Raw genomic sequence first — 83,370 nt, 5'->3', positions numbered from 1 at the left:
ACACGCAACTGAAGCGACACAACCGACTCCGCCTCACCCACCGACCGGTTCGCAAATTTGACGACCAGGTCAAACCCTTATGTGAGCGGCATTGGCCCTAACCCTCGACCCCGACGAACCGAACCCCGTCACACCGGAACCGCCGGCTTCCACCCGCGGGGCGCCGACGGACCAGAACGAACACGCCTCGGCCCCACTGCCCACAATCCGGGAGCTGGTCGCAGATCCGGGAAAACTGAGCATGCTACGGCAGGAAGTCGAGGAACTGCGACGACAGCTCCTCGAGCTCAGCAACGGGCGCGCAGATCTGTCGAGCGCAGCAGCGGTGGACAGGTTGCTGGGGGCGCTGCTGCAACTAGAGCGAAAGGGCAAACTGAACCCCCGCCAAGCCCGCGCACTCCCGCTGGTCGAGGAGTATCTCGAGAAGTCCGGTCTCCTCGAGGACGCCGAGAGTGTCCGCAGCCAAAACCGGGAACACAAAGCTAATGCCGCTCGCCAGACGGATCAGCCGGAAGGCACTCGGCCGACGCAATCCCGTGGACCCGACCCCGTCGCCATCGACTTCGACCCCGACGAACCGGATGCGCCCGACCCCGCCACGCCGGCAGAGTCACAGGCGCCGAACACCACACCCACACCCGACACGCCACGGATCCGCACCGGCAACAGCACTACTGAAGACCGGCCCGCGAACCCGGATTCCAGCGAACCGAAGGCGGCCGAGCCGGGCGAGCACGCCAACCGACACGTCCCGTCCGCGCGGACCGCCGCGGTTGCCGGGCGATCGTCGGCCGATATTCGCACGCGAATAGCAGAGTTGGGCGCCATGCGGCACGCGGTCGACAAGCTGGGATACGAACTGGCGCAAGTCACAAAAAAAGTTGCATCCGAACGTATTCGGGCCGAAAACGAGTTGTTGAACCGAGTGGGGTTGCCGATCCCACAACGACCGGCGCCACAGGCGTGGAGTGTCGCGCGGTGCGAAGCGGAGCTCACTGCGCTGCGGGCGGCTCTGCAGGAGGCACGGTCGGAACCGGCCGACCCGTCTGAGCTGGATCGGACCCAGCGCCGCGAGGAGGAGGTTCGGCTGTTGGCCGGACCTCTCGAACGGTATCGGCATGCGCTGCACAACATGCAGGCCATGTCCGAGGAATTGCACGCGCCGATGGCGCTGGCCTATTTCGAGGGCCGGTCGGCTGATGACGCTCGATTCGGCATCGAGAGATACCAGGCGAGTCCACACGTCGCGTTGGAGCGCGAGCGAGGCGCGTACAACACCCTGATCGTAGCGGCATTGCAAGGCCGTCATGCCCAGGTGCTGCGCGAATTCGTTCAGCTTCATCCGCAATTCCAGGATGTCTATCCGCCGCGGCGGCGGTTCGAAGTCAAGTTCGTCGAGGTGATACCCAGGCCGGACGGCACGGTGCATCACATTATGTTGTACGGACGCCCGGCCGACTCGCACGATCCTCAGCTGGACGAGTTGCACTATGGCGAACCCGCGGCTGCCCTGCTCGAGGCTTATATGCGCGCTTCCTTCCTGGAGTTGCTGGGAGGTGCCACCTTCCCGGAGTGGCTCGCGGACCTCGGACCGGAAGCGTTCTACCAGCCGGACGAGCTCCGCTACCGAGGCTTTGGCGTCGGTGAACTGAAGGTGGACGAAGTCGTCGAGATCGGACGACGTCTGGCCGAACGCGAAACGTCCTGGTACGAAAAGTCTCTCGAAGAGGGAATTGCGTCACTGGCCGAAGAACAGGGACCACTGTCCGCACGGGAGGTCGCTCGTAGTCTGGCAACCCGAGAGTGGACCGCTGCCTCCACTACTTATCCCCGACAACCCGGCCGGATAATCGCGACCTGGATGCCCGAGATCTTCGTCGGTGGCATGCGTGTCACCGTTCCGATCGCGAAGGACCCCACGGGGCGCTGGGTAATCGCCGAACCGCGCGATAGTGATGGCCTGAGTACCGAGAATATCGTCGCATACTGGTTCTCCCAACTGAGCGCACGAACATCGCGACGTCTGCTCGCCAAGGTCACCAAGGCGTTGACCGCCGGATCGACCATCTTCGCGACACCACGCGCCGTCGCCGCCGAGCTCACCACCCGGCCCGACGACGGATGGGACGAGCGATTCGCTCGCGAGATCGCCGCGACGGGGAAAACCATTGTGGCGGAGTCCGGAACCTCCGAAGACGCTACGCCGGACGAACCCCGCGGACCCGGCCCCGTTGCCATCGACCTCGACCCCGACGAACCAGGGGCATCGAGCACGCCTACACCCGGCGCTCCGCGGATTCACCCCCACCAGCCGGTGAATTCCAGCGGGCACGCCGCCACCGGTCCCGGTGAAAGCCCTTCCGCAGGCCATCAGCCCGACAACGCGGAATTCTCTGAAGCCGAGCGGTTACGGGCCCTCCGTGATGCGGTCGTCGCGAGACTGGCTGGCGCAGCGGATGTTTCGGACGTTCCCGTGCTGTATCGAGCACCCGCTCTGATCGATGAACTGGTGGCCGCGCGGCGCCGGACGGATGCGCAGGTCCCACCGGAACGGCTGCGGTTGCTGGAGCAGTTCGCGCACCAGATGTCGGCATGGTTGGCCGCCGCGGACGAAGCCGCCGAGGCAAACGCCGCCCACGAGCAGGGGCTGCGGGATGGGACGCCGGCCGTACTGCAGGCTCGACAGGACGCCGCGGAGATCCGGCTCGGAGCGGCTCTCGCCGCCGTCGCGGAGGTCTGGGCACAGCCCCGCGACCGAACAGACACGCCGATCGTGACCCGGCCGGCGGAACACCTCCAGCCAGAAGAGACGGAACGGCTGCGCGACGTGGCCGAAACGATTTTCGGGGAGATGGTGGCCGTGGGGGCAGCGGTCGATGCGGTGATCACCGACAGCGAACAGCTCGACGAGGACACGTGGCGCTATTACGCGCTGCGAGATATGTCGCAGTGGCTGGAGGAACTGCTCACCTTCGCGGAGCAAGGGGATACGACACGGATAGGCCGGGAGCGACTCTCATTCCTGCTCGACCACTTCCGCGCGATCTCAGAGCTATTGACGGCAACCAAGATGCGCGACACCGCGGCCGCCGCCCTGGCCGGTGCGACCGATCGAGAAAGACAACGTGCGCAAGCCGCCGAGAACTACGGCATGGCCGACCGCGGGGTCCGCGCTCTCGCGGAGATGCTGGGCGAACCGCAGTATCGCGCGACAGCCACTCCCCCGGCGGCTCAACCCGGCGCACCCGTCGTCTGGCCCGGCGCGGACGGACAACCCGACTTCATCGCACAGACCCAGCCTCGGCAGCACGATCTCACCGAGCCCGGTCCCGGCGAGTCGGCGTCGCCTGATCGAACCCCCGAGGACCGCGCAGCGCAGCCCGGATCGGAAGACCCACGGGGGCAACATGTCGAGCAACCCCGCGGCTCCGATGAAACCGCACCGCGGCGCTATGTCGAACAGAACCTGACGGTGGAGGATCTGGGTACGGTCGCGGCAGCGAGCGATCGGGGCAGCCACGCGCACAACGAGGACGCCTTCGCCCTGATCCGAGTGAATGTCGGTGGCGAAGAGGCCACCGCACTGATCGTGAACGACGGTCTCTCCCGGCCGAAGGGCGGTCATCGCGCCTCCGCCGCCGCCAAGACAGCCGCCCACGATTTCGTGGTGGCGGCGCTGCGGCGGGCCGACCGCGACGGCCGGATCGACCCGGTGGCCATAGTCGAGGGTGCCGTGGCCGCCGCCCAGGAGGCGGTACTCGCCTTGCCCCCAGAGTCTCCCCTAGACGGCCCGCCCGCCACCACGATCGTGGTCGCGTTGATGGAGTCGGGACGGCTCGCCGTCGACTGGGTGGGCGACAGCCGCGCGTACTGGATTCCGCTGGATGGTGGCGCGCCGATACCGCTGACCAGGGACGACTCGAAGGTCCAGGATATGCTGGACCTCTTCGACGACACCACTCGTGAAGAAGCCGAACACTCGGCGATCGGCGGGCCGGGTCTCACCCACAATCTGGGCCGCTCCCTGGACGGGCTGAAACCGCGCAAGAAGGCCCGAAACGTACGCGGCGACGGTGTCGTCCTGGCGCTGACGGACGGCGTGTGGGAGCCGATCAGCCCCGACGACCCCGAACCCATCGCGGCCATCGTGCGGCGGTCGCTCGCCGAGGCCCCGGGCGATCTCGGCGCCGTCACGCGCGCACTGGTTCGGGCAGGCATCGAAGGGGGCACAGCCGACGACGTGACCGCCGCGGCGGGATTCCTGTCGGCCGCGAACGTCGACGCCCCCGCGAATACGGTGACGGACCACGACGGGCCGTCCACCCCGGCCGATCGCGGCGCTGACCCCGTCGCGATCGACCTCGGTCCGGACGAAGCCGATCCCACGCCGGTCGGGCCCGAAACCACCTCGCCGCGTAACTCGCCGGATCGCGCTGGGGTACAACCGGGTCCACAGCACGGCACGACCAACGAGGCGAACACCGCAGGCAGACTCGGCACCCCGTGGGGCAGCGCACCCCGGCTGCGGCAGGTGCTCGAGCAGCATGTCGCGAGCGGACGACCGGAGCTCGCGACCGCCCTGCTCCGGCAACGGATGGAGACCGAGATCCCGCGGCTCTCGAGTAGTTTCGGGCAGCGGGCAGCGCACCATATCGCCGACGAGGTATGCGCGACGGCGATCGCACGCCTCGGGCAGCTCGGTAACCGAAATATCGAGTTGTGGTTGAACAACATTGCGCGAGAAGTGATCTCGCGCCATCGCAATATCGAGGTACCCTGGTACAGCATCCGGGAGTTCGTTTCCGAATGCGCACAACTCGAGCAAACCGATCCACTGGTCCAGCTGCTGGCCGAAGCCCGAACCACGGACGTGCGGCGCATCCTGGAGGGGTTGCCGAGCCACCGGCGTGACCGTTTGATCCGCGCCTTCTGGCCCACGGGTCCGGGCACACCACCTGCCGCGCCCGACGGCACCGAATCCGATCGTGATGCGCTCTGGGTCGCAGCGCGCCAATTGGTCACAGCGGTGGCGGCCGCGGCGAACTTCCCTGCCCGGCTGCCGGTTCGGGCCGCAAACAGCGCAGCTCGGATCAGCCGACCCAGCAGCCCCACCACGGCGGCGTCCTCGCCCTGGCTCACCCGCAGGGAACTCGAGGTGCTCAACCTGATCTACCAGGGATTGACCCATGCGGAGATCGGGCGACGGCTGGATGTCGACACGAAGGCGGTCACGAACTACCAGCGGAGCGCGGCCAAGAAGTTCGGTACCGCCGGCGCGATCCGGACGGTCCTGGCGGCCAAGCGGCAGGGTTTCGTCCACGACGGGCACCGGCCACCGGCCGGTACCGTCCAACTGTCCCGCGAGCAACGACAACTCCTCCAGTTGATGGCCGACGGCCTCACGGATCAAGCCATCGCCGAGGTGCTGGGCGTGGCCACGCTCACCGTCAAGCGCCGCCGGGCCCGGATCGGCGCCGTACTCGGCGAGACGAAGCGAACTCCGATGCTGATGAAAGCCGTGCGGCTGGGAGCCTTCGACGAATCTGCTAGCGAAAACACCACGCCGAGCGCACCCCGTAGACCGGACACCGTCGCCATCAATCTCGGCGAACCCGACGAATCTGACACACCGGCGATGCAATCAGCGCAGGGCACCGCGATGCCTGGCGCCACCCCGTGGGCTCGACCCGCACAGAGCGAGACACCGGGAACCGCAGCACTCGATGTGAGCGTTTCACGGCCCGGTCCTCTGCTGCGTCGAGTGCAGGAGTCGGAGCTGGCCCGATACCTCTACGGTCGGCCGGAGGTCAAGACCGCGGCGGTGGCGGTGCTGGACCGGCTGGAGACGGTGATCAAGGGCCTGTTCCAGGACGTGCTCGAGGATCTGCCCGCGACGGAGCAGGAGGAGCGGATCAGAGCGGTTTTCGACGCGTCCGCGAGGCCGCGGTGGGGCGGCATGGTGCTGCCGTCGGTGCCGATGGACGAGCTGAAACGCGAGGGAAACCTGCGTGAACTGATGTCGGCCATGCTCAACGCCATGATTCGCAACGCCGAGCTGGGGGAAGCAGGCGTGGGTCTGACATTGGACCAGGGCATCGCCCGGTACATGAATCAGACGCAGGCATGGCGACGGAGCAAAGCGGACGAGCTAGGGCTGGACTTCGACGCGCTGGAGGCGGTTCGCGCGGCCGTTCTCGAGGACAAGCGGCCCGGAGAACCGATCACCTGGAAAGACCTCAACCCGGTCAAGTACGTGCGGAGACACGACGACGCGGCCGATCGGGCCTACGCGGAGTACGAGCGGCGACAGGCGGCATTCCCCGAACGGAAGTCGGACGTGCCACACCTCATTCCCACTTCCCGGGATGCCGCCGGGCTCGGCATGCCGCTGTCGGTGCGCGAATTCGCCGCGCTGCCGGAGCGAAGACTGCTGCGTATCAGCAAACTCGAACTCGAAGACGGCGTGGAAATCCCGCGTCTCGAGGACGGCCGCGTAGATACCTCCCGGTTGGAAGCCCAGCTGAGAGAACACGACAACTCTGTCGCCTATGTCGCGCCCACTTACATGCTCGACCCACGCGGACGGCGAATCGTCGACGAGAAAGGTTGCCGCATCGCGTGGATCAGGGTCTATCACGACGAGGGCACAGTCGATCCCGAGGAAGCCTTCGCCCTCGACCACTTCGAACGGGTCATCCAGCTCCCGTGGCGACCGGGATACGTCTACGTCGACCCCGACGAAGGCAACGACGACATCCGCAGGCTGGCCGAGCACGAAATCCCCTCGAACGCCGGCATTTCCGGCACCGCTACGCGGATGCTCGCCCGCTTCGACTGGCTGCGCCCGCCGGGCGTCTCCCGGCACGATTTCATTGCGGCGTTGATCGCCTTCATGCTTCCCCACCAGCACACGGTGTACGAGATCGTCCGAGGCTTGGAGATGGCGGGCGTGCGGATGGGCGACGACTCGGAGTCGATGTACCGCACGGTCATCGAACAGTTCGGCCCCGGGCAGCTGCCCGACCGCCCGCCGCATGCCGAGCTGCGTGAGACAAAACGGCAGCCCGCACGGACACCGTGGCAGCAATCCGGAGTTCCATCCGCTGCTCGGCCCGATCCCGCCGCATCGGAGCCTCGAACAAACGGCCGGACACCCTGGAAGGACAGAGCGTCCCTCGCCGAGGCCGCGCGGAACGCAGGCAGCACTCGGAAAGAGGTCATGCCACACTCTCGGTCGGATCCGCAGGCACCGCCGACCACCGCGCGCATCAATTCGTACGACGAATGGACCCAGGAACTTCGAGACCTGGGAATCGACACCGAACAGATGATGTCGGATCTGGCGGAAATCTGGGACTACCTGCGCCTCGACCCGAAAGTCCACGCGACGTTCGTGCAGAGAATTCAGGAGCTCATGGATGAGTTCCCGGATGCTTCGAGACCGAGGGAAAACGAGCACATCGGCATGGCTACCGCACCCGTGTCCATGCCCGATTTCCTCCGCTACGGCCTGCCGGGCATGACCAGACGGGAACTCGTGTCCGCCATCGCGAACGAGGTGCGAGGAATCATCGAGACATCGGCGATGGGACACATCGTCGAGCAAGAAATACCTGACAACGTGCGCATCGCCTACCAGCACGTGGCCGGGTCGCTCGAACTCGCCCGAGTCGGGGCGACCCGACAAGAGTTCCGGGTGTTCACGCGACTTGTGGAAGGCAGAGACTATAAAGAAATCGCGACGGAGCTCGAAGTAACGCCGTGGGCGGTGCGGAAGTACGTCACATCGATCTACGCCAAATTCGGCATCGAGGGGCGCAGCGGACTGGAAGCGGCAATCCGCGACCGCCACGCCGACAGCACCGCCACAGCCACCTCGCGCGATTCTGCGGCGCCGACCGAGACCACCGATGAGACATCGCAAGCCGACAAATCAGGGCGCCGCCCCGGGGGCATCGACCCGGTCGCGATCGACCTCGGCGATGACACCGAGTCCGAGCAACCCGTACCGGCGCAGCCGAACACGCACGAGGCCCGGGACGACGCGAACATCCCCGAGCGGTGGCGCCAGGAACGTGCCTGGGATCAAGAGCGGATCGCCGCAGTTCGCGCGGGCGACCCCGGCGCTTACAACGAGCTGTACGAGCGGTACTACGGATGGGGTCTCGGTATCGCCATGAAGATTGTCCGCGACCGATCCGACGCCGAGGACATCGTGGCCGACTGCTTCGCCGACCTTCTCGTGAGGATTCGCCGAGGTGGCGGTCCGGACGCCAGTTTCGGCGCCTACCTGCGTGCGGCCGTTCATTACCAGGCGTTTGACGCCAGCGCTCGCGCCAGCAGGCAGGTCCCCACCGACGATATGGCCAAACTCGATCGAATCCAGCTGGGCGGCGATCGAGCACCGGAGATCTCCGAGGAGACCCCTATCGGTCTGGCGTTCGCTTCGATGCCCGAAGAATTTCGCACGGTGCTCTGGCTCACCGCGGTCGAAGGCTATTCCCCGGAGGAGGTAGCTGACCACTTGGGGTCTGCGCGGGGTGAAGTGAAGGAGCTGATCGCTCGCGCACATGCCGAGCTGGGCCGGAAGTTCGCGGCGGAAGCGCCGCAGCACGGCCCGTTGGTCAGGGCATTGGCCGCGCTCGCGGCCGACAACGAAGGCCTCACCTCGGTGCTCGCCGAGGGCGGCGATGCGCTTGCGATGGATGACGAACGCCTGGCCACGGATGTGGCCGTGATTCGAACAGCCCAGCACGAGCGACCCGAACTGCTCGGCAGCGTAGTTCGACGCCTTCGCCCCGGACCGCGGGAATACTTCGTCCGCTGGTTCATGGGGCAGACGGTGGCCGACATCGCGGCCGCCACGGGGCGCGATAAGTACCTCGTGCGCAAGCGGCTGCACAACGCGGTTCGCATCGTGTCGACGGCGTTGTCCCACGTCGACTCTCCCGCTCTGCAGGGCTCGGAACCGCATCCCAGCGGACGCACCGATGAGGAGATGCTGCTGCTGGTCGAGGCGGTCTGGGCTCACGACCGAGATCTGCTGGAACCGGCCACGGGGCTGGTAACCGAAGCCGAGCAGGCAGTTTTCGAGTCATTCTTCCGGCAGGGTCGGACAGTGCCCGCAATCGCGACGGCGCTGGCCTGGAGGCCGAAGCGAGTTCGCCGCATGCTGCACCGCATCGCACGGCGCATGGCCTCGACGCTCTCACCAGAGGTCGTGGAGCGGTACCTGAGTGGCGGATCGCTCCGGCGGGCCACCAAGGTCGATGTCGCCCGGGAAGCGGGAGTCAGCACGATAACTGTGAAACGAATTCTCGCTGGGCATCCGGATGCCGGACCGGAGACGATCGAGCGGGTCCGGGCGGCCGCGCGCCGTCTCGGTGTGCGACATGGACGGACCGGGATTGTCGCCGATGGCGACGAACAGACGTCGAATTCGCCGGTTCCCCATGTACGCATCGATCACGATCGAGTGCCGTACCACCAGCGAGGTAGGGAGTTGCAGCTCGTCCGCGGGACGTCGGAGGATGAGTTGCGGCGCCTGATCCCATTCCTTTCCGAGGGAGACCAGAACGTCGCAACGCTGCTGCTCCTGGAGGGACTGCCCGTCTCCGTCACGGCGGAACGATTGAGCCGCCCGGCTACCTCGGTGCAGCAACGCCAACATGACATCGCCGACCTGCTGGCGGCGATGCTGTTGTCGGCGAATTGGGAACTACTGCTGGTCGAGGCGGTCCACGCGCACGATCCGGCGATATTGGCAGCCTGTTTCCCACGACTCACCCGTCTCCAGCAGCAGTATGCCGATCAATATCTGGCACAAGGGCTTACGACACATGACATCGCAAATGCCCGGGGCATCCAGCAGACGACCGTCAACAAGCTGCTGCGACGAATCTCCCACATACTGGCGAGAGAACTCCCGCCCACATTGGTGCGGCGCTATCTGAGGGCTGGCGCACTTCGTCGAGTGAGTTTGGCGGACATCGCCATTCGGGCCGGAGTGGCCGAGGGGACGGCGCGCCGGGTACTCGCGGGCGGACACGCCGATGCGAAGACGGAGCAGCGAATTCGGACGGAGGCCACTCGGCTCGGATGGGCAAGTAGACGTCCCGGCGTCGTGGTGGACTATCCCGACGAGAGGTCACCGGTCCCGGCGGTCCACGAGGGCACCGCCGACTATCCGCGCCGCGGCAGGGCGTTTCGGATCATCCGATCAGCGTCACCGGAAGTGCTGACGGAATGCATCGATCGACTTCCGCCGGACCTGCGAACAGGCGGCGCCCTGTTGTACTCCGACGAGCTGACCATCGAGGAGAAGTCGAAGGCACTGGATTTGTCGCCGGCGCGGGTCGCCGCGCTGCGACAGGCCGCCGCGCCACGGCTGGCGACATTGCTGTCCGTCGGTGTGTTGCTGACCGACGGCTCGGCGATGTTCCTGATCGAGGCGATCGCGGCGCACTACCCGGATGTGCTGGGGCCGTGCTACTCGCAGCTCTCGGGCACCGAGTGGGAATACGCCGAGCTGTATCTGGTGCAGGGTCTCTCGCAACCCGAAGTCGCTCGAGCGACGGGCCGCAGCCAGAGCACCGTCAAGGGCGCGCTGTATCGGATCGCGCACGTGCTGGCCGGGGAACTCCCACCAGAGCTGGTGTCGCGGGTGCTGAGCCGAGGCCCACTCCGGCGAGTGACGCTCGACGATGTGGCCACTCGGGCGCAGGTGAGCAAGGCTCAGGCAGATCGCGTGCTCAACGGCCGCGGCGGAGTGAATCCCGAGACGACGAACCGGGTGCAGTCGGCCGCCACCGAGCTCGGCTGGACGCAGCAGCGGCGCGGCATCGTGGTCGTGACCGAGACGGGTGTCGAGCCGATCCAACCAGCGAGCGTGACGCCGACGACGCGATCCACTACCTCCGATACGCAGCCGACCTCGACCACTGATCGCATCGACCCCGTCGCGATCGACCTCGGTGATGAGACCGAGTCCGAGCATCCCGCACCCGCGCAGCCGAACACGCACGAACCCCGTGAGCTTGCGCCCAATGCACGCCGAGCATTGGAGCGGGCAGAGGACGAAGCCGCCGAAGTGGTTGCGGAGGTGTTGCGTCAGGCAGATCGGCTCGGGGTCGATACCGCTGACCTGCACCGGAAGAACGCAGACCAGATCGCCGAGGGAATAGCGAGGCTGAAAGACATCCAGGCCCGACGACTGAGTGCTGTGCTACGCCGGCGGGTCCTCGATCACCTGGCGGTCAAGGTACTCCTCGACGACGAGGCGCTCCCCGCGATCAACGATAGATTCCAGCAGGTCAGACCCCAGATCGAAGCCTGGCACGAGTACGTGGGCGAGGTGCGTGAGGCGTTGGCGGTGCTCGCGGCCGAAGATTTCTTGGCGGCAGCGGGTGCGCGCAGACTCGGCAGAGGTGTAGGGCTCGTCCATGGCGAGGACGGAACCATGCGGATCGTGGTTGCCTCACCATTGCGCGGGCAGCAGCATCTGCTCGATCTGGCGGATCCCGTCCTGCGGGAGATGGCAGCCCAAGACCAGATCCCCATCGATCACTGGCGCGTACAGGTCGGCACGGATGGCAGGGTTACCGTCCGGACGGTGTCTGGAGTCCATGACGAACCGGAATCAGCGCTGAAGTTTTACGACGATCCCGACGCAATCGCGTGGATGAAAGACCTCGTCGACACGCGGTCCTTCGCTGACAAAGTGGCTGAGGCAGAAGCCTCCGGTGTGCGCGAACGCAAGACCCTCAAGGGCGACTCGGGCGATACGACGATGTCGGAGCAGGTGGTGCTGATCATCTACCGCAACGGTTTCCGCGCAATCGAGAAGACGGTCCGCGACCTCGATCAGGCGGATGCCGAGGAGCTGGGCAGCCTGATATCCAGAATTATCGGGGTGCCTGCCCCGCCGATGCTGCGGCGTGACAAACGCGGTCTCGTCCTGCTGATGGAATATGCGTCGGAAGTTGTCGATAATCCGGCAGACAGCTCCTTCATGGCTCGTTTCAGGCACACACCGGTCTGGCGGCGACTGGTACTGGCCGAACGACTGCTACGAACGTGGGACCGATTCGAAGGCGCCAACTTGGGGGTCGACCATGGTGTTCGGCTGATTCCGATCGATTTCAGCAATTCGTTTCTCGAACCGCACCTCAACCCCTCGATGGCAAGGCTGTTGGCGGGCAATCTGGAATTTCCACCGGCCGAGCTCGAATCGATCCGAGAAGGCATCGACGACGCGGACTCTGTATTCGAGTCTATGAACCGGCGGCAAACGTGGTACGAGGACGTTGTCCGCATCTTCAGAGAGTTCCTGGCCTCCCGAGGCGCTTCGGAACCGCCACGCACCACGCTGGCCGACACCCTTGACCTGCTCGGGCGACTCCGCGACGACCTGGCGTACCGATTCGGGGTCGGTCCCGAACAGGAAGACCCACGCGCGTGGCGTGCCGTAGTCGCAGAACTGCGACGGACATTCTCCAACCGACACGACGAATCCATGCTCGCCTACGTCGATACCCTGGACGGACTGATCAAGCTCCTTCTGGACGGGCAGCTGCTCCAGGTCGGGGCCGACGAACTCGACGACGACGTCTGGCCGGGCCTGATCGACGCCTACCTGGACGGCCTGTCGGTGCGAATCGCCGATCTGTCCGACGGCGCGCACTACCCGATGCCGAACGGTGAATCCGATGCCGAGTGGCAGGCACGCTTCGACCGCGAAATGGCGCGGACCGTCGAGCAACGTTCGCCCGGCGAACCGGGCGAACAGTCACGACCGGCCGACCCCGTCGCGATCGACCTCGGCGACAGCGAGCACGAACCCGAACCACCGATCGACGATGCCGGGCCCGACATGCATCGGTCCGAGCCGGGTACGCCCGGGGATCTCGAGCGACAGCCGGGGGCGGACGGCGGCGCGACGCCGGGGCGGCCCGGCAGCGTGCCACCGGAACAGCTGCGACGGCAGCTGGAAGAGCTTGTCGCGCAGCGTCATACCGAACAGGCCGTAGCCCTGCTCCGGCAAAATTTCTCGCACAACGTATTCCCCTGGATTCAGGCGAATCTGCGAATGCCGAGAGTAGCCCGGGAGGTCTTCGACGAGGCGTGCGCACACGCGGTGGGACAGTTCGGCCGGATCGGGCAGCGCGACATCGAGGAATGGGTTGTCCTCAACGCCAGAAATCTCATGGCCCAGCACCGTGAGATCGCCGAAATCTGGGAGCGTGTCCAGGATTTCGTGATCCGTGGTGCACGATTGCGCGCTTCGGATCCGCTGGCCACGGTGTGGGCCGAGGCGGACACAGCGCAGGTGCGCCGACACATACGCGCGCTCACCCCGACCCAGCAGCAGGCGCTACGCCGATTCGCGTCCAGGCGTTCGGGTCGCGATGCACAGGTCGAGATGCCCGGCGAACCGGCCGCCGAGTCCCTCATCCTGTGGCATGCGGTCTGCGCACTGGCCACGGCGGTTGCCGACGAGGGCGGCGTGCAGGCGTCACTCCCGGACGAACCGAGGCCGGCGGACAACGCTGCCCCACCGGATATCCCCGCCGAAGCGACGGCTGCGGAGTTGGTGGTGGCGCTGGCCCGCAACGCAAACGCCCGGCACCTGCCACCGATAGTCCGGGAGGCACTGAAGACCGACCGGCAGGCGCTGCAGGGCTGCATCGAAAGACTTGCCCCGTCGCAGCGACGGATTCTCCAGCTTCGCTTCGGACTCGAGATGTCACCCAACCGGACCGCGGATTTGCTGGATCGCAGCCCAGGGGCGGTCCGCGTCGCACAGCATGCCACCTTCGCTCGTCTCGCTCGCCTGCTGCAGGAGCATGCGGGCAAACAGGCCTTGGCGGTGGTCGAGGAGACCCAGAAACAAGATCCCGACGCATTCCATCGCGGTCTGGTCGCCCTCGGCGAGAAGCAGCGTGCCGTCATCAAGGACCGGCTCGTACTCGGGCATGCCGGTGCCGAATTGGCCGAAACGCACGGAAGGGACCACCGCACGACCTTTTATCGCGGCATTCAGCGACTTTCGGCGCTGCTGCTCGGCGATGCCCAAGCGCGTCCCGGGGCAGAAGCCGATCGTGAACTGGTTCAGCGGACCACGCCGGAAGCACTCATACTCGCCCTCCCTGGCCTCACCAGCGACACGCATCGACAGACGCTGATATTGCGGTTCGTGCGCGGACTGTCACGCGCGGAAGCCGCTGAGGCGGCCGGCGTCGACAGTCACGCGTTCGAGATGCGGGAGTTCCGCGCGATCCGTGCCGTCGCCGAACTACTGCGCCCACCCACCGACGCACCGGCAACGACCGAGCCGCAGCCCCGCCCGGTGGTGCTGTCCGATCGTGAGACCGAGATCCTCCGAATGCTCTCGGCAGACATGTACTTCACGGAGATCGCCGCAGTGCTGGCGATCACTCCAGCAGCCGTCCGCACGCACGCACAACACATCTACCGCAAGCTTCGGGTAGGCAACCAGGCACAGCTCGCGCAGGCGGCGCGGTCCGCCGGATTAGATCTCCCTATCCCCGACGAGAAACCGGAGGCAGCCGAAAGCGACCACCGTCCGGCAACGAGATCCACTACATCGGGGGCGACTCCGCCATCATCCGGCAACCGTACCGACCCCGTGGCCATCTACCTCGGCGATGGCGATGAGTCCGAACTGAGGACAGCCTCATCCTCAAGGACGAGCCGATCCACCTACGACACAATGCCATTGCCGGAAATCTCGCTCGAGCCCGCGGACGACATCGAGCTGGTGTGGCCTGAGGTGGATTCGCGCGGCTGGTTCGTGGTGCCCGGGACGGGGCCCGACAAGCAGCCTTATCACACCAGCGACCCCGAAAACGGCGATCCGTTCATCCTGCTGGCCAACGGAAAGTTCGTTACCGCCGACGCCTCGCACGAGGATCTGCTCAGCGCACTCCTCGCGCAGGGTGTATCGCTGGACGAGATCAGTGGTTTCGGATGGTGGCGGATCAGCGGCCGGGTGAAGGGCCTCGATGCGTTCAGCCAAGGTTTCGAGGAATGGAACGGGGATCCGACGAACCCCGCGCAGATCCTCGACGCCTTGGAGAACAGCGGAGCCGATCTCAGTGTGTGTGAGTTCGACGCACAGTTCGGTTCCGAGCACCAGGGCCTGATGTGGCGAGGCGCGGCAGCCGAGATGCCTGTCGGACAGATACTCAGCCACGAAGGCGACGCATACAAGCTGCTGTCCGGCTACGCGTCCGCCGACGACGGCGCGGGGAACCGCGTCATTTTCTGGAACGACCTTGTCGCCTGGGAAGCGACCGCCGAGGGCCAGTCGTTCACCATCCGGGTCAACGCGGCCCGAAGTGAACCTGCCGAGGGCACGATCACCGTGCGCACCAACGGTGGCTCTGTCGAAGCGCATTACACCGCCATCCGGTTCGGACAGGATCAAGCGCGAGCATCTCTCGCGTGGTCGGTCGTGCACGACAAACTCACCTCCTGGCTCACCGATTCCGGCGCGTCCTGGGCAATGGGCAGCGAAACGGCTCCGACCGAGGACATTTCCGCAGCGGCCGGCCGACCCGCGACAGTGGCGCAGTCGGCCCAACGGGCCGAGCGAATCATTCGTGCCGAGCCCGAGGGCCGATACAGCCCGAACGCGGCGTCGGAAGCCGCGTCCTGGCTGGCCGAACAGCTCGACGGCTGGCCCACCGAACAAGTGAACCTCGCGTGCGCCGAACTCACGGCCATGGTGACCGACGCCGCCGAACACCGCCGCGGCAGAGTCCACCTCATGGCGGAGACAACCGACGACCAGCTGCGCGTGACGCTGCTCGACACGCACGCCGCCTCGATGCCGCGGAACGCGCGAGGCGGTATCTCGACCCGCACCGGTCTCGCTGTCCTACCCGGACGGGATGTGCCTGTGGCAGTGAATGCTTCGACGCCGATGCGCTCCGGCATCGAACTGTTCAAACACCATGAGGACGGCTGGCACCAAGCCGTATGGTTCGAACTGCGCAAGCCTCACGCGAACCAGAACACAGGGCTGGCCGAGGCACTGCAATCGGCGGACGAACCTCTCAGCCCAATCCCGGATAGCACCCAGGCGGCGGGACGGCCAGGCCGCAAACCCGTTACGCCGCAGCCACCGACCGGAGCCGGGAACCTCAGCTCAGCGGAATCCGATAGCCTTTCCGGCCCGGAGCAGAACCGGTCCGCACCTACGAACAACCCGCCGGCCGGCAACCGTATCGACCCAGTCGCAATCGACCTGCTCCCTGAGCCGCAGCCGAATGACCCAGCGGGCGACGGGCATCGAGCCGACGCGAATGCACTGGCCTTCAGTACCGACGAGGGCGAGGAAGGATCCACGCTTCCAGCTGATCCACACCCCACCCGACCGGAGAACGAGCACGCGGCGCGGGCAATCGCCGCACTGCGTCATCAGTTCGGGGAGCACGCGACGCTGTGGTCGCTGGTCGAGCGCGTCGACCCCGATGAGGTAGTCGATGCCGCCCGAGCACGCGCCAGAAGGAATGCGCACTGGTGGTTCTCGCTGTCCACCGAACAGCAGGCGGGGATGGTGGCGGTACACCCCGCCCTGATCGGCAATACCGACGGCATCCCGTACACCGTGCGCGATTACGCCAATCGCCGGTCGATCACCCGGCAGCTCACGCAGCTACGCCGGATCATCGGGCACCGCGGACTCACCGCCGCGGAGAAGGCGCATCTGCTCAACCTGGAGACCACCCGGGATCAACTGGCCGAAATCGAACGCCGCGTCGACGACCTCGGATCGCCGCCGGTACAACTCCTCGCCTACGACGCCGAGAAGTACGACGGCAACGGCCGGATCTCCGTCTCCATCGGAGACGCCGACGAAGCGACGAACGTCACCCGCCATGTCGGCGGCTTCGGGACCACGCTGCGGTCACTGCTGTACCGGTACGGGTTTGCGGGTGCGCAATACGAGATGACCTCACGGTATGCACCCGAAGAGACCGTGGCGGCCATCATCGATATCGGCTACGAACACCCGACCAAACTGCTGAAGGGAACGGTGCCGGTTCTCCCGTTCGATCCCCTCTATCACCGGTTCGCAGAAGTCGGTGGCTATGTCGTAGCGCGAGATACCGTGTCCTACAACAGCACTCGCGAGGCTTTGGCCGAGCACCGGGGCACCGCGCTGCCGCGGCTGCACACTCTCCTCGGACACAGTTACGGCTCCACCACCGTGTGCTACGCGGGCCGGGACGCTCGGCTGGCCGGCGAGATCGACCAGGTGGTTCTGACGGCCTCCCCGGGCGCGGGCCCGATGACTCGGGCTACCGACTTCGGTATCGGGGCCGAGAACGTCTACGTGCTGACGGCGACCCGTGATCCCATCGCCTGGCTCGGCGCCACCACTCCCGACCGGCGCGGCCGATTCCTCAACCGCGGTCTGGGACCGGATCCGGCCGGCGCGTCCTGGGGAGCGGTGCGGCTCACCGCGGAGCCACCGAAGACACCAGAGTTCCGCAAGCGCATGCAGGTCCATCAGGGTTACAACTCGTATGCCGATATCGAGGCCCGGGTGCCGACCGAGTCGCTCGACAATATCGGCCTGGTCACCGCGGGTCGTGGCGCCGACGCCACCCGCGCCGAACATCGACCGGCCGATGGGGGCCGCGGTCCTGCGCTTCATGTCACCGATCCGGAACGCAGGCGGGCCGCCCGCACCCGCGCACTGAACGATGGCTTCGGTCCGGCGGAGGCCGCCGAAATCGAGCAGCTCATCGCTGAACTGCTGACCTTCCGCGACAAGGACGGCAATCGTCCGTTCGCCTACCTCGAGAACATGCCGATTCCCAGCGCCTCCGAACCATCAGGGCCGGATTGGGTCGCCAACCGCAGCAGGTGGTTCCGGGCGCTGCGCAAGGGCGACCGCGTCGCGCTGCGAAACGTAGAACTCACCGCCAAGGATGCCTTCGAACTGAAGCGCTTGCTGCGACGCTCCCCCATCTACCTGACACTCGCGCTAATCGTCGCAACCGGTTTGAAAGCCGAACAGCTACTGGGTATTTCCGAACACGGCGCGCTGTTGTTCAAACAGGAGAAGCGAATACAGGGGAACGAGACAACCACCGTCTGGAAGTTCCGGACCATGCCGGAGGACGAGCCGGAAGGACCCACCAGCAGCGCCGCCGTCGCTCGGGCCACGCTGTTCCAGCGGTACCTGCGTGACACATCGCTCGATGAGCTGCCGCAACTGCTGTCGATCGCGAGGGGAACGATGTCCTACCTGGCGGGTAGACCGATGCTCGACGGCGACCGTGTCCAGATGCGGAAAGTACTCACACCCGAGGAATACGAATTCTGGGACCAGCACCGCAAGAACGACCTGTGGTCGGCGCTGCACTTCCCCGGCTGCCGCGGTTTCGACCGCGAGTCGCCGGAGTATCTGCGCACCAGATATCTCGCGGCCCGACTCTATTCGATGATCGGAAGCCGGTCGGTCGACGAGTACATGCTCGAGGTGATCGACCAGTACCTGCTCGGCATAGTTGGCAGCGAGGGCCGAGCACTGATACAGAAGCTCGCCGCCCACCTGCATGGCCGTTTCCTCTCCAGCCCCGGTGCGAGTACGGAGACGACCGCTGTCTCAGCGCAACCGTCGCCCGACGCCGAACCCGCGCAATCCCCCGATGGTGACACCGATCGACCGGCCGTGGACAGCGGCGCGGCACAACCGTCACCCACCCCGGTGGAGCCCGCGCCCGACGACCTGCTCGAGCGGATCCGCGGCATCAACCCACTGCGCAACTCGGACATCAGCGCCGAGTGCACCATCGCCGCCGACCTCCGGCTCAGCGGCCGACCCGGCATCGTCGCCGAACCGTCGGAAACAGGACGAGTGCCCGGCTACGACAGCCGATCCAACATCCGGTTCATCCAGGCCCACTACGACACGACGTTCCAGCACATCGAGAGCTGGACCGAGCTCGAACAGCAACTCCTCGACGCCGGCCACCTGGCACGCGGCATCATCGCCTACCGCCACCAACCCTTAGGAGGTCCGCAAGGCCACACCGTCAACGTCGTCAACTACCACGGCAGCATCCGCTACGTCGACGGACAATCCGGCCGAGACGTCACCAAGAGCATCCACGCACTGACCAACCGACTCACGGTACCCGCGAGCCATCGCGACCGACCTCCCGATATCGACGCCCACTTCCTCCGCACCGACGGCCACTACACCGGATCCCGCCCCGGCGCACCGGGTGTAGCGACGCCCGTCCCTGGCCCGCCCACGGTCGATGAACCCGCCCGCGGGCCCGGGGACTCCGACCGGGACGCGCAAAGTTCGCCGGAATCCGGAATTTCGTCGAGCACGTCGAGCACCCGCGGTGTCACAAAGACCCCCGGCAACAGCGTCGACCCCGTCGCGATCGACCTCGGCCCCTACGACGACGACTCCGCGGGCCGCGATGTCGTCGGTCCCGGGCACGCCACCGGTACCCCGGCGGGGGTTGCCGAGCTGGTGGGCGAGGATCTGTCGTTTCGCGGCGATGTCGCCGAACAGCTTTTCGCGCAGCACATCCCGGAGGGTGAGCCGCCGGTGACGACGACTCGCGCCGCCTGGGAGCGGGATGTCCGCCGTGCGGTGCGCGGTGCGGAGGCGAGGCTCGCGGGCCTACGCCCCGGCCCGGGAGCCGAATCGGGATCGGGCTTGCTCGGCCTGCCGCCGCTGTCCGAGATGTTCTGGTCACGAGCAGATCCGGGGGATGACGGCGCGCAGCCTGTCGGCCTGCACAGCCCGCCGATACTCGACGGCCTCGTCCGGGACAGCGCACAGGCGGGATCGGATGAGAATCACACCGCGTTCGGCCCACCCGCCTGGGTGTACGCGGCATTCGCCGTCCGCAATCCCTGGCCGCCCGAGGTACGGCCGCAGGTGCTCAACTGGTGCATGCAGCAGATTCGGCAACGGCACTACGGCGCCGCGGAAGCCGACTTCCACCGCTACCTTGCGGTCGAAGCACGAATCGCGGCCATCCACCAAGCACTCCACGCGCCCACGGACATCGCTACCGACCCCGGCCGGTACACCGATCTGGTGTCGGCGTTCTCCACGAACCTCACCTTCGTGCACCGCGAAGCGGCCATCGGCCGGGCCCTCCTGAATCGTGGGAAGCTCAGCGCCGGGTTCGCGTACGTTGCCGGCCTGCGTCGGACAACGGAACATCGACCGGTACCCGAGGACGAAGGTCAGCGTGTACTCGAAGCCTTCGCGAGCCACCTGTCCCCGGGACGGCCGTCGAACCTCGACACCTATATGACACCGGCACTCGATGAGCCGCTCCCACCGCGGCTCGGGTCTTCGATTCGAAGATTGCTGGAAAACCGACGGCAGACCGAGTTGAGCATCGCCATCCGGCCTCCGGCGACACAGACACAGCGCAGAACACACAGACTGAACGTGACTGGCGCCGCCTACGAGCCGGACCCCGCCCGCGAGGGGGAGGTACGCCTCCGCATGCACGCCGCGGTGATGATCGATCAAGCCGAATTCGGCGATGTACAACTAATTTTCGAGCTCGACACCTCCGGAATCGTCACGGCTTACGTCGAGCCCGGCCCGGCCGGCGACTTCCTACCGGAGTATCGGTCCGCTCGGGGCGACACAGGACGAGGGTCGTTCCTCGACTTGGTTCGGCACTTCGTGCGCGGCGTCGGCGCCGACGTGCTGCAGGTGAAGGTGGCCGACGACGCGGGCGCCGCGGCACTGCACGGTCGCGACCTGCTGTCGCGCGCGGGCCTCGCACCGGTCGAGAACGCGCCGCAGTGGCTGAGCGAACGCTGTGCACCACCGGCGGTCGCGGCCGACCCCGTCCCGTCGGGCCTGGATCGACGACTCACTCGCGAGCAGGTGCTCGGGTTGATGGAACAGGTCCGCGTGACCTCGCCGCACGAATCCGAAAACCAATGCGGTGTCTGGCATCTGCCGCTGCCCGCCGGACCGGGCGCGACCTCGGTACCGATGGTGACGGTCCGGGTGTACCTGGACGAGGCGGAGCGTTTGGGCTTCGATCTGGACTCGCTGGCCGCGCCGGCGGCGGAAGCGTCGGACCTGTTCCACCAGGCCGGGGTGCGGGGCCCGCGGCTGCTCTATGACTCCGAATCGTCGCCGATGGCACTGGATTTCAAGACTCGCGTGACGATTCACGAGCACATCGCGGGCGATGAAGTCCTGCCGGACGAGGGTTGGGACCGCACAACCGAGGACGTCTTCCTCGAGTTGTCTCGACTACACGGCCTGTCCTCCACTCCCCACACGAAGCATCTATGGGACCGGGAGCAAGGACGCCGGGTGCTGGAACTGGAGCACGGCGACTTCGACCACAGGCTCGACACGCTGATCGGCGGGGTCCCGCTCTTCGTCTTGTGGCAGCCGACGCTCCTCAACGACGGCAGCGAGCTGATGGGCTTCACGCACGGCAACCCGATCCGCCGCAAGATGCGGCGCGGCGCCGACGGCCGCATCGGATTCACCGATTCGAAACTCGCGCAATACGCGCCCATCGCATGGGATTGGGCTCGGTATTACCTCGTGAACGACTGGGCCGACGACGCCGAACGACGTGCTGTGCACTCCGAGATCCGCACGATTCTGCGATACCGATACGGAGACGGTGTCGGTGACGAACTGGTAGCGGACTTCGAGCGCTACGTGCTGCTGGAGGCACGCAAGTCGATCATCGGCGACGCCTACCGGCTACCCAAGAAGATCGCCACAGGGTTCGCGACCATCGAGGAGGTGCTTCCGGACTTCTACCGGAACGTCGCCCTCGTCCGCCGCGCCGCCGGGCAGGACCCCATCTCCGAGGACGCGGTTCACGATCTGCTGGCGGAATGGGCGCTACGTGAGCTGGAACTGCTGGACACGTCCGCCGCCGCGGCGACTGCCTGGGAGATTCCGCCGGCTCCCGCGACGGAACCACGCCGGTGGATGCGGCGGATGCTGCACGCGGCCGACAGGGAGCTCGGTGCCGGTCACCACGATGTGGACAAGTCGGCGGCACTGACCGCCGTCCAACGCTGGGACGGACCGCGACGGCTGGAGCCGATCAGGCTGCGGTGGCTGGGCTCCTCGGACGGCTTCCTCACCGCCGTCGTCACGGCTGCGGTCGTGGAAGGCACACGCATCAGCGGCGAGGTCTATTTCACCTTTTCCACGAATGCCTCCGGCCGGATGGTCGCAGATTGCGTCGGCGACCTGGAAGCCCAGAAGGTCGAACCTCTCGTGCTCGACTTCGTTCGTGACGCGGGCGCGGACCGGCTCCAGGCGACGTTGATCAGTGACTGGGCGGCGGCGGCTCGGGCCGGATTCGACTTGAACAGGGAGCATCCCGGTGAGAGAGAAGCAATCCGCGAGGCCTTGTGCGACGCCATAGACGACCTCGAACAGCGCGTGCCGACCGTCCCGCCCGGCGTCGCAGAAATAGGCCGAAGGTTGCGAGCAGGTGACCTCCCTACGCTGAGGGAACTGTGGGATGCCGGGCTGGTCGACGCCGGTGTTCCGCTCGAGGAGATCCTCGCACCGTGGGCCGCGTGCATCGACATGGCCGACGCACCCGCCGCCACGGACCTCGAATGGAGCCAACCCGAAGCGCGGCCGGTCGTAGCCATCCCCACGGACCCGCCCGCACAGGAAACGCTGCTGGACAACATCGAACGCGAAGGCCGCGGCACACTGGACTCGAAGGTTACCGCCAGGCAGATCCTGCGGGCCCGGCTCCGAGCACCCGACTACGAGGGAAACAACAAGCGGGCGTGGCGCTATCGAGACGACAACGGCAACCGGATAGTCGTGCACCAGATATTGCCGACGACCACAGGTGAAAAAGACCTCACCCGCAACCCCGATCCGTCGCATCGGAATGTCCGCTGGTTCCATCGGCTTCCGTTCGATGCACCCGATGCCGTGCAGCTTGCCGGAACTGTGACCGATGTTCCCGCACAGGTATACCGATGGCGCGATTACTACGTGGAGGAGTATGCCGACGGACGCACCCCGGAGCCGGATGATCCGAACTGGGATCTGATCTTGAAGAAGATGTTCGAGGCGAAGCGACGTCTGCTGAATGTGCAGCTACCCCCGCATCTGCAGGTGCGGCCTGTGACCGAACACCTCCACCTCTACCTGGATCAGCAGCGCCGCAACTACCGTCGCCGCGCGCCCTGGCTGGATCGGCTGTTCCGCCTCGCCCCCCATCAGGCCTGGTCGCCGGAGACCGACGACGCGATTTGGCGGCCGAGCCTAAATCACAACGACATGACGGTCAGCAACCTGCGAATCGACGACGAGAACGACACCGCGACGCTGATCGATTGGGATAACGCCGCCATTACCCACCCGCTGTGGGATTACGTGACGATGCTGTGGTCGAACTGGCCGCCGGAGATCGCCGAACAGGTCGAGAACAAGATCAGAACCGAGGTCCGCGACCTCGAGGCCAACGGGCTGGTCGGACCGGGCGCCGAAGCGGAACTGGATCGGCTGCTGACAATGGGTTGCCTCGACTCGCTCTACGCCGATTCGCGCAATTTCGTCCAGCAGATCGCGGAGGACGCCGGCAAGGCCGACCGGCTCACCGGACGGTTCTACTCCGACTATCGACGGCTGTGCCGCCTGCGTGGATGGGAGCCGGAGTCGCCGGATGTCGTTCGCACGCTGATGCTGGAAGCGGTGAACGAGGTGTGCACGAGGCAGGGGTTGCCGCCGCTGCCGAATCAGCCTGCGGCGCAGCCGAGTCGGCACGCCCCCTCATCCGCGGACATTCCGGAGGCTGTCGCGCCCACAGCACGTCCGCATCCGGTTCTGCCGGCCGCCGAGGTCGCAGGCGACACCGAACTGCGGGCTGTCGTGAACGGTCTGCTGGATCGACGGTACGGTCCTCGCGACTACGCCGTGATACCGACCACCGCACGGTACACCGACAACGCGGGGAATCGGTGCTTGACCGTGTCGGCCACCGTTGTCGCCGGGGGCACGTGGCGCGTCGGCGAATCGGGCGACATGCGTTTCCATGTCAGCCAGGGCGGAGTCGCCGAGGGCCTACCGGGCGTCGATGAAGCGGGCGACATGCGTTTCCATGTTCGCCAGGACGAAAATGGCCGAGTCACGGTGACTTTCGACCACCTGGTGGTCGACCCGGCCTTCGCGGGCGGGCACTTCGCGCAGCACTTCGTTCCGCAACTGCGCCAGTGTGTCGGCACGGATGGCCGGATCATCGTGCCCGTCAACGGCCCGACCGGCTTCGCAATCGCGGCACAGCACGGTCTTCGGCTGGATTCCGATCCGGACCATCTCGCCGAATCGCGGGAGAGCACGGCGCACCTGCTGAGCACCGACCCGCGGGAACTCATCGCCGACCCGATGCTCGACCGGTTCGACCGGCCCGCCGAGGCACGACCGACCTTCACGGAGCTGGCCGCGTATCTCGAGCCGTCATCACAGCGGTGGTCGCAAGACCTCCGGTGGTGGGGCGTGCTGGACGGTGTGTCCACGGACGTTTCCGAACCACTCCCCGGTGCGGCTCCACGACCGACGGCCCGGATGGCGTCCCTCGGTGCCGAGACCGAGGATCCCGCATTGACCGGAACCGACATCGCACTTCTCACCACGCTGTTCCGCAATCGAGCCCACTTCGCCGGGAATCATCACGGGGTCTGGATCTTCGAGCTGAACGGCCGGAAGGTTGTCATCCGGGCGTCGATCAATACGCCGAATCCCAATTTCGATCCCCGGATCGGCCTCACGTTCGGGGAATCCGCCGCCGTCCAGCTGTGCCGGAAGGCCGGCGTCCGGGTACCGGCGCTGTATCACGTCGGTGCTCAGGAGTCCTATCCGGAGCATTACCTGTTCCACGAGTACCTCGCCGGGGAACACCCCACACCGGATGATCCGTGGCAAGACGTCGCCGAGGCCCTGTTCCCGGCGCTCGATCGCCTGCACGCCCTGCACGCCGAGCACTGGGCCGAGGCCGAACCCGAGCAACAAGTACCCACCACCCGCGTCGAATGGGAGCAGCGACTGGTTCGCGAGGTGGCACGGATCCCCCTGGAGTTCGACACCGATGATCGGCTGCACGGCGAACTGGGTCTGCCCGGCCTGTACGAGATCTTCGACGTGCGACCCGCAACGGACGACGATATCCAGCTCGGTGTGCTGCACGGCGATCCGACCTTCCTCAATATGAAGCTGGGCCCCGATGGGGTCGGGCTGCTCGACCTGGAACTGACCCAGCCGGGATCGCCGGTGTGGGATTACGTGGCGTTCGCGACAAGGAACCCGTGGCCTACCCCCACCGTCCGGAACGAGGTCATGAACTGGTGCCGGGCGCGGCTGCGGCGCGACCACGGCGCGGACGCTGCCGCGGACTTCAACCGATATCTGGTGCTGGAGGCATGGAAATCCGTTGCCGGAGACAGCTTCCGGTTGCCGCTGCTGATCGCCCGCGACCCGAGTTTCCTCGCCGACGCGACCGACGCGTTGCACCGCAACCTGAAGGTCGTGTTCGCGGCCGCGGGTCGACGGGCACCGGATGAGACCCAGGTGCGTAACCTCTTGCAGCGATGGTCTCGCCAATTCGTACGGCAACGCGAAAACCACATGATGGCGACGGATTCGGCTGCCGACCGATCGGCAGCCGTCGAACCGGCTACCCATGCGACGGATCCGGACACGTCCTGGCTGCCGCGGCTGTCGGTGCGCGAGTTGCTGCTGCGGGCCGCGAGCGGGCACGACAGCGCCGCAGCGGAGGCCGGCCTGTCCGAGGCCATCGCCACCCTGCGGTGTACCGACGGACCTGCCAGGCTGGAAGCTCTCGCGGCGGAATACGAGCCGCTCGATGACGCTGCCCCGGGCGTGGTGAGCCGCATTCGGCTGCGCACCGTGCTGATGGACGGCACCCGCGAATACGGCGAAATCACCGTGCGTTTCGACCTCGACGAGTCCCAACGAGTCACCGCACGGCCGGAACCGATCGGCGCCGACCTCGATCGCCTCGCCGCCGACTACGGCGGCCCCTACCTCCTCGGACCGGCCGAAGACCTGGCCCGGCGGATGGGCGCCGATGCGATCGAGGTCGAGGTTTCGCGCAAAGACGGCGTCCGAGCGGCGCGGTGCGGTTACAGCTGGGTCTCCGAGCCCGGCGGGCAGGCCGGGCCGAGTGCGTGGTTCGCCCGGCGATGGGCGTACAAGGACCTCACCGATCCGGCGCTGCCGACCACCCCGATCACATTCCGCCCTGCCCTGCGCCGCCCGCAGGGCACCGATTACCTGCTCGACATCGCCGAACCGGTCCACGACGGCGGCTTGGAGCTCGACGATGCGGCCCGCATGCTGATCACCGTCGTGACGAATTCCCCCGATGTCGCCGGCCATTACACGGAGGTCTGGTGCGTCACCGACGGCGGCGGAAAGCCGGTGAAGGTGCGGCGCATCGTCGCCACGCCTGGAGACAAGGATCTGGCCGCCAATCCCACGCATCCGAAACTGCTCGCTGGAGACCGGCTCGTCGAACAGGTCGCCCTGGACGACGAACGCGCGGAAGGTCTGGCCCGGCAGGCAGGTGTCGACGTGCCGACGACGATGGCCCACTCCGACGACTACTCGTTCCGCGAAATGGGCCCCGGCCGCGTCCCCACGACCGGTGACCCGGACTGGCCACGGACTTTGCGCGCCCTGCTCCGACAGTTGCGGCGGTTGCAGGCGGTCGAGCTGCCCAACGATCTGTCGGTCCGCACCGTAGCCGACCAGGAACAGCTGTACCTGAGCATGCAGCGGATCAAGCAGGAACAATCTCATCCGTTCCTGCGCAGCATGGGAGTACCGCTGTCGCACGAGATCTGGGTGCCGGGCGACACCACCTGGACGGCCGGGCTGAGCCACGGCAACGCCACCTTCCGCAACCTGTGGGTCCGGCCCGACGGCGAAGTACGCCTCGACAACTGGAATCTCACCGGCGTCCGGCACCGGTTGTGGGACTACGTCACCATCTTCTGGAACTCATGGCCGCCGGAGGCCCTGGGCCGGGTGACGATCATGGTGGAGGACGAAATTCGCGACCAGCACGGTGAATCCGGTGTTCTCGAGTTCCGGCGGCTGCGCGCCATGGCCGCCCTCGACTCGCTGTACACCGACTCCCGATACTTCGTGCACAAGATCAGCGTCGACCCCGCCACAGCCGGCCCCCTGACACGTCGCTTCTACTCCGACTACCTCGCCCTGTGGAGCTACGCCGAGACGACCGGGCAGTGGCCGTCACGGGGGACGCGACTGACCTATCAGCAGGTCCGCGACCTCATGCTGCATGCCGCCGACCCGAGCCGACCCCGCCCCGACCTGCCCAGCACCGGCCTCGACACCACGACGCACTCGACTCGGCGGACCACCGTCGCACCGGACCCGAATCTGTCGGAGGTGCCGGCCATACCGGATCTGCTCGCCGAACCCCCTGCCGAAAGCGAGTTGCTACCGAGATTGTCCGGCCTGCAACGGGAGTACGGCCTCGAGCTCGAGCTGCGGCTGACCCGCGTCAACTATCTGCGCACCGACGACGAGTCCATCTCCGGAATACGGATCCGCGGCGTGTTCGTCAGCCGTGGCGAGAATCCGGCCGAGGCGGGGGATCTGGATCTCTCCATCGAGTTCGACGAAAACGGCTGGCTCACCGCACGATTCGACAAGCTGTGGACCGAACCGTGGCAAGCCAACACCAGAGCCGGTGACCAGGTCGTCACCCCACTCCGCGCTTACCTCCGGCGGTCCGAGGTGGAAGATGTGACCTTCATGGTGCACGGTCGCCGCGGGGCTCGCGCCGCGATCAGGCACGACCTCGACTGGAACGGCGTCACCGATCCCGACCATCTCGCCGCGGGCATGCGGGCGCTGAGCAGCCGCATCCGTGCGGATCTCGCCCTGGAACCGGACGCTGTGATCACCCCGGAGTTGCGACAACTCCTCGACGAACTGGACTACCCACCGAACGACCGCTACCCCACCCTCGCCGAAATCGACCGCCACCTGCCGAGGGGAATGCACGCGGCCGACTTCTTGAAGGGATTCCACTGGATCGGCCGCACCACGCCGTGAGATCGGTCAGGGTTGCCCCAGCTCCTCGCCCGGTCGTTCTACGAGCGTTTCCACGAGGGCCGAGGCGATGGCCGCCACGGCGCGATCCTCATCGCAGGACAGTTGCCGCAGGGTATCCAGCGCGATGGTCCCCGGCATTTCAGCGAGCGCCTGGGTCAGTCGGATTCGCACCGCCGAGTCCGTCGCATATGCGGTGAGCTGTTCGACCAGCGCACTTATGATCCGATCCGCCCACTCCGCGTCCTGCGCAAGCGTTCCCAAGAGTTCGGCCGCCTCGACGTCGTTCGGGCCTTCGACCACCGTGCCGACAAGCGCTGGCACGGCCCGGGTCACGCCGCGCCCACCCACGGCGAGAGCGGCGTGTCTGCGGACCGTCGTGTCCGGGTCCTCGAGCGCGTCCGTGAGCACCGCGGTCGCCTCGTCGCCCGGCAGCTCGGCGAGCGCGAAGACCGCGCGCCGCCGGACGTCGACGTCCTCGGAGCCCAGGCCGGATGCCACGCTCGCCACCCCGTCACCGCCGGCACGTGCCAGCGCCCACCGCAAAGCCCCGGCCACATACGGATCGGATTCGGTGAGCACCGCCTCGGCCAGCAGTTCGGCCGGCACCGCTACGTCCTCGGCCGGCGCCAGGACGGCCTGCTGCCGCCGGGCGGGGCTCTGCGAACCGAGTCCGTGCAGCAGTTCGATGATGCGCAGGACGTCTTGCCAGCCGGAGGGCTCGGCAGAATCGACCGTACGAAGCCGCTCCAGGAGTTCTCGCTCCCGGTCCAGTCGTTCTCCGGTCTTCCGAATGAGGTCTCCGACCAGCGCGGACGGGGTGAATGCGGCGTCATCGAGAGCGCGTCCGATCTGGCTCAGTGACAGCCCAAGGGAGCGCAGGCCCTCGACGTGGAAGATCCGCCGAATGTCTTCCGGCGAGTATTCCCGGTAACCGCCCACGGTACGGCCGGTCGGTCGGACCAGCCCGAGTGAGTCGTAGTGCCTGAGCATGCGGGCGCTCACTCCCGAGCGGCGCGCCACCTCACCGATCAGCACGCAGTCGTCTCCTCCCGATCCGGGCCGAGTGCGACGACCCGCCGTGCCTCATCGACGGCGAGGTCGAATCCGGCGTCCGGGTCGCGCAGGAGCCGTTCGGTGGCGCGCGCATGCGCCCGCACCGTTGGATCGGGATCAGCCATCGCTGTCCGGAGGACCGGCTCGACCACCTCCCCGAGCGCGACCAGAGCGCGGCTCAAGCTCAACCGTACCTCCCGGTCTCCCCGACCGAATTGCCTGGCCAGCTCCGCGCCCAGCCATTCGGTCGCTTCGTGGGGCACGAGAACGACGGCGGCACGCCAGGCACTTCGCGCGACTTCATCGTCGGCATCGTGGAGCGACGAACGCGCGATCGCCGGCCACGCGCTCGAATCGCCGATCTTGGACAGCGTGTGCAACGCTTGGCTCCTGGCCTGCGCACGCTCGGAACGCACCTCCGTGAGCAGTCTCGGCACTGTGAGCTCCGCCGGGAACCGAGTCAGCGCCCACGTGAGCATGTCCCGCACGAAGAAGTCCGGCTCGATCGCGGACCGCTCTACCAGGGCGTCGATGAAACCGGCTTCGGGATGCGTGCCTACCGCCAGCGCCGCCTGCAGCCGCGTCGACGAATTCGCGGCCGCCAATGCGTCGAGCAGCCGGGTGTGCTGTGTATTGCCGTGTGTCGAATTGATGGGGACCACCTCCGACAGCCAGTGAAGGCCTTCACACAGTGAGAAGGTCAAGCGAGTCTCGGTGCGCTCGTCCACCTCTCCCCCGCGATGACCACGTGGTCGAGGAAACGCAGGCCTACGGTGTGGGCGGCTTCGGTGAGGAGGGTTGTGGTGTGGCGGTCGTCGCGGCTGGGGGTGGGATCGCCGGAAGGGTGGTTGTGCACGATGGCGAAGGCGCGGCCGTCGTGGCGCAGGACGGTGTTCAGTATTTCCCGGACGGGGACGGCGACCTGGTCGACAGCGCCTTCGGCGACGAAGACCTTCTGGCGGAGGCGATTCTGGGCGTCGCAGATCAGGACGAGAAGACGCTCCACCCGGGCGCCCGCGAACAGCGGGAGGGCGGCGGCGGCCACGTCGGCGGGGCTGGTGAACCGGATCGACGTGTCCGGCCTGCCACGTGCTCGTGCGCCGAGGTGGAAGGCGGCGATGATCGCGGCGGCCTTCGCGACGCCGATGCCCGCCCGGCGCGACAACTCCTCCGGCCGCGCGGACGCCAGCCCGGCGAGCCCGCCGTGCTCGACCAGCAACTCCACCGCCAGATCCAGCGCGCTCGCACCGCGCCTGCCCTGGCGTAGCAGCAGAGCCAGCAACTCCGCATCGCTCAGCGCGTGCGGCCCGAGCGCCAGCAACCGCTCACGCGGCCGCTGCGTTACCGGCACATCGATCAGAGAGACCGCCATGACTCCCCCACCCCTCGGTCACGCCAACTGTGCCCGGCATTCTGCCAGGGGGTACCGACAGTCGCGCAGGTCCACAACACCACGGCTCGGAGGCATCGTTATCGGCGGCGGCGTTGACCGCTGCTTGGGACCGGCGCTTCGTCGGACGCCGGCGCATTGTCACCGAGCGCGATTCGCGAACAGGCTGTTATCAGGGCGGTCTCGGCGACGGCGCACAGTACCGCCACGGCGAATTGCCCGCCGGGTTCGGCGGTGACCAGGTCGAACCACATGTCCACCACGGCGATCCCGGCCACGGCGGCGGCACTGAGCCTGGCTCGCGAATCGTTGCGGCGCAGCAGGACACAGGTCGCGCCACAGCCCGCCGCGAGCAGCAGGTCAAGGCCCACCCATGCGGTCGACCAGTTCCGTACCTGCGCGGTGGCCGGGAGAGTGGCAGCGAGTATCCCGGCCCAGGGGAGCAGCGCGAACCCCGAGGCCGCGAGCATGCCGCGAGCCCTTCGGTAACTGTCGCGGGCATGTCGGTCGGTCGGTTCCCCGGCGCGTCGCGGGTGCGGTGCGGTCGTGATCATGCACTCCACAGTAGGATCGCAAATGAATCTCTGCAAACAAATTTTTGCAAAAAATCCTTTGTTAGGGTGAGTGACATGGCCGATCAGACTCCTAGGGAGACGCACAGCGCCGACGAGATGACCAGCGCCGAACGCACCGCGCTGTATCGCACCCTGGCCCATCCGCTGCGCAGCCAGATCCTCGACTACCTGGGCGGGCACGGCGAGGCGAATTCGGCCACCCTGGCCGAGGCGCTGCGTGAGAGCACCGGCACCACCAGCTATCACCTGCGCAAACTCGCCGAAATCGGGTTGATCGAGGAGATCGCGGAGCGCTCCACCGGCCGCGAACGATGGTGGCGTACGGTGCCGTTCAGCCACACGACACCGGACCCGGCCACCATGGAACCGGCCGAGCGCGCCGCGGTAGCCCACCTCGCCGCGCTCAAGTCCGGTCGCGATATCGACCTATACCTGCGCGCCACCAAGGAGTGGACCGGCCCGGCCGGGTGGGCCCAGGTGCACCGCAGCAATACATACCTGACCCATGAGCAGTGGATGGAGTTCATCGCCGAGTACGGCGCGCTGGTAGCGCGCTACTCGACCCATCGAGCCGATGCGACCGCAGGCGCGCGCCACATGCTGATCCGCTTCTTCGCCGCACCCGCCGAGGCGGAGTAGTCCGTCCCCGAAGGACGCGCCGCGGAGGCGGACGTCCAGCCGAGATGTCCCGACGCGGCACCGCCTGCCGAGTGCTAGCCCATATGCTGGCTGGTGTGCGGTTCGGTAGCCGAGTCAGTCGCGAGCTGGGGAGCTGATGGCGATGTGGTACCTGAAGGCGCAATGGCACCACGATTTCGAGGACGAGCCGGTCGAGTTGCTCAGCGAGATCGGCGACGACGGTTTCGAGGTGCGCAAAGTCGAGGTGTTCCGCGACGGGCACCGCGACTGGGCCGATTCGGGCCGTGGCACCGGCACGACCGAACTCGGGCAGATCCCGGTTCCGACGCCGGACGAACTGAGTGCGCAAACCGAGTTCACCGCGCTTCGAATCGACGCCGAGGAGTTCGACGAGATCTGGCAGCGCGCTCTCGAGGAGCGGCGGCCCACTTCTCCCAGATAACCGGTTCCAGAAGGCCTAGCGGTCCACCACCGCGACGTCCGGTAGCCCGACGAACATCTTCGCGGCGAGCCGCTGCAGATTGTGCAGCTGGCGCTCGTGCACGACGATCCGGCGCAAGGCCTCGTTGACGGTGGCGTCACTGGTCGACGTGCCCATGATGGCGGCGGCCGCGGCGAGCAGGTCCTGGTCGAGATCGATCCGCATGGATTTCATGCGCCCTCCTTCATACTTTCGCCATCTTGCGGCATAACGCCCGCTCATGTCCGGCAAATCGCGAACTCGGACTTGCGCAGATACCCTACGGGGGTATAGTTCCAGTCATGGAACACAGGCACCACCCGTCGGGCGAACACGTCTCCCACGCCGCACACGCCGGACAGCGCGGCGCGCACCACGGCCCCGCTACCTGGCGGATGGCGGCGATGGCGACCCTGCACTGCCTCACCGGCTGCGCCATCGGCGAAATCCTCGGCATGGTGATCGGCACCGCGCTGGGCTGGAACAACACCTCGACGATGGTGCTGGCCATCGTGCTGGCGTTCGTGTTCGGCTATGCGTTGACCATGCGCGGCGTGCTGCACGCGGGCCTGCCGTTGGCGGCCGCCGTCGGCACCGCGCTTGCCGCCGACACGGTGTCCATCACGGTGATGGAGATCGTGGACAACGCCGTGATCCTCGCCGTCCCCGGCGCGATGGACGCCCACCTGGACACGGTGCTGTTCTGGACCACCCTCGCCTTCGCCTTGGCGGTGGCCTTCGTGCTGACCACGCCGGTCAACAAGTGGATGATCGGACGCGGCAAAGGCCACGCGGTGGTGCATTCGTTGCACGGCGCGCACTGATCAGCACGCCGTCCGATCCCCGCCTTCGATTGTCAGGACGGCCGCGGGAAAGCCCGTTCAGCTAGGCAGATTGCTCAGCTGAACGGGCTTTTGTTGTCGGCGGGTGCCCGCGGTGCTTGCATCGAGTCATGTTCAGCGAGGCGCAGTTGTACTCGCCGGTGACCCGCACCGGCGACGGCGACGTGACCGTGCACCTGAGCGATGAGCACCCCGGTGTGCACGATCCGGAATATCGGGCCCGGCGCAATGCCATCGCCGCGCTGGCACTGGACCACGCGCCGGGAAAGCCGCTACCCCATATCGCCTACACCGACGAGGAGCAGCAGGTGTGGCGGATCGTGTCGGCCGAACTCGCGCGCAAACATCGCACCTATGCCAGCGCGGAGGTGTTGACGGCCGCCGAAGCGCTGTCGTTGCCCACCGACCACATCCCGCAATTGGACGAGGTGTCCGCGGCGCTCGCCCCGCTGACCGGATTCCGGTACGCACCGGCCGCCGGACTGGTGCCGCTGCGACAGTTCTTCGGCTCCTTCGCCGATCGGATCTTCCACTCCACGCAGTACATCCGGCATCATTCCGCACCGTTGTACACCCCGGAGCCGGATGCCATCCACGAGATCATCGGGCATGCCACCCAGATCGCCAGCCCGCGCTTCGCGGCGATCTACGCGACCGTCGGCGCGGCGGTGGCGCGCCTGAGCACCGATCGCGCGTTGAAATTCCTTGCCGACGTCTTCTGGTTCTCGATGGAATTCGGCGTCGTCCGGGAGCGCGGCGAGATTCGGTGCTACGGCGCGGGCCTGCTGTCGTCCTACGGCGAGATCGAGGAGTTCCGGCACGCCGAACTACGCCCGCTCGACATCGCCCGGATGGGTACCGCGACCTACGACATCACCCACTATCAGCCGACTCTCTACTGCGCGGACTCGATCGCCGAGATCGAGGACGTGATCGGCGGCTTCTTCGCGACCATGGACGACGACACGCCCGACCGTTTGCGGCAGGCCAGTCCCGCGGGCGCGTAACAGTACGGCCGGTGCTTCAGGACTCGCGCTTCGGCACGAGCGGCATGCCCGCGTCCAGGAAATCCAATGTGCGGGTGATGTTCTCGACGTTCAACGGCGTCATCGTCGCCATGCCGAGAGCCGCGCCCGCCATCGCGCCCGCCGCCACTCGCACCTCGAAGTCGTCGGCGGCCCGGCCGAGATGATCGGCCAGCAGGCTCGCGATGAGGTCGATGCTGCGGATGATCTCCAGACCGATGGCCGAGCGCAGCTCCGGCACGTGATAGAGCAGCGCCTGCCGCTCCTGCTCGAACGCCAGCTCGGCGGCGGCCAGATTGCCGAAGACCTCCAGCACCGCGTTACGAAATGCCGCCATCGGCCCGATGTCGCGCGGCTGACGCCGCAACGCCTCGATCATCGCCGGATCGAGGTCGTCGGCGAGCACCAGCTGTTCCTTGGTCGGGAAGTAGCGGAAGAAGGTACTCGGCGAGACATCGGCGGCCGCGGCGATCTGTTCGATCGTCGTCTCGTTGTAACCCTGCTCGCGGAACAGCCGGAAAGCCTCGAGGCGAATCGTCCGGCGGGTCCGTTCCTTCTTCCGCTCGCGCAGACCCTGCGCCGTCCCGCTCGCGGGTAGCTCAACCGACATGGATCGATTCTGCCGCACCCGGCTCCGGCGCCCGTGCGGGTTGCCGCGTGCGCACCAAGGTCGCCGTGAGTACCGCCGCCAGCACGCATATCGCGGCGCAGGCCCACAGCATCGCGCTCATGCCGCCGAGGAAGGCCACCTGCACCTGGTGCAGCATCGACGAATCGCCCAGCTTGCCCGCCGCGGCGACGCCCGCGTTCACGCCGTCGGAGACCGGCTCGCGGTTCAGCTCGCCCAGTTCCGACCGGTACCGGGTGGACAGCACGGTGCCGAGCACCGCGACGCCGATGGTGCCACCTGCTTGGCGCAGCGCCTGCAACAGCGCGGAACCGGACCCGGAGCGCTCGGCATCCAGATCACCCATCGCCATGCCCATGGCCGCGGGCATCACCACCCCCATACCGGCGCCGAGCAGCGTCAACCACAGGGCGGCGAAGCCGTAACCGCTGTCCACGGTGGTCAACGCCCCCAGCGCCAGCGAGCCGGCCAGCAGCGCGAATCCGGCGGCCACCACCACGCGCACGCCCAATTTCGGCAGCACTTTGTCGACCAGCCTGCTGCCGACCAGCAAACCGGCGATCAACGGGAGCAATCGCAGGCCGCTGCCGAGCGCGTCCACGCCGAGCACCGCTTGGAAGTACTGCGGAACGGTGAAGAACATGCCGAACATCGCGAAGTTCACCACGATCGAAAAGGCCGTCCCCCAGCGGAATCCGTCGGCGGCGAAGAGCCCGAGATCGACCAGCGGATGCGTGGTCCTGCGCTGCCAGACCAGGAACGCGCCGAGCAGCAGCACACCGGCCGCGATGATCGCCCAGGCCGGGCCGTCGCCCCAGCCTTTCTCGCCGATCCTGATGAAGCCGTAGGTGAGCCCGAGCATGCCAGCGGCGGACAGCGCGACGCCGGGCAGATCGATCCGGAAGCGCTGCGCGCTGCGCGATTCGGGCACCAACGCGGCGACGGCGCACGCACCGATCACGACCATCGGCACGTTGATCAGGAACACCGAACCCCACCAGAAGTTCCGCAGCAACCAACCTCCCACGATCGGGCCCAACGGTAGGCCGATCGCGGTGGAGGTGATCCAGATGGTAAGCGCCCGCTGGAGCTCCGCCGGTTCGGGGAACATCGCGGGCAGCACCGACATCGACAGCGGCATCATCGCCGCGGCCGCGATGCCGAGCACGACGCGCGCCGCGACGAGTTCGCCGGGCGAGGTGGCCACGGCGCACGCGATGGACGCCACACCGAACAGCACCAGCGCGGCGAGCAGGAACTTCTTGCGGCCGTAGCGATCGCCGAGCGCGCCCGCGGGCAGCATCACGGCGGCCAGCGCCAGCGTGTAGGCGCTGCTGAACCATTGCAGCGCGGCGGTATTCGCATTCAGGTCGACGGCGAGCGTGGGCAGCGCCACGGTCAGCACGGTGACATCGAGCCCGATCGTCAGCATCGCCACGGCCAGCGCGCCGAGGGCGAACCAGCGACGGGACGAGTCGTTCTTCATGACGCCTCCAGAAATGGTAGCTACATCTTTTTGATAGTAGCTCTCACTTAGTAGATACTGTCAATACCGTCGCGGGGATGGACTGCCCCATCACCGGACCGCTCGCTAGGCTCATCGGCGATGAAGATCACTCGCCGTGCCTTGCTCTGCGCAGGCGCCGTCCTCGCCGTCGCCGCGATCGGAGCGACGGCCGCGCCGTCTCTTGCGGCACCGAGCACCACCACCCCGTTCACCACCCCGAACACCGACGGGTGCCCGCAGAAGACATCGCCGCCCGCACCGATCGACACCTCCGAAGTGCCCGCGCCCGGACAGCCGACTCCTACGCCTTTGTCGATCCCTTCCCCGCCGATCGGGGGAACCCGCCTCGGCGAGTGCGGAGTCGTACTTCCCAAAGCCGCGCCGCCCGCTCCGCAGGACATTTCGGCGACGGCCTGGCTGGTGGCGGATCTGGATACCGGAGAGGTGCTGGCCGCGAAGGACCCGCACGGTCGCTACCGCCCCGCGAGCACGATCAAGGTGCTGCTGGCCACGCTGGCGCTGCGCACACTGAATCTCGACAAGGTGGTCGTCGGCACGCAGGCCGACGCCAACGCCGACGGCACCCGGGTCGGCATCGGCCCCGGCGGCCGTTACACCAATCGGCAGCTCATGCAGGCGTTGATCATGGCTTCGGGCAACGACGCGGCGCATGCCATCGCGGCGCAGCTCGGCGGCGACGCCGCGACCGTGGCGAAGATGAACGACCTGGCGAAGTCGTTGCGCGCCATGGATACTCGCACGGCCACTCCGTCCGGGCTGGACGGCCCCGGCATGAGCACCTCGGCCTACGACCTCGCCGTGCTGTTCCGTGAGGCCATGACCGTCCCGCTGTTCGCCGAGCTGATCCACACCGAGCAGGTCGACTTCCCCGGCTACCCCGCCGACCCGGCCGTTCCGGGCGACACCGACCGCCCCGGCTACCCGATCGGCAACGACAACCAGCTGCTCTACAACTACGACGGCGCCCTCGGCGGCAAGACCGGCTTCACCGATGACGCGCGCCAGACCTTCGTCGCCGCCGCCCAGCGGGGCGGCCGCAGGCTCGCCGTCACTCTCCTCAAGGCCGACGTGCAGCCGGTGCGCCCGTGGGAGCAGGCCGCCCGCCTGCTCGACTACGGATTCGCGCTGCCCCGCGGCGCCGCGATCGGCAATCTGCCCGGCGCGGTGGTACCCCAGCGCGACCAGAGCGGAGCCACCCTCGCCGCGCCGCCCACATCGGGAAACGACCCGGCGATGTCCTCGTCGCCGGGCAGCGACCCCTCCGCCATGCCACACACCGGAGATCGCCGCACGGGCGCGCGAACCGTGCTGATCATCGGCGGTGTCCTCGTGATCGCCGCGCTCGTCCTGGGGGCACGGCGGGCCACCCGGCGACGCTGATCGATCACCGCCGGTCCGACCTGCGCAATCCGGAAAGAGTCAGGGCGGCAAGCGCGCCCGCGCCGAAGAAGGCCGCGCCCACCCCCATCGAGACGTCACGCGCACCGACCCGCGGCGCAATCACGGCCGGCCCGGGGGCGGGAATCTCGGCTTCCGGCTCGTTCTCCGCGGCGGTGGCGGCCCAGGCCGTGGCGAACAGGACGATGCGGTAGGTGACGTAAGTGAACACCATCAGACCGATGATCGAGCCGAAGGTGGCGCCCGCCGGGCTGCTGAGCACCGATTGCAGGTAGATCGAGGCGACGATCTTGAACACCTCGAAGACCAGCGCGGCCAGACCGGCCGCCTTGGCGGCACTGGCCAGCGTCACCGGTTCCCGGGGCAACCGTGCGATGACCCAGGCGAACACCGCCCAGGAGGCGAGGAACCCGAGCGCGATCGACAACAGCGACAACAGCAGGTCCGCGCCCGGCAATTCGCCGAGGCCCAGATTGGCCAGCAGTTGACTGCCGAGCGAGCTCGACGCCAAGGCCGACAACCCCAGCGAGACCGCGAACGCGAGGCCGAGACCGACCAGCGCACCCAGATCGGAGAGCTTGGTCATCAGCCAGTTGCCGTCCGGAGACTTCTGGTCCCATTGCTCGGTGAGCGCGGCGCGCAGGTTGGCCATCCAGCCGAGGCCGCTGTAGACGCCGGTGATCAGGCCCAGCGCGCCGACCGTGCGCCGGGAGTCGACCGCCTGATCGATCAAATCGTTCAGCTGGGTGCCGAACGAGCCGGGAATGTTCTCGACGATCTTGGCCTGCAACTCCCCGAGCAGATCAGGATGGCTGGACAAGATCACGCCCGCGACCGCGAAAGCGATCATGAGCAGCGGAAACAACGAGAGCACAGTGAAATACGTGATGCCCGCCGCGTAGTAGTCGCCCCGCTGCCGCTGATAGCGTCCCGCCGCGCGAACCAGATGGTCCAGCCACGGCTGCGCCTGGATCCGGCGTTGGATCCCGGCTTTGACGTTGTCGATCACATGCACCATTCGCCCCTTCGACCGAGAGACCTCGCACCGGTGATACCCGGTCGGGCGAACGGCAACCGCCCAGACGAGCGGCCCGCCTAGCGACTCAGCAAGCCGACCCGGTCGTAGACCTGCGCGAGGGTGTTGCCTGCGATCTCTCGCGCACGCTCGGCGCCGGCCGCGAGTATGCGGTCGAGTTCACCCTGATCCGACATGTACTCTTGCACCTTGGCCTGCAACGGCGTCACGAATTCGACCAGCGCGTCGGCCACGTCGGCTTTCAGCTCGCCGTAACCCTTACCCTCGAAATCCTTTTCCAAGGTGACGATCGGCGCACCGGTCAGCGAACTCAGGATCACCAACAGGTTGCTGACGCCCGGCTTGAGTTCCGGGTCGTAGCGGATCTCGCGTTCGGTGTCGGTGACCGCGGATTTCACCTTCTTCGCGGTGACCTTCGGGTCGTCGAGCAGGTTGATCAGACCCGCGTCGGTGGAGGCCGACTTGCTCATCTTCGCGGTCGGGTCCTGCAGGTCGTAGATCTTCGCCGTGCCCTTGACGATGTGCGCCTCCGGCACCACGAACGTCTTCTTGAACCGAGTGTTGAAGCGCTGAGCCAGGTTACGGGTCAGTTCCAAGTGCTGACGCTGGTCCTCGCCGACGGGCACCTGATGGGCGCGGTAGAGCAGGATGTCCGCGGCCATCAGTATCGGGTAGGTGAACAGGCCGACGGTCGCGTTCTCCGCGCCCTGCTTCACCGACTTGTCCTTGAACTGGGTCATCCGGCTGGCCTCGCCGAAACCGGTGAGACAGCTGAGCACCCAGGTCAGCTCGGCGTGCTCGGGTACCTGGCTCTGCACGAACAGGGTCGACTTCTTCGGGTCGATGCCCAGCGCGAGCAGCTGAGCGGCGGCGGCCTTGGTGCGGAGCTTCAGCTCCTTGGGGTCCTGCGGCACCGTGATCGCGTGCATGTTCGGGATGAAATACAGCGCGTCGTAGTCGTCCTGCATGGTCACCCAGTACTGCAGCGCGCCAAGGTAGTTGCCTAGATGGAACGAGGAGCTGGTCGGCTGGATCCCGGACAGAACCCGCTGTTTGCGTTCGGCGGCCGGGCTGGGCGCAGGACTCGACATACTCCGATTTTCGCATGCGGCTCAAGCCGAATTTCGCTGCACCCAGTTGCGCGGGTCCACCCCGGGCATGCTCGGCCGTCCGCCGCTGACCAGTTCGTGTTCCCGCTTGGACAGCATCTGGTAGACCGGCGCGCTCGGCCCGGCGAGCGTGCCACGCAGCACCGGGGGCACCAGCGGAAACGACACGTGCGCGGTGCGGACCGCTCGGGACAGTCCCTGGTAGGCGACCTCCTCCGCCACACCCCAGCGCATCCCGTACATCCGGCGGATGCGTGTCGGCAGGCTACCCTGCACCAGCAGGTAGAACGCGGAGGTGACCTGCTGCAACGGCACACCCTGCGAGTAGGGGACGCGCTGTCCGGCCAGGTAGGAGCCGACCAGCCGCGCCTCGTCGGTGAGGAACAGTTCGTCGGAGGCGAGGTAGCCGTCGAAGAAGGCACGAAACTCCGGATAGCTGGCGGGCGCCGCGTCCGCGGGCATGCCGAACAGCTCGCCCCAGCGCACGTAGTCCTGGTAGAGCCCTTCGCGCTCACCGTCGGTCATGGTGCGCACCAGCAGGTCGTACATCACCTCGGCCGAGTCGAACGTGAAGGCCATGGTCATGAACATGAGGTGCGGGTCGAGCGCGGAGTATCCCGTCCCCGCCGGGTGCTGGTCGCCGGCGTCCTCCGGCAGCGTCCCACGTACCTTGACGTGCCGTTTCCTGGTGAACGCCAGCGCGCGGTCGGCCTCGGCTCTGCTACCGAGGAACACCGCCTCGAACAGGCGGCCGGTCAGCGCCAGCCGCGTGTAGGGGGTCATGCGGTGCTCGGTGTTCTCCGCCGTGCCGACAAAGAGCAGTGGGTGCACGGCCCCGATCACCAGCGCGCGCAAGCCGTAGGTCAGTCCCACCGCCCGCTTGCTCATCACCCGCCGGACCATCGAGTGGTCACTGAAATAGCCGGGCTCGGACATCGCCGCCTCCTCATCGAGCACATCTGGCAATAGCATCCACCAGAACCGGCCTTTCTGGCAATACTCCATGCCAGAATGTTGCGCGCGGGTCGATCGGGCGCCAACCAAGGCGTCGGTGTTCAGCGGACCTGTAAGAATCGAAGGGTGACGGCGCAGCGGACTTACGGGGGCATCTCCGCCGAGGAGCGCCGGGCGCAGCGGCGTGCGGCGTTGCTGGAGGCCGCGCTGGAGATCATCGGCACGGAGGGGCTGGGCAAACTGACCGTGTCGGGGTTGTGCGCGCGGGCGGGTCTCAACGAGCGGTACTACTACGAGAACTTCGACAGCCGCGACGCCGTGCTCACCGCCCTGATCGACGGGATCGCCGCGGAACTGGCGGTGGCCATCCTCGCGGCCGTGCGCACCGCCGCGCCGGACACGCGCGCGACCGCGCACGCCGCGATCACCGCGGGCGTGCACCTGCTCACCGATGACCCTCGCAAGGCGAAAGCCGCCCTCATCGCGGGCATGGCGACGCCGGAACTGCGCGCCCGCACCACCGAGACGGTGCGAGCGTTCGCGCGGATGGTGGCCACCGAGGGCACGGACTTCTACCGGATCCCGGATTCCGGCCCGGCCACGGCGGTCGACTTCCGGGCCCTCTACCTGGTCGGGGGGCTGGTGCAGACGCTGACCGCCTGGCTCCAAGGCGACCTGGATCTCACGCGCGACGAATTGATCGAGCAGACAGTCGACGTGTTCGTCCTGCTCGGCGAGGACATGGCCGGCAAACTGCGGTAACAGCCCTGGTCACAGGCGCAGGGACACGTCCTGCAGATCGGGCGCGTCGCCTTGCAGGACGACCCGGAAGAGCACGTCCCGCCGCGACCAGTAGGCCGCGCAATCGCGCATGGCCTCGGCGAACCAGTCACGCTCGACGGGCTCGTCGGCGAGCAATCCGGCCGAGTCGCGCACCACGGCAACGTATCCGGCCCCTTCGCCGACGAAATCGTCCAGATCACGCAGGCACTCGTCGAACGCGTCCTTGTTCTCCCCGAAGTAGTACGGAAACTGGAACGCGGCGGCGAACTCGTCGAACAGGCGCGCGGTGGTGGGCATCTTCGCGCCGCGCAGTTCACGCACCAGGTAGCCCGTGGGCGCTTTGTCCCGCACCCCGCTGAATTCGGCGGCGTCCACCGCGAGCGTGCCGAACGTGACACGCGGCGGGGCGAGTGCGGCGCTGGACGGCGCGTCGGCGGCGTCGGAGCGGGCAAGGAACTGCGACAGCGTGACGGTCTTTGTCATCAGCGCATCCTCGTGAAGGTCTTGTAGTGGTCGCCGGTGTACCAGGCCGAACCGTCGCTACCGGTGACGATGCGTTCGGCGTCGCGGGATCGGCCGGACTGCTTGGGATTGACGTCCCATTCCTGATAGGTGATCGGCTTACCGGAGCCGTCGGCGGCGGGCAGGTTCCCGCCGCGGTTCTGCCATCGCTCGCCCCCTTTGGTGCCGGGGGCGTTCGCCGAGGCGGGCCACCGGCCGGCGTCGATCTCCCGCAGCGTGACGTATGCGCGCTCCGGGACACCGGACGCCTGATCGACCGGCGACGCGCTGTCCGCACCGCGTGGCGCGGCGGCGGTCGGGGTTACCGCGCTCGTCGCGACGGTGGTCGCGCGACTCTCCGGGGTAGATGTGGTGGTAGCGCCACCGTCGTACAGCGCGAGCACCGCGGCGAGCACCACCAGGGCCACCGCGACCAGCAGACCGACACCGCGCTTGATCGGTCGCGCCCGGTTCATCGGTACTGCACCGTGACGGGCGCGTGGCCCGACCAGCGTTGATCGAAGGTGGCGGCGCGCCCCACCACCGCGTCCTCGGCTCGGGTGGCCGGACCGCCTCGGGCGAGGTGATGGTCGACGCGCCATCGGATCGACTCGGTGAGCAGATGCAGATAAGGAACCGAAATGTAGACCCCGTTACGCGCCTTGCCGGTAGCGCGGCTATCCGTCATGACTGACGAATGTACGTCACCTGCCCGGCGTCTAGAGCACGGACGCAACACCGTCCAAGCTCGTGGAGGAACTGAAGTAAGGACATCACTCGTCCGGCGTGTACTCGGCGTATCGCCCCGACTTGGGAAAGGTGACTACCGCCAACTCTTCCGCAGCTTTGAACAGTGCGGCTATGGCCCGGTGGTCGGGACCGAGATACGGGTTCACTTCCTCGGCAATTTTCTGCAACTGATCACGGACCACCACCGAAAGCTCTCGAGGCAGCTTTCCGGGGAACTCCGGCGGGTTATCAGGATCTATCGGGTACTCGCCCGGTTCGGGTGTCACGACTCTGGCTCCTTCAGAATCGGGCAGTGCTGATTTCGATGTCAGTCCGGACTTGAAAGATTTTCGGCGTGTACTCGGCGTACCGCCCCGACGACTTGGGAAGGATTGCTGAAGCCTGCTAGCGCTCGGAAGGATAGAACCCGGTCTCTCCCGACCCGATGCCGGGTGCACGGGTATGCGGTTTGCGGATTCCGCCTCCGATGACAGCTACCAGGTCCTCATCGTCGCTTAGAGTCATAGCGTAGAAACGCTTACCGAAATGACTCTCGGTCTCCTCAGCCGAAACGGTCACCTGTCGGTGTGACGTTTCGATCTCGATACTTGGATAATCGTCCGGGAAACGGACACCTACGAAAGTTGGAAACCCGTCCGATGTTCCCACCCAGAAGTGCGGCCCTTCCGGCTCAGGCACATCGTCCAGTTCGCCTATGCCGCCGGAGTGCATCCGGCCCGATTCGTCACGGGCTTCTACCAACGTCCATCCCGTAGCCTCCGGATGGACCCATACACGCCATGTGTAGCCGCCCTGGGAGCGCTCGGCCGTGACCGGAGTCCAGCCTTGCTCTGCGAGTGTCGTCATGAGTGAATTCTTACACACGGGATTCCGGGAATGGTGACCCTTCCGGCCGGGTCCCACCAACCAGCACACAGCAACGTACCGTCAAGAAACCCACCTGTAGGCCCGTACGAATCTCGGGCTACGCCGGGCCTCAGCGGTCCCCGAAATACATGCTCGCTGTAATGCTTCTCGGCATTACGCGGGTTGCTATTCGGTGGGACGATCAGATAATACGCCTGTAGGTTTCCGCTGTGTCCATTATCGACGGCTAGCGTTGTGGCAGTCTTGTACACGGTTAGCCCTTCCCCCTGCACATAAATCGTGGCTGGTCCGTCTTGCCTCTCGGCATTAGCGTGAGCCGGACCCGTGCCGACCGTAAGCGCCGGACTCATGCCGATCAGCACGGCCGCAGAGATAAGCTCAATAATGGTCTTCAACGGTTATCCCCCGATTTCGATGTCAGGCCGGACATAACTCGCTCCAAAAGTTCCGGCGCTTGAGGCTCCCACTCGTCAAACGTAGAGAGAAGAAATAGGCCCGATCTCGTACCGGGATCACGTTCCGGAAGATCCTCGCCAGTCATCTAGATATCGCCTTCGCGTTCGATCCGTTCGCGGATCGCGTCTACGGTCCGTTCCTTCGGAATCCGTTCCGGCCAGAACACCACAGCGAAGAACGCGACCAGAGGGACAGCGAACGCCACGAACAACCCCATCACGCGGGCTCCGTCTCGTCGTCCGCCGATCCGAGTTGTTCCGCTTCACCAGGGCCGAACGCCCGAGCGTCGGTACACGACTGCCGGGGGTGGTGGAACTCGACATACACGCCCGGCTCTGCGTCGTCGGTGTCGTTCCACCGTTCGAACACACCACCAGGGAACGGGTAAAGCTCTGTGCGCCTGCGTTGTTGGTCTCCGTCTGCGGTCATTTCAACCCCCTGTAGTAGGCCAGTGGTAGGCACCCCGTGACCGGTTCGCGGCACATGTCACGGGGGCCGACTCCGACGCTACGAACCGTCTACCGGCCAGGTCCACAATCATGCTCAACCGTGCACGAGCCAAATATTTGCAGTGCATAACCCACATCGCTGAGCCAGAATCGGTTCTGTACGTGCAATCTCGTGCACGACACGATCCGGAGGTACACAGATGCCGTTACGTTTCCTAGGCAAAGGCGGAAGCACCAACAACGGATGCCCTACCTTGCTGGCGAACGACCCCGCCGGGTACGTCGTCCAAGCATGGAAGACAGACCGGGCCGATACCGTCGAGTTGCCACACCTGCTACTCGGTTTCCTGGAACCGGATACGTTCATCGGTGCGACGTTGACCGACACCGGCCGAGGAACATTTCGGCTCACTGGTCGGCCGGTCACCGAACCAGAACTACTCGCACAGCTCGACATTGCCGACGACGAAGCCGCTATCGAGGTTCCGAAGCTAGAAAGGACGTTCTACGGTGCTGCTAGTGCCCGATGAAGGGTTCCCGGACCTACTCCGGACCTGCAAGCGGGAAGCATTTCACCTCGAAGTGCTCGACTCGTACGCCGAACCGAACGAGCATGAACCGTTCCGGCGGTTCCTGGCAGACGAGCCGGATGACTACGCATGGTTCCAGCCGTGGACCGAGCTGATACAGGAGACGGCCAGCCGGGGCGTAGCGGTCACACGGGTACGAATCGTTACCGAACCGCACACCGACTACACCCGGTTCGCGCTTGCCGTGGCAGCGCTCAACGTACGGGCAGGCGAAGACATTCGATATCTTCCCCGGCATCATGCCGGGGAAGTCCCTTCGGATGACTACTGGCTACTTGATGACGAAACAGTGGTCTTCTCAGCGTTCGGGGAGTCCGGAGGTTGGTCTGGTGCGGTAACCACCGACCCGTACATTGCCGCGTACTGTCGCGGCCTCCGAGCCCGGTTCTGGTCTCTCGGCACCCCGTTTCCGGAGTACGTCACACAGTGACCGATTCAGTTGACCAGCAGCGCGAATATCTCGGGGCGCAACTCCGGGGTATTCGTGTTGCCGCTGGGTTCTCCGGCGCTGAGTTGGCACGCCGTAGCGGATGGGACGCAAGCAAGGTTTCAAAGATCGAATATGGCCGGATACGGCCGTCTCTAGAGGACATCTCGGCGTACTGCCGACACTGCAACGCGGATGATCAACTAGCCGACCTCCACGCGGCACGGCAGAGCATAGATACCGCGTACCTCGAATGGCGGAAGATTCTCGGCACCGGAACAAAGCGCAGACAGCAAGCGTCGATCAAGTGGGAATCCGAAGCTCGGATCATCCGATCGTTCGAACCGGTCTTAATTCCCGGTCTCCTACAGACCGCCGACTACGCGGCGGGCATCCTGCGGAAGGTAATCGAGTTCCAGCAGATTCCGAACGATCTGGACGCGGGGGTATCCAAGCGGATGCAGCGGCAACAAGTCTTGTATCAGCGGGATCACTTGTTCCACTTCGTCATTGGTGAACAAGCGTTGTACACCACCGTTGGCGACGGTCAGACGATGGTCGGCCAGCTCGACCGGCTCTTAGCAGTCCAAGGTATGCCACGTGTGACGCTCGGAATCGTGCCGAAGCTGGCACCGTTCGAGACAGCTACCACGTCGTTTCTGATGTTCGATTCGAGCCGCGTCCTGGTCGAAAACATCACGGCAGAGCTATCGATCACTCAGCCGCGAGAGATTGCGGTGTATCACCGGACGTTTGATGTTCTGGCCGGTCAGTCCGTGACCGGCGAAGCAGCACGGGAGCTGATCCGCAACGCGCTGGACGACCGTACGCCCCGACCATGACCATGTAGGGGGTATTCGCTGGTCAGCGGTGCGGGAACCTTCTCCGCGAACTCCACCGTGACCGGAGCATGGTCGGACCAACGCTCGGCGTACGTCGCCGCGCGCTCCACCCGTGCCGACACCGCGCGGGATGCGATGCCCGCTCTCGCGTAAACCGCGTCGATGCGCCAGCCGCTGTCGTTGTCGAACGCGCGGCCCCGGTAGGACCACCAGCTGTACGGACCGTCGACCTCGGGATGCAGGTGGCGCACCACGTCGACGTATCCCGCGGCCAGTAGCTCATCGATCCACGCCCGCTCCTGCGGCAGGAACCCGGCCGACTTCAGATTGCCCTTCCAGTTCTTCAGATCACGCTCGGTGTGGGCGATGTTCCAGTCCCCGGCGACCACGAAATCACCGGCTCGCGCGGCGAGGTGGGCGCCGAGTTCGGCCATGAAGCGATACTTCTCGTCTTGACGCACCGTGCCCGCGTCACCGGAGTGCACATAGACGCTGGCCACGGTGACATCGTCGAAATCGGCCTCGAGATAGCGGCCCGCCGCCGCGAACTCACCGCTGCCGAAGCCGACTCGCACGGCGCTGGGCGCCCGCCGGGACAGGATGCCGACACCGGCGCGGCCCTTGGACTCCGGTTCGGCGTGCGACAGCTGCCATCCCGCGTCCAGCGCGGGCGCCAGCGCGGCCCGGACCTGCTCGTCGGTGGCGCGAGTCTCCTGCACGCAGACGATGTCCGCCTCGGTGGCCGCGAGCCAGGCGAGCAGCCCCTTGCCCGCGGCCGCGCGGACACCGTTCACGTTCACTGTCGAGATATACGGCACACCACGACCGTACAATGCTGGTCAGATGAAGTCCCTTGGACACTGCCGTCCAGGAAGGGGTGATGACGATGTCGTCCGACACCTCCCAGTCCTCCTCCGCCCCCGCGCGCGGATCCACCCGGGCGAAACAGCCCCAGCCGATCAAGGCATTGCACGTGGGATCCGGCGATCCCCTGCTGTTGCTGCACGGATTCATGATGTCGCCGCACTGCTGGGAGCAGACGGCGGCGCGGCTGTCGACGCACTGCGAGGTGTTCGCGCCCGCGTTCGCGGGCCACTGGGGCGGCGCGCCCACCGGAGGCCCGTCGGTGGACGTGCACTCGCTGGCCGACCGGATCTGCGAGCAGCTCGATGAACTGGGTTGGCGCACTTGCCATATCGCGGGCAACTCGCTCGGCGGACTGGTCGGCGTCGAACTCGCCCGCCGCGGACGTGCCCGCACCCTGACGCTGATCGCGCCCACGGGCGGCTGGCACGCGCCCTCGCTGACCCAATGGCGGGTCAACCTGAAATTCCTCTCCCTGATACCGCTCGTCGAAATCGGCAAGCGCATGGGCGGATTCGTGATCGGCAACCCACTCGCCCAGCGGGTCGCATTGCTCGCGTTGAGCAAACATGCCTCCGCGGTGTCCCGGCGCGACGCCGCGGCCGCGCTCGCCGCAGCGCTGCACTGCCCGGCGATGGTGCCGATGATTCTCGGCGCGATGCGGGCGCCGGCACAGGACGACCTGTCCACCCTGCGGACGCCGGTCCGGCTGCTGCTGTCGGAGTACGACCGGGTCATCCCGAACCGCGTCTACGCTCGGCGCTACCTGAAGGAACTGCCCGAATCCGCCGACCGCATCCTGGTCAACGGCGTCGGTCACGTGCCGATGCTGGAAGCGCCCGACCGCATCGCCACCCTCATCGCCGAACACGTCTACGCCAGCCGCACCCGGCTACGCGCTGTGTGATTCGGCCGCGACTTCGTCGCGGCGTGTGCTGTGTTGATCTTTCCAGCGCCTGCGGCGCTGGGTGTTCGCGGCCCTCCTATGGCTCGGTCTCGCTTCGCTCGAAAGACGTAGTTATGGTGCGCTGAGCACGTCGGCTTTCGAGTTCAGGACCAAGTGCACGCGGCATCCCGAGTGCCCGTTCCGACACGCCCGAACGCGGCGACGGTGGGCGATGATGACCGCTCTATGGCCAGCCGGCCACTGATGCAGTGGACAAACCGGGCACGAGCCGGATCGTCAACCGGCTGGGCTCGGTCTCCCCGCCCACGACCGGTGGTCGGGCCGACTTGGTTGCGCGCGGCCGTAGCTCACCGCGCAGTGCGTACGGCGAGCCAGCTGATTCGAAAACTACTGCGCGAGCATCCCTTTCGCGATGTGGGTCACCTGGATCTCGTTGCTGCCCGCGTAGATCATCAGTGACTTGGCGTCGCGGGCGAGTTGCTCCACGCGGTACTCGGTCATGTAGCCGTTGCCGCCGAACAGCTGCACCGCTTCCATGGCCACCTCGGTGGCGGCCTCGGAGGCGTACAGCTTCATCGCGGAGGCCTCGGCCAGGGTCGGGGGTTTGCCCGCCCGGCCCCGCTCCAGCGTGTTGAACACCATGTTCTGCACGTTGATCCGCGCGATCTCCATCTTCGCCAGTTTCAGCTGGACCAGCTGGAACCGTCCGATCTCCTGACCCCAGAGCTTGCGGTTCTTGGCGTATTCCACGCACAGCCGATGACACTCGTTGATGATGCCCAGCGCCATGAAGGCCACGCCGACGCGCTCGGCGGTGAAGCTGGATCGGGCGCTCTCCCTGCCGTCGCCGCCCCTGTGTTCTTCGGTTTCGCCGAGCAGGCGGTCCCGGCCGAGGCGCACATTGTCGAAGAACAGCTCACCGGTCGGTGAGGAGTGCAGGCCCATCTTCTTGAACGGCTTGCCCTGGGTGAGGCCGGGCATGCCCTTGTCCAGCACGAAGGCGAGCACCTTGCGGTCGCGCTTGTCGCCGCCCGCGCCGTCGTCGAGCTTCGCGTAGACGATCATCACGTCGGCGAAGGGGCCGTTGGTGATGAACGTCTTCTGGCCGTTGAGCAGGTAGTCCTCGCCGTCACGCTTGACGTAGGTCTTCATGCCGCCGAACGCGTCGGAACCGGAGTCCGGTTCGGTGATCGCCCAGGAGGCGACCTTCCGCATGGTGACGATGTCCTCCAGCCAGCGCTGCTTCTGCGCCAGCGTGCCCCGCGACATGATCGTCGTCGCGCCCAGGCCGATGCTCACGCCCATCGCCGAGACCAGGCCCATGCACACTCCGGACAGCTCGCCGATGAGCACCGCCATCAGCGATTCCTGTCCGGCGAAGGGGCTCGAGCCGGATGACTTCGGCTTCCGTTCCGCTTCGGCGGGAGCGCTCTCCCGCGCCGCCTGCCTGGCCAGCATCTTCTGCACGGCCTCGCCGCCCATCACGTCGATCCCGAACTCGCGGAACAACTTCCGGATCACGGGGTACGGCGGCAGTTCACCGCTGTCGAGCGCGTCCAGATTCGGGCGGATCTCCTTGTCGATGAACGCCCGGACGGCATCGCGGATCATGACATCGGTCTCGGACCATTCGAACATCGTCGTTCTCCTCACATCCCCCGAGGTCAGGGCAGCCGAGCGGCGATGTCGTCGATCAGCCAGGGCCCCTCGGTCTCGATGGTCTTCACATCGTGCCAACCGGCCAGCTCGGAGATCGCGCCGCCCTGCACCGCGAACACCTTGCCGGTGATCGGGCAGTCCGCGGCGGCCAGGTAGGCGACCAGCGGCGCGATATTGGCCGGGGCGAAGGCGTCGAACCCGCCCTCCGACTCCTCCGCCTCGGCCGCCAGCATCTCGCCCATGCCGGGCGTGGCCAGGGTGAGCCGGGTGCGCGCGATCGGCGCGATCGCGTTGACCCGCACGCCGTAGCGCGCCAGTTCGTCGGCGGCCACCAGGGTCAGCGCGGCGATCCCGGCCTTGGCCGCGCCGTAATTGGCCTGTCCCGGGTTGGGCAAGGTGGTGCCCGACGCCGATGCCGTGTTGATCACGGCCGCGTTCGGCTGGTTGCCCGCCTTGGACTGCTGCTTCCAGTATGCGGCGGCATGGCGCAGCACCGCGGCGTGGCCTTTGAGGTGCACGGCGATCACCGCGTCCCATTGCGACTCGTCCATGCCCGCGACGAAGGCGTCGCGCAGGATGCCCGCGTTGTTGACGACGACGTCCAGGCCGCCGAACTCTCTGACCGCTTGCTCGACCAGTTTCTGCGCACCGTCCCAGGTGGCGACGTCGTCGGTATTGGCCACCGCCTTCCCGCCCGCGGCGACGATCTCGCGCACCACCTCCTGGGCGGGACCGGCATCGGTCCCCTCGCCCGCGTTGCTGCCGCCGAGATCGTTGACGACCACGGCGGCGCCCTCCTTCGCGAACAACAATGCGTGCTCGCGGCCGATGCCGCGACCCGCGCCGGTGATGACGGCGACCCGCCCGGCCAGTACGCCCATGTGTTGTCTCCTGTAGTCGTGCCGAATCCGGCGAAGGGGAAAGGGCGTGGCGGACACCGTGCCGCCGCGCGATGGTCAGTCGGCGATCTCGGCCAGTCCGTCGCTGAGCACGACATCGTCGCCGCGCACGGTCTCGAAGGCGTAGCGGGTGACGCCGTCGGCGGAGCCCGCCTTCCAGATGCGGGTCTCCAGATCGTCGCCGGGAAAGACCAGCTTGGCGAAGCGCACCGCGAAGCGCCTGAGCCGGTGCACATCCGACTCCGCGACCTCGGTCAGCACCGCCCAGGACGCGAACGCCATGGTGCACAGCCCGTGCGCGATGATGCCGGGCAGTCCGGCGTCCTTGGCGACCTGCTCGTCCAGGTGCAGCGGCACGGGATCGCCGGACGCCGGTGCGTAGCGGAAGGTCTGGTCGTGGTCCACGTGCTGCGCCACGACGGCGACCGGGTCCTGCTGGCGCAGCCGTTCGTCGAACTTGTGCGCCGGAGCGACCGCGCCAACCGTCTTGCCCGCATCGATGTTGCGGAAGAAAGCGGTGAGGTATTGGTCGTTGACCGGTTCTCCCGCCTCGGTACGGCATTCGATGCGAATGGTGATGGTCGTGCCGTTGGGGCGGCTGGTGTAGCCGATCGCCTTGGCGCGCGACACCAGCCGGTCGCCGGGGCGGATCGCGCGGTGGAAGTGGAAGTCCTGCTCCCCGTGCACGACCCGGCCGAAGATGTCCATCGGCGCGACGTCGATGACGGGCATCATCATGGCCTCGAAGACCGGGACGATGGCGAAGACCGGTCCGGCCACCGTACCGGCCAGGTGCGCGGCGATCGGATCGTTCGTCGCGGCGGCGTACTCCGCGACCCGCTCGGCGGTGACCGCGAAACGGTCCTCGTCGGACCACGTCTCCAAGCCGCTGTCGTCGAACTCGACTGCGCGGGCGCTCGTTTCGGCGCTCATGCCGCATCCTTTCCGGCACGAGCGGGGCCCTGCGTGGTCACGCTCCGCTGCCGCCTCCGGGCCTGACCGCTCATGCCGCCGAGGCCAACGTGTCGAGTTGGTCGAGCGAACGGTCGAGCTGTTTGATGCCGTCCTTCTCCACCGCTTTGCCGAGCGCGCCCTTGATCAACGCGCCCTCGAAGTCACCCGACACCAGGATGGTGCTGCCCTCGCCGTTGGGCCGGATGTCGAAGGTGAACTCGGTCCGCACGCCGGCCATGCCGGTGCCGCCGAGTGTCAGCTTGTTCGGCGCGTCCACCGAGACGATGGTCCATTCCAGTTTGTTCGCCATGCCGAGCATCACGATCTTGGCGACCAGCTTGGCGCCCGCGCTGAGCACGGCGGGCGGCTCCTCCATGAAGCGTTCGTGGATGGTGAACCACTTGTCCCAGGTCTGCGGGTCGGAGACGACCGCCCACAGGGCTTCGGGGGCGGCGTTGACGTCCTTGGTGGCTTCGATATGTCCCATGTGTCGCACTCCTCGTCGAGTTGGTCGGCGGTTCAGCGGTCGGCGCGCTGGTAGGCGGTGACGACGGCCGCGCCGCCGAGGCCGATGTTGTGTTGCAGGGCGGCGGTGACGCCGTCCACCTGCCGCTTGTCCGCCGCTCCGCGCAGCTGCCAGGTCAATTCGGAGCACTGCGCGAGACCGGTCGCGCCGAGCGGATGCCCTTTCGAGATCAACCCGCCGGAGGGATTGACCACCCATTTGCCTCCGTAGGTGGTCTCGCCGTCGTCGATCAGCTGCCCCGCCTCGCCCTCGCCGCACAGGCCGAGCGCCTCGTAGAGCAGCAGTTCGTTGGCCGAGAAGCAGTCGTGCAGCTCGATGACCTGGAAGTCCTCCGGGCCCAGCCCGGACTGGTGATAGACCTTCCTCGCGGCCTGCACGTTCATGTCGTAGCCGATCAGGTTCTTGGCGGTGTCGTCGAAAGTCGAGGCGAAGTCGGTGGTCATCGCCTGGCCGACGATCTCCACCGCTTGCCCGGCGAGAGCGTGGGCGTCGACGAAGTCCTCGCTCGCGAGGATCACCGCGCCGGACCCGTCGGAAGTCGGCGAGCACTGCAGTTTGGTCAGCGGGTCGTAGATCATCCGCGAGGCGAGGATGTCTTCGAGGGTGTATTCGTCCTGGAACTGCGAATACGGGTTGTTCACCGAGTGCTTGTGGTTCTTGTGGCCGATCTTGGCGAAGTGCTCGGCGGTGGTGCCGTACTGCTTCATGTGCTCGCGCCCGGCCGCGCCGAACATCCACGGCGCCACGGGGAACAGCACCTCGGAGATCTCGGCCAGCGCCATGATGTGCTTGGCCATCGGCTGCTCGCGATCGTCCCAGGTCGACCCCAGCGAACCGGGTTGCATCTTCTCGAAGCCCAGCGCCAGCGTGCATTCGGCCAGCCCGCCCCGGATCGCCTGGGCCGCGAGATACAGCGCCGTCGAACCGGTGGAGCAGTTGTTGTTCACGTTGACCACCGGAATGCCGGTCATGCCGAGTTCGTAGACGGCACGCTGGCCCGAGGTGGATTCGCCGTACACATAGCCGACGTAGGCCTGTTCCACCAGGTCGTAGGTGATGCCCGCGTCCGCGAGCGCCTTGGTGCCCGATTCCCTGGCCATGTCCGGGTAGTCCCAGGCGCCAGTAGTGCCGTCGGCTTCCTCGACCAGGCGGCGGCCCGGCTTCTCGAACTTCGTCATGCCGACACCGACGACGTAGACCTTGTTCGCCATCGAACTCCTCAGATTGTGCATACGCCGCGAGCGGCCGAACGAGTGAAAACAAACATACAAGGTTGTATGTAAGTCAACAAGAGGTGCGCGTGGAAGCGGGACCACAACCCCGGTAACCAGCCGATTGCATCTCACTTGCTACATACAGTGAGACATGCATGTTTTCGGAGAACCACCCGCGGAGGCGCCCACTCGGCCGCAGTCGGATGCCGTCCGCCCCGGCAGCCTCGATATCGCCCATTTCCCCACCGAAACAGCGGAACATACAGCACTGTATGTAAGTGTAGGATCGGACGGTGGCCAGGAGCGTAGTCGTGAAGCAGCAGCGCCGGACGCAGGAACAGCGCAGCACCGAGATGCGCACCCGGCTGCTGGACGCGACGGTGGACTGTCTGGTCGAGTACGGATACTCGGGCACCACGACGCCGCGGGTGGCCGAGCGCGCCGGGGTGACCCGTGGGGCGCAGGTCCATCACTTCGGCTCGAAGACCGATCTGGTGGTGGCCGCGATCAGCCACCTGGCGCAACTGCGCGCCGAGACCGCCATGCGGGAGATGTCGCGGGTCGAAACCGGCGACGATCCGGTGGCCGCGGCGCTGGAGTTCCTGTGGGACCTGCACCAGGGTCCGCTGTTCATCGCGACCGTCGAACTGTGGGTGGCGGGGCGGACCGACCCGGTGCTGGCCGCGGCGATGGAGAAGGTCGAGCCGTTCGTCAACAACGCCGTCTTGCTGGCGGTCGCCCGCTTCGTGCCGGACGACGTGCGCCGCAAGGAGGCGCGCGACTTCATCTACACGGCCATGGACGCGCTGCGCGGAATCCTGATCTCGAATTTCATCGACCCGGACGACGAGCGCGCCCGCCGCCGGTGGCGACGCGCCTCGGCGCACCTGCACGACATCGCGGGCCGCGCTCTGGCCGCCCGCCCCGCCGGACAGTCCGCGCTCGACCCGGGGAGTCCGGATTCCGACAAGCACGGTGGGTAAGGACCCGCGCGAACGTAGTCACGCGCTCTGTCCCGCATCGGGAAGCCTTACCGCTGTCTTGTGATGGCCCCTACGCCGACAACCTCGGGGCCTGCTTCGGCATCGCTACCGCGTCGCTCGCTGCGGGCGTGATCTCCGCGCGGTCCAAGCGGTCACGGTGAACAACGCGACGCCGATCGCCGCGAGGGCCGCCCCGACCACGGCCGGAGCCGTGTAACCGAGGCCCGCGGCGATGACCAGGCCGCCGAGCCAGGCGCCGGCGGCGTTGGCGAGGTTCAAGGCAGCGTGGTTGAGGGCGGCGGCGAGGGTCTGGGCGTCGGCCGCGACGTCCATCAGACGGGTTTGCAGTGCCGGCGCCAAGGCAGCTCCGGACGCGCCGACCAGCAACGCGCCGAAGGCCGCGGTGTACGGGTTGTGCGCGGCGACGACGAAGCCACCGAGGATGGCGGTCATCGCGACCATCGATACCGAGATGGCTCGGTCCACGCCGCGGTCGGCGAGCACACCGCCGACGATGTTCCCGATCACCATGCCCACGCCGAACAGCATCAACACCAAGGGAACCGCCCCGGCCCGCAGACCGGCCACGTCGGTGAGTGTGGTCGCGATGTAGGTGTAGACGGCGAACATGCCGCCGAACCCAACGGCGCCGACCAGCAGCGTCAGCAGCACCTGGGGGCGACGTAGCGCGCCGAGTTCGGTCATCGGGTTGGTCACCGTGATGCCGGTGAGCTCCGGCACGAAGCGCAGCAGCGCCGCCACGGTGGTCGCTCCGATGAGCGCGACGACCACGAACGCATCGCGCCAGCCGAGATGCTGGCCGAGCCAAGTAGCGGCGGGAACGCCGACAACATTGGCGGCGCTCAATCCCAGCATAACCGCGGCAATCGCCTTGGCCCGCTGCCCTACCGGGGCGAGAGTGGCAGCGGCCAACGAAGCGACACCGAAGTAGGCACCGTGTGGCAAACCTGAGACGAATCGCGCGAGAACCAGCGTCTCGAACGAGGGCGCCAGGACGGTCGCCGCATTTCCCAGGGTGAACGCCACCATGAGCGCGACGAGCAGGCGCTTGCGCGGCATCCGCGCGCACAGCGCCGCGATCAGTGGCGCGCCGATCACCACACCGAGCGCATAGGCCGATACCGCGTGCCCCGCGGTCGGCTCGGAGACCCGCATGGCCGACGCGATGTCCGGCAGCAAACCCATGGTGACGAATTCGGTGGTCCCGATCCCGAATCCGCCGAGGGCCAGGGCGAGCATCGCGGGCACGTGCCAATCGGTTCGTCCGGGCGGCGCGGTGGTACTGGGGGTCGGGGCGGTGGTCACGTGTTCATGTAACCGGCCTCGGTCTGCGATCGCTTCCCCAGCGAAGGTGAGTTCGCCCACCACGCCGGCACCGACTCCCGCTGCCTGAAGGTGCGCCGATACTCGGCGGGCGACACGCCGACCCGAGAAGTGGCGGCGAATTCCCGGTGAACTTCTCCGGCCTGGCGGTCAACCGGGCAGGTCTGTCCAGCATCCTCACGGCCAGCCGCAAGCAAGGCGTGGCGACCGATCTGCTCGATCCCCTGCTGCGACTGTTCGAAGCGGAGTTCGAACGCGGCAATGAGGCGGCCAGTTTCACCCGCGCTTTCGCGGGCCTGCTCGATCCCACCGGAGTCGGCGCGAGCTGACAAGCGGCGACATCGCGAGGCATGCGCGACGGGCCGACGCCCCCAGCGAATCGGTCGCGAAACAGTCCGGGCACCCGTTCCACCGAGGGTGGGCGGGTGCCCGTGGTTCAGCCCGGCGCTGGGTGACCACCCAGCGCCGGAGTCGGCCGAGCGACGCGGCTCGGCCCCGCGATCAGCGCAGCGCGCGAGCCAGGTTGGCGTCCAGCGCGCCGAGGAACTCCTCGGTGCTCAGATAGCCCTGGTCACCGCCGACGAGCAGCGCGAGATCCTTGGTCATCTGGCCGCCCTCGACGGTCTTGATGACGACGTCCTCCAAGGTCTGCGCGAAGCCGATGACCTCGGGGGTGTTGTCCAGCTTGCCGCGATGCTCGAGCCCGCGGGTCCAGGCGAAGATGGACGCGATCGGGTTGGTCGAGGTCGGCTTGCCCTGCTGGTGCTGGCGGTAGTGCCGGGTGACGGTGCCGTGCGCGGCCTCGGCCTCACAGGTGCGGCCGTCCGGGGTCAGCAGCACCGAGGTCATCAGGCCGAGCGAGCCGAAGCCCTGCGCCACCGTGTCGGACTGCACGTCGCCGTCGTAGTTCTTGCACGCCCAGACGTAGCCGCCCTCCCACTTCATCGAGGAGGCGACCATGTCGTCGATCAGCCGGTGCTCGTAGGTCAGGCCCGCGGCGTCGAACTGGCTCTTGAACTCGGCGTCGAAGATGTCCTGGAACGTGTCCTTGAACATGCCGTCGTAGGCCTTGAGGATGGTGTTCTTCGTCGACATGTACACCGGGTAGTTCTGCTGCAGGCCGTAGTTGAACGACGCCCGCGCGAAGTCCTCGATGGACTTACGGAAGTTGTACATGCCCAGGACGACACCGCCCTCCTCGGGCATCTTCACGACCTCGTGCTCGATCGGCTCGCTGCCGTCGTCCGGGGTGAAGGTCACGGTGACGGTACCGCCCTGGAACACCTTGAAGTCGGTGGCGCGGTACTGATCGCCGAAGGCGTGGCGGCCGATGATGATCGGCTTGGTCCAGCCCGGCACCAGCCGCGGAACGTTCGAGATGATGATCGGGGCCCGGAAGATGGTGCCACCCAGGATGTTGCGGATGGTGCCGTTGGGCGACCGCCACATCTTCTTGAGGCCGAATTCCTTGACTCGCGCCTCGTCCGGAGTGATAGTGGCGCACTTCACACCGACGCCGTGCTTCTTGATGGCTTCGGCGGCGTCGATGGTGACCTGATCATCGGTCTTGTCGCGGTATTCGATGCCGAGGTCGTAGTACTCGAGGTTCACGTCGAGGTAGGGGTGGATCAGCTTGTCCTTGATGAACTGCCAGATGATCCGGGTCATCTCGTCGCCGTCGAGTTCTACGACGGTGCCTTCAACCTTGATCTTGGACATGGATCTTCGTGTCCTCCTAGGATGGTGCCCTCATTGCACGGCCAGGCGAACACGCTTGTGAGCGGACCCCAGCTGTTCCAACAGACAACGTATATGTCCCGCGTTGTCGGCGGGACATGTGGTGCAAACAAGACAAGCGTACTGCTGCCGAAGTCCTCACCGCACGGGCAGCCCCCGGAGTGAGCTGGACCACCTTTGTTACCGATTGGTAGGCAATGCCTTCCAGCGCCTCGGCGGAACCCGCGCAACCGCCGTCGCCGCCATGATCCGCCTTCCGTTCCAGCACGGCAACGGCCTGGCACATGACGAGGTCCGCGCGGCGTCAACACGCCGCACGGACCTCGTTCCGGTGGATCAGACCGCGACCGGAAGCCGCGCCCCGTCCTCGGAACCTTCGATCAGGTTCTCCGGACGGTCCCGGATCATCAGCGCGATGATCGGGATGGCCGCCAGGAAGAACCCGGCGCCGACGTAGAAGGCCACGTCGTAACTGTGGATCGCGGCCCGCGCGGCCAGGTTGTCGATGCCGGGATTGTCGTGCGCGAAGGTCTTGGCGACCTGCACCGAGATGGTGGTCAGCAACGCCGTGCCGACCGCGCCGCCGACCTGCTGAGCCGCGTTCAGCAGCGCGGAGGCGACGCCGGAGTCCTCTTCCTCCACCTGATGCAGCGCGACCGTCTGCATGCCGACGAACAGCGGACCCATACCGAGCGCGATGAGCACCTGAGCGGGCAGCACACCGGCCAGGAAGCTGTCACCGAAGCTCAGTTGAGCCAGCAGCACCAGGCCGATGACGCCCAGCACGGCCCCGGCCAGCATCAGCGGACGCGGGCCGAGCTTCGGCAGCAGGGCGCTGGTGACACCCGCCGAGATCGCGATGCCCGCCGGGAAGGGCAGGAACGCGAAGCCCGCCTTCAGGGCGGAGTAGCCCAGCGTGATCTGGAAGTAGAAGCTCAGGAACAGGAACATCGCGAACATCGCGATCGGGATGAGCAGCGCGGCGAGGAAAGCGCCGCCCCGGTTGATCTCACCCGGGATGTGCAACGGCAGCAGCGGGTTCGCCGAGCGCCGTTCGATCACGACGAAGGCGACGAGCAGGGCCAGCCCGGCGACCAGCAGCGCCAGCGTGCTGCCTGCCAGCCAGCCGTCGTCGGCGGCACGACTGAAGCCGTACACGATGGCGATCAGGCCGAGCGTCACGGTGACGGCTCCTGGCACGTCGTATCCCCCGCTGCGCGGCGCAGGCACGTCCTTCGCCACCCAGGCCAGCGCGCCGAGCAGCGCGATCAGCGCGATCGGCGTGTTGACCAGCAGGCACCAGCGCCAGGAGGCGTATTCGGTGAGCGCGCCACCGGCGATCAGGCCCAGCGCCGCACCACCCGCGGAGATGCCCGCGAACACACCGAACGCGGTGGCCCGCTCGCCGGGCTCGGTGAAGGTCACCGACAGCAGCGAGAGCGCGGCCGGAGCCAGCAGCGCGGCGAACGCGCCCTGCAACGCGCGTCCGGCGAACAGTTCCGCACCGGTCTGCGCGAGACCGGCCAGCGCCGACGCACTCGCGAAGCCGATCAGGCCGACGATGAAGATCCGGCGTCGGCCGAGGTAGTCGGCCAGCCTGCCGCCGAGCAGCAGCAGGCCACCGAAGATCAGCGTGTAGGCGGTGAGCATCCATTGCCGGTTGCCGTCGCTGATGTCGAGATCACGCTGCGCGAACGGCAGCGAGATCGTCACGATGGTGGCGTCCAACACCACCATGAGCTGGGCTAACGCGATCACTCCCAGCGCGAGCCAACGCGCTGAACCGCTCGCCCGCTGCGGCGCGTGCACCGCTGTCGCGGTCTCGGTCACGGTCTTCTCCTCGTCCTCGATGTCCCGAGCAATCCTGTCATCTAGCGACATTTGTCGTCAAGCGCAAAATGTCGCGATACGACATTTGACCGTTACGGACAGGAAAACGCCAGGTTGCGTTAACATGGGGGCATGCTCGAGTTATCGGCGCCGACGGGCGCGGGCGCAGCGGCCGACCGCGCCGCCGGCGGCCCGGCGACCCAGGGCCTGCGCGAACGCAAGAAGCAACAGACCAGGCTGCGGATCATCGCCGCGGCCCTCGACCTGTGCGACACACAGGGCTTCGACGCGACCACGATCGAGCAGATCGCCAACGCGGCGGACGTCTCGCCGCGCACCATCAACCGCTATTTCGACAGCAAGGAAGACATCGTCCTGGGGCCGGTGCAGGATTTCGGGCAAACCATCGCCGAGACGCTGCGCGAGTTGCCCCGCACGGGCAACGAACTCGGGGCGCTGCGCCAGGCCTTCCTGCACGTGGTCGATGAAGCCGCCGCGGCGGGCGAGGCGGATCCGCTGTCGTTCCGGCAGTTCCAGAAGATGCAGCGGATTCTGCGCAGCAGCCCGTCGGTCAGCGCGCGCAGCATGGAGCATGCCGACGACAAGAACCACGCGATCGCCGCGGTGGTCGCCGAGCGCCTCGGCACCACGCCGGACGCGCGCCCGGTGCGGCTGATCGTCGGCGCCTGGCAACTGATCGGCCACATCGGCATGGAGTGCTCCGACGATGTGTTCCTCGACGACGACCTCGCGGTCGCGGCCAGGGCGGGGCGGGCCGCGTTCACCGAGGCCTACGACGAGTTCGTGCGCACCTGCTGTGGTGCGCCGACCGCCGCGGACCAGTGAGTTCGATGGAGGATTTCGGGCGCTGACCGCCCGCCGGTTATGATGCCGGACAGGTCATGAGTACCAGCGTCAAGCCCCGGCTCGCTGGTCGGCAACCCTCCAGCCGCGGTGGGGTGCTCCGGGTGATGACCTGGCTCCCGAGAGCCGGGAGCAAGCGCGTAACAGGAGGTCGCCGCCATGTGTTGTTGTTCGTCACCCACACACCGCTAACCCCTGCTGTACCGGCGAACACCTGCTTGGGAGCAAACCATGAGTGAATTCACCGCGCCCGGGGCCGAGCGAGGCCCGGCGCAGTCGGCCCCGCACAGCCGTGGTGCCGAGTTCGGGATCGTGCGTTTCCTCCCGGATCCTCCGCCCCCCGGTTTCGCGGCGGCGGCGACATGACCGTGAACACCGAACCGAGCGCGCGGACCTCCGGCATCGCCCTGCCGCCCCCCGATGGACAGCTCGGCACCATCGCCATCGGGGACGTGCGACTGGAGAACGGCGCGGTCATCCCGGACGTCCACCTCGCGGTACAACGCTGGGGTGAGCTCTCCCCCGGCCTGGACAACGTCGTGCTGGTCGAACACGCGCTGACCGGCGACTCGCACGTCGTCGGCAAGCCCGACGGCCTGCACCAGCTGCCCGGCTGGTGGGACGGCATGGTCGGGCCGGGCGCGCCGCTGGACACCGACGAATGGTGTGTGGTCGCGACGAACGTGCTCGGCGGCTGTAAGGGCAGCACCGGGCCGTCCACCACGGCTCCGGACGGAAAGCCTTGGGGCGCGCGTTTTCCCGAGATCTCCATCCGTGATCAGGTGACCGCCGAAGCCGCTCTGCTCGACCTGCTCGGTGTCGAGCGGCTCGCGGCCGTGGTCGGCGGGTCGATGGGCGGTATGCGGGTGCTCGAGTGGATGGTCGGCGCACCGGATCGGGTCGCCGCGGCGCTGGTGCTCGCGGTCGGAGCCCGCGCCACCGCCGATCAGATCGGCACCCAGACCACCCAGATCGCGGCGATCACGTCCGATCCGGACTGGCAGGGCGGCGACTATCACGGCACCGGCCGCGCACCGACGACGGGGATGGCGCTGGCCCGGCGGATCGCGCACCTGACCTACCGCACCGAGTTCGAGCTGGATCACCGGTTCGCGAACAAGCCGCAGGGCGACGAGGACCCGTGGAACGGCGGACGGTACGCGGTGCAGAGCTACCTGGACCATCAGGCCGAAAAGCTCTGCAAGCGTTTCGATCCCGCCACGTACGTGTTGCTGACCGAGGCGATGAACCGCCATGACGTCGGCCGCGGCCGGGGCGGCATCGAGGCGGCGCTCTCGGCGACGCCGGTGCCGTGCGTGGTCGGCGGCGTCGACTCCGACCGGCTCTATCCGCTGCGGACCCAGCAGGAACTCGCCGATCTGCTGCCCGGATGCGACGGACTGGAGATCGTGCACTCCCGCGACGGGCACGACGGATTCCTCACCGAGGCGGCGGCGGTGTCCAAACTGCTGACCGAGACCATGCGCCTGGCCCGCGCCGGTGTGCGCCCCGAACGCTGAAAGAGTGCGCTTCCCTCCCGTCCGCACTGATCGGTGCCTCGCGCCGTGATGCCGTCCACTCTCAGAGCGCTGCGGCTCGCCGCGCCGCTTCGATGCGGTTGATGTTGGTCTCGATCCACTCCCGCAGCGCCGCTATCGGCGTGCGCAGTCCGCGCGAGCGGACGGTCTTCGCCGAGCGATACACCGCTGCCCGCTGAGCACAAGGGCGACCCCGCCATCGCTGGGTCGCCCGCCCTCAGCCGACGCCGAGCGTGTTGATCGTGGCCGCGAGGAACAGGATGCTCGACCCCAGCAGCGTCAGCGCGCCGACGTCGAACGGCTTGCTGCGCACCGCCAGCAGCCCCACCCGGGTAGTCGGCAGGCACAGCCGGAATGCCGCCGCCAGCAGCGTGGCACCGCCGAAGAAGAACGTCCCGCGCCGCCAACGATCGGACGCCACGAACACCACCGCCACCACGATGACCAGCGTCACGACGACCATCGGCAGATGGGCACGCAAGAACTCCGCTCCCGAACCGCGGCGTCCGGCCCGGGCGATAGGCGTATCGGCATCGGTCACCTTCCCGATTCTTGCAGACCGGTCCGGTGGTCGACGAGTGGCGCATGCCTGCGGCGAATCGCGAGTAGTCCCCGCGGCGGTGTGCCACTCGTGTGGGGTGCGGGCGGACGGCTCCGGCGACCTGGTTGACTGATGCGTCGTGTTCCATCTGATGTTCCACGAGCCGTGCATTCCGCCGAATACCGGCAACGCGATCCGGTTGGTCGCGGGGACCGGGTGTCATCTGCATCTGATCGAGCCGTTGGGATTCGATCTGTCGGAGCCGAAGTTGCGCAGGGCCGGGTTGGACTACCACGATCTGGCGTCGGTGACGGTGCACCCGAATCTGGCGGCGGCATGGGAGGTACTGCGCCCGGAGCGGGTTTTCGCGTTCACCACCCAGGGCACCACTCGGTTCACGGACGTGGCCTATCGCGAGAACGACGTGCTGCTGTTCGGCACCGAACCCACCGGCCTGCCCGCGGAGGTGCTGGCCGATCCGCGCATCACCGACCGGCTGCGCATCCCGATGCTGCCAGGCCGCCGCTCCATGAACCTTTCCAACGCGGCCGCGGTGACCGTCTACGAGGCATGGCGCCAACTCGGCTTCCCCGGCGGCATTTGATCTGCGGCGGCGACGTCAAGGCACGTCGATTTCGAATCGTTTGAAGCGGGAGGTCGCGCCCGCCGTCAGCCGGACGGCGGACTTGGGGACTGCGAAGTGGCCTGCGAGCAACTCGATGGCGGCCTTGTTGGCCTTTCCTTCGACGGCGGGAGCTCGCACGTACAGTCGCAGGCTGCCGTCGTCGAGGGTCTCCACCAGCGGTCCCTTACGGCTGTTCGGCTTGATCGTCGCCCTTACCACCGTCGGCACTCTTGCCTCCTGCGCTGGTCTCCGCGCCATCCGAGGCGCTGCTCTCCGGCTCCGGTGCCGATTCTCCCGCAGCAGGCGTGGGCTTGCGCCGCCGCGCCAGACGCACGATCCCCCACAGCACGGCGACTACCACCGCGAGGAAGCCGAGCCACGGAATCGCTTTGCCGCTGAACACGATCGCGTCCTGCAGCCAGTCCACCAGCGAGTTCCAGCCGGAGACGATGCCGTCCCAGAAGTTGTCGGGGTCGTCGCCGGAGTTCTTGTGATCGGTGGTGACGTCGATGGTCAGCGTGGACAGGGCGACCTGGTCGTCGAGCCTGCGCTTCTGCGCGGTGAGGCTGTCCAGCTCACCCTGGCGGCTGGACAGCGCCTGCTCGGCGGCGATCAGGTCGGAGGTGGTGGTGGCGCCCGCGATGAGTCCGCGCAGCCGGTCGACCGAGGCTTGCAGTGCCTTGATCCGCGCGTCCAGGTCCTCCCAGTGCATGGTGACGTCGTCGCGGTTGGTGGTGACCCGGGTGATCTGTCCGACCCCGCCGAGGCCCGCGATGAACGCGTCGGTCTTGTCCGCGGGCAGCCGGACGACGAGCGTGGCGCTGGGCTCGTTGTCGTCGGTGCCGGGCTGTTCGGTGCGGCTGTCGACTCGGCCGCCCGCGGCGCGCACCTGGTCGATGATCGTGCCCGCCGCGGTGACCGGCGCGTCCGCGGTGATCTCGACGCTGCCGGTGACCACCTCCTTGCGGGTGGACGTCGGTTCGGCGCCGGAGTTGTCCTCCCGCTTGGGCGGCGCCTGCTCGTGCAGCCCCGGCGGCACGAGCGCGGGAGCCGCGGGTCCCGGACCGGTGACGATCGTCGGCGTCCGATCCCGAGCGGGTGCCGCGTTGTCGTCACCGCAGCCGGTGAGCAAGATCAACCCCAGCACGCCGACGCCCAGCACAGCAAGCTTCCTCATGCCTGGCACAGTAGCCGTTCGCACTGCGCGAAAAGCCGCGCATAACGGTTCTCTAGAACGCTTCTAACACTTCCTTGAAGCAACCGGCTCAACGGAAGTCGCGCGATTTGGACGCCATCCGCAGATCCATGCGCTGCAGATGTTCGGCGACCACGCTGACCACGCCCTCGGCATTCTGCACCCGCCCGCGGATGAGCAGCGCGGCCGCGCCTTGGGCCAGGCGCCGGTAGCGCCGCCACAGCCCCAGCGAGCAGACGATGTTCACCATGCCGGTTTCGTCTTCCAGATTGAGAAAGGTGATGCCCTCCGCGGTCGCGGGACGCTGCCGGTGCGTCACCGCGCCGCCCACCAGGACCCGCGAGCCGTCGGGCACGGTGCGCAGGCCGGAGGCGGGTATGACGCCGAGGGCGTCCAGGTGGGAGCGCAGGAACTGCGTCGGGTAACTGCCCGGCGAGACGCCCGTGGCCCAGACGTCGGCGGCGGCCGTCTCCAGATCGCTCATCCCGGGCAGGACGGGCGCGGTGGTGGACGCGCCGGTGCCGGGCAACCGGTCCGGGCGCTCACCCGCGGCGGCGCCCGCCGCCCAGAGCGCTTCCCGGCGGGTGCTGCCCAGGCTGCCGAGCGCGCCCGCCGTGGCGAGCGATTCCGCTTGCGCGACAGTGAGTTCCACCCGTCCGGTCAGGTCGAGGAAAGACGTGTAGGGCCGCTCACCCCTGGCGGCGACGATGCGCTCGGCGAGGTCGTCGCCGATCTGGCGGATCGCGGCGAGACCGAGGCGCACCTCGGCGCCCTTCGCCTCGAGGGTGGGCTCGGCGCGGCTGGCGTTGACGTCGGGACCGTGCACCATGACCCCGTGCCTGCGCGCGTCGGCGACCAGTGATTGCGGCGAGTAGAACCCCATCGGCTGGGCGCGCAGCAGACCCGCGCAGAAGGCGGCGGGGTGATGCAGCTTGAACCAGGCCGAGTAGTACACGATCGAGGCGAAGCTCTGCGAATGACTCTCGGGAAAGCCGAAATTCGCGAAGGCGTAGAGCTTCTCGTAGATACGGTCGGCGACCTCGCCGGTGATGCCGTGCCGCTCCCGCATGCCCTGGTAGAGCCGCGCTTTGAGACGCTCCATGCGCTCCGGTGACCGCTTGGAGCCCATGGCGCGGCGCAGCTGATCGGCCTCGACGGCGGTGAATCCGGCGACGTCGACGGCCATCTGCATGAGCTGCTCTTGGAACAGCGGCACGCCGAGCGTGCGTTCCAGCGAATTCTTCAGCGCCGGATGGTCGTAGACGACGTCCTCGGCCCCGTTGCGCCTGCGGATGTAGGGATGCACCGACCCGCCCTGGATCGGGCCGGGGCGGATCAGCGCCACCTCGACCACCAGGTCGTAGAAGCTGCGCGGGCGCAGCCGGGGCAGGGTGGCCATCTGCGCACGCGACTCCACCTGGAAGACGCCGACCGAGTCCGCGCGCGAAAGCATCTCGTAGACCTCGGGTTCGGCCAGGTCGAGCGCGTGCAGCTCGACGGTCTCGCCTTCGTGCTCGCGCACCAGGTCGATCATGTAGTGCAGCGCGGAGAGCATGCCGAGGCCGAGCATGTCGAACTTCACCAGATCGATGGCCGCGCAATCGTCCTTGTCCCACTGCAGGACGCTGCGGCCGGACATGCGCGCCCATTCCACCGGGCAGACGTCGGCGATCGGCCGGTCGCAGATCACCATGCCGCCGGAATGGATGCCGAGATGCCGCGGCAGCCCCTCGATATCGGCGGCCAGTTCCAGTACCTCGGCGGGGATGTCGGTGTTCGTCTCTGCGCCCACGCCGGTCCAGCGGCTCACCTGCTTGCTCCACGCGTCCTGCTGGCCGGGCGAGAAGCCCAGCGCCCGTGCGGCATCGCGCACCGCGGACTTGCCGCGATAGGTGATCACATTGGCCACCTGCGCGGCGTACTCGCGGCCGTACTTGCGGTAGACGTGCTGGATCGCCTCTTCCCTGCGGTCGGATTCGATGTCGACATCGATGTCCGGCGGGCCGTCGCGCTCCGGGGAGAGGAAACGCTCGAACAGCAAGTGGTTGCGCACCGGGTCGACATTGGTGATGCCGATCGCGTAGCAGACCGCGGAGTTGGCCGCCGACCCGCGGCCCTGGCAGAGGATGTCGTTGTCCTTGCAGAAGCTGACGATGTCGTGCACCACCAGGAAGTAACCGGGGAATTCCAGGTCGTTGATCACCGCGAGCTCGTGCTCGATCTGCCGGTAGGCCTCCGGGTTCTCCTGGGGAGTCCCGTAGCGCGCCGCGGCGCCCGCCATGGCGAGTTCGCGCAGCCAGGACTGCTCGTCATGTCCGGCGGGCACGTCGAAGGGCGGCAAGTTCGGAGCGATCAACCGCAGGTCGAAGGCGCATTCGCGAGCCAGGGCCGCCGCGTTCGCCACCGCCTGCGGGCAGTCGGCGAACAACCGCGCCATCTCCGCCCCGGACCGCAGGTGCGCACCGCCCGCAGGGGCCAGCCAGCCCGCTATCTCGTCCAGGCTCTGCCTGGCCCGGATCGCCGCGAGCGCCATGGCTCGGCGACGCCCGCTCGGTGCGGCGAAATGCGCTCCGGTGGTGGCGAGCACGGGCAGGCCGAGACGATCGGCCAGGGCGATGAGATGCGCGTTGCGCTCGTCGTCCTCCGGGATGCCGTGATGGGTGAGTTCCACGCTCACCCGATCGGCGCCGAAGCGGTCGGTGAGTTCCCGCAACGCGGCTTCCGAACGCTCGAGCCGGGCGCTGCCCGCGCGCGAGTCGAGTTCGAGCGCTTGGCGCAGGTGACCCTTTCGGCATCCGGTCAGGATGTGCCAGTGCCCCTCGGCCGCCGCGGTGAGCGTGTCGAGGTCGTAGCGCAGGATGCCCTTCTCCCCCGCGGCCATGTGCGCGGCGGCGATCTCTCGGGAAAGCCTGCGGTAGCCCTCTTGGCCGCGGGCCAGCACTAGTAGATGCGGGCCGGCCGGGTCCGGCGCGCCGGTGCGCGGCGCCGAGTCGGGGGCGGCGGCGTGCCCGCGCACGGCGCCCGGCACGTGTGGTTCGAGTGCCGTGCCGAGCGACAGTTCGGCTCCGAAGACGGTGGGCATGCCCCATTCCTTGGCCGCCTCGGCGAAACGGACGGTGCCGTAGAAGCCGTCGTGGTCGGTGAGCGCGATCGCCGTCAGGCCGAGCCGCACCGCCTCCTCCACCAGTTCCTCCGGCTGGCTCGCACCATCCAGGAAGCTGTAGGCCGAATGCGCGTGCAGTTCCGCGTACGGGACCGTCGGTTCATCGACAGGGCGCACCGGCTCGGGCCGGTACTCGCCGCGCTTACGCGACCACGCCGGACTGTCGCCGCCGTCGCCCGGATACGTCACATCGGGGCTCGGCCGCCCGGACAGCACCCGCTCCATCTCCGCCCAGCTCGGCGGACCGTTTCCCCAACCCACGACTCACCTCCTCGACTCGAACATACATTCGAAGACGGGCGATGTACAGGCAGGTCAGGACGCCCGGAGACGCTCCACGGAACCGGCGGACAGAGCGGCCTCGACACCTTTCAGGCGGGTCCGGATGAGCGCGCCGTAGGCATCGGAGGCGAGGACGTCGAGATGCCCGCGCGCGATGGCCAACTGCATCCTGGCCACTTCGAACTCGCCGACCCGGCGATGACTGTCGGCCAGGTTCAAGTAGAGCGACGGCAAGAAGCCGCGCAGGCCTTCATCGAGCGGCACACCTGGCCCGAACACCGCGGCCAGCGCGCGCTGATCCCAGCGCAGCGCCTCGGCGGGCTCCCCCTGGAGATCGGCGAGATGATGTGCGACCACGCAGCGCTGCAACGCCCCGCCGTGTTCGCCGAGTTCGTCCCAGAGCTTTTCTAACGCCCGTCGCCCCGCCGCGGGGTCGACGCCACCGAGCCGCACCGCGGCAAACACCTCCGCCATCCGATCGTCCGACATGCGCTGAGTATCGCACATATGTTCGAACGTTTCGAGAGTTGTTCGATCCGTTTCGCGCATTCGCAAATCCGCAGGCCGCGTGCGGTTCTCGAACCAACGGGCCGCACCGGCGCGACACGCCGCGACGACCGGGGGCAGCCGATCCCGGAGGCGGCCGAGAGCACTTGGCAGGGAACTTACTTTGGAGTAAGTTCATGGCCACCAGACCTGCAAAGGAGCAGCAGCGATGACCGACGCCTCCGCTGAGCCCGCCCGCCGCCGGCGCCACAACCGCGACCTCACCGGGCGGCATGTCCTCATCACCGGGGCATCCTCCGGGATCGGGCGGGCGGCCGCGCTCGCGGTCGCAGGCAAGGGCGCCACCGTGTTCCTGCTCGCGCGCCGTGGTGAGGAACTCGCCGTGGTCGTCGACGAGATCAGGGCCGCGGGCGGCGCGGCCTACGGGTATTCCTGCGACATCACCGACTCCGATTCCGTCGATCAGGTGATCAAAACCGTCCTGGACGAACACGGTCACGTGGACATGCTGGTGAACAACGCGGGCCGCTCCATCCGCCGCGCCATCCACCGCTCCACCGACCGGTTGCACGACTTCGAACGCACCATGGCCGTCAACTACTTCGGCGCGCTGCGGCTGACGCTGGCCCTGCTGCCGCAGATGCGGGAACGCAAGTTCGGGCACGTCGTCAACATCAGCAGCGCGGGCGTGCAGGTGGCCACGCCGCGGTTCTCGGCATATCTGGCCAGCAAGGCGGCACTGGACAAGTTCACCGAGGTGGCAGCCGTCGAGACCATGGCGGACGGCGTCACGTTCACCACCATCCACATGCCGCTGGTGCGCACGCCCATGATCACCCCGAGCGGCGACCAGGGCCCCGCCGAGTCGCCCGAGTGGGCGGCCGCGACCATCGTGCGCGCCCTGACCGAACGGCCCAAGCGCATCGACGTGCCCTTGGGCACCATCGCCGAATACGGCGCACTGCTCACCCCGAAGATCCGCGACCGCGTCCTACACCGCTATTACCGCGCGCTACCCGACTCCCCCGCAGCCAAAGGCGAGTCGACCACCCCCGAAGAACCGGCCGAACCACTCCCCCAGCCCCGCCCCCGATCAACCACACGCCGCGTCACCGGCACGGCCTTACGCCGCGCCGCCCGCTGGGTCCCCGGCACTCACTGGTAAGGCGTCCGTGACCGGCACGATCATGTGCCACTCGCGGTTCAGCCCGCCAGGAATGGGCGGACGGTTGCGGCGAAGTCGAGGTAGCGGTCGCGGTGGATGCTGTGGCCGCAGGTGAAGGTGGTCACCGTGCAGTCGGTGATGCTTTCTTGCAGCATGGCGAGTTTCTCCGGATCGACCATGCCGCCCGGTCCGCCGCACAACACCAAGGTGGGCGCGGTGATGTCGGAGAGTCGGTCCCACCATTCCGGGTTCGGCTTACGGAACTGCTCCAGCGCGGTCTTCGTCATGGAGCGGTCGAAGGCGAGCACCGCGCGCGGGTGCCGGACCAGGCTGGAAGTGGCGTGCCACAGTTCGGGCGCGGTGGGAAACCGGCGGGTCAGGCGCAATTCCTCGGCGCCGGACCGCAGCGGGAGCGGGCACTCCTCGATGACCAGCCTGCGCACCAGTTGCGGGCGCTCCTGCGCGACGCGCGACACCGCGTAACCGCCGAGCGAATGCCCGACCAGATCCACCACGGGCAGTTCCAGGTGGTCGCACAGGCGCAGCAGATCGTCGCCGAACTCGTCGAAGAGATAGGAATCGGTGTGTGAGCTACGGCCGTGTCCGCGGAGATCGGGGATGATCACGCGGCGTCCGGATCGCACGAGAACACGCGCGAACCGGTCCCAGGTGTACCCGTCCCCGCCCATGCCGTGCACGAGCAGCACAGGGATGTCGCTGACCGCGCCCACCCCCGAATCCCGATAGGCGATCCGCACGTCTCCGAATGTCACCTGGCCAAGCGTCAGATCCACGACATAGGAGGATACCGGCAGTCATGCCATGCCCCGGCGTGGTGTAGCGCTGATCACCCAACGGCGAAAACGCAGTTCGAACGGCACTTACCGGGTCCGATACCCGCGCCGTCGCGAGTTCGTTTGCCCACATCGGTGTTTCGACCAGCGCGATAAATCCCTGGCGCGTGGGCGAACTCGGGGCAATACTCGCCGCATGCCCTCCTTCGCCGATTTCGATCGCCGCGACTACCGCACCGTCGACGTGGCCACGGGGTACGACGGTTGGGCCCCCACCTACGAACAGACCGTCCTGGACGAGATGGATCTCGCTCTGCTCGGGCGACTGCGGCTGGACCTCGGCCGGGTGCGGCGCGCGGCCGACCTCGGCTGCGGCACCGGGCGAACCGGAACCTGGTTGCGGGACCGCGGAATACCGCACATCGACGGCGTCGACGTGAGCCAGGGGATGCTGGCGTTGGCGGCCGGACGCGGCGCCCACACCACGCTGACACGAGCGGACGTGCGAGCCACCGGTCTGCCGGAAGGCGCCTACGACCTGGTGATCGCGTCGCTGATCGATGAGCACCTACCGGAGCTGGCGCCGTTCTACGCGGAGGCGTGGCGGCTGGCCGCACCGGGCGCGCGCTGCGTACTGGTCAGCTACCACCCGCAATTCATCATGGTTTCCGGAATGCCGACGCACTACACCGACCCTTCCGGCGAACCGGTGGCGATCAGTACCCACCTGCACTTGATCAGCGAGCACCTGTCGGCCGGTTTGGCCGCGGGCTGGGTCCTCACCGAGGTGGCCGAGGCACTGGTCGACGACGCGTGGCTGGCCCGCAAACCGAAATGGGCCGCCCTGCGGGGACATCCGTTCACATTGGCGACCGTGTGGTCGCGCCCGGAATGAGGCCTCTCAGCCGTAAATCCCTTCGGCGTGCCAGGTTTCGTCGTGATAGACCAGCAGCAGCACTCGGCTGGCGGCGGGGGCGTCGTCGAGTTGGACCTGTGCGCGGGCGGTGAATTCCGCGTCGTCCGCATCGGGGGCCCACCAGCGTTCGTCCACCGGCCACGGGCCAGCCCAGCCGGTGAGCCGCCACTGTTTGCTCCCCCAGCGCAGCAACGCGGGGTCGGCGTCGAACAGGGCACGGTCGGTGACCTTGACGGGCGCGCCGTCGGAGGCTTCCAGTCGCACCAGCGGACGGTTCATCAGGATCACGGCGGGGGCGGGCTCGGGCAGCCGGCCCGGCCATGGCTGCGCGGGGTCGGCCGCGGGGACGAGTTCGTCACCCAGCGTGACCATGGTGATTCGTTCGGCGGGCCCGCGTCCGCCGCTCAGCACGCCCACACGCACCGCTTCCCCGCCGAGCAGACCCTGCACTCGGATGAGCGCGCGGCGGGCACGTTCGTCCTCTTCCCCGTCCCCGCCCCACAAGCCGAGCTGCAGCGCGCCCGCCGTGACCACCTCGACCGGTTCCAGCCGCAGCACGGTGATCGGCGCGGTGGGCCGCGCACCGTCGCGCCGGGTGAGCCAGCCGTCCAGCTGCCAGCGCACCCGATCCGCCGTGCCCTCCGGCGTGAGCGGCTCGGCGCAGCGCCAGATTCGCGAAAGGTCTTCCCCCGCCGCGGTTTCCGCGTGCACCGAAAGCCTGGTGCAGGCCAGCCCGGCATCCGCGAGCGCGCTGTGCAGCCGGGTGGCGAGCAGGCGACCGGCGAAGGCGGCCGCGTCGATCCGCTCGATCGGCGGATCGCAGCGGTACTCCACCACCAGATCCGGCGGGGGCTGCCGCGCGGACGGCGGACGCTCAGGCTCGGCCCTGGCACAGCGATGCGCGAGCACGGCGTCGGTGCCGAACCGGGAGGCGACCTCCGCCACGGAGAGCGCGGCGAAATCGCCGATCCTGCGTAGACCCAAGCGATGCAGCAGATCGACCAGATCGGCGCGTTCCGGGGCGGCCAGGCTCGGTTCGACCGCGAGTTCCCCCACCGGTAGCGGTGCGAGAAACCGTGCCCCCTCCCCCGCCGACACGATCGCGGCGCGGCGGGCGGCGATCACCGCCGTGGACAGCTCGTCGGCGATCCCGATCTGCGCTTCCGCCCCGGCCGCTGCCACCGCGTCGACCAGGCGCTCGGCCGCCGCCTCCTCGGACCCGAAGAACCGCGCCGCGCCGCGCGCGCCGAGCACGAGCAGCCCGGGGCGCAGCACCTCCACACCGGGCACCGTCGCGGCCACCGCGGCGACCAGCGGTTCGAACAGTCGCGCGTCGCGATCCTGATCCTGTTGCGCGAGGAACAGCTCGGGGCAGCGGGCCTGCGCCTCCCTGCGCTTCAGGCCGCGGCGCACCCCTTCGGCTCGCGCGATCGCCGAACAGGCCACCACCCGGTTGGCGAACAGCACCGCCACCGGCCGCGTCGTGGGCAAACCTGCCACCGCCGCCGCGGCCACCGCGGGCCAGTCGGGGCACCACAGGGCGAGCACCCGCTTCGCTCCCGGCCGGATCACGTCGCCACACCGCGGGCCGCGGCACTCACGACACCGCCTCCTGTGTGTCGACGGCTTCGACTGGCGGAGCCGCCTTTTCGCGCAGCACCCATTCCACGCGCCCCGCATTCGGGCACAAATCCAGCCGCCCACGCCGTGGCGGTCCCGCCTTGCCGCGCACTTCGACCGTCAAACCGAGCGAACGCAAGCGTCCGCGCCCGCGGCCGAGACCGGCATACCCCGCGATACGGGCATCGAGCTGGAGGGACGCGCCGGGCCAGCGACCGTCGGCGACCACCAGGGTGGCGCCCTTGTTGCGGGCGCGGGCGGCGATCACCCGGCTGCGAGCGGGCGCGACGGCGGCGCCCCCGAGTCCGAGTACCACCAGATCGAGCCCGTCGAGCAGCACCGCGGCCACTTCCACCGGGTCGGGGCCGGGATCGGCGATCACGGCCAGCCGCCGCAACTGCGCGCCCATCTCCACCGCGGCGAGCAGACCGAGCCGGGGCATGCCCACCACCGCGGCGTGCCCACCGCCCTCGGTCACCGCGGCGAGCAGACCGGCGAGCAACGAACTCGCTCCCGTGTACGCCACCACGGAACCCGTGACCAAGCCACCGTCGGGCAACAGCGGCGCGAGCGCAGCGGGCACCGGCAAAGCCGCTCGGCGCGACTCGGCGCCGAGCGGGACCCGCTGCGTTGCCGATTCACCGCGCCCCGGCACCGCGGCCATGCGTCTGCGCAGCTCAGCGAGGGAGGGAGCGTCCTCCCGCCCACCACCGCGCGACAGCGCTCCCCGATTCACCCCTCCCTGCGATATCGCATCCGAACCCATCTCAACCACCCACTTCCCGCGATGGACCCGAGGCGAAGCATGCGGAGCGACCCTCGATTCGAGCGTCAGCACCGATTCAGCTATCGATTGATATCGAATATACGTTCGATACCGACTCAGTAGAAACCGACCCCCGGGTTTCGTCAAGATGCGGCGACTCGTGTCGCGGATGCGCGCCCACCGGCATCGACCCGATGCGGGACTCGACGGGGACGGACCGGCGCGCGCCCGGCTACCGCACTCGGCACCCATTCACCGGTATGGTGGCGCGCGTCCGGCCACCACGCCCGGCGCCCAGTCATCGGTATGGTTTGCGGCACACATCCGAACCCGGGGCGGGCGTAACACACGATCGTGCCGGATGTCTCGCCTATGCGCGAACACGAATCAGGCCAGCTAGCCCCATTTTCCGTTACCCTGCACCCGTGACCGAACGCGCTCGTCCCACTGTCGGCCCCCAATATCTCGTCGCAGGCCGCTACCGCCTCCAGTCGAAGCTGGGTGGCGGCGGTATGGGCGCGGTATGGCTGGCGCACGACCGCCTGCTCGACCGGGACGTCGCGATCAAGCAGGTGCTCACCACGGCCGGGCTCGACGAGGCCGAAGCCGACGCGGTCCGCAACCAGATCATGCACGAGGGCCGGGTCGCCGCGAAGCTCTCGCACGACCACGCGATCGCCGTGTACGACGTGGTGCTCGAGGCCGGTGAGCCCTGGCTGGTGATGGAGCACCTGCCGTCGCGCAGTGTCGCGAAGGCGCTCGCGCTGGTCGACACGCTGCCGCCGATCGAGGTCGCGCAGATCGGCGCCCAGGTCGCCGACGCGCTGGCCGCCGCGCACGCGGTCGGCATCGTGCACCGGGATATCAAGCCGGGCAACATCCTCATCGCCGACCGTGGCACCGGCGTGGGCATGGCGAAACTCAGCGACTTCGGCATCTCCAGCGGCGCGGGCGACCTGCTCGACGAACCGGACGGCGTGATCACCGGCACCCCCTCCTACCTGCCCCCCGAGGTCGCGCGCGGAGCGCAACCGACCAAGGCCAGCGACGTGTTCTCCCTGGGCGCCACGCTCTACACCGCGATCGAGGGACAGCCGCCGTACGGCTTCGACGAGGACAGCGACGTCATCGTGCACCGCGCCGCCATGGCGCAGATCATCCCCCCGACCCGCAGCGGCATGCTCACCCAGGCGCTGCTGCACATGATGGAGCCCGCGCCGCAGCGCCGCCCCACCATGGCCGAGGCGCGCGACGAAATCCTCACCGCCGCTTTCGGTCCCGGCACCGGACCGTACATTCTCGGCGCGCCCGTCCGCACCGAGGACGGAACCATCCCGTTCTGGGCCGCGCGCAATTCGGCATCCGGGATCCGCAGCCAGCACTCCACGCCGCTCCCCCGCCCGCACCGCAACCTCGCGGGAGCGGCCGCGGCAACGCCCCCGCAGCGCACCAGGGATTCTCAGCCCGGCAACGCGCCCCTGGCCATCGCCGTCGGCCTGCTGATCGGCCTGGTCATCATCATCGGGATCATCGTCGCGGTCCTCTGACCTCCGGGCACCCGGAGCCGAACGGCAGTCAGTCGATGCGGCGGCGGTGGGCCCATCGGGTCAGGGCGTTGCGGTTGGACTGCTGGGTCTTGCGCAGGACGTTGGAGGCGTGCGTCTCCACGGTTTTGACCGAGATGAAGAGTGATTCGGCGATCTCGCGGTACGTGTAGCCGCGCGCGAGCAGGCGCAGGACCTCGAGTTCACGCGGGGTCAGGGAGTCGAGTTCGGGATCCAGGGGCGGCTCGGGTACCGGGGACCTCCCGGTGAACGAGTCCAGGACGAAACCGGCCAGGCGCGGGCTGAAGACCGCATCGCCGCCCGCCACCCGGCGGATGCCATCGGCCAGCTCGGCTCCCGAAATCGTCTTGGTGACATACCCTCTGGCCCCGGCCCGGATCACCGCGATCACGTCCTCGGCCGCGTCGGACACGCTCAGCGCCAGGCACACCGGCCCCGGCTCGATACCCGCCAGCACCGCCACCCCGCCTCCGTCGGGCATGTGCACGTCCAGCAGGACGACGTCCGGTCGCTCGGCATTGATCCCGGCTACCGCCTCCGCGACCCCGCCGGCCTCACCGACCACCTCCATGTCCGTCTCCCGGCTCAATTCAGCACGCACACCCGACCGAAAAACGGCGTGATCATCGACGAGAAAGACCCGCACGGTCACCTACTTCTCCTAACCGACCCTTGACCCCCAACCCGTACCACACTCGTCCCCCACACGCCTGTCTCGTCCTGGCAGGTGCGGAACGCGTGCCTAGTGGGCGGCCGGAGCGGGCTCTTCGTCCAAGGGGGCGCAGCCGGAATCGGTCCGCGGCATGGTGATTCGGACCTCGGTGCCGCGACCCGGCGTCGACAGGATGTCCACCTGGCCGCCGCGGCGCTCGATCCGGCCGCGAACGGACTTCGCCAGGCCGCGACGATCCTCCGGCACCGACGCGAGGTCGAAGCCGGAGCCGCGGTCACGGACGAAGATGCTCACCTGATGCGGCTCGACCTCGGCGAACAGATCGATCTCCGGGACACCCGCGTGCTTGGCGGCGTTGACCAGCGCTTCCCTGCTCGCGCCGAGCAGGGCGGTGAAGTGTTCCTTCGGCAGACCCGATCCGGAGCCGTCGACGTCCATCGATACGTCGCCGACCGTCACCGGCGCCACCTTCACGCCGTGCTGGTCCTCCACCTCGCCCGCGATGGTCCGCAGGGCCGCGGCCAAGCTCGACTGCGCGGGCCCGGAATCCTCGAACAGCCATTTCCGCAGTTCCCGCTCCTGACTGCGGGCCAACCGCAGCACTTCCTGCGGGTCGTCGGCCTGACGCTGGATGAGCGCGAGTGTCTGGAGCACGGAATCGTGCAGGTGCGAGGCGATCTCCTCGCGTTCCTCGTTGCGGATGCGGGCGGCGCGCTCGGCGTTCAGCGCGCGCATCATGCGCAGCCACAGCGGAACCGTCAGCAGTCCCGCACCGATCAGCGTGACCGCCACCGCCAGCAGCGCCGATCCGATCGAGCTCAAATTGATCCTGGCCAGCACCACGACACCCAGACCGGCCACGATCAGCGTCGCGCCGGCGACGATGCGCGACCAGGTGATCACCGATGGACGCGCGGGCAGCCCGAGCAGCGAACGCGGCCCGTCGACGTCGTACTCCCGCCACACCAGCGCCGCGCCGACCGCCACCACGATGATCGGCGCGATCACCTTCGCCGCGGTACCGCTGAACACCCAGGACACGGCGATCGCGAGCCCGAGCCCGAGCATCGCGAGCCCGATCGCCTGCCGCCGCTCCGTACCGGAGGGTTTCGCCTGATCCGACCCACCGGGCGTGAAGATCCACAGCAGGCCGTACGCGACGATGCCCGCCCCGGCCAGCGCGGACAGCAGCACGAACGCCATCCGCACCTTGAACACGTCGACGCCGAGATGGTCGGCCAGACCGCCCGCCACTCCGCCGACGATCCGGCCGCCCGACCGGCGGAAGATCCGCGCCTGCGGCGGCCATGGGACCGGCGCGGGCGCGGGTCCCAGCCCACGTGCAGCGTCGAACCCCCGAGTGTCGAACGCGGGAACAGACGGGTACATGTCTTCGATACTGGCACGGCGACGAAGCTGCCAGCATCCGGATTCACCCTGATCTTGCTCGACCACACCCGCGCCGACCAGGGCGGACGCGGCCGGGCCCAGCCGAACCCGTACATAGCTGCAAGTTTGCTGCATCAGTGGATCGGTCCAAAGTGTTCAGGCTGTTTTTCAGGGTTCCCCCCGATGCGCCGATTCCACGGATCGGCACACCATGGGAAACATGACGAAAACGAGCTTCGGCGACCAGGTCCAGCAGATATGGCAGACCCGGCCGGTCCGATTGCCGCAGCAGGGCCCCGTCGCGGGCGTCGCGGCGGGGTTCGCGCGCCGCTACGAGATCGATCCGGTACTGGTTCGGGTCGCGTTCGTCGTCTCGACGATCTTCGGCGGCGCGGGCATCGTGCTCTACCTGCTGGCCTGGCTACTGCTCAGCGCGGCGGGCGACCAGGCATCCGCGGCCGAGTCGCTGGTCGGCAAGGGCCACAGCTCGCAGTCGCAGACCAAGACCATCGTGTTGATCGTGGCGCTGGCGATCGCGGTCAGCACGATGGGACCGGTCGGTGTCGGTCTCGGCGGGTCCGGTCTGATCAGCCTCGCCTTGATGCTGGCTGGTTGGTGGATGCTGCACCTGCGCACCCCCAACCCGCCACCCGGGACCACCGAAGTGTTCGGCGGATTCGCCCCGGAGAGCGGGATCAACGCCACCGGCTACCCCGGTGCGGTCTTCCCGCAAGGACCGACCCGGACGGTCGGCGATCTGTACGTGCCGCCGACCGCCGTGTACACGCCGTACACGAAACTGCCGGATTCCTACGTCCCGGAGCCGCCCGCGCCCGCCGCGGACGGCTCGACGGTCCCGCTGCACAAGCCCGCGGCCGATGACGCGACCGTGGTACCGGACAACCTCGCCATGCCCGCTGCCGGATCAGCGACGAGTTCGGTCGCCGACGAAAGAGAAACGGACGCGCAGATCACCGACCGGACCGATTCGCCCGCCACGGTCGGCGATCAAGACGGCCCGGCGGCGGTCGGCAGCGGCCGGATCGATTCGGTCGACGGAGCCGGATCGGAGACGACTCATGACGATCGAGCCGAAAGCGGACCAGGCACGAGACCGTCATCGTCCGACGCTCCGATCTCACTCGGCAAGGACGTTCCGGCCCCGGGCCGCGCTCCGAGCTCGCGTGGCCCCGCGGCCGCTCACCCGGCGATCATCGGCGGCCCGACCCCGCCGTCCTGGGATCCGCTCGGCGTAGCTCCCCTCGCCTGGGACCTGCCGGAGCCCACCCCGGCCCGCACCGTCGTCGCCCCGCCGCAGAAGCGTCCGCGCTTGCGCCTCACGCCGGTGGTGATCGGCCTGGCCTTCCTCGCGGCGGCGGGTGCCGGTGCGGCGGCGGCCTCGGGTGCGGAATGGATGACACCCGGCCGGATCGCCGCGGCGGCACTGGCCGTGATCGGCCTCGGCCTGGTGGTCGGCGCGTTCCTGCGGCGCGGCTACGGCTTGCTCGTGCTCACCGCGCCGCTCGCCGGGTTCGTCCTGCTCGCATCCACGATCGGTCCGGTCGAATCCGATCAACTGGGCGACCGCACCTGGGCGCCCGCCTCCGTCGCCGATCTGGCCCAGAACTACAAGCTGACCATGGGTACCGGCACGCTGGATCTGCGGTCACTGAAACTGACCGAGAACCGCACCGTGGACATCGACGTCCGGATGGGCGAAGCCCACATCCTGCTGCCCGCCGACATGACCGTCCGCACCACGTGCACGGCGACGATGGCCGAGGCCCTCTGCCCCGAGGGCATCAGCGGTCCCGGTACTCCCGGCGCGCCGGTGCTCGATCTGAACGTCGACGTCCGCGTCGGAAATGTGAAGGTGCAGCGTGGCTGAGAACGAGAAGAAGGAGACGACCGACTCCCGCCGCGGCCCCGCCGCCTCGCTGCTGATCGCGGGACTGCTGTCCCTCGCGATCAGTGTGTGGGCTTTCGTCGGCCCGGCATCCTGGCCCGCGGCCGGCATGATCTCGATCGGTTGGATCGTCGTGCTCGCCGCCATCGTCATCGGCATCCTGCTGGTGATCTCCCCCCGCAGACGACGATGAGCGTGCGGCCCGTCCACCTGGACGGGCCGTTTCGCGTTCAGCCCCGAGCCACCGCCGCCGTAGCCGGGCCGCATTCCGACGACAGGACAACCGCATGAAGCGCGACGAACCCGCCGATCAGACGCCACCCACCACCCGGACCACACCGCCCGATCCCAGACCCGGCACCACGAACGGCGTACTTCTCGGCCGCGTGATCCTGTACAGCGCTTTCCACCGCCCCCGCTGATCTCGCACGCGATGACGGCGGCGAGTAGTCACCGCCGGCTGGGCGGCCGAGAGTTCACTCCCACTCGATGGTGCCCGGCGGCTTGCTGGTCACGTCCAAGACCACGCGATTGACCTCCGCCACCTCGTTGGTGATGCGGGTGGAGATGCGTTCCAACACCTCGTAGGGCAATCGGGTCCAGTCGGCGGTCATGGCGTCCTCGCTGGAGACCGGGCGCAGCACGATCGGGTGTCCGTACGTGCGGCCGTCGCCCTGCACGCCGACGCTGCGGACCTCCGCGAGCAACACGACCGGGCACTGCCAGATCTGGGCGTCCAAACCGGCCGCCGTCAGTTCCTCGCGGGCGATGGCGTCGGCCCGGCGCAGCGTCTCCAGCCGGTCGGCGGTGACTTCACCGACGATGCGGATGGCGAGACCGGGACCGGGGAAGGGCTGGCGGGCGACGATTTCCTCCGGCAGCCCGAGCTCGCGTCCGACCGCGCGGACCTCGTCCTTGAACAGCAACCGCAGCGGTTCGACGAGTTCGAACTCCAGATCGTCGGGCAGACCGCCGACATTGTGATGACTCTTGATGTTCGCGGTGCCGCTGCCGCCGCCGGACTCCACGACGTCCGGGTAGAGCGTGCCCTGCACCAGGAACTCGACCTTCGGCGTCGCGCCGTCGGCCGCACCGTGCTCGAGCACCGCCTCGCCCACCGCGTCCTCGAAGGAACGGATGAACTCCCGCCCGATGATCTTGCGCTTCTCCTCGGGATCGGTCACGCCCTTCAACTCACCGAGGAACTTGTCCACCGCGTCGACGGTCACCAGTTTGGCGCCGGTCGCGGCGACGAAATCCTGCTGCACCTGCTCCCGCTCGCCCGCCCGCAGCAGGCCGTGGTCGACGAACACACACGTCAACCGGTCACCGATGGCGCGCTGCACCAGGGCGGCGGCGACGGCGCTGTCCACCCCACCGGACAGTCCGCAGATCGCGTGTCCGTCACCGATCTGCTCGCGCACCGAGGCGATCAGCGAATCGGCGATGTTCGCCGGGGTCCAAGTGGAGGGGATGCCGGCGAGTTCGTGCAGGAACCGGCTCAGCACCTGCTGCCCGTGCGGCGAATGCAGCACTTCCGGGTGGTACTGCACACCGGCCAACCGGCGCGCGCGGTGCTCGAAGGCGGCGACCGGCGCGCCCGCGCTGGTGCCGGTGACCTCGAAGCCCTCCGGCGCGTCGGTGACCGCGTCGCCGTGGCTCATCCACACCGGCTGGATGGTGGGCAGGCCGCCGTGCAGCAAACCGCCGTCGATGTTGAGTTCGGTGCGTCCGTACTCACGGGTGCCGGTGCGCGCGACCGTTCCACCCAGCGCCTGGGCCATCGCCTGGAAGCCGTAGCAGATGCCGAAGACCGGCAGCCCCAGATCGAACAACCGCGGATCCAGCCGCGGCGCGCCCTCGGCGTACACGCTGGCCGGACCGCCGGACAGGATCACCGCGAGCGGCTGCTTGTCGGCGATCTCCTCCACCGTCGCGGTGTGCGGAACCACCTCCGAGTACACGCTCGACTCGCGAACCCGCCGCGCGATCAGCTGGGCGTACTGTGCTCCGAAGTCGACGACGAGGACCGGTCTCTGGGTTTGTGCCACCCGCCCAGTTTAGTGAGCGGCGAAACGAGCGAATCATCGGCACAGCGGCCCCGTCTGGGAGGCGAGCCGACCGCCCGAATCGTCACCCGCGGCCCGGCTCGCTGGTTATCCTTCTGCTCGTGCCCTTCGCCCGCGCGATCGATGCCGACATCCACTACGAGGACAGCGGCGGGGACGGCCCGGTGGTACTGCTGGCGCACGAGTTCCTCATGGACCGCACCATGTTCGCCGCCCAGACGGCCGCTCTCGCACCGGAATTCCGGATCGTCTCCTGGGATGCCCGCGGCCACGGCCGCACCAGGGACGAGGGCCTACCCTTCACCTATTGGACCGCGGCCAGGGACGCGCTGACGGTCCTGGATCATCTCGGCGCCGAGCGGGCCGTCGTCGGCGGTACCGCGCAGGGGGGTTTCACGGCGCTGCGCACCGCGTTGATCGCACCGGAACGCGTCTCCGCGCTGATCCTGATCAGCACCGAAGCACACGGTCCCACCCCGGAGCAGTCCACCGCGACGCAGAAATTCCTCGACGAGTGGTACGACGACGGTTCCCGCGAACGAGCCGTGCACCAGCTGGCTTCCTGGCTGATCGGCGACGACGAGTGGTACCGCTCGATCTGGACTCAACGCTGGCTGGTGCGCGACCGCCGCGGCATCGAGGTGGCGGCGGGCTGCCTGCTCAGCCGGGATTCGGTACTGGACCGCCTCCGCGAAATCGCTTGCCCCGCTTTGGTGATCCACCCCACCCACAGCGGCATGGACCGCGAGCGCGCCCAGGAACTGGCGCACGGGCTGTCCGGCGCCACCTTCATCGAAATCGCCGAAGCCCGACTCGCGGTGACGATGACCCACCCCGAGCCGGTGAACCACGCGATCCAGCAATTCCTGCGCGCACGAACGAAACCGACCCGCGTGCGCTGAACGCTGTATCCGATTTGCAGCGCCTGCGGCGCTGCGTGTTCACGGCACGTTCCAGCGGTCGAGACTCGCGCCTGCGGCGCATGCGCTTCGACCGCTGGAACGCGAGCCGGGCCGCGAACGGCGCTCGTAGGACTCGCTTCTCCGGTGATCGCCGGGTGATGGGGAGGGTGCGCCACAGCAGGCTCAGGCCCACCTTCAAGCACGCACGCTCAAGCCGACCTTCTGGAATTCCTTCAGATCCGAGTACCCGGCCTTGGCCATCGAACGACGCAGGCCGCCGACGAGATTCAGCGAACCGAACGGATCGTCGGACGGGCCGAAGAGCACCCGCTCCAGGCTGGGGCGCACCGTGTCGCCGACCGGCTGGCCACCGAGATCCCACGGATCGTCGACGTGCAGCATCGACCCGCGCGGCACCGACGGGTGCGCGGCCGCCGACGGCCAGTACCAGCCGCGGCCCGGCGCCTCCGCGGCCACGGCGAGCGGGACGCCGAGCATGGCCGCGTCCGCGCCGCACGCGATCGCCTTGGCCAGCTGCCCCGACGTGGAGATGTCGCCGTCCGCAATGACGTGCACGTAGCGACCGCCGGTCTCGTCCAGGTAGTCGCGGCGGGCGGCGGCGGCATCCGCGATCGCGGTGGCCATCGGCACGCCGATGCCGAGTACCTCGCCGGTGGTGGTCGCGCCGGGGTAGGAGCCGTAGCCGACGATCACGCCCGCCGCTCCGGTGCGCATCAGGTGCAGCGCGGTGCGGTGATCGCTCACGCCGCCGGCCACCACGGGCACGTCCAGCTCGGCGATGAAGGTCTTGAGGTTCAGCGGCTCACCGTCGCCGACATGTTCGGCGGAGATGATCGTGCCGTGCACCACGAGCAGGTCGATGCCCGCCTGCAGCAGCGCCGGGGTGAGCGTGCGCGCGTTCTGCGGGCTCACCCGCACCGCCACGGTGACGCCGGCGGCGCGGACCTGCGCCACCGCGGCGGCGAGCAGATCCGGCTGCATCGGCGCGGCGTGCAACTCCTGCAGCAGCGCCACGGCGCGCTCGTAACCGCCCTTGCCGACCAGCTCGAGCAACTGGTCGATCTTCGCGCCGACATCCGCGTGCCGCGCCCACAGACCCTCGCCGTTGATCACGCCGAGCCCGCCGAGGCGGCCGAGTTCGACAGCGAACTCCGGGGACACCAAGGCGTCGGTGGGGTGCGCGAGAAACGGGATCTCGAAGCGGTAGGCGTCCAGCTGCCAGGACAGCGAGACCTGCTTCGACGAGCGGGTCCGGCGCGAGGGGACGATGTCGACGTCGTCCAACTCGTAGGTACGCCGGGCGGTCCGGCCCATGCCGATCTCCACCATGTCGCGCACGCGAAATCTCCTTAGTTTTCGGCAGCGCCTGCGGCGCTGCGTGTTCGCGGCCCCTTGATGGCTCGCGTTCCGGTCGAGACTCGCGCCTGCGGCGCATGCGCTTCGACCGCTGGAGGCAGCGCCTCGTCGGCGCGGCGCATCTCACCGGCCGAGCCGTTCGTGGCCGGG

The 83,370-nt window shown here is 67.7% G+C and carries 60 protein-coding genes, 1 pseudogene and 1 riboswitch; of the genes and pseudogenes, 23 read left to right on the top strand and 38 right to left on the bottom strand.

What is annotated here, in order from left to right:
• The first annotated feature begins 241 nt into the window (after nt 1-241).
• Nucleotides 242-28,144, top strand: coding sequence for a sigma-70 family RNA polymerase sigma factor (locus tag ACWEO7_RS20030; protein WP_452425137.1), 27,903 nt, complete (start codon nt 242-244; stop codon nt 28,142-28,144).
• 6 nt (nt 28,145-28,150) lie between these two features.
• Here the strand turns inward: ACWEO7_RS20030 and ACWEO7_RS20025 are convergent, their stop codons facing one another.
• The 4 genes from ACWEO7_RS20025 to ACWEO7_RS20010 all read right to left on the bottom strand — a co-directional run bounded on the left by ACWEO7_RS20025 (nt 28,151) and on the right by ACWEO7_RS20010 (nt 31,141).
• Complete coding sequence (locus ACWEO7_RS20025; RefSeq protein ID WP_452425135.1) at nt 28,151-29,179, bottom strand: HEAT repeat domain-containing protein; 1,029 nt, start codon at nt 29,177-29,179, stop codon at nt 28,151-28,153.
• Nucleotides 29,173-29,850 carry a HEAT repeat domain-containing protein gene (locus tag ACWEO7_RS20020; protein ID WP_452425142.1) on the bottom strand — a complete coding sequence of 226 codons (678 nt, stop codon included), beginning with the start codon at nt 29,848-29,850 and terminating at the stop codon, nt 29,173-29,175. The genes ACWEO7_RS20025 and ACWEO7_RS20020 overlap by 7 nt, the downstream gene beginning before the upstream one ends.
• Before the next feature lie 47 nt (nt 29,851-29,897).
• Nucleotides 29,898-30,569, bottom strand: a complete 672-nt coding sequence (gene radC / locus ACWEO7_RS20015; protein WP_450019319.1) for a RadC family protein — start codon at nt 30,567-30,569, stop codon at nt 29,898-29,900.
• A gap of 98 nt (nt 30,570-30,667) precedes the next feature.
• Entirely contained in the window at nt 30,668-31,141 is a 474-nt protein-coding gene (locus ACWEO7_RS20010; protein WP_452425134.1) for a hypothetical protein, read from the bottom strand.
• Nucleotides 31,142-31,216: 75 nt separating this feature from the next.
• Here ACWEO7_RS20010 and ACWEO7_RS20005 point away from each other — a divergent pair, with 75 nt between their 5' ends.
• Together ACWEO7_RS20005 and ACWEO7_RS20000 are read left to right on the top strand one after the other, a co-directional pair.
• A complete protein-coding gene (locus tag ACWEO7_RS20005; RefSeq protein ID WP_452425132.1) occupies nt 31,217-31,801 on the top strand; it encodes a helix-turn-helix domain-containing protein in 585 nt (194 codons plus the stop codon).
• A 142-nt stretch (nt 31,802-31,943) separates the two neighbouring features.
• Nucleotides 31,944-32,243: a DUF6881 domain-containing protein gene (locus ACWEO7_RS20000; RefSeq protein WP_452425130.1), complete on the top strand. Its 300-nt coding sequence runs from the start codon at nt 31,944-31,946 to the stop codon at nt 32,241-32,243.
• A gap of 15 nt (nt 32,244-32,258) precedes the next feature.
• On the opposite strand, the gene ACWEO7_RS19995 is transcribed toward ACWEO7_RS20000, so the two are convergent.
• Nucleotides 32,259-32,456, bottom strand: coding sequence for a type II toxin-antitoxin system VapB family antitoxin (locus tag ACWEO7_RS19995; protein ID WP_452425128.1), 198 nt, complete (start codon nt 32,454-32,456; stop codon nt 32,259-32,261).
• Nucleotides 32,457-32,563: 107 nt separating this feature from the next.
• Here ACWEO7_RS19995 and ACWEO7_RS19990 point away from each other — a divergent pair, with 107 nt between their 5' ends.
• Entirely contained in the window at nt 32,564-33,085 is a 522-nt protein-coding gene (locus ACWEO7_RS19990; RefSeq protein ID WP_452425127.1) for a DUF4396 domain-containing protein, read from the top strand.
• A 128-nt stretch (nt 33,086-33,213) separates the two neighbouring features.
• Nucleotides 33,214-34,110 carry a phenylalanine 4-monooxygenase gene (locus ACWEO7_RS19985; protein WP_452425125.1) on the top strand — a complete coding sequence of 299 codons (897 nt, stop codon included), beginning with the start codon at nt 33,214-33,216 and terminating at the stop codon, nt 34,108-34,110.
• Between the two features lie 16 nt (nt 34,111-34,126).
• On the opposite strand, the gene ACWEO7_RS19980 is transcribed toward ACWEO7_RS19985, so the two are convergent.
• On the bottom strand, nt 34,127-34,738 hold the full coding sequence (locus ACWEO7_RS19980) for a TetR family transcriptional regulator (protein ID WP_452425124.1): 612 nt from the start codon (nt 34,736-34,738) through the stop codon (nt 34,127-34,129).
• The gene (locus ACWEO7_RS19975) at nt 34,728-36,242 is read right to left on the bottom strand and encodes an MFS transporter (protein ID WP_452425122.1); all 1,515 of its coding nucleotides are present in this window, start codon (nt 36,240-36,242) and stop codon (nt 34,728-34,730) included. Before ACWEO7_RS19975 ends, ACWEO7_RS19980 begins: the two co-directional genes overlap by 11 nt.
• A gap of 120 nt (nt 36,243-36,362) precedes the next feature.
• Between ACWEO7_RS19975 and ACWEO7_RS19970 the strand changes: the two genes are divergently transcribed.
• Complete coding sequence (locus tag ACWEO7_RS19970) at nt 36,363-37,664, top strand: D-alanyl-D-alanine carboxypeptidase family protein (RefSeq protein WP_452425120.1); 1,302 nt, start codon at nt 36,363-36,365, stop codon at nt 37,662-37,664.
• A 4-nt stretch (nt 37,665-37,668) separates the two neighbouring features.
• On the opposite strand, the gene yhjD is transcribed toward ACWEO7_RS19970, so the two are convergent.
• From yhjD to ACWEO7_RS19955, 3 genes are all read right to left on the bottom strand, one after another.
• On the bottom strand, nt 37,669-38,697 hold the full coding sequence (yhjD, locus tag ACWEO7_RS19965) for an inner membrane protein YhjD (RefSeq protein ID WP_452425141.1): 1,029 nt from the start codon (nt 38,695-38,697) through the stop codon (nt 37,669-37,671).
• Between the two features lie 80 nt (nt 38,698-38,777).
• Nucleotides 38,778-39,809 (bottom strand): tryptophan--tRNA ligase, encoded by a 1,032-nt coding sequence (gene trpS / locus ACWEO7_RS19960; RefSeq protein WP_452425118.1) that lies wholly within the window; start codon nt 39,807-39,809, stop codon nt 38,778-38,780.
• A gap of 21 nt (nt 39,810-39,830) precedes the next feature.
• On the bottom strand, nt 39,831-40,763 hold the full coding sequence (locus ACWEO7_RS19955; protein WP_452425117.1) for an oxygenase MpaB family protein: 933 nt from the start codon (nt 40,761-40,763) through the stop codon (nt 39,831-39,833).
• A 144-nt stretch (nt 40,764-40,907) separates the two neighbouring features.
• Between ACWEO7_RS19955 and ACWEO7_RS19950 the strand changes: the two genes are divergently transcribed.
• A complete protein-coding gene (locus tag ACWEO7_RS19950) occupies nt 40,908-41,543 on the top strand; it encodes a TetR/AcrR family transcriptional regulator (RefSeq protein WP_452425115.1) in 636 nt (211 codons plus the stop codon).
• A gap of 9 nt (nt 41,544-41,552) precedes the next feature.
• On the opposite strand, the gene ACWEO7_RS19945 is transcribed toward ACWEO7_RS19950, so the two are convergent.
• The 6 genes and pseudogenes from ACWEO7_RS19945 to ACWEO7_RS19920 form a co-directional block, all read right to left on the bottom strand.
• On the bottom strand, nt 41,553-42,047 hold the full coding sequence (locus ACWEO7_RS19945) for a barstar family protein (protein ID WP_450019343.1): 495 nt from the start codon (nt 42,045-42,047) through the stop codon (nt 41,553-41,555).
• The gene (locus ACWEO7_RS19940; RefSeq protein ID WP_452425114.1) at nt 42,047-42,541 is read right to left on the bottom strand and encodes a ribonuclease domain-containing protein; all 495 of its coding nucleotides are present in this window, start codon (nt 42,539-42,541) and stop codon (nt 42,047-42,049) included. The genes ACWEO7_RS19945 and ACWEO7_RS19940 overlap by 1 nt, the downstream gene beginning before the upstream one ends.
• Nucleotides 42,538-42,630 (bottom strand): annotated as a pseudogene (locus tag ACWEO7_RS19935) (exodeoxyribonuclease III); the annotation flags it as partial. The pseudogene ACWEO7_RS19935 and the gene ACWEO7_RS19940, both read right to left, overlap by 4 nt.
• A gap of 208 nt (nt 42,631-42,838) precedes the next feature.
• Nucleotides 42,839-43,081 carry a hypothetical protein gene (locus ACWEO7_RS19930; RefSeq protein ID WP_452425113.1) on the bottom strand — a complete coding sequence of 81 codons (243 nt, stop codon included), beginning with the start codon at nt 43,079-43,081 and terminating at the stop codon, nt 42,839-42,841.
• A 118-nt stretch (nt 43,082-43,199) separates the two neighbouring features.
• Nucleotides 43,200-43,661, bottom strand: a complete 462-nt coding sequence (locus tag ACWEO7_RS19925; RefSeq protein WP_452425112.1) for a hypothetical protein — start codon at nt 43,659-43,661, stop codon at nt 43,200-43,202.
• Between the two features lie 562 nt (nt 43,662-44,223).
• A complete protein-coding gene (locus ACWEO7_RS19920; protein WP_452425110.1) occupies nt 44,224-44,358 on the bottom strand; it encodes a hypothetical protein in 135 nt (44 codons plus the stop codon).
• A gap of 483 nt (nt 44,359-44,841) precedes the next feature.
• Here ACWEO7_RS19920 and ACWEO7_RS19915 point away from each other — a divergent pair, with 483 nt between their 5' ends.
• From ACWEO7_RS19915 to ACWEO7_RS19905, 3 genes are read left to right on the top strand one after another with little or no spacing between them, the layout of a single operon-like run.
• Complete coding sequence (locus ACWEO7_RS19915; RefSeq protein ID WP_452425109.1) at nt 44,842-45,117, top strand: hypothetical protein; 276 nt, start codon at nt 44,842-44,844, stop codon at nt 45,115-45,117.
• The gene (locus ACWEO7_RS19910; RefSeq protein WP_379252062.1) at nt 45,098-45,607 is read left to right on the top strand and encodes a DUF6879 family protein; all 510 of its coding nucleotides are present in this window, start codon (nt 45,098-45,100) and stop codon (nt 45,605-45,607) included. Before ACWEO7_RS19915 ends, ACWEO7_RS19910 begins: the two co-directional genes overlap by 20 nt.
• Nucleotides 45,604-46,446 carry a helix-turn-helix domain-containing protein gene (locus ACWEO7_RS19905; RefSeq protein WP_452425108.1) on the top strand — a complete coding sequence of 281 codons (843 nt, stop codon included), beginning with the start codon at nt 45,604-45,606 and terminating at the stop codon, nt 46,444-46,446. The genes ACWEO7_RS19910 and ACWEO7_RS19905 overlap by 4 nt, the downstream gene beginning before the upstream one ends.
• Here the strand turns inward: ACWEO7_RS19905 and ACWEO7_RS19900 are convergent.
• A complete protein-coding gene (locus tag ACWEO7_RS19900) occupies nt 46,374-47,264 on the bottom strand; it encodes an exodeoxyribonuclease III (protein WP_452425106.1) in 891 nt (296 codons plus the stop codon). The two genes, ACWEO7_RS19905 and ACWEO7_RS19900, sit on opposite strands and share 73 nt — an antisense overlap.
• 62 nt (nt 47,265-47,326) lie before the next feature.
• Here ACWEO7_RS19900 and ACWEO7_RS19895 point away from each other — a divergent pair, with 62 nt between their 5' ends.
• Nucleotides 47,327-48,217, top strand: coding sequence for an alpha/beta fold hydrolase (locus ACWEO7_RS19895; protein WP_452425105.1), 891 nt, complete (start codon nt 47,327-47,329; stop codon nt 48,215-48,217).
• Nucleotides 48,218-48,604: 387 nt separating this feature from the next.
• Here ACWEO7_RS19895 and ACWEO7_RS19890 read toward each other — a convergent pair whose 3' ends face one another.
• From ACWEO7_RS19890 to ACWEO7_RS19870, 5 genes are all read right to left on the bottom strand, one after another.
• Nucleotides 48,605-49,855, bottom strand: a complete 1,251-nt coding sequence (locus tag ACWEO7_RS19890; protein ID WP_452425103.1) for an acyl-CoA dehydrogenase family protein — start codon at nt 49,853-49,855, stop codon at nt 48,605-48,607.
• Nucleotides 49,856-49,881: 26 nt separating this feature from the next.
• A complete protein-coding gene (locus ACWEO7_RS19885; protein ID WP_452425101.1) occupies nt 49,882-50,757 on the bottom strand; it encodes an SDR family oxidoreductase in 876 nt (291 codons plus the stop codon).
• A gap of 75 nt (nt 50,758-50,832) precedes the next feature.
• Entirely contained in the window at nt 50,833-51,708 is an 876-nt protein-coding gene (locus ACWEO7_RS19880) for a MaoC/PaaZ C-terminal domain-containing protein (protein ID WP_452425100.1), read from the bottom strand.
• A gap of 70 nt (nt 51,709-51,778) precedes the next feature.
• Nucleotides 51,779-52,216 carry a type II toxin-antitoxin system Rv0910 family toxin gene (locus ACWEO7_RS19875; protein ID WP_355079032.1) on the bottom strand — a complete coding sequence of 146 codons (438 nt, stop codon included), beginning with the start codon at nt 52,214-52,216 and terminating at the stop codon, nt 51,779-51,781.
• Nucleotides 52,217-52,248: 32 nt separating this feature from the next.
• Entirely contained in the window at nt 52,249-53,466 is a 1,218-nt protein-coding gene (locus ACWEO7_RS19870; protein WP_452425098.1) for a lipid-transfer protein, read from the bottom strand.
• A 356-nt stretch (nt 53,467-53,822) separates the two neighbouring features.
• On the opposite strand from ACWEO7_RS19870, the gene ACWEO7_RS19865 reads away from it, so the two are divergent.
• On the top strand, nt 53,823-54,452 hold the full coding sequence (locus ACWEO7_RS19865; RefSeq protein WP_452425140.1) for a TetR/AcrR family transcriptional regulator: 630 nt from the start codon (nt 53,823-53,825) through the stop codon (nt 54,450-54,452).
• Between the two features lie 105 nt (nt 54,453-54,557).
• Here the strand turns inward: ACWEO7_RS19865 and ACWEO7_RS19860 are convergent, their stop codons facing one another.
• A complete protein-coding gene (locus ACWEO7_RS19860) occupies nt 54,558-55,778 on the bottom strand; it encodes an MFS transporter (RefSeq protein WP_452425096.1) in 1,221 nt (406 codons plus the stop codon).
• A gap of 80 nt (nt 55,779-55,858) precedes the next feature.
• Here ACWEO7_RS19860 and ACWEO7_RS19855 point away from each other — a divergent pair, with 80 nt between their 5' ends.
• Complete coding sequence (locus tag ACWEO7_RS19855) at nt 55,859-56,125, top strand: imine reductase family protein (RefSeq protein ID WP_452425139.1); 267 nt, start codon at nt 55,859-55,861, stop codon at nt 56,123-56,125.
• Between the two features lie 172 nt (nt 56,126-56,297).
• Here ACWEO7_RS19855 and ACWEO7_RS19850 read toward each other — a convergent pair whose 3' ends face one another.
• The gene (locus ACWEO7_RS19850) at nt 56,298-57,515 is read right to left on the bottom strand and encodes an NADP-dependent isocitrate dehydrogenase (RefSeq protein WP_450015120.1); all 1,218 of its coding nucleotides are present in this window, start codon (nt 57,513-57,515) and stop codon (nt 56,298-56,300) included.
• Between the two features lie 354 nt (nt 57,516-57,869).
• Nucleotides 57,870-59,414, bottom strand: coding sequence for an MFS transporter (locus ACWEO7_RS19845; protein WP_452425095.1), 1,545 nt, complete (start codon nt 59,412-59,414; stop codon nt 57,870-57,872).
• Between the two features lie 81 nt (nt 59,415-59,495).
• Between ACWEO7_RS19845 and ACWEO7_RS19840 the strand changes: the two genes are divergently transcribed.
• Both ACWEO7_RS19840 and metX read left to right on the top strand, forming a co-directional pair.
• A complete protein-coding gene (locus ACWEO7_RS19840) occupies nt 59,496-60,209 on the top strand; it encodes a TetR family transcriptional regulator (protein WP_452425093.1) in 714 nt (237 codons plus the stop codon).
• A 52-nt stretch (nt 60,210-60,261) separates the two neighbouring features.
• A riboswitch (SAM riboswitch) is annotated at nt 60,262-60,372 on the top strand.
• 217 nt (nt 60,373-60,589) lie between these two features.
• Entirely contained in the window at nt 60,590-61,747 is a 1,158-nt protein-coding gene (gene metX / locus ACWEO7_RS19835; protein ID WP_452425091.1) for a homoserine O-acetyltransferase MetX, read from the top strand.
• Nucleotides 61,748-61,808: 61 nt separating this feature from the next.
• On the opposite strand, the gene ACWEO7_RS19830 is transcribed toward metX, so the two are convergent.
• Both ACWEO7_RS19830 and ACWEO7_RS19825 read right to left on the bottom strand, forming a co-directional pair.
• Nucleotides 61,809-61,931: a hypothetical protein gene (locus ACWEO7_RS19830; protein ID WP_452425089.1), complete on the bottom strand. Its 123-nt coding sequence runs from the start codon at nt 61,929-61,931 to the stop codon at nt 61,809-61,811.
• A gap of 51 nt (nt 61,932-61,982) precedes the next feature.
• Complete coding sequence (locus ACWEO7_RS19825) at nt 61,983-62,228, bottom strand: DUF3017 domain-containing protein (protein WP_355079114.1); 246 nt, start codon at nt 62,226-62,228, stop codon at nt 61,983-61,985.
• Between the two features lie 217 nt (nt 62,229-62,445).
• Here ACWEO7_RS19825 and ACWEO7_RS19820 point away from each other — a divergent pair, with 217 nt between their 5' ends.
• Entirely contained in the window at nt 62,446-62,910 is a 465-nt protein-coding gene (locus tag ACWEO7_RS19820) for a tRNA (cytidine(34)-2'-O)-methyltransferase (RefSeq protein ID WP_355079013.1), read from the top strand.
• 15 nt (nt 62,911-62,925) lie between these two features.
• Here the strand turns inward: ACWEO7_RS19820 and ACWEO7_RS19815 are convergent, their stop codons facing one another.
• From ACWEO7_RS19815 to ACWEO7_RS19800, 4 genes are all read right to left on the bottom strand, one after another.
• Nucleotides 62,926-63,159: a DUF167 domain-containing protein gene (locus ACWEO7_RS19815; RefSeq protein WP_452425088.1), complete on the bottom strand. Its 234-nt coding sequence runs from the start codon at nt 63,157-63,159 to the stop codon at nt 62,926-62,928.
• Nucleotides 63,116-64,108, bottom strand: a complete 993-nt coding sequence (locus ACWEO7_RS19810) for a DUF4349 domain-containing protein (RefSeq protein WP_452425086.1) — start codon at nt 64,106-64,108, stop codon at nt 63,116-63,118. The genes ACWEO7_RS19815 and ACWEO7_RS19810 overlap by 44 nt, the downstream gene beginning before the upstream one ends.
• A gap of 88 nt (nt 64,109-64,196) precedes the next feature.
• On the bottom strand, nt 64,197-67,550 hold the full coding sequence (locus tag ACWEO7_RS19805) for an error-prone DNA polymerase (protein WP_452425084.1): 3,354 nt from the start codon (nt 67,548-67,550) through the stop codon (nt 64,197-64,199).
• Nucleotides 67,551-67,604: 54 nt separating this feature from the next.
• On the bottom strand, nt 67,605-68,060 hold the full coding sequence (locus ACWEO7_RS19800) for a hypothetical protein (protein ID WP_452425082.1): 456 nt from the start codon (nt 68,058-68,060) through the stop codon (nt 67,605-67,607).
• Nucleotides 68,061-68,286: 226 nt separating this feature from the next.
• Here ACWEO7_RS19800 and ACWEO7_RS19795 point away from each other — a divergent pair, with 226 nt between their 5' ends.
• Nucleotides 68,287-69,243 (top strand): SDR family NAD(P)-dependent oxidoreductase, encoded by a 957-nt coding sequence (locus ACWEO7_RS19795; protein ID WP_450015112.1) that lies wholly within the window; start codon nt 68,287-68,289, stop codon nt 69,241-69,243.
• Between the two features lie 38 nt (nt 69,244-69,281).
• Here the strand turns inward: ACWEO7_RS19795 and ACWEO7_RS19790 are convergent, their stop codons facing one another.
• The gene (locus ACWEO7_RS19790; protein ID WP_452425081.1) at nt 69,282-70,016 is read right to left on the bottom strand and encodes an alpha/beta fold hydrolase; all 735 of its coding nucleotides are present in this window, start codon (nt 70,014-70,016) and stop codon (nt 69,282-69,284) included.
• Between the two features lie 217 nt (nt 70,017-70,233).
• On the opposite strand from ACWEO7_RS19790, the gene ACWEO7_RS19785 reads away from it, so the two are divergent.
• A complete protein-coding gene (locus tag ACWEO7_RS19785; protein WP_452425079.1) occupies nt 70,234-70,932 on the top strand; it encodes a class I SAM-dependent DNA methyltransferase in 699 nt (232 codons plus the stop codon).
• Between the two features lie 6 nt (nt 70,933-70,938).
• On the opposite strand, the gene ACWEO7_RS19780 is transcribed toward ACWEO7_RS19785, so the two are convergent.
• On the bottom strand, nt 70,939-72,525 hold the full coding sequence (locus ACWEO7_RS19780; RefSeq protein WP_452425077.1) for a DNA polymerase Y family protein: 1,587 nt from the start codon (nt 72,523-72,525) through the stop codon (nt 70,939-70,941).
• Nucleotides 72,526-72,550: 25 nt separating this feature from the next.
• Complete coding sequence (locus ACWEO7_RS19775) at nt 72,551-73,237, bottom strand: hypothetical protein (protein WP_450015125.1); 687 nt, start codon at nt 73,235-73,237, stop codon at nt 72,551-72,553.
• Between the two features lie 527 nt (nt 73,238-73,764).
• Here ACWEO7_RS19775 and ACWEO7_RS19770 point away from each other — a divergent pair.
• A complete protein-coding gene (locus ACWEO7_RS19770) occupies nt 73,765-74,886 on the top strand; it encodes a serine/threonine-protein kinase (protein ID WP_452425075.1) in 1,122 nt (373 codons plus the stop codon).
• A 28-nt stretch (nt 74,887-74,914) separates the two neighbouring features.
• Here ACWEO7_RS19770 and ACWEO7_RS19765 read toward each other — a convergent pair whose 3' ends face one another.
• Nucleotides 74,915-75,550: a response regulator gene (locus ACWEO7_RS19765; protein WP_086006359.1), complete on the bottom strand. Its 636-nt coding sequence runs from the start codon at nt 75,548-75,550 to the stop codon at nt 74,915-74,917.
• Nucleotides 75,551-75,646: 96 nt separating this feature from the next.
• Nucleotides 75,647-76,966: an ATP-binding protein gene (locus tag ACWEO7_RS19760; protein WP_450015108.1), complete on the bottom strand. Its 1,320-nt coding sequence runs from the start codon at nt 76,964-76,966 to the stop codon at nt 75,647-75,649.
• Nucleotides 76,967-77,186: 220 nt separating this feature from the next.
• Here ACWEO7_RS19760 and ACWEO7_RS19755 point away from each other — a divergent pair, with 220 nt between their 5' ends.
• From ACWEO7_RS19755 to ACWEO7_RS19745, 3 genes are all read left to right on the top strand, one after another.
• Nucleotides 77,187-78,854 (top strand): PspC domain-containing protein, encoded by a 1,668-nt coding sequence (locus ACWEO7_RS19755; protein ID WP_452425074.1) that lies wholly within the window; start codon nt 77,187-77,189, stop codon nt 78,852-78,854.
• On the top strand, nt 78,847-79,065 hold the full coding sequence (locus ACWEO7_RS19750; RefSeq protein ID WP_452425073.1) for a hypothetical protein: 219 nt from the start codon (nt 78,847-78,849) through the stop codon (nt 79,063-79,065). The genes ACWEO7_RS19755 and ACWEO7_RS19750 overlap by 8 nt, the downstream gene beginning before the upstream one ends.
• A 94-nt stretch (nt 79,066-79,159) precedes the next feature.
• Entirely contained in the window at nt 79,160-79,294 is a 135-nt protein-coding gene (locus tag ACWEO7_RS19745) for a hypothetical protein (protein ID WP_450015105.1), read from the top strand.
• 54 nt (nt 79,295-79,348) lie between these two features.
• On the opposite strand, the gene guaA is transcribed toward ACWEO7_RS19745, so the two are convergent.
• The gene (guaA, locus tag ACWEO7_RS19740; RefSeq protein WP_450015104.1) at nt 79,349-80,923 is read right to left on the bottom strand and encodes a glutamine-hydrolyzing GMP synthase; all 1,575 of its coding nucleotides are present in this window, start codon (nt 80,921-80,923) and stop codon (nt 79,349-79,351) included.
• Nucleotides 80,924-81,042: 119 nt separating this feature from the next.
• On the opposite strand from guaA, the gene ACWEO7_RS19735 reads away from it, so the two are divergent.
• Nucleotides 81,043-81,843, top strand: coding sequence for an alpha/beta fold hydrolase (locus tag ACWEO7_RS19735; RefSeq protein ID WP_355078982.1), 801 nt, complete (start codon nt 81,043-81,045; stop codon nt 81,841-81,843).
• A 195-nt stretch (nt 81,844-82,038) separates the two neighbouring features.
• Here ACWEO7_RS19735 and ACWEO7_RS19730 read toward each other — a convergent pair whose 3' ends face one another.
• Nucleotides 82,039-83,202, bottom strand: coding sequence for a GuaB3 family IMP dehydrogenase-related protein (locus ACWEO7_RS19730; protein WP_452425071.1), 1,164 nt, complete (start codon nt 83,200-83,202; stop codon nt 82,039-82,041).
• Nucleotides 83,203-83,370: the final 168 nt, after the last annotated feature.

The sequence above is a fragment of the Nocardia sp. NPDC004260 genome (genome assembly GCF_053603155.1).
The sequence above is the reverse complement of the archived record's forward strand: the minus strand, read 5'-3'. Positions and strand labels throughout refer to the sequence as shown.

Coding starts and splice junctions, on each gene's coding strand:
- ACWEO7_RS20030 (WP_452425137.1), top strand. CDS start 242: ATGCTACGGCAGGAAGTCGAGGAACTGCGACGACAGCTCCTCGAGCTC.
- radC (WP_450019319.1), bottom strand. CDS start 30,569: ATGGCGGTCTCTCTGATCGATGTGCCGGTAACGCAGCGGCCGCGTGAG.
- ACWEO7_RS20010 (WP_452425134.1), bottom strand. CDS start 31,141: ATGATCACGACCGCACCGCACCCGCGACGCGCCGGGGAACCGACCGAC.
- ACWEO7_RS20005 (WP_452425132.1), top strand. CDS start 31,217: ATGGCCGATCAGACTCCTAGGGAGACGCACAGCGCCGACGAGATGACC.
- ACWEO7_RS20000 (WP_452425130.1), top strand. CDS start 31,944: ATGTGGTACCTGAAGGCGCAATGGCACCACGATTTCGAGGACGAGCCG.
- ACWEO7_RS19995 (WP_452425128.1), bottom strand. CDS start 32,456: ATGAAATCCATGCGGATCGATCTCGACCAGGACCTGCTCGCCGCGGCC.
- ACWEO7_RS19990 (WP_452425127.1), top strand. CDS start 32,564: ATGGAACACAGGCACCACCCGTCGGGCGAACACGTCTCCCACGCCGCA.
- ACWEO7_RS19985 (WP_452425125.1), top strand. CDS start 33,214: ATGTTCAGCGAGGCGCAGTTGTACTCGCCGGTGACCCGCACCGGCGAC.
- ACWEO7_RS19980 (WP_452425124.1), bottom strand. CDS start 34,738: ATGTCGGTTGAGCTACCCGCGAGCGGGACGGCGCAGGGTCTGCGCGAG.
- ACWEO7_RS19975 (WP_452425122.1), bottom strand. CDS start 36,242: ATGAAGAACGACTCGTCCCGTCGCTGGTTCGCCCTCGGCGCGCTGGCC.
- ACWEO7_RS19970 (WP_452425120.1), top strand. CDS start 36,363: ATGAAGATCACTCGCCGTGCCTTGCTCTGCGCAGGCGCCGTCCTCGCC.
- trpS (WP_452425118.1), bottom strand. CDS start 39,809: ATGTCGAGTCCTGCGCCCAGCCCGGCCGCCGAACGCAAACAGCGGGTT.
- ACWEO7_RS19955 (WP_452425117.1), bottom strand. CDS start 40,763: ATGTCCGAGCCCGGCTATTTCAGTGACCACTCGATGGTCCGGCGGGTG.
- ACWEO7_RS19945 (WP_450019343.1), bottom strand. CDS start 42,047: ATGACAAAGACCGTCACGCTGTCGCAGTTCCTTGCCCGCTCCGACGCC.
- ACWEO7_RS19940 (WP_452425114.1), bottom strand. CDS start 42,541: ATGAACCGGGCGCGACCGATCAAGCGCGGTGTCGGTCTGCTGGTCGCG.
- ACWEO7_RS19925 (WP_452425112.1), bottom strand. CDS start 43,661: ATGACGACACTCGCAGAGCAAGGCTGGACTCCGGTCACGGCCGAGCGC.
- ACWEO7_RS19895 (WP_452425105.1), top strand. CDS start 47,327: ATGACGATGTCGTCCGACACCTCCCAGTCCTCCTCCGCCCCCGCGCGC.
- ACWEO7_RS19890 (WP_452425103.1), bottom strand. CDS start 49,855: ATGTTCGAATGGTCCGAGACCGATGTCATGATCCGCGATGCCGTCCGG.
- ACWEO7_RS19885 (WP_452425101.1), bottom strand. CDS start 50,757: ATGGGCGTACTGGCCGGGCGGGTCGCCGTCATCACCGGCGCGGGTCGC.
- ACWEO7_RS19880 (WP_452425100.1), bottom strand. CDS start 51,708: ATGAGCGCCGAAACGAGCGCCCGCGCAGTCGAGTTCGACGACAGCGGC.
- ACWEO7_RS19875 (WP_355079032.1), bottom strand. CDS start 52,216: ATGGGACATATCGAAGCCACCAAGGACGTCAACGCCGCCCCCGAAGCC.
- ACWEO7_RS19870 (WP_452425098.1), bottom strand. CDS start 53,466: ATGGCGAACAAGGTCTACGTCGTCGGTGTCGGCATGACGAAGTTCGAG.
- ACWEO7_RS19865 (WP_452425140.1), top strand. CDS start 53,823: ATGCGCACCCGGCTGCTGGACGCGACGGTGGACTGTCTGGTCGAGTAC.
- ACWEO7_RS19850 (WP_450015120.1), bottom strand. CDS start 57,515: ATGTCCAAGATCAAGGTTGAAGGCACCGTCGTAGAACTCGACGGCGAC.
- ACWEO7_RS19845 (WP_452425095.1), bottom strand. CDS start 59,414: ATGTCGCTAGATGACAGGATTGCTCGGGACATCGAGGACGAGGAGAAG.
- ACWEO7_RS19840 (WP_452425093.1), top strand. CDS start 59,496: ATGCTCGAGTTATCGGCGCCGACGGGCGCGGGCGCAGCGGCCGACCGC.
- metX (WP_452425091.1), top strand. CDS start 60,590: ATGACCGTGAACACCGAACCGAGCGCGCGGACCTCCGGCATCGCCCTG.
- ACWEO7_RS19825 (WP_355079114.1), bottom strand. CDS start 62,228: ATGGTCGTCGTGACGCTGGTCATCGTGGTGGCGGTGGTGTTCGTGGCG.
- ACWEO7_RS19810 (WP_452425086.1), bottom strand. CDS start 64,108: ATGAGGAAGCTTGCTGTGCTGGGCGTCGGCGTGCTGGGGTTGATCTTG.
- ACWEO7_RS19800 (WP_452425082.1), bottom strand. CDS start 68,060: ATGTCGGACGATCGGATGGCGGAGGTGTTTGCCGCGGTGCGGCTCGGT.
- ACWEO7_RS19795 (WP_450015112.1), top strand. CDS start 68,287: ATGACCGACGCCTCCGCTGAGCCCGCCCGCCGCCGGCGCCACAACCGC.
- ACWEO7_RS19785 (WP_452425079.1), top strand. CDS start 70,234: ATGCCCTCCTTCGCCGATTTCGATCGCCGCGACTACCGCACCGTCGAC.
- ACWEO7_RS19775 (WP_450015125.1), bottom strand. CDS start 73,237: ATGGCCGCGGTGCCGGGGCGCGGTGAATCGGCAACGCAGCGGGTCCCG.
- ACWEO7_RS19760 (WP_450015108.1), bottom strand. CDS start 76,966: ATGTACCCGTCTGTTCCCGCGTTCGACACTCGGGGGTTCGACGCTGCA.
- ACWEO7_RS19755 (WP_452425074.1), top strand. CDS start 77,187: ATGACGAAAACGAGCTTCGGCGACCAGGTCCAGCAGATATGGCAGACC.
- ACWEO7_RS19745 (WP_450015105.1), top strand. CDS start 79,160: ATGAAGCGCGACGAACCCGCCGATCAGACGCCACCCACCACCCGGACC.